The organism is Curtobacterium sp. NPDC092190 (genome assembly GCF_044755625.1).
GTDB lineage: Bacteria > Actinomycetota > Actinomycetes > Actinomycetales > Microbacteriaceae > Curtobacterium.
This window is the reverse complement of the sequence record NZ_JBIVRJ010000004.1, coordinates 1-113,504: the sequence shown is the minus strand read 5'-3', so window position 1 is coordinate 113,504 and position 113,504 is coordinate 1. Positions and strand designations below refer to the sequence as shown.

Here is a 113,504-nt window from a genome sequence, read left to right as displayed (position 1 = left end):
TCGGAGGAGGTCGCTGCAGCGGTCCTGTTCCTGGCCAGCGACGCTGCGTCCTACATCACGGGAGCGATCCTGCCGGTCGACGGCGGGACGACCGCGAGCAACGGGCAGCCCGCGCAGTCCTGACCGTCCGACGCGCGGCTCAGAGCAGCTTGCGCAGGGTGTTCGTGTTGCGGGTCGTCGTCGTGCGCCGGAAGCGCGCGGCGGCGGCCCGCTTCGCGAACGCGGTGTCGGTGCTCGAGCCCTTCGGGCAGGACCAGTAGACGACACCGTCGCCCCGGGCCACCCGCTCGACACCGTCGTCGAGCGACAGGTCGGCGACCAGGCCGTCGAGGGCGGCGTCGTCGGAGCCGAAGACGACGTGGTCGTGCCGGTCGGGGGCGGAGTCGAACGGGAAGCCGTCGATGACCTCGGCGAGTCGCTCGTGCGGGACGAGGACGATCCGGGCGTCGTACCCGAAGCGGTCCCGCAGGGCCTGCTCGACGGCGGTCTGCACCGCCGACGCGTCGCCCGGTGCCGTGAACACGACGTTGCCCGAGGCGAGCACCGTCCGCACGTCGGTGTACCCGAGACCCCCGAACAGCGCCGCGAGCTCGGCGTTCCGGATCGTGATCCCGTTGACGTTCACCCCACGCAGCAGCGCGACCCACCTGGCCATGCCGGAACCGTAGCCTGCCCGGCGGCGGTGGGGCGAGCCTCCCGACTGATCCGCAACGACCATTGCGCAAGAAACGTTGCACAAGACGTGTTGTGCACCTATGGTCGAGCCATGGATGTGCAGCGACTCGACGACGCGGCGCAGATGCGCGCGCTCTCCCACCCGACCCGGCTGCGGCTCGTCGGGCTGCTCCGGACCGGTGGCCCGCAGACCGCGGCGATGCTCGGCGAGCAGGTCGACGAGGCACCGGGGACGATCAGCTACCACTGCAAGCGCCTGGCCGACGCCGGCTTCATCGAGCCCGCACCCGAGCTCGGCACCGACCGACGTGAGCGCTGGTGGCGGGCGGTCGCGCAGCACACGTCGTGGGACCTCGCGGACGGCTTCGACGACCCCGACCGGATGGTCGCCGGCACCGCGCTCGACCGGACCGTCGCGCAGGCGTACGCCGACGAGTACACGGCGTTCCTCGACCACGTCCCGGCCTTCGGGCGCGAGTGGGTCGCGGCGTCGAACAGCGGTGACCGGACCCTCCGGCTGACGGTCGACGAGCTGGGTGCCCTCGGGTCGGAGCTGCAGGGCGTCCTCGACCGGTGGGAGGCGCGGAGCGCCGAGCACGAACCCGGCGATGGTTCCGAGCGGGTCACCGCGGTCGTCCAGAGCTACCGGTCGGCGCGCCCGTGAACGCGCACTGGCGGCTGCGGTCCCTGCTCGCCGTCCAGGTGGTCTCGCGGACCGGGAACGTCGCGACGACGATCGCGGTGCCGTTCGTGGTGCTGTCCCGCGGCGGGTCGGCGACGGACGTCGGCATCGCGGCCTTCGCGGCGACGATCCCGATCGTGCTCGGCGGGGCCTTCGGCGGCGTGCTCGTCGAGCGCTTCGGGTTCGTCCGGTCGAGCGTGGCGTCCGACCTGGTCAGCGCGGCGACGCTCGTCGCGATCCCGCTCCTGGCGTGGACGGTCGGGCTGCCGGCCTGGGCGCTGCTCGTGCTCGTGTTCCTCGGCGGCCTGTTCGACACCCCGGGGGAGTCGGGCCGGCGGGTGCTCCTGCCGGGACTCGCGACGGCGGCGGGGATCCCGCTCGAGCGTGCCGTGGGTCACTTCGAGGCGTCGGTGCGCTTCTCGGTGCTGCTCGGCGCCCCCGCGGCGGGACTGCTCGTGGGCGCCGTCGGGCCGTTGCCCGCACTGGCCGTGACCGCCGCCGTGTTCGGTGCGGCAGCGGTGCTCGCCGCCGTCACGCTGCGGGGTGTCGTCGTCGCTCCCGCGACCGACGCGGGCGCCGCCGCGCCGTCCGCCGGGTACTGGCGCGACCTCGGCGCCGGGCTGCGCTTCTGCGTGCGCGACCCGCTCTTCCGGCTCGTCATCGCGGTCGTGCTCGTGACGAACCTGCTCGACGCGGCGCGCTCGACAGCGCTGCTCCCGCTCTACGCCGACCGAGTGCTCGACGGCGCGCAGTCGCTCGGGATCGTCAGCGGGACCTTCGGTGGTGCGGCGTTCCTCGGGTCCCTCGCGTTCGGGTACGTGGCGCACCGGGTGCCCCGGCGGATCACGTTCGTGGTGTGCTTCGTCCTGGCCGGCGGGCCGTCGCTCGCGGTGCCGGCACTCGGACTCGGGCTGCCGTGGGTGCTCGGCGCGTGCGTGCTGTCGGGCTTCGCGGCGGGCGCGCTCAACCCGATCCTGGGGGCCGTCGAGCTCGAGCGCATCCCGTCGCACATGCGGGCCCGGGTGTTCGGGCTCCTGTCGGCGGGGTCGTGGGCGGGCATCCCGCTCGGCGGACTCTTCGGGGGCATCGCTGCGGACGGCATCGGCGTGACCGGGACGTTCGCGATCGTGGCCGTGGTCTACACGATCGTCACGCTGTCGCCGCTGCTCGGTGGGTCCTGGCGGCTCATGGAGCGCCCGACGGCGACGGCGCCCGCGGCCGTGCCGCCGACGGTCCCGGTCCCGTAGCCCGGCCGGCCGACCGGTCGGCCGGCCGGCCGGCCAGCCGGTCGGCAGCGCTCGCGGGGCGGCCGGCCGCGGCGCTCGCGGCGGCGCGGTCCGTCGTCACGTCGCACAACCGGAAGCACGTCGCACCGCGGAATTCCGTGGTGCGACGCGCTTGCGGTTGTGCGCGAGCGAGTCGAACCAGCGCACGACCGCACCAGCCGAACGCGACGAAGGAGCCCGTCCCGCACTTGCTCGGAGCGACCCGAGCGACGCTCCGGTAGACGAGGAGCATGACGGACGAGCGCAACGCAGACGGCCAGGCAGCAGACGGACAGGGACCGGACGACGCACACGTGGTGCCTGAGGGGGTGTCCGAGGCGACGGTCGAGGCGCTCGGCACGCTGTCGGCCGCACTCGAGGTGCTCGAGCACGCACGGGGCCTGCTCTACGGGTTCCACCGACTCACCGGGACCGCGGACCTGAACCTCGGCGAGGCCGTCGAACAGCTCCGGAAGGCTGGCCACACCGAGCTCGCCGAGCGGATCGACACCGAGCTGGTCGGCCGCAACGTCATCGACGGGCGGTGGACGTTCCAGATCGTCGAGGACTACGACGACAACTACTACGCCCTCGCCAAGGAGCTCGAGCAGACCGCCCGCGACCAGCTCGTCGGCGGCAAGCGCCACCTGTACGAGGCGGGCATGAAGGAGGACCGGCGCACCCCGGGCCGACGCCGCCACGAGGCCAAGCCGGCGGACGTGTCGGACTGACGACGCGCCTCCAGGCCGGACGTACCGGACGTACCGGACGCACTCTCGCGGAACGCACCGTGGGCGGTCCCCCACAGCGGAACGTCGCTGCGAAGGACCGCCCACGTTGCGTCGTGCGGGAAGCGCGGGACGCGGAAGCGGGAGCGCGCTACCCGACGCCGAGCAGCGCCTCGAGCGGCCCGCGCGCGAAGTACAGCAGGAAGCCCGCCGCGACGACGTAGAGGAGCCAGGAGACCTCGCGGCCGCGGCCGGACAGCAGCTTGATGAGCACCCAGCTGATGAAGCCGGCGCCGATGCCGTTCGCGATCGAGTAGGTCAGCGGCATCACGACGATCGTCAGGAACGCCGGCAGCGCAGCCCCGAAGTCACTCCACTCGATGTCCTTCACCTGCGCGACCATGAGCGCACCGACGACGACGAGTCCGGCGGCCGCGACCTCGAGCGGGACGACCTGGGTCAGGGGCGTGAGGAACATCGACGCCAGGAACAGCAGGCCCGTCACGACCGAGGCCATGCCGGTGCGGGCTCCCTCGCCGATGCCCGACGCCGAGTCGATGAAGACCGTGTTCGACGACACCGAGGCGCCACCACCGGCGATGGCGCCGGCACCCTCGACGACGAGCGCCGACTTCAGGCGGGGGAAGGTGCCGTCGGGCTTCGCGACACCGGCGGCCTTCGCGAGCCCGGTCATCGTGCCCATCGCGTCGAAGAAGTTCGTGAAGACGAGGGTGAAGACGAGCATCGACGCGGCGACCGGGCCGATGCGGGTGAACGCTCCGAAGACGTCGGCGTGCCCGACGAGCGACAGGTCCGGCAGCGCGAAGAGGGCGTTCGGCAGGCCGGGGGCGTTGAGGTTCCAGCCGGTGGGGGAGTCGACCGAGGTGGGGACCTTGAAGATCGCCTGCAGGACGATGGCGATCACGGTGGTGCCGATGATGCCGATGAGCAGCGCGCCCTTCACCCGGCGGGCCATGAGCGTGCCGATGATGACCAGGCCGATCAGGAACACGATCGTGGGCAGGGCCGCGACGGAGCCGTCCTCACCGAGCTGCAGCGGCGGCGAAGCGTTCTTCGTGGTGCGCACGAACCCCGAGTCGACCAGACCGATGAACGCGATGAACAGGCCGATGCCGACGGTGATCGCGGCCTTGAGCTGCGCGGGCACGGCCGTGAAGATCATCGTCCGGATGCCGGTCAACGCCAGGATCACGATCACCACGCCGTTGATCACGACGAGGCCCATCGCCTCGGCCCAGGTGACCTGGTGCACGACGCTCACGGCGAGGAACGAGTTGATCCCGAGGCCCGCGGCGATGCCGAACGGGAGGTTCGCGACGAGGCCCATCGCGATCGTCATCACACCGGCGACGAGGCCGGTCGCGGCGGCGACCTGCGCGTTCTGCAGCCAGCCGCCGAGGACGTCCTGCGGCGCCTGGTCCTGGCTGAACCCGCCGAGGATCAGCGGGTTCAGGATGACGATGTACGCCATCGTCACGAAGGAGACGAGACCACCACGGATCTCACGGGGGATGCTCGATCCGCGTTGCGTGATCGAGAAGAAACGGTCGAGGCCGGATGCGAAGCGGTTCCGGGGCGGGGTGTCGGTCTGCTGGGCGCTCACCGAACGAGTTTACAGAACGCTGGGAGTCCGGACGGCGCGCGTGTCGCTGCGCGGGCACCGGCCTGGAGGCGCGGGTCACCGACCCGGGGGACGGTGCGTCCGACAGGCGGCCGCGTTCTGGGGCCATCCGACGGTGTTGGATGAGGGCGTGAACGAACGTCTGGACCGCGCGCGGGTCGAAGCCGCCGTGCGTGAGCTCCTCCTCGCCGTCGGCGACGACCCTGACCGCCCCGAGCTCGAACGGACCCCGGCACGCGTCGCCGACTCGTACGCCGAGTTCTTCGCCGGCATGGGGGTCGACGCCACCGCGATCGCACGCTCCGGCGCCGTGCACTCCGAGGACGGGGAGCGGGGGCAGCTCGTGGTCGTCCGCGACGTGCGGTTCCGTTCGATGTGCGAGCACCACCTGCTGCCGTTCATCGGCGTCGCCCACCTGGCGTACGCGCCGGGCGAGCAGCTCATCGGCCTCGGGACCCTGTCGCGCGTGCTCGACGCCGTGGCCTCGCGGCCGCAGCTGCAGGAGCGGCTCGGCGAGCAGGTCGCCGCAGCCGTCACCGAGGGGCTCGACGCCGACGGCGTGCTCGTCGTGCTCGACGCCACGCACCAGTGCGTGACCGCCCGCGGCGAACGGCAGTCGGGCTCGTCGACGGTGACCGTCGCGGCGACCGGTTCCCTGGCCGACGCGGCGGGGCGGGCCGAGGCGATCGCGCTCATCGGTGCCGGTGCTGGTGCCGACCACGGGGCGGACGCATGACGCGCGAGCAGCTGGCCACGGGCCTCCAGGCCGTCTCACCCGCACCCGGCTGGGTCGTGCCGGCCCTGCGCGACCCGGTCCGCACCATCGGTCGCCGCACCTTCGACTTCGACCACCGCATCGCCGTCATGGCGATCGTGAACCGCACGCCGGACTCCTTCCACGACAAGGGTGCGACCTTCGCCCTCGACCGGGCCGTCGAGGCCGCCGTGCGTGCCGCCGACCAGGGGGCCGACTGGGTCGACATCGGCGGCGTGAAGTTCGCGCCGGGGCCCGAGCTGTCCGCCGACGACGAGATCGACCGGGTGCTGCCCGTCGTGTCCCAGCTCGCCGAGCAGTCCGACGTCGTCATCTCGGTCGACACCTTCCGGCCCGAGGTCGCTGCGGCGACGATCGCCGCCGGTGCCAGCGTCGTCAACGACACGACCGGCCTGTCCGACCCGAGGATGGCGTCCGTCGTCGCCGACTCCGACGCGACCGTCGTGATCACGCACTCGACCGCCCCGCCGCGCCAGCAGCTGCCGACGCCGCCGACGTACGCCGACGTGACCGCCTCGGTCGTGGACTTCCTGCGCGAGCGGGTCGACCGTGCGCTCGCAGCGGGGATCCCCGAGTCGCGGATCATCGTCGACCCCGGGCACGACCTCAACAAGAACACCGTGCACACGCTCGAGCTGACCCGACGGCTGCCCGAGGTCGTCGCGCTCGGGTTCCCGGTGCTCGCAGCGGTGTCGAACAAGGACTTCGTGGGGGAGTCCCTCGGACGCCCTCGCGGAGAGCGACTGCCGGGGTCGCTCGCCGCGGCGACCGTCAGCGCGATGCTCGGCGCCCGGATCGTCCGCATGCACGACGTCGTCGAGAGCGTCGACGCGATGCGCATGGTCGAGGCGGTCCTCGGTTGGCGCGAACCCGTGGAAGCGAGGCACAACACGTGAACAGCCCCTCCCTGCCGGCGTCGATCGCCGACCTGTCCGACGACGAGCTGCTCGACCGGTACACCGCGGACGTCCCCGACGGCCCCTGGCTGCGGGTGAACTTCGTCGCGACGCTCGACGGTTCGGCGTCCGCGTCGGGTCGCACGGCGTCCCTCGGCGGGGACGACGACCTGCGCGTGTTCGACCTGCTCCGCCGGGTCGCCGACGTCGTGCTCGTGGCCGCCGGCACCGTGCGCGACGAGGAGTACGGCCCGATGGTGCTGCACGACGAGGACGTCGCCTGGCGCCGCGCGCACGGGATGCCCGACCACCCGGTCTTCGCGATCGTCACGAACTCCGCGTCGGTGGACGCGGGCTCGCGGGTGTTCACCGAGGCGCCGGTGCGGCCGATCGTGCTGACGTCCGGGTCCGGTGCCGCGTCGTCGTCCGGGCAGGCCCTGGCGTCCGTCGCGGACGTGGTGGACTGCGGCTCGGATGCTGTCGACGTGGGTGCCGTGCGGGACGCCCTGGCCGCTCGGGGCCTCCACCGGATCCACTGCGAGGGCGGTCCGTCGTTCCTCGGGGCGCTCGTCGCCGCCGACGCGGTCGACGAACTGACGCTGACGATCGACCCGACGCTCGAGGGCGGCGAGGGTCCGCGCATCGCGACCGGGTCGTCGCCGGAGCTGCGCCGGATGCGGCCCGCGCACGTGCTGCTCGGCGACGGCGGTGTGCTGCTGACCCGGTGGGTGCGCGACCGGTAGCGGCTAGGGTCGGACGCGTGATCGACGTCGTGGTGTCCGGGGTGCTGTTCGACATGGACGGGACGCTCGTCGACTCGACCGCCGTGGTCGAGGAGGCCTGGAGCCGCTTCGGTGCGGAGCACGGCATCGACCCCGCCGAGATCCTCGGGTTCTCGCACGGGCGGCAGACGATTGACACCGTGCAGCGCTTCCTGCCGCACCTGGCCCCGGACGAGCAGCGGGCGATCGTCGAGACGATGATCGCCGCCGAGATCGGGTACACCGAGGGCATCGTCGAGGTGCCGGGAGCGGCCGCGTTCGTGCAGCGCCTGCTCGACACCGGTGTGCCGGTCGCCCTCGTCACGAGCGCGCCGCGGGAGCTCGCGGTGGAACGGATGCGGGCCGCGGGGGTCCCGGTGCCCGAGGCACTCGTGCCCTCGGAGGACGCCGAGCGGAGCAAGCCGCACCCCGAGGGCTACCTGCGTGGTGCCGCGCTGCTCGGGGTGCCGCCGGAGCGGTGCCTGGCGTTCGAGGACGCCCCCGCCGGGGTCGAGGCCGCCGTCGCCTCCGGAGCCACGACCGTCGTCGTCGGGACGCTCGAGGCACCGGTCACCGCAGGGCTGCCGCGCATCACGGGGTACGACGGCATCGAGGTCGCCCGCGAGGGGTCCGCTTTCCGCATCCGGGGCTGAACGTCGGCTCCGGACTGCGAACGTCCCCAGGCCGTCCGGACGACCGTGGAGGTCGCGCCGGGAGACCCCCGGCAGCGGAAGGAGCGACCATGGCAGCCCTCGACGGCAAGAAGATCCTCGTCATCGCGACGAACTACGGCGTGGAGCAGGACGAGATCGTCGTCCCCACCGACCAGCTCCGCGAGCGCGGTGCCGACGTCACGGTGGCGGCGCAGGAGTCCGGCTCGATCGAGACCCTCGTCGGCGACAAGGACCCGGGCAAGTCGGTCTCCGTCGACACCACCATCGGCAGTGTCAGCGGCGCAGGCGACTACGACGCGCTCGTCGTCCCCGGTGGCACCATCAACGCGGACACCATCCGCCAGGACTCGGACGCGGTCGCACTCGTGAAGGCCTTCGCCGAGGCGGGCAAGCCCGTCGCCGCGATCTGCCACGGCCCGTGGACCCTCATCGAGGCCGGTGTGCTGCAGGGCAAGACCATCACCTCGTTCCCCTCGCTGCAGACCGACGTGCGCAACGCCGGCGCCGAGTGGGTCGACCAGGAGGTCCAGGTCGACGGCGGCCTGATCACATCGCGCAACCCCGACGACCTGCCGGCGTTCGTCGACGCGATCGAGCAGGCGCTCACCGCCTGACCCGCTCGCACCACGCACCGTGGGCGGCACCTCGCAGGGCTACAGCGCTGCGACGTGCCGCCCACGGTGCGTTTCCCGGAGCGGCCGGAGCGGCCGGAGCGGCCGGAGCGGCCGGAACGGGCGGGGAGCGCGGGGAGCGCCCGTCCGTCAGAGCGCGACGGGGCGCGCCGTGCGGAGCACCGCGGGCCCGAGGGTGAGCACACCGTCGGACTCCGGGTCGCAGCGCACCCCGCCCAGCCCGCGCATCGCCCGGAACGCGCCGGGAGCCACCTCGTGGTCCATCCAGGCGCACGGGTTCGCCGGCCGGTACCCGCGGAAGGACACCGGACCGCCGGACCCCGGGCTCTCGAGCGAGAACGGCGCACCCCGGAGTGCCTCGACGTCGGCACCCCGCAGGTACACGTTGCGCCGGGTCGCCGCGGGGTCGACGGTGGCACCCACCGCCTCGGCCACGGCGTCGAGCCCCTCGAGACCGATCACCGTGACGGTGGCGTGCACGTGCGCCCGTGCGGCGAAGTAGCGGTCACCGACGATGCCGAGTCCCGCCCGCAGCTCGATCCGGTCGCGGAGCTCCGGGCCCTCGGCGGGCAGCGCGCCGTCCGCCGGGCGCCCCTCGTAGCGGTGGTGCGGGGAGACGAGCAGCATCGCGACCTCGACGTCGGTGCGGAAGGGCAGGTCGCCGGGGCCGGCCACGTCGTCGACGGAGGTCACGGCGCCCACGGTAGTCGTGCCTCCCGGCCGGCACCGCCGCCCCGCTGTCGTGTCCGATTCCCGCCAGTACCTGTCGGGGGCCCGTGCCAGGCTGACCGCGTGACGAACCCCGCACCCGGCACGGAGCCGCAGCCCGACGCGCAGCCCGACGAGCTGCACGCCGAGCGCCACCGCGCCGTCGCCTCCCGCGACGCCCGGTTCGACGGCCAGTTCGTCACCGCCGTGCACTCCACCGGCGTCTACTGCCGCCCGAGCTGCCCCGCCCGGACCCCGCGCGCCGAGGGCGTCACGTTCTACCGCACGAGTGCCGCCGCCCACCTCGCCGGCTTCCGCGCGTGCAAGCGCTGCCTGCCCGAGGCGACGCCGGGCAGCCCGGAGTGGGACCTCCGCGAGGACGTCGCCGGCCGCGCCGTCCGACTCGTCCTCGACGGCGTCGTCGAGCGCGAGGGGGTACCCGGCCTGGCCGCCCGCGTCGGGTACTCCGAGCGGCAGCTGAGCCGGATCATGACCGAGGAGCTCGGGGCCGGACCGAAGGCCCTCAGCCGAGCGCACCGCGCGCAGACCGCCCGGACGCTGCTGACCTCGTCGGACCTGCCGGTGGCCGACGTCGCGTTCGCCTCCGGCTTCACGAGCGTCCGGCAGTTCAACGACACCGTGCGCGAGGTCTTCGCCCTCACCCCCTCCGAGCTCCGCGCGCGCCGGACCGACCGGCCGACGTCGGCCGACGACGGCTGGCTGCACGTCCACCTCCCGGCCCGCGCGCCCTTCGACCTGCAGGGCCTGCTCGACTGGCACGCGCTCCACGCCCTCAGCGGGCTGGAGCACGTCGAGCGCAACGCTTCGGGTCGGGTCACGGCCTACGGTCGCCTCGTCGCCCTGCCGGGAGGCCCGGCCCGCTTCACCGCCTCGGCCCCCGCTGCCGACGGGGTCGGCAGGGGCGCGGGGCGCGTCGGGGTCGCCCTGCGCGTCCGCCTCACCACGCTCTCCGACCTGCCGACCCTCGTGGCGCGGGTGCGGGCCCTGTTCGACCTCGACGCCGACCCCGAGGCGGTCGACGCCGTCCTCGCCACGGACCCCGTCCTCGCCCCGGCGGTCGCCCGGGTCCCCGGCATCCGCCTCCCCGGCGCCGTCGACGCACACGAGGTCGTGTTCCGCACCCTGATCGGGCAGCAGGTCTCCGTGGCCGCCGCCCGCACCGCACAGACCCGGCTCGTCGCAGCCCTCGGGGAGTCGGTCGACCCGGGGCTGGCCGAGGACGGGCTGCTGTTCCCGACCGCGACGACGATCGCGACCCGCGGGCACGAGGTCCTGCGGGGACCCGCGGCACGGGTGGACACGATCCTGCGCGTCGCGGCGGCGCTCGCCGACGGGTCGCTCGTCGTCGACGCGGGACAGTCCCTCGCGGAGCTGCGCGCCGGGCTCCTGGCGGTGAAGGGCATCGGGCCGTGGACGGCGGACTACGTGGCCCTGCGGGTCCGGCACCACCCGGACGTGTTCCTGCACAGCGACCTCGCCGTGCGGAACGGTGCACAGGAACTCGGACTGCCCGGTGGCGCCCGCGAGCTCTCCCTACGGTCGGAGCAGGTGGCGCCGTGGCGGAGCTACCTGACGATGCACTGCTGGCGTCCGATCGTCGACCGCGCGAGCGCGACGGCGGAGGCAGCAGCGGCGACGGACCACCAGGAGGAGACAGCATGACCGAGCCCACGACGACCATCCAGACGCTCGACACCCCCGACGGCCCCTTCACGGTGCTCGAGGACGACGAGGGGTACGTGCTCGCGTCGGGGTGGACCGACGACTCCGCACGGTTGCTCGCGCGGCTGGCCGACCGGCACCGCCCACGACGGCTGACCGACGGCCGGGTGCACGCGGCCGAGGCGGTCGAGGCCTTCTACGCCGGCGAGGTCGAGGCGGCGATGCGGGTCCCGGTCCGGCAGCACGGCACCGACCTGTTCGCCGAGGGCTGGCGGCAGCTCCGCGCGATCCCGGCCGGCACCGTCCTGACGTACACCGAGCTCGCGGCGGCCATGGGGCGACCGGACGCCGTCCGCGCGGCTGCGAGCGTCTGCGCGCGGAACGCCCCGGCGCTCTTCGTGCCGTGTCACCGGGTGCTGCGGTCCGACGGGACGCTCGGCGGCTTCGCGTGGGGGCTCGACGTCAAGCGCTCCCTGCTCGAGCGCGAGTCGGTCGGCGTGACCGCGCTCGCCTGAGCCGCTCCGTGCGCGGGAACCGAGCGGCGACCGAGCGGGAACCGAGCGGCGATCGAGCAGGTTCGACCGAGCAGAGTGCACAGGGAACGTGGAGCGCTCCCCCTGGTTGCGGGTGGTGACGCTCACGGTCCGGACTGTCATGCTCTGGGTACCGACCCGCACGGTCCCTCCGCAGGACCCGACGCAGCGCCGTCGCGCACCTCGGAAGGACCCATGCCCCCCGACCAGCACGCCCCGCCCGGACAGCAGCCGGGGGACCCCTCGCACGTCGACCGCACGGTCGTGTCCGCGGACGGCACACCGCTCGCGGTCGCCGAGAGCGGCTCCGGGCCCGCCCTGGTGCTGGTCGGCGGCGCCTGGGACCACCACGGCAGCCCGGCGGTCGACCGGATGGTCGCGGCCCTCAGCGACCGCTACCGTGTCGTCACCTACGACCGGCGGGGTCGGGGTGCGAGCGGGGACACCGCGCCGTGGTCGGTCGAGCGCGAGGTCGAGGACCTGGCGGCGGTCGCGGCGTCCGTCGATGGCCCGGCCGACGCGGTGGGGTGGTGCGTCGGTGCAGGGGTGGTGCTGCGTGGCCTCGCCGCCGGCGTGCCGTTCGGGCGCGCGGTGCTCTGGGAGCCGCCGTACCGCGCCACGGTCGACCCGCAGGGCGACGACGTGCTGTTCGCGGACTTCCTCGACGGGCACGTCGCGGCCGGACGCCGGGCGCAGGCGGTGCGGGCCTTCCTGTCCCGCGTGCTCGGCATCCCGATCCCGCACATCACCGCGGCGCGCCTGAAGCCCGGACTGTGGCGGTCGCTCCTGGCCGACGCACACGTGCTCTCCCGGGACGTCCGGGTGCTCAACGGCCTCTCCGTCCCCGAGCGGGTGGCGGCGTCGGTCGGCGTCCCGGTGCTCGTGGCCTCGGGCGACGGCGGCGCCGAGTGGATGCGGCAGGCCTCGGTCGCGCTGGCCGAGGCGGTGCCCGGCTCGCGGCACCTCGTCGTCCCCGGTCAGGGGCACGTGCCGGAGCCGAAGGTGCTGCGGCACCTGGTCGACCGGTTCGTCGGGCTGCCCGCGCCCGAGTGACGTGCGCGCCCGGAGCCGCTGCGGTCGGTCGTCACCGGCCGACGCGGGAGGGTGGGCATCGCGGGTGCGAGAGGATGGTGGCGTGACTGCTCCCCGCCTCGGCCTGCTGCTCGACGTCGACGGACCCATCGCGAGCCCGGTGACCCGGACGATCGCGATCCCCTCGATCGTGGCGGACCTCGTCGCGCTCGCCGCCGAGGGCGTCCCGATCGTCTTCAACACCGGCCGCAGCGACGCGTTCATCCGCGAGCAGGTCGTCGGTCCGCTGATCGCCGGAGGGCTCGCGGAGGGCGGCCGGGTGCACGCGGTGTGCGAGAAGGGTGCCGTCTGGTGCTCGATCGGCCCGCAGTACGAGGGCGGGATGAGCGACCTGGTGATCGCCGAGGACCTCGCGCTCCCGCGGGACTTCGCCGACGAGATGCGCGACCTCGTCCGTGACGAGTACGCCGACCTGGTGTTCTTCGACGAGACGAAGCACGCGATGGTCTCGATCGAGCAGCGCGTCGAGGTGCCGAACGCCGCGTACCTCGCCCGCCAGGCCGAGTTCGACGCGAAGGCGATGGCGGCGCTGGAGCGGCGCGGGCTCGGTGTCCGCCGGCTCGACGACGTCCGACCGGACGCCGACGGCGCGGTGCAGTGGCGCGTCGACCCGACGATCATCTCCACCGACGTCGAGTCCGACCGGTCCGGCAAGGACATGGGTGCCGAGCGAGCCCTCGAGCTGCTCGCGCAGGACGGGGAGCTGCCGGTGACCTGGCGGACCGTCGGCGACTCTCGTAGCGACTACGCCATGGCGGACTGGTTGCACGCCAACGGGCACGACGTCGCGCACGTGGACGTCCGGCCGGCGGACGGGGTGCCGGCGACGCCGTACCCGGTGCTCACCGCGGACGACGGCGTGATCCACGACGAGGCGGGCGCGCGCTTCCTGGCCGACTGGCGCCGCGGCGCCTGAGCCGCCCCGCGTTCGGGCGGGCCTCCCGCGCCGGACCCGCGCCGAGCCTCCAGGTCGATGCCGCGATGCCGCGTCTGCACGGGTGCCCGGGTGCCGAGACGCCGGCGTCTGCACCAGACGCCCTGAGTGCCTCGAGACGGTCCCGGATCCGGCGGTGTCTCGACGCGTCGACGGCGTCTCGCCGGGACGCCGTCGTCTCGCACCCCACGCCGTCTCGCCCGGACGCCAGTGCCGCCCTCGCCCGGACGCCAGCGCCGCGCACCGTCCGGACGGCTGGTGCTGCTGGCCCCGTGTCCCGGGGCGACACCGTTTGCGAGCCGGGGTGGTACACCAGTACCCTCACGGGGTCCATCGCCAGCCGTTCGACGGGAACCCCCATGGCATCACCGCTCCGCATCAAGTCGATCGAGGCCTCCCTCGCCGACTCCGAGGAGGAGGGCCGCTCGCTCAAGCGGTCCCTCAAGACGTTCGACATCGCCGCGATGGGCATCGCGGTCGCCGTCGGCGCCGGCATCTTCTCGGTCGGCGCGAACGCCGCCGCGAACTTCGCCGGCCCGAGCGTCATCATCTCGTTCCTGCTCGCAGCCGTCACGTGCGGCCTGGCGATCATGTGCTACGCCGAGTTCGCCTCGACCATCCCGGTCGCCGGCTCCGCGTACACGTTCACGTACGCCACGATGGGCGAGCTGCTCGCGTGGATCGTCGGGTGGGACCTCATCCTCGAGACCCTGACCGCGAGCGCCGTCATCGCGAAGTACTGGGGCATCTACCTGAGCACCGCGTTCGGGGTCTTCGGCATCGACCTCCCCGACACGATCCAGCTCGGCCCGATCGGCTTCACGTGGGGCCCGGTCCTCATCGTCGGCGTCTTCACGCTGCTGCTCGCGTTCGGCACGCGTCTGTCCTCGCGGGTCTCGGCCGTCATCACGGTCATCAAGGTCGCGATCGTCGTCTTCGTCATCGTCGCCGGGGCGTTCTTCGTCAAGGCCGCGAACTTCACCCCGTTCGTCCCGCCGGCCGAGGCGTCGAAGGGCGCCGAGGGCGGCGTCCTGACGCAGTCGCTCGTGTCCTTCGTGACCGGTCAGGCCCCGGCGCAGTACGGCGTGTTCGGCCTGCTCGCCGCGGCCTCGCTCGTGTTCTTCGCCTTCATCGGTTTCGACGTCGTGGCGACGAGCGCCGAGGAGACCGAGAACCCGCAGAAGACCCTGCCCCGAGGCATCTTCATCGGCCTCGGCATCGTCACGCTGCTCTACATCGGCGTCAGCATCGTCATCACGGGCATGGTCTCCTACCAGCGGCTCGCCGACGAGGAAGCGCCGTCCCTCGCCTCCGCCTTCGACATCGTCGGACTGCCGTGGGCCGCGGGCATCATCGCGATCGGCTCGCTCATCGGCCTGACCACCGTGGTGATGGTCCTGCTGCTCGGCCTGTCCCGCATCGTCTTCTCGATGAGCCGCGACGGACTGCTGCCCCGCTGGTTCTCGAAGACGAACCCGAAGACGCAGACCCCGGTGCGGGTGCAGGTCGTCGCCGGTGTCGTCGTCGCGTTCATCGCCGGGTTCACCGCCGTCGAGCGCCTCGAGGGCATGATCAACATCGGCACGCTCTCGGCGTTCGTGCTCGTGTCGATCGGCATCGTGGTGCTGCGCAAGACCCGTCCGGACGCACCGCGAGCCTTCCGGGTGCCGTGGGTGCCGGTCCTGCCGATCCTCTCCGCGGTGCTGTGCTTCTGGCTCATGCTCAACCTCGAGGTCGAGACCTGGCTGCGCTTCATCGCCTGGCTGGCGATCGGGTTCGCGATCTACTTCGGCTACAGCCGACGCAACAGCCGGGTGGGCAAGGGCCTGCAGTAGCGGGCGGCGGCCTCGCCGGCGGCTTCGCCGCGCGCACAACGGGAAGCACCTCGCGCCACGGATCGCCGTGGCGCGAGGTGCTTCTGGTTGTGCCGGAGCAGCCCGCGCCGCCGTCCGCCGCCCGCGCCGCCGTCCGCCGCCCGCGCCGCCGTCCGCCGCCCGCCGTGCCGGATGCCGCACGCCCCGCGCCGCGGCGGCTACGCCCCGACGGCGAGCGCGACGCCGAACGACAGCATCACGACGGCGACGAGCCCGTCGAAGACCCGCCAGGTGAGCGGCTTCGCGAACAGCGGTCGGAGCAGTCGTCCCCCGAACCCGAGTGCGCCGAACCAGAGGCAGCTCGCGGCGACCGCGCCGACGGTCCACCACCAGCGGTCGTCGACACCCTGCTGGTTCGCCACCGAACCGAGGAACACGAGGGTGTCGAGGTACACGTGCGGGTTCGCCCACGTGAACACGAGCATCGTCGCGACCGCCGCACCGAGGGTCGGGACGGCGCGTGCTGCGGAGGCGACTCGTGTCGCGACCGCAGGTGTCGTGGTCCGGCCGGGAGGCTCCTCCGCGCTCCGTCCCGCAGCCCCGCCCCCGCCGTCGGGAACGACGGTGTCGTCGGCCCGCCGCGCGGCTCGGCCCGCGGCCGGTCCGGGGTCACCAGCCGCCTGCGCGGCCGTCTCGGACGAGGCCGTCGCAGGCGCCGCGACCGCCGTGGGCGCGACCGTCGTCGGCGCCACCACGCCGTCGTCCGCCGCCTCCTGCTCGACGGCCATGGCCTCCCCGGTGGGACGGAACGCCCGGCGGGCCGCGAGCACCCCGTACACCACGAGGAACGCCGCACCCACGAACCGCACCACCACGAGCGCGACGGGGAACCGCTCGACGACGACCCCGACGCCGAGCACCCCGGCGACGATGAGCACCGCGTCGGACACCGCACAGACGGCGACCGCGGCGGCGACGACCCGCGCCGGGGCGCTGACCGCGAGCCGGAGCAGGTACGCGTTCTGCACCCCGATCGCGACGATCAGGGCGAGGCCGGTGCCGAGGCCGGCGAACAGGGGGAGGAGGACGGTCACGGTCTCGACGGTAGGAGCGACCCCCGGTGCAGTCCAGCTCACGTTCCTGAAGGTCCGTAAGCTCTGCTGCATGCTCCGTCTGCAGCGGGACCACCTCGAGACGCTCCTCGCCGCCGTCGACCACGGCACGCTCGACGCTGCGGCCCGCGCCCTCGCGATCACCCCGTCCGCGGTGTCGCAGCGCATCAAGGCGATGGAGCAGCAGCTCGGCCGGGTGCTGCTCCAGCGGACGACGCCGGTCGCGCCCACCGCCGACGGTGCGGTCGTGCTCCGGCACGCACGGCAGGCCCGGCTCCTCGAGGACGAGACCGCCCGGGCGCTCGGCGCGGTCGGGGATGCGGACGCGCCCGTCGTGCCGTCGATCCCGCTCGCCGTGAACGCGGACACGCTCGGCACGTGGTTCCTCGACGCACTCGCGCTCGTCCGAGCCGACACCGAGGTCGTGTTCGACCTGCACCGCGAGGACCAGGACCGCACCGCCGAGCTCCTCCGTGCGGGTACCGTGATGGCCGCGGTCACCGCCGAGGCCGACCCGGTGCAGGGCTGCTCGTCGGTGGCACTCGGGGTCGACCGCTACCGGGCCGTCGCCGCGCCTGCCTTCGTCGACCGGTACCTCGCCGGTGCGGTGTCCGAGCGGCAGATGACCGCACGGCTCGACGCGGTCCCGCTCGTCGACTACGACCGCGACGACGACCTGCAGCAGGGGTACCTCCGCCGGGTCCTCGGGCACGCCCCTCGCGGGCCGCGGCACTTCGTCCCGACGTCGGCAGACTTCGCGCGCGCGGTGTCGCTCGGCTTCGGGTGGGGGATGCTGCCGGAGGCCCAGTGCCTCGACGGCCTGCGCAGCGGAGCACTCGTCGAGCTCACGCCGGGGCGTCGGGCGGACGTGGCGCTGTGGTGGCAGCGGTGGAACCTGGCGTCACCGCTGCTCGAACGGGTGACCGAGGCCGTGCGGGCGACCGCGCACGAGCGACTGCACCAGCCCGGCTGACCGCGGACGCTCTCCGCCCCGCCCAGCGGGTTGCGGACCCCGCCGGCGGTGCCGGATCAGACGGTCGCCCGCCAGCGCAGCCCGTCGACGAGCAGTCCGACCAGCTGCTGGCTCTGCTCGGTCGTCGGCGCCCCGTGGCAGAGGTCGGCGACCGCGCGGAGCAGCTGCGTGGCGTCGATGTCGTTGCGGATGGTCCCCGCTGCCGAGGCCGCGTCGAGCAGTCCGGTCAGCGCCCCGCCGAGTCGACCGATGAACCAGGGGTGCAGTCCCTCGAACGCCGGGTCACCGGACTGGAGCGCCGCAGCGAGCCCGCGCTTCGTCGCGACGAACCCGGTGAACCGCTGGAGCCAGAGCGCGAGGGCGTCGTCCGGCGCGTGGTGGTCGGCGAGGTCCGCGGCGGCGTCGGCGCACTCCTCGACGGCCTGCTGGAACACCGCGACCACCAGGTCGGAGCGCTGCGGGAAGTGGCGGTACAGCGTGCCGACACCGACGCCGGCGAGGTCGGCGATCACCCTGGCGGGAGCGTCGACGCCCTGGTCGGCGAACACCTGACGGGCAGCATCGACGAGGGCGTCGAGATTGCGGCGGGCATCGGCGCGCACGGTTCCTCCGAACGGGGTCGCGGTGAGGGCTTGCGGAAACGGAACAGCTTTCCGTATCGTTGCGGAAGAGCGTTCCGCTTCGAGCCAGCCTACGACGACCGGCCTCGGGACGCCACCGACAGGAGGCACACAATGCAGTACCGCACCCTCGGCCGCACCGGCATCCAGGTCAGCCCCTTCGCGCTCGGCGCCATGATGCTCGGCACCGACGGTCGCATCGGCAACGGCGACGAGCAGGACTCCATCCGCATCGTGCACCGCGCGCTCGACGCCGGCATCAACATCATCGACACCGCCGACCGCTACTCGCAGGGCGGGTCCGAGGTGCTCGTCGGCAAGGCGATCAAGGGCCGGCGCGACGACGTCGTCCTCGCCACGAAGTTCAACGGCCCGATGGGGGACGACCCGAACCGGCGCGGCAACTCCCGCCGCTGGATCACCACGGCGGTCGAGGACTCGCTCCGACGCCTGCAGACCGACCACATCGACCTCTACCAGGCGCACCGCCCCGACGACACCGTGGACCTCGAGGAGACCCTGTCCGCACTCACCGACCTCGTCCGGAGCGGCAAGGTGCGTGCGATCGGCTCGTCGGACTTCCCCGCATCGATGCAGGTCGAGGCGCAGTGGACCTCCGAGCGTCGCGGTCTCGAGCGCTTCCGGTCCGAGCAGCCGACCTACTCGATCCTCAGCCGGGGCATCGAGCGCGAGGTCCTGCCGGTCGCCCAGCGCTACGGCATGGGAGCGCTGGTCTGGAGTCCGCTCGCCGGCGGCATGCTGACCGGGCGCTTCCGTCGGGGACAGCAGAACGACCTGTCGCGGGCGGGCATGTTCCGCCACGACCAGGACGACCGGCGGATCGACGCCGTGGAGCAGGTCGTCGCCCTCGCCGAGGAGACCGGCATCCCCACCACCCACCTCGCCCTCGCGTTCGCGATCGCCCACCCCGGCGTGACGAGCGCGCTGATCGGGCCGCGGTCGGTGGAACAACTCGACGACCTGCTGGCGGCGGCGGACGTCGCGCTCTCCGACGAGGTGCTCGACCGCATCGACGCGATCGTCCCGCCGGGCACCGACGTCACGCGGCTCGACCAGCAGTACCAGCCGCCCGCGCTCCTGCGACCCGAGCTCCGCCGTCGTCCGGCCGCCGAGCGCTCCGCCGCCTGACGCCCCCTCGCCCTCCGCAGGACGCAACCCCGGCGGTTACTCGCAGCGCTGTACCGCTGCGAGCAGCCGCCCTCGTTGCGTCTCGCGAAAGAGCGAGAGAGCGAGAGAGCGGGGGAGCGGCGGGGCGGGGAGCAGGGGAGTGGTGGCGCCCCACCCGATCCCGCAACGCGGTGATGCGGGAAACCGCAAGAAGCAGCGGGGTCCTGCGGGATTCACACGACGGACACCCGAGCGCGTCGAGCGGGTCGTAGTGTCGCACTCGACCGACGGCACGGGCCGTCGTCGCACGACCGCTCTCGACACACCGAACACCGCGACCGCACCCTCGGTCGCGACCTCCCCGGCGCAGGATCCCTGGTCCCTCGCCGAGCCGGACCCATCCCGACGGTCCGGGCCCATGTCGCCACAGTCGCCGACGCCCGTCTCGCGACCCGTCGGCGTCCCTGCCTGCGGGCCGCGAGCTTCTCCCGACCCGACAGGAGATCCTCATGTCCGCACCAACGGACGTCCGTCGCGCACGCCCGGACGCCAGCACCCCGCAGTACCGCCGGAGCGCCCAGCCGCAGTCCCCGGATGCGGCCCGGCCCGTCCCGCCGCAGCAGACGGAATTGCTCCAGCAGCAGGCGCTCCCGCCGCAGCCGCTCCCCCAGCCGCTCACCCCGCGTGACCGCGAGCGCGCCCGTCGACGCCGGCAGGCCGAGCAGGTCGGGCACGTGCGCCCCCGCTCCGAGAGCCGCGCGCACAGCCCCGTCATGGTGCTCATCGTGCTCGTCGCGACCCTCGGCGTGATGGCCTACGCGGTGTTCCTGCTCGACCCCGCGAACCGCGGCGACTTCCTGCCGTACGGCCTGGTGATCGTGGCGGAGAGCGTGCTGGTCGGCCAGGCGCTGCTGTCGATGTGGACGATCCTGTCCGGCGGTGCCGACCCCCGGGACTTCGCGTTCCACCACACGCAGGACACCCTGTTCGACCGGGACACGATCGAGCGCGACGGGCTCACCGACCAGCCGCACCGCTGGCCGATGCACGTGCGGGGCCGTCAGGTCGAGGTCGACGTCTTCATCACCGTCTACGGCGAGGAACTGTCCAAGATCGCCGCCACCGTGCGGGCAGCGGTCGCGATGCGCGGCGAGCACCGCACGTGGGTGCTCGACGACGGCCGGAGCGACGAGGTCCAGGCGCTCGCCGCCCGGCTCGGCGCGCGGTACGTCCGCCGGCTGTCGTCGCACGGTGCCAAGGCCGGCAACATCAACCACGCCCTGACCCTCGCCAAGGGCGACTACTACGCCGTGTTCGACGCCGACTTCGTCCCGGAGCCGGAGTTCCTGTTCGAGACCGTGCCGTTCTTCGCGGACGACACCATCGCGTTCGTGCAGACGCCCCAGACCTACGGCAACCTGCACAACCTGGTGTCCCGCGGCGCCGGGTACATGCAGACCGTCTTCTACAAGTTCATCCAGCCCGGCCGGAACCGCTTCAACGCGGCGTTCTGCGTCGGCACGAACGTCATCTTCCGCCGCAGCGCGATCGACGACATCGGCGGCATGCACACCGACTCGAAGTCCGAGGACGTCTGGACCAGCCTGATGCTGCACGAGCGCGGGTGGAAGTCGGTCTTCATCCCGATGACCCTCGCCGTCGGAGACGCACCCGAGACCATCGAGGGCTTCACGAAGCAGCAGCTGCGCTGGGCGACCGGCGGGTTCGAGATCCTGCTGACGCACTTCCCGTTCAACCCGAAGCACCGCCTGACGATGGACCAGCGTCTGCAGTACCTGGTGACGGCGAGCTTCTACCTGACGGGCATCGTCCCCGGGCTCCTGCTCCTCGTGCCGCCGCTCGAGATCTTCTTCGACCTCCGCCCGATGAACCTGTCGATCGGTGCGGGCGAGTGGGTGCTGTTCTACCTCGGGTTCTACCTCATGCAGGTGGTGCTGGCCTTCTACGCGCTCGGCTCGTTCCGCTACGAGACGCTCCTGCTCGCGGCGGTGTCCTTCCCGATCTACGCGAGCGCGCTCTGGAACGTGCTGTGCGGCAAGGAGCAGGCCTGGCACGTCACCGGTGCCGGCCGCGGACGGACACCCTCACCGTTCAACTTCATCGTGCCGCAGGTGCTCGTCTTCGTGTTCCTCACCCTGACCAGCGTGGTCGCGGTCTGGCGGGACACCGGCAACGGGCAGTTCACGCTCGCCACCGCGTGGAACATCACGAACACGCTGGTCTTCGCCGCGTTCATCGTCGCGGCGTTCCGCGAGCAGGCCCGCAACCGCGTGGCCGACCGGCAGCGCGCTCGCGGCGAGGCCGTCCGACCGGCCGCACCGCTGGTGCAGGCCCCGGTCAGCCCCGTGCGGACGACCGTCGTCCGCCCCGACACCCTCGAACCCCAGCGCGCCGCGATCGCCGGCGTCGCGATGCAGCTGCAGGACGGACCCCGCGCATGACCTGGACCAACCGACTCCGACTGTTCGGCGGCCTCGTCGTCGTCCTGGTGATCGTCGCCGCGTGCACCCTCGTGTTCAACCAGCGCCAGAGCGCCGTGGCGAGCACCTCGGCCGCCATCGCCGCGCAGGAGTACGCCGTCGGCACCGACTACGGCGGGACCGTCACCGAGGAGTACGTCCAGGAGGGCGACTCCGTCACCAAGGGCGAGAAGCTCCTGCAGGTGCAGAGCCTGCAGCTGGCGCAGGACATCCGGAAGGGCGTCGTCGGCGCGGACACGCAGACGAGCGCGTACGACATCGGCGAGGACGGCTTCATCACGTTCAAGGCCGAGGTCTCGGGCACCGTGGCGAAGATCGACGTGAAGACCGGTGGGTACGTGCAGGCCGGTTCCGAGCTCGGCACCATCCACAAGGAGGACAGCCTCTTCGTCACCTCGGAGTTCACCGTCACCGCGCGCGACTACGGGCGCATCCGGAACGGTGCCGAGGTCGAGCTCCGCCTGCCGGACGACCGCACCATCACCGGCACCGTGAAGAGCGTCAGCGTGGAGACGAACGACGACGGCCGGGCGAAGACCACCGTCGACGTCGAGAGCCCCGAGCTGTCGGCCTCGCCGTCGTCGGGCATCACGAGCCCGGGGACGCCCGTCGACGCGACCCTGCACCTGCGCGACGACGGCACGCTGGCGGGCGTCACCGACGCCGTCCGCGACTTCTCGCGCCAGATCGGGCTGTAGCCGGTGCGGCACCACCTGCACCCCGGCCGCCGCCCTGCGGGCGCACGCCGGGCCTCCCGGTCGACGCTCCTGGTCGTCCCCCTGGTGACGTCCGTCGCCCTGCTGCTCGCTGCGTGCACCGGGACGGGAGGCACGGACCACCCGACCCCGTCGGCCACCCCGACCGACGCGGCGGCCCAGGCACGCACGGTCGCCGCCCTGGGCGACGTCGCGTCGTCGACGGTGGGCACGATGCGCCTGGCCGAGGGACTGACCCCGCCGACGAACCGGTGGTTCTCCGGCCTGGTGTTCGGCGACGCACCCCAGCCGGTGTTCCCGACGCCGATCTCGTGGCAGGTCACCGACCACGGCTTCGCAGCCGGACTGCCCGACGTGACCGCGACCGAGAAGACCATCGCCGGCGGCGCCGTACCGCAGGTCGGCTTCGACCTCGGCGCGACGAGCACGCTCGTGTCGGCGTACGACGCGGTGTCGGTGACCGTCGAGCACCGTGACGGCGACACCGTGCTCGGGCACTCGGTCGTCGCCGAGGGGTCGCCCCTCGTGACCTACACCGCCGACCGCGACCAGACGCTGACCGGCACCTCGCCACTCGACCCGACCGGCGACGGCACGGCGACGATGTCCGGCGGCGGCCGCACCTGGCAGGTCGTCGTGCGCGACGGCTCGGTCGCCGCGTCCGGCGTGCGCCTGCGCAGCGGCGGGTCGGTCGTGCTCCTGCCGACACCGGACGGCGCGTCGTCGTCCGAGGTCTCCCGGCTCGTCGCGGCCGCACGGCCGCTCTCCGGCTCGTCGCTGGAGCGCAGCGCGTCCGGTGGGTCCCAGCGCACCACGCTGTCGTACGACTTCGACGGCGGTGCCGGGGTGCTCGTGCCGCAGCCCGGCCAGGGCACCCGCGGGCTGACGTGCACCGACCTGCGGGTCGCGACGCTGACGGGTCCCGCGCCGGTCTGCACCGGGACGGCGCTGCGCTTCGACGCCGACACCGTCGAGCCGTCCGACCGGCTCGACCTGTCCGGCCTGTCCGACGGGCAGCGGGACACCCTGGCCGCACAGGTCCGGCAGGACGCCGCCGGGGTCGACGCCTCGTCGTACGCGGCCGACTCGTACGGCGGCGGCAAGGACCTGTACCGCGTCGCCACGCTGTACCGGCTCGCCGTCGCGCTCGGGCTCGACGACCAGGCCGCGGCGCTGAAGACGTCCGTCGTCGCGGAGCTCGACCAGTGGTTCGACCCGGCGGGCTGCGGCGGGAGGACCGCGCGGTGCTTCGCCTACGACCCCGAGGTCCACGGGCTCGTCGGCCAGGAGGCGTCGTTCGGCTCGGACGAGTTCAACGACCACCACTTCCACTACGGGTACGTGCTGTCCGCCGCTGCGATGGTGGCCGACGGTGACGCGTCCCTCGTGCGGAAGTGGCGCACCGTCGCGGACCTCGTCGCCGCGGACATCGCCTCGCCGACCGCGACGGAGTCGTTCCCCGCGCTCCGCGTCTACGACCCGTACGCGCAGCACTCCTGGGCGTCCGGTTACTCGCCCTTCGCCGACGGCAACAACCAGGAGTCGTCGTCCGAGGCGGTGTCCGCGTGGAACGGCCTGGCCCGCTGGGGCGCCGTGTCCGGGTCGACCTCGCTCGAGTCCACCGGCACCTGGCTGCTGTCGAACGAGGCCGCCTCGGCGCAGCGCGACGTGCTCGACCCGGACCTGTCGGCGTTCCCGGGCTTCACGCACCGGGTCGTCTCGCTGACCTGGGGCGGCAAGCGCGACCACGCGACGTGGTTCAGCGCGGCGGCCGCGGCGCCGGCGGGCATCGAGCTCATCCCGATGCCCGCGATGGCGGCGGAGTACGTCGACGCGGGCGGCCGGCAGCAGATCGGGCGGGTGCTCGACGAGGCCGTGCCGGACGGTCGCTACGACGTCCAGTTCGGCGACTACCTGCTCATGTACCGGGCGCTCGGCGGGAAGGCCGACGCGGCGGCAGCCCTGCGCGACGCGGAACGGCTGCCGGACGCGGTGATCGACTCGGCGAACACGCGGTCGTACCTGCTCGCGTGGATCATGACCCGGGGTCGGGCGTAGCGGCCCGTCCCCCGCGCGAGCCCGACGGGCGGCACGACGGTCCACCGACCGCGTGCCGCCCGTCGTTCGCTTCCCGGACGCCCTGGGGTCCTGCACGGGGACCGCGGCCTACCGTCCACGGCATGACCACGCGAGCCAAGACCGCCACCGCGCTGCTCGGCGCTGCCACCCTCGCCCTGCTCCTGACGGCGTGCGACCCGGGCGGTGCCCAGAACATCGACCCGGTCGGCAAGGTCCCCGGGGACGAGCAGAAGTCGCAGTCGACCGAGTGCGCCGTCGCCGCGAGCAACGCCGTGGACGCGATCGGCACCGCGGTCGGTCCGCACGACACGACGGACTTCGCGAACGTGGCGGAGGGCGACGGTGGCTGGTACCTGGCCGCGTCGATCGTGCCGTCGGACAGCAAGGACGCCAACGACGACGAGCTGACCATCTGGGCGACGGAGACCGACCCGACGGCCGACGACTGGGACGGCACGATCTACGCCGTGAACCAGACCGCGAAGGACGCCACCGCGGACGAGTCACGCTCGGCGTCGCCGGCACCGAGCGCGTTCAGCGCGGACTCCGATGCCGCGAAGCGCGCCGAGAGCTGCGCCGTCGAGGCCGCCGACCGCTGACCCCCGGCCCGGCTCAGGTCTGGCAGCGCGGGCACCAGTAGGTGTCCCGCAGCGTGAGCTCCGAGTCGCCGAGCTCGCCCCGCCGCACCGGTGTCCCGCACCGCAGGCAGGGCTTGCCGGCGCGGCCGTAGACCCAGAAGCGGCGCCCGGGCCGGTCGACGCCCGTCGTGACGCGGTTGCTGCGGTCACGGTTCATCGTGATGAGCCGGTGCGACAGCGCGATCGCCCGCGCCGGGTCCGGCACCTGTCCGACGGGTCGCGTCGGCAGCACACCCCGCAGGAAGCACAGCTCGTTCCGGTACACGTTGCCGAGTCCGGCCAGCACGCGCTGGTCGAGCAGTGCGAGCCCGATCGGGCGCTCCGGGTCCGCCGTCAGGTTCTCGAGCGCCCGGTCGGCGTCCCAGTCGGGACCGAGCAGGTCGGGGCCGAGGTGCCCGACGACCTCGGACTCCTGGTCGCGCGGGACGACCTCGAGCACCCCGAGGGTGAACCCGACGGTCGAGACGTCCGCGGCGTCGAGCACGACCCGGGCCTGGTGCGCGGGCCGTCGCCACCGCTCCCCGGGCGCGTAGACGTCCCAGCGGCCCTCCATCTTCAGGTGCGAGTGCACGGTCACGTCGCCGATGCGGTGCAGCAGGTGCTTGCCGCGGGGCACGACCTCGTCGACCGTCCGTCCGACCAGGTCGAGGGTCGCGAACGCGGGGACGCGGAAGTCCGAGCGGGTCAGGACCTTGCCCGCGAGCGCGGTGTGCAGGCGCCGGGCAGCGCGGAAGACGGTGTCACCCTCGGGCACGGCACACCTCCGCTGCGGCTCGTCCGGTCGGCCGTGTCACGTCCCGTGCACCGGCGCACGCCCGGGAGGCCCTGGTCGCGTCAGACACGCAGCCGCAGTCCCTGCGGGGTCGCCGTGAACCCCGCCTCGCGCAGTGCCGACCCGAGCGGCGTCTCCAGCACGAAGTCGCCGTCCACCCGCTCCACCGAGAGCTTCCGCAGCCCGCTCCGCACGGTGGCGGCGATCGACCGCGCCGCGACCGCGAGGTCCGCCGGGTCGTCGGTGAAGGTCAGGACGGACTTCCCACCGCGCTCGACGTAGACCGCGAGGCGGCCGTCGACCGTGGTCACGAGGGCTCCGGCCTTCCGCCCGGGTCGGTGACCGCGACCGGTCGTCGACGTCGACCGGCTGGCGGGGACGGCCGCACCACGGGCGCCCGTCGGTGCGGGGTCGGCCGTGGGACCGGGAGCAGCGGGGTCGGCGTCCGGGTCGGCGGGGGCGTCGTCCGACGGCCACGGCAGTGCCGCACCGTAGGGGTTCGCCGGGTCCGTCGCCGCGAGCGTGAGTGCCTGGCGTTCGCGGTCCGGGTCGGCGCGCTCGTCGTCGTCGAGGTCGCGTGCGTAGGTCCGGAGCCGGTCCACGGTCGGGCTCGTCGCGAACTGTGCCGCCCCGAGCCCCTCGACGAAGTACCCGCGACGTGCCCGGCCGGACTCCTCGAACCGGCTGAGCACCCGGTAGACACCGGCGAACCCGCCACGGACGCCCTCGACCTGCACGGCACCGCGGGTCACGACGCCGTAGCGCTCGAGCAGCTGCTCGGCGGTCGCTGCCGCACGCAGCGTCGAGTCGGACTCGGCGAGCGGCAGGATCGACCACCGACCACCCACGGACGGCGGACCGGACTGCGACGGCAGCGTCGGCCGACGCCGCCCGCGGTACGCCCGGGCCCGCGGCGCGCTCGTCGACCTCGCCTTGCCGCCGAGCATCGACCGCAGCGGCGCGAACGTGTCGTTCGTGACCTGTCCGGCCCAGACCAGGTCCCACAGCGCGGTCGTCAGGGCCTGGTCGTCCGTGCTGCCGACCGCCTGGCCGAGCTGCCGGAAGAAGTAGGCACCACCGCCGGCCAGCGCTCCGAGGACGTCGCGCTGCAGCTCGGTGGTCTCGCCGCCGTCGGGCTCCGCCAGGGTCGTCGACGCGGTCTCGGCGAGGTGCAGGCGCACCCAGCCGTCGTTCCCGGGCAGCGTGCCGCCGCCCGACCACAGGACCTCGCCGGTGGCGGTCAGCTCGTCGAGCATGCTCGTGGAGTAGTCGCTCACGCGGGACGGCAGCACGAGGGTCTCCCACGAGCTCGCGGGCAGGGCGACGCCGGCCAGCTGGTCGATGACCTGCAGCACCCCGTCGACCCCGCGCAGCCCGCCGCGGGTGCCGGGCGCCTGGACGTGCTGCCACGCCGGCAGGAACCGGGCGAGGGTGTCCGGCGACACCGGCTCGACCTCGTGCCGGAGCGCAGCGAGGGACTTCGTCCGGATGCGGCGGAGCACCTCGGCGTCGCACCACTCGGCGCCCTGGCGGTCCGGGCGGAACTCGCCCTCGACCACGCGGCGGTCGGCGACCAGGCGGCGCAGGGTGTCCTGCACGACGGCGATGCCGAGGCCGAGCCGGCTCGCGGCCTCCTGCGCGGCGAACGGTCCGTGCGACCGGGCGTACCGGCCGACCAGGTCGCCGAGCGGGTCCGCGACGGGTTCGACGAAGGCGGTCGGCACGCCGATCGGCAGCGGGACGCCGAGGGCGTCGCGGAGGCGGGAGGCGTCCTCGATCACCGACCAGCGCGTCGCACCGCCCTGCGTGAACGACAGCACACGGCGGTCGCGCTCGAGGGTCTCCAGCGCCGACCGGACGGTCGCATGCGCGGCGTCGGGGTCAGCGGCGTCGGCCACCCAGCTGCGGGCGACGAGCTCGTCCAGCTCGAGGGCGCCGACGAGTCGCAGCACGTCGACGAGCCCCTCGGTGTCGCGCGCTCGACGGTCGGGGGAGAGCCGCTGCAGGTCGCGCTCGACGGAGGCGATGACCGCCGGGTCGAGGAGCTCGCGGAGCTCGGCCCGTCCGAGCAGTTCACCGAGCAGCGTCGAGTCGAGCGACAGTGCCGCCGCCCGGCGCTCGGCCAGCGGCGAGTCGCCCTCGTACATGAAGGCCGCGACGTACCCGAACAGGATCGACCGGGCGAACGGCGACGGCTGCTCGGTCTCGCGCTCGACCAGGCGGATGCGGCGCTCGGCGATCTGGTCCGAGATGCCGAGCAGCGCCGGCACGTCGTAGACGTCCTGCAGGACCTCGCGCACGGTCTCGAGCACGATCGGGAACGTCGGGTACTTCCGCGCGACCTCGAGCAGCTGCGACGCCCGCTGGCGCTGCTGCCAGAGCGGCGACCGCTGCCCGGGGTTCCGCCGCGGCAGGAGCAGGGCCCGGGCCGCGCACTCGCGGAAGCGGGCGGCGAAGAGCGCCGAGCCGCCGACCTCGTCGGTAACGAGCGCCTCGAGGTCGTCGCGCTCGAACACGAACAGGTCGGCGCCGGGCGGTTCCGCGTCGGTCTCCGGGATCCGCACCACGATGCCGTCGTCGGCCGCCATCGCGTCGCCGTCGATGCCGTGCCGTTCGCGCAGCCGGGCGCCGACCGCCAGGGCCCACGGCGCGTGCACCTGCATGCCGTACGGCGAGTGCAGGATGAGCCGCCAGTCGCCGAGCTCGTCGCGGAACCGCTCGACCACGAGCGTGGTGTCGTTCGGCACGTGACCGGTCGCCGCACGCTGGTCGCGCAGGAAGGTCAGCAGGTTCGTCACGGCCCGCTCGTCCAGCCCGCCGGAGGCGACCCGGGCACGCGCGTCGTCGTCGGAGGCCGCGTCGACCTCGCGCACGAACGCACCGGTCGCCCGTCCCAGCTCGGCGGGACGACCGATGCCGTCGCCCTTCCAGAACGGGACCCGCCCGGGCTGCCCGAACGCCGGGCTGACGATGACCCGGTCGTGCGTGATCTCCTCGATGCGCCAGCTCGTCGCGCCGAGGGCGAAGACGTCGCCGACGCGGGACTCGTAGACCATCTCCTCGTCGAGCTCGCCGACGCGCGATGCCTTCTCGCCGACCATGAAGACGCCGAACATGCCGCGGTCCGGGATCGTGCCACCGCTCGTCACCGCGAGCCGCTGGGCGCCCGGACGCCCGGTCAGGGTGCCGTGCACGCGGTCCCACACCAGGCGCGGCCGGAGTTCGGCGAACTCGTCGCTCGGGTACCGCCCGGTCACCAGGTCGAGCGTCGCCTCGAACGCCGACCGCGGCAGCGAGCTGAACGGGGCGCTCCGCCGCACGAGCTCGAACCAGTGCTCCACCTCGACGGTGTCGATCGACCCGGCGGCCACGGTGTGCTGCGCGAGGACGTCGAGCGGGTTCGCGGGCACCGAGATCGACTCGATCTGCCCGGAGACCATGCGCTCGACGGTGACCGCGCTGTTCACGAGGTCGGCGCGGTGCTTGGGGAACAGCACGCCGCGGGAGATCTCGCCGACCTGGTGTCCGGCGCGACCGACGCGCTGCAGGCCGCTGGCGACCGACGGCGGGGCCTCGACCTGGACCACGAGGTCGACCTCGCCCATGTCGATGCCGAGCTCGAGCGAGCTGGTCGCGACGACGCAGCGCAGACGTCCGGACTTCAGGTCGTCCTCGATGATCGCGCGCTGGTCCTTCGACACGGAGCCGTGGTGGGCGCGGGCGAGCACCGGGACCGACGGGTCGGAGCCGCCGCCCTCGGTCTGTCCGGACTGCCCGACGAGCTGCGCCGGCGGTCGCTTCGGCTGTGCGACGGGTGCGTGCGCGGACGCCCGACCGGGGGACTGCGTGACGGGAGCCGACCCGGCCACCGCGCCCACGGCCCCCGCGCCCACGACCTCCGGGGCGCCGACCGCAGCCGTGCCCACACCCGCCGTGTCGACGGCCGCGAGCACGCGTTCCTCGTGGATCTCGTTGAGCCGTGCCGTCAGGCGTTCCGCGAGTCGGCGCGAGTTGGCGAACACGATCGTCGAGCGGTGCTCCTCGATGAGGTCGACGACGCGTTCCTCGACGTGGGGCCAGATCGAGCCGTTCGTCGGTGACTCGGTCGCGTCGGCACCGACCGGCGGGGCCCCGAGCTCGGTCATGTCGTCGACCGGCACGACCACGCGCAGGTCGAAGGTCTTCTGCGCCGGCGGGGCGATGATCGACACGGGCGCGCGGCCGCCGAGGAACCGGGCGACCTCCTCCGCGGGGCGCACGGTCGCGGACAGGCCGATCCGCTGCACGGGCTTCTCGAGCAGGTCGTCGAGGCGCTCGAGCGAGACCGCCAGGTGTGCGCCGCGCTTGGTCGAGGCGACCGCGTGGACCTCGTCCACGATGACGGTGTCGACGTTCACCAGGGTCTCGCGCGCCCGCGACGTGAGCATGAGGTAGAGCGACTCGGGCGTCGTGATGAGGATGTCCGGCGGCTGCCGCAGGAGCCGCTGCCGGTCGGACGACGGGGTGTCACCGCTCCGGACGCCCACCGTGACCTCGGGCGGTTCCGTCCCGAGCCGACGCGCGGTCTGCGTGATGCCGACGAGCGGGCTGCGGAGGTTCCGCTCGACGTCGACACCGAGGGCCTTGAGCGGGGAGACGTACAGCACGCGGGTGCGCTGCTTCGCCGGCGGACGGTCGCTCGCGCTGATGAGCCGGTCGATCGACCAGAGGAACGACGCCAGCGTCTTGCCGGAGCCGGTCGGGGCGACCACGAGCGCGTGCTGCCCGGTGGAGATCGCGTCCCACGCGCCCGCCTGCGCCGCGGTCGGGCCGGGGAACGCGCCACGGAACCACTCCGCGGTCGCGGGGGAGAAGCGCTCGAGGACGTCCGTCATGGTCCGTCCCATCCTGCCCGTCGCCACCGACAGCGGTCCGAGGGAGGACGGGTGCTTGACAGGCCGATCCGTAGCGATCTATCGTTGACCCATCGCGATAGGAACACAACGCATCGCGAGCTCACGTCACCACCGACAGGAAGGAGTCATCATGCGCCCCTCGTACGATGACCTCGACAGCACCACGCCCCGCCGCGGCCCCCGCGGCACCGGTCCGCGCGGCCCCCGCTTCGGCGGCGCGCGGCAGCACCACGGCCACGGCTTCCCCGGCCGCGACCGCGGCGACCACGACCACGGCGGACGCGGCGGCTTCGGCCCCGGGTTCGGCGGACGCGGCGGCTTCGGCCCGGGCTTCGGTCCCGGCTTCGGCGGCGGCCCCGGCTTCGGGCGCGAGCGCCGCCGTCGCGGCGACGTCCGCCTCGCGATCCTCGGGCTGCTCGCCGAGGGCCCGCAGAACGGCTACGCCGTGATCAAGACCATCGCCGAGCGCACCGGCGGTGCCTGGAAGCCGAGCCCCGGCTCGGTCTACCCGACGTTCCAGCAGCTCGTCGACGAGGACCTCGTCGTCTCGAACGGCGACGGCCGCAAGACGCTCTTCGAGCTCACCGACGCCGGCCGCGCCGAGGCCGAGGCGAAGGCGGACGAGATCGCCGCCGCGTTCGACGCCGCGCCGGGCATGCCCGACACGCAGCGCGAGTTCGTCGAGGCCCTCCGCAAGGCGATGGGGGTGCTGCACATGTACCGCACCAGCGCCTCCGACGAGCAGACCAGGGCCGCGACGGCGAAGGTCGACCAGCTCCGCAAGGACCTGCTGCAGATCCTCGCCGAGTAGCGCCGTGCCGGACGGGAGGCACGTGGCGACCCCGCCACGCGCCTCCCGGCCGTCAGTCGGTCACCCGGTCACCTTCGCGGGAGCGGCCGTCAGGACGCGTCGACGAACGCGGCCACGTCGGCGAGCTCCTCGGCGGACACCGCGTGCGGTAGGCCGACGTACGTCCGGTCGGTCACGTCCGTGTGCGCCGCAGCCCACGCCTGCGTCCGCGCGGTGGCCTCGGCCGGGATCACCGGGTCGAGGTCGCCGTGTCCCAGGAAGACCCGGGGACGGGCGGCCGCGACCGCCTCGTCGCGGGAGTCGGTCACCCCGGGCACCACGAACCCGGACAACGACACCGCGAAGGCGAACGCGGCCGGTCGGGCACGCAGGAGCTGCAGCGCCATCGACCCGCCCTGCGAGAACCCGAGCAGACCGATGCGCGGGTGGTCGGCGGACACGGCGTCGATCCAGTCGAGGACACCGGCGACCGCGGCGTCGACCGGCTCGAGCGCGGGCGACCCCGGCGTCCCGAGCGGGTACCAGGAGAACCCGGGACCCCACGGCATCGGTGCGCGGAGCGATGCGACGGTCCAGACGGACGGCAGCGCGGGTGCGAGCCCGAGCAGGTCGCGCTCGTGCGACCCCACCCCGTGCATGGCCACGAGCAGGGGCGTGCCCGCGCGTTCCCCGGTCGGACGGGTCCACTGCACGATGTCCGCATCGATCACGGGGACCACGCTAGCCGTCCACGGCGACCTCGCCTCCCGCCGAACTCGCCGGGGCGACTGGTAGACACGGTGCATGGCCTCGCTGCGCACCCCCGACCCCGACTCCGGCTGGCTGTCCGACGAGGAGCTCGCCGACGTCCGTCGTCGACTGCCCATCTGCTACGTCGAGGCCCTGCCCGTCCGGACCGACGGGCTCGGTGTCGTGACCGAGGTCGGCGTGCTGCTCCGTGTCGCCCCGAGCGGCTCGATCGCGCGCACGCTCGTCTCCGGCCGCGTGATGTTCGGCGAGTCGATCCGCACGGCGCTCTTCCGGCACCTCGAGAAGGACCTCGGTCCGATGGCGTTCCCGCAGCTCCCCGCGAGCCCCACGCCCTTCACGGTGGCCGAGTACTTCCCGCTCCCCGGCGCCTCGGTGTTCACCGACGAGCGGCAGCACGCGATCTCCCTCGCGTACGTCGTCCCGGTCACCGGCACCTGCGAGCCCCGGCAGGACGCCCTCGAGCTCACGTGGATGAGCCCGATGGAGGCAGCCTCCGACGCCGTCGCCGAGGAGATGGAGGGCGGCCGCGGCGCACTCCTGCGCGCCGGCCTCGCCTCGGTCGGCGCCCTGCACTAGCCATCACATCACCGCGGCGCTCCCGGGCCGCGCCCGCGACGATGCCGGCCTGCTCCGAACCACGGAAGCGACATCGAACCACCGGCACGGTCTGGTTCCACGTCGTTTCCGTGGTTCGATCCGCGGGCGACCGAACCGGCGCGGTGCCCGCACACGACGAAGCCCCCGGAACCATGCGGTTCCGGGGGCTTCGCAGCTCGGTCGTGGACCGGCTTCAGTGCTTCTCGTCGCGGAGGGAGTCCGCAACGCCGTGCGCTGCGCCCTTGACGTCGTCGACACCCTGCTTGGCCGACGCCTTGGCCTGGTCGGTCTGACCCTCGGCCTTCAGCTTGTCGTTGCCGGTCAGGTTGCCAACGCCCTCCTTGACCTTGCCGACGAGCTTCTCGCCGGTGTGGTTCTCTTCGCTGCCAGCCATACGGTCTCCTTCCAACGACGGACGATTCCCCGTCGGCCACTCGCGCGGCCGTCGGTGAAGGAGAACCTACGCGGGGGGACGCCCGATGCTCCCACCGGGCGTCCAGGTTCGGGACGCCGACGCCGACGCGGGAGCGACAGGACGCCGCCGGACATCGGCGGCGTCCTGTCGCTTCGACGGACCACTCCGGCCCGAGCGGACCGCTCAGTGGCGGTCGGCAGCCCCCGCCGGACGCGATGCGCGACGCGAGCCGCCGCGGCGACGACCGCCGCCGGACTCACCCGCACCGGAACGACCCGCTGCGTAGCCGCCCTCGGACGACCACACCGGGGCGGACCCGCCACGGACGACGTCACTCGACGCCCGACGGCTCCCGCCCGAACGACGCTGCCCACCGGCGGCCGCACCGCCCGACGCTGCAGCACCCGAGCCCGAGCCGTTGCCGCGACCGGCACCACCGGCGCGCCCGGTGCCACCAGCGGCGGCCGGAGCCCCCGCGGTGACCGGACGACCACCGCGACCACCGGCGGTGCGACCCGAGCCGCGACCGGCCGAGGTGGTCTCGGGAGCCTGCGTCGAGCCTCCCGACCGGCCGCCGCGACCACGGCGACGACCGCCGCCCGCGGACTCGGCGAGACCCGTCTCGGTCGCACGCGGCTGCCGCTGGCGCTGCTGCTGTGCGGGCTGCTCCGGAGCGAGGTGGCGGATCGGCGCGACCTCGCCGACGAGCGACGCGACGGCCGGCGAAGTCGCGGTGACCTGCTGCGGGGTGACCTTGATCGCGGCGGCACGCATCATCTGTGCGACGTCGCGGCGCTCGGCCGGCAGCGTCACGGTGACGACGTCACCCGAGGACCCGGCACGCGCGGTGCGGCCCGAACGGTGCAGGTACGCCTTGTGCTCGGTCGGCGGGTCGACGTGCACGACGAGCTCCACGTGGTCGACGTGCACACCACGGGCGGCGACGTCGGTGGCGACGAGCACGAGGGCCTCGCCGGAGGAGAACTTCGCGAGGTTCCGCTCACGCGCACCCTGCGACAGGTTGCCCTGCAGGTCGACGGCCGGGATGCCCTGGCTCGTGAGCTGCTTCGCCAGGCGCTTCGCGTGGTGCTTGGTGCGCATGAAGAGGATGCGGCGGCCGGTGCCCGAGGCGAGCGCGCGGACGAGGTCCTTCTTCGCGTCGGCGTCGGCGACCTCGAACAGGTGGTGGGTCATCGCCTCGACCGGGCTGGTCTCGTCGTCGACCGAGTGCATCACCGGGCTGTGCAGGAACTTCTTGACGAGCTTGTCCACGCCGTTGTCGAGCGTGGCCGAGAACAGCAGGCGCTGCCCCTGCTCCGGGGTCGCCTGCATGATCTTCGTCACGCCGGGCAGGAAGCCCATGTCGGCCATGTGGTCGGCCTCGTCGAGGACGGTGACCTCGATGTCGCCGAGGCTCACGTGCCCCTGCTGCATGAGGTCGGCGAGGCGGCCCGGGCAGGCGACGACCACGTCGACACCGGCACGGAGCGCGTCGACCTGACGGCCCTGGCCCACGCCGCCGAAGATCGTCGTCGTGTTGAGGCCCATGGACTTCGCGAGCGGGGCGAGGGTCGCGTCGATCTGCGTCGCGAGCTCACGGGTCGGGGCGAGCACGAGCGCACGGGGGCGGCCGGCGCGGCGCGGGCGACGGCTCGCGGCCAGACGGGCGGCCAGGGGGATCGCGAAGGCGATCGTCTTGCCGGAGCCGGTGCGCCCGCGGCCGAGCACGTCCTTGCCCTGCAGGGAGTCGGGGAGGGTGTCGGCCTGGATCGGGAACGCGGTCTCCTTGCCCTGCTGAGCGAGGGACTGGACCATCGGCGCGGGGACGCCGAGGTCGGAGAAACGGATGTCCTGGTTGGTCATGGTGACCTTTCGGGCCGGCTCGTGCCGGCCGTGGGCGCGCTGGCATGTGGCGCGCGGGCGGGAACCCCGCGTCAGCAGAGGCTGACGCGGTCGCCGCAGCAGAGAGCCTGGCACCGGGATGTCGGTGCGCGATCATCGACCGGATGAGGGTCGGGAGTCGGGGGCGTCCGTACGACGCACGAGGCGATCGGCGCCTCGAGTACCACCAGCATAGCGGGTGCTCGTCGAACGAGCCGGGGCCGTTCGCGTCGGGCGTGCGACGTGGCGTGCGATGATCCCGTGGTGCGCACGCGATCCGTCCTCCTGACCACCGCGATCGCGCTGGTCGCCGTCCTCGGCAGCGCAGGCTGTGCCGAGGCCGCGACACCCGCCGGGTCGACGGCCTCCTCGTACCGGAACCTGCCGACCTCCGGGCGCCCCGACTACCAGCTCGGCGGTGGGTACACGCCGCCGTCCGGGGTGACGATCGTCGAGCGGGACAGCACCGACCGCCCGGCCGCCGGGAAGTACTCCATCTGCTACGTCAACGGCTTCCAGACCCAGCCGGGAGCGCTCGCCGGGTGGGAGCGCCGGGCGCCGTCGGCACTGCTGCGCGACGGTTCCGGCGAGCTCGTGGCCGACCCGGGCTGGCCGGACGAGGTGCTCCTCGACACCCGGACCGCCGCGAAGCGCGCCGCGATCACGAAGGAGCTCACGAAGTCGGTCGCGCGGTGCGCCGACCGCGGGTTCGCCGCCGTCGAGTTCGACAACCTCGACTCGTGGACACGGTCCGGGAAGCGACTGACCCGCGCGGGGAACCTCGCGCTGGCGGCGACGCTCGTGCGGCTCGGGCACGACCGCGGTCTGGCCGTCGGGCAGAAGAACACGCCGCAGCTCGGGAAGGCCGGGCGGCAGTCGACGGGCTTCGACTTCGTCGTCTCCGAGGAGTGCGTGCAGTACGACGAGTGCTCGGCCTACACGGCCGCGTACGGGAAGCGCGTGGTCGACGTCGAGTACGCGGACACGCTCGACCGCTCGTGGGCATCGGTGTGCCGCCTGCGCGACCGCCCGGCCATGACGATCCTGCGGGACCGCGACCTGGTCACCCCGGCGTCGGACGAGTACGTCTTCGAGCACTGCTGAGGACCCCGTCCGGTCCCGTCCCGCCCGGCGCGACGCAACGTCGGCGGCAGTGCGCAGGAGCACAGCGCTGCGAGACCTCGCCGACGTTGCGTGTCGCGGAGGGCGCGCGCGGCGGTCGGCCGGGAGGCACGGTGTGCGTCCGCCCCGCGCGTCGCGGACGGCGGGCGGTCGCCTCAGGCGGGCCAGGCGTCGCGCAGTGCCGCTGCGGCCTGGTCGGCGGACAACCCGGCCGCTCGCGCGGCGGCGGCCAGGGCGTGCGCTGCCCCGGCGACGGCGTCGGGCACCTCGGCCGGCCGCACCACCCGCGTGCCGGCGCCCCGGGCGGTGTGCACGAGCCCGGCCTCCTCGAGCAGCTGGTAGGCCTTCGCGACCGTGCCCGCGGCGAGCGAGAGCTCCTCGGCCAGGGCCCGCACGCTCGGCAGGCGCTCCCCGTCGACCAGGTACCCGGCGGCGATCTGCGCCGCGATCTGCGAACGGACCTGCTCGAAGGGCGGCACCCGGCCGCCCGCGTCGAGTGCCACGAGTCCCGTCATGCGATCCACCCTTGCGTCCTGTCCGTGTGCTCGTGCGTGCGTCGTGTCAGAAGTCGTACTGCTCGCCGACCGGGATCGGCACGGCGACGGTGTTGCCCGGGGGCGCGAGGGGGCACGCCCACGCCGGGTCGTACGCGCACGAGGGGTTGTACGCGAAGTTGAAGTCGAGGACGAGCTCGCCGTCGTCGCCGCCGAGGTCCGCACCCTTGATCGTGTCGAGCAGGTACCGCCCGCCGCCGTAGGTGCCGCGGGCACGACCCGCGCTGGCGTCCTTCACGGGCACGAAGACCCCGCCCGCGTAGCCGCCGTGCGACCAGACGTCGAGCGTGCCGATGCCCGGCAGCCGCACGACACCGAGCCGGTCGAAGTGCACGACGCCGTCGGTGCCCGTCTCGACGTCCATCGCACGGGGCTCGGCGGACTCGATGCGCGCGCGGAACCGCCACTCGGGGTCGTAGTCGGGCACGGGCAGCGCCTCGAAGTCGCGGGCGTCCTCGTCGAGCAGCGGACTGGCCGGGTGCTCGGCGAACATCGCGTCGCGGGTCTCGCGCCACATCGCGTGCGCGGTCTCGGGGTCGGCCGTCGCCCGCACCCGTCGGTACAGGTCGAACGTCATCCGCCGCCAGTCCACGGTGGCGAGGGTGCTGTGCACGCGGTCCTGGGCCCTCGGCTCCTGCGTCTGGCTCACGAGGACGAGCGTACGCCCGGGTGCTCCGGACCCGCCAGCGACGGGCCGGGGCTGTGGACGGTCCCCTGCGGGTGCTCCCGTGACGGCCCTGGCACACTGGTCGGACAGCGACCGACGAGGGGACGGGCGACGTGACCAGGGGAACGACGACCAGACGGACCGCCGCCGCGCGGACCACGGCGGGACGGGCGGCACCACGCGTGCACCGCTCGATCGCCCCGATCGTGGCGGGTCTGACCCTCGTCGCGGTCCTGAGCGGGTGCACGGTGTCCGCCTCCGCGAACCGGACGGTGTCGCCGTCGGGGTTCGAGGACGTGGTGGCCGACGCACTCGAACGCGAGGTCGGTCAGCGTCCGCTGGTCGACTGCGGTACGGACCCGATCGACCTGGTCGAGGGGAACACCGTGCACTGCGAGATCGGTGCCGAGGGTGACACGACCGTGTACGACTCCGTCGTCGAGGTGCGTGACGTCGACGGCACGGACTACGCCGTCCACGTGCAGGTGGACGAGCAGCCGAAGTCCTGACGGACGTCGCGCGTCAGTGCCCGGGACGGCCCCACGACGGGGCGAGCTGCCGCATCCGGAGCGCACGCCACTGCCAGATGACCCACATGCCCGGCCAGAGTGCGGCCCCGAGGAGCGTGGGGCGCATCCGGTAGGTGAGCCGGTCGAGCAGCAGGGTCCGCCCGTCACCGAGGTCGACGGTGGCCATCCGGTGCCGCATGGTCATCCGCCCGAAGAGTCCCGAGGTGCCACCTCCGTTGTCGCGTTGCACCGGCACCCCGTCGACCTCGTACAGGTCGATGTCGACGTGCGTGTCGCCGCTCGGCACGACCCCGAGGGCGTCGGCGGTGATCGGGTGCGGGACGCCGGGGGTCCAGCGCTCCGGGAGTCCCTCCGGTGACCGTGAGCGGTAGACGAGGAACGGCTTCGTGACGGCGACCATCACCGAGGGCGACAGCAGGGCGTCGCGGACGGCGTCGACCGGGGCGTCGAGGACGATGCGGAGACCGACGTGCATGCTGCGGACGCTACGCCGTGGCGCTGGGCGGGCGACGTCCCCGCGGGGGACGGTGCACCCGTGCGTCCGACGGGTCAGGCGTGCCGGGCGGCCCGACGCCGTGCGCCCTCGGCACGGTCCCGCGTGCGCAGGCGCTCGGTGAGCGACAGGCGCACGGTCGGCCACTCGGTGGCGGTGATCGAGAAGACCACGGTGTCGCGCAGCGTGCCGTCCCGGCCGATCGAGTGGCTGCGAAGGACGCCGTCCTGCTTCGCGCCGAGCGAGGCGATCGCCGCCCGCGACTGCTGGTTGTGCCAGTGCGTCCGGAACTCGACGGCGATGCAGTCCCAGGTGTCGAACGCGTGCGAGAGCAGGAGCAGCTTCGCCTCGGTGTTGATCCCGCTCCGCTGTGCCGCCCGCGCCAGGAAGGTGTAGCCGATCTCGACGCGACGGTTGGCGGTGTCGATGTTCGCGAAGGTGGTCGCCCCGACGACGCGACCGGTCGGGCGGTCACGGATCGCGAAGGGCACCATCCGCCCCGCCGCGTGCTCGCCGAGCCGCCGGTCGATCTCGGCCTCGACCCGGTCGGGGGCCGGCACCGAGGTGTACCAGGTGCGCCAGAGGTCGCCGTCCGCCACCGCCGCCCGCAGGTCGTCCGCGTGCTCGGCCGCCAGGGGCTCGAGGGTGACGCGGTCGCCGGTCAGCGTGGGGACGGTGGCGATCTCCATGGTCACCGATCCTACGGTCGCGGCACCGACAGCGGGGTCGAGCGGGCACAGGCTGTGGACCGGGCTCCTGTGGGGACGGACAGGGACCGACGGGGACGGACCGGGACGGACTGGGACGGCCCGCGGCTATCGTGGACCGGTGGCAGCACGCACCCAGGAGCAGTACCAGGTCCGGTTCGCGTGGGGGAGCGCCGGTGCCGACCGGATAGCGCACGGCACGCACCTCGTGGTGTGGGTGGACGTCCTGCCGGAACCGTCCGGGGGCGGGGCCGACCCCGCGGCACGGGCGCGGGCCGCGGCAGCCCTGCTGCCCGACGGTCCGGAGGTCGTGCTCGGCCACCTCGGCAACGCGGCGGCGGTCGCGGAACGGGTGACGAGCCTCCAGGCCGAGCGCGGGGACCGGTGCGTCGTCGCGGTCGTCGCCGCGGGCCGCACCACCGACCCCGGCGTCACCGTCGCGGACGCCGCCGGGGAGCCGACGGACGGCGCGGAGACGCCGGAGCCCGCGGTCGAGGACCTGCTCGCCGCCGGGGCCGTCGTCGACGCCCTCGTCACGGTCGGGATCGACCACACCTCGCCCGAGGCGGCCGCCGCCTGCGCCGCGTACACGGGACTCCGTCGCGCGGTGCGGCACCTCGTGAGCGCCGCCGAGGGCGCGGCGGACCTGGACCGGGAGACGGTGCACACGGCGCTCGCCGCGGGGCCCGAGCTCGTCGTCCTGCGGGAATCCGGCACCCGGGCGTAGCGTTCCCGATCGGGACCGGCGTCGCCAGGACGCCGCTGATCGCAAGGAGCACGTCATGAAGGCAGTCGTCGGCGACACCGTGATCGCGGAGGCTCCGCAGGAGGACCTCATCCAGATCGAGGGGAACTGGTACTTCCCGCCGTCGAGCGTGGCGCCGGAGTTCTTCTCGGAGAGCGACACCCAGTACCACTGCCCGTGGAAGGGCGACACGCAGTACTACACCGTCACGGTCGACGGTCAGGCGCTGCCGGACCGCGCCTGGACCTACCCCACGCCGATCCCGTCGTCGTTCGACCGGGTCGGCAAGGACTACTCGGGCTACTACGCCTTCTGGAAGGAAGTCCGCGTCGTCGACTGACGCGGGGACGACCCGGCCGTCGCCGTCCGGCGGGTTCAACCGGCCAGCGTCAGCACCACGAGCGCCACGTTGAGGGCGACGATCACCAGCGCGATGACGCCCGCGACCACGCGGGTGGTCATCGCGTTGACGTCGGCGCCCATGATGCTCCGCCGTGACGTGTAGACCACGAGCGGCACGATCGCGAAGGCGATGCCGAAGCTCAGCACCACCTGGCTGAGCACGAGGAGCATCGTCGGGTCCGCGCCGACGGCCAGGAGCACCACGGCGGGCAGCAGCGTGACGAGCCGGCGCACCGCGACCGGGATGCGGACGTGCAGCAGCCCGTGCATGATCTCCGCGCCGGCCATGCAGCCCACCGAGGTCGACGCCAGACCGGACGCGAGCAGGCCGACCGCGAACAGGACGCCCACGACGGGGCCGACGTTGGCCGCGATCGCGGCCTGCGCGCCGGGGATGGTGTCGGTGCCCGCGACCCCGGGCAACGTGGCGGCGGCGAGCACGAGCATGCAGACGTTGACACCGCCCGCGACGACGAGGGCCAGCCCGACGTCCCACCGCGTCGCGACGAGCACCCGGTGGCGCTCCGGCCCGGCGGGGACGTCGCCGTGCCGGTCCCGTGCCAGGGCCGAGTGCAGGTAGACCGCGTGCGGCATCACCGTCGCACCGAGCATCGAGGCGGCGAGGAGCACCGACTGCGCGCCCTCGAACCGGGGGACCAGGCCGCTGACGAGCTCGCCGGGGGAGACCTGCGCGGACAGCAGGCCCGCGCAGAAGCCGACGGTCAGGACCGCGAGCATCGTCGTCACCACGGCCTCGAACGTGCGGGTGCCCCGGCGGCTGTGCAGGAGCAGGATCGCCATCGAGACCACGCCGGTGAGCACGCCGCCGACGACGAGCGGCAGGCCGAACAGCAGGTGCAGCGCGAGCGCCCCGCCGATGACCTCGGCGACGTCGGTCGCGGCGGCGACGACCTCGGCCTGGGCCCAGAAGAGCAGCCGCGGGGTGCGACGCATCCGCAGGCCCAGGTGTTCCGGCAGCGACCTCCCGGTGACGACCCCGAGCTTCGCCGACAGGTACTGGACCACGACGGCACTGGCGTTCGCGGCGACGAGCACCCAGAGCAGCAGGTACCCGTACTGCGCACCGGCGGTCAGGTTCGCCGCGACGTTGCCCGGGTCGACGTAGGCGATCGCGGCGACGAAGGCGGGCCCGAGCAGCGTGAGGCCGGCGGCACGGCGACGCGGCCGACCGGGACCGGTTCCGGGGCCGCCGGTGCCGTCGTCGAGACGTCCGGAGGGGGCACGGCGGGCGGCGGCGGTGTCGGACATGCCGACAGCCTGCCAGGTTTCGGCGGACCGAATCCTCAGATTCGGTGTGTCACGAGTCGTCCGGGCAGGGCTCCCTAGGCGGCCGCGCGTCGCGCCCGGTGCGCGCGGACCTTCGCGCGGTTGCCGCACCGCTGCATCGAGCACCACCGGCGGGTGCCGCCACGCGACGAGTCGTAGAAGACGAGCCCGCAGTCGTCCGCCGAGCACCGGCTGAGGCGGGTCGCCTGTCCGTCCGCGGCGACGTCGTCGAAGCCCACCTCGGTGAAGAGCGCCACCGCGTCGCGTGCCACGCTCGACAGCGCCTGGGCCAGACGGACCCGGTTCGCGCCCGCGCGACGTCGGCCCCCGGGCAGGCTCGGGGGCACGTCCGGCAGCGCCGCGAACAGGTTCACCGTGTCGATGTCGTCCGGTGCCGGCCGGGTCCGTCCGGTACCGGCGCGGAGCCCGGCGGCGACCGCGGTCCGTTCGGCGGGGCCCGACGAGCCGACGGGGGCCGGGGCCGCGGCGACGGCCAGTCGTCCGATCGCGGCGCGGAGGGCTCGGGCGTCCTGCAGCTCCCGCGCCGTCGCGCCGACGTCGATCGGCTCGGTGTGGTCGCCGAGCCACTCGTCCAGGTCGGCCGGCGTCACGAGGAGCTCACCGAGCCGGGCGCGGGGACGACGGCCGTCGGCATCGTCGGCGAACCCACCGGTGTGGGCGAAGTCCAGGGCGATCCGGCCGGCGTCGAAGAACCACGACGACCCGCTGTCCGTCCGGATGTGCTGCCCCGTGTGCATCCGCCCAGGCTAACGGCTCCCCGGCGCGCCTCCACGTGCCGGATCGATCATGCGGTAGCCGCGCGCCGCTCCCAGGTGATGAGGTTCCGGCCGTCGAAGCGTCGCGCGCACCGGGCGCAGGCCAGGGGGCGCGTCGGTGTCCGGTAGCGGAAGTGCTCGTGGCCCGCCGGACAGGTGCCGACCCACGGCGCGAGCTCCGACGCGACGGGCCCGTCGTACAGGCGGGAGCCGGTGTACCCGATGTCCGCCGCGGTGCGTCGCCAGACGGGACCGTGACCGGCACGGGGACCGGCGAGCGCGTGCGCGACCTCGTGCAGCAGGACCTGGTCCACGTCGTCGTCCGACACCCGGGTGACGATGTGCCGGCTCACTGTGATACGTCGGCGGCCGAAGTCGCACTGCCCCGCGCGGGTCCTGGCGTGGTCGAACGCGAACGTCCACCCGCCCGGGCCGAGGTGCACCGCCAGCAGGTGCTCGGCTCGTGCACGGACCCGCTCGAGCGTCGCCGCGGGCTGCGTCGCCGCTGCGGGCTGCGTCGTCACCGTGCGCGGGGGTCCCGCAGGTCGTCGGTGGGCTCGTCGCGCGGCGCCTGACCCTTCTGCGCCGCCTTCGCCGCGATCCGGCCCCAGATGTCGTCGGCGTCGGTGCGTGCGGCGTCGGGTGCTCCGAGCACACGGCGACGGACCGGCGGGACCTGCTTGACCGGTTCGGCGACGCGGGTCGTCTGCGGCTCGTCGTCCTCGGCCCGGCGCGCGGCGACCTCGCGGGCGGTGCGGGGCTTGTCCTCGGGGGCCTTCGGCTGCGCCACCGAGGCGCGGAGCGCGGCCTCGACCGCGGTGCGGAGTGCCTCGGTGCGCTCCGAGGGAGCCCCTGCCTGCCGGAAGGCCTGGTAGGCACGCGAGAGCGCCGACCGGGCCTCGTCGAACCGTGACAGTTCGAACAGCGACCAGCCCTCGAGCTCGGCGGCGGCGCCCTCGAGCTCCGGCCACTCCTCGGTCCGGGCGGTGTCGCGCGCCATCGCGGCCTCGGTCGCGGCGCGCTCGTGGCGTCCCAGGTCGTGCAGCACGTGCGCACGACGGATGCGCGCGGCGACCTTGTCCGACCGCTCACCGGTGAACATCGTCAGCCGGAAGACCTCCTCCGCGACGACGAGCGACTCGTCGAGCCGGCCGAGCAGGCGGAGGAGCTCGGCCCGCTCCGCCAGGGCCTCGGTGCTCCGGCTCTGCCCGAGGTCGCGCAGCCGCTGCTGCACGGCGTCGGCGTCGACGGCCGGCCGCAGGCTGATCGGCGCGAAGGTGCTCCCCGGGCTCACACCCGCGGTGACCGGGGCGGAGTCGCCCGGCGCGGCGTGACGGGGTTCCCGAGCGCGGTCGGGTTGCTGGCTGTCGTCAGGCGGGAGGGACATCGGTTCGAGGGTAACCGCGGGCTCCCGTGAGCGGGCGGTGCCACGCGCACGGGGGGTCCGAGAACGCGGACCGGTCCGGGACGCGGAACGGCCCGCCCCGCTGCAGCGGGACGGGCCGTCGGTGGTACTCGTGGATCAGTTGCCGCCGGTGACCGCGGCAGCCGCGGCGATGCTGACCGCGATGAACGTCGCGAAGGTGGCGACGACGGCGAGGATGATCGCGAGGACACCCCAGACGCGACCCCGGCCCGCGACCGCCGCGATGATGCCCTGCACCAGGGCCCACAGACCGAGGACGGCTGCGATGAGGATGATGATCGCCCCGCCGCCGAGCTGGCTCATCGCGGACGGGTCGTTCATGAGCTGCTGCTGCAGCTGTTCCTGCTGCTGCACCGATCCGCCGCCGTCGCGCGCGATCTGCTCGAGTGCGGCGTTGCCCGCGAACGCGGCGCCCAGCACGGCACCGCCGACGACGCCGAGCACGAGCGACAGGATCCCGAGCGCGAACGCCACGAGCCCGACGGTCTTCTTCTTCTTCGCCGGCTTCGTCTCCTCGGAGGACTGCCACGCCGGGCTGCCTGCACTCGCCGGCGCCGAGGACGCCGCGTAGGGCTGGTGCGACCCCTGGTGCTCGCCCCACGTCGGGGACTCGTGACGGCCGTCGCGCTGGTCGTACCGACCGTGCTGGTCGTGCTGGTCGTGCTCGCCGTGCTGCGGCTGGCCGTACTGCTGCTGTCCGTGCTGGTCGCGCTCGCCGTACTGCTGCTGCCCGTACTGGTCGCGCTCGCCGTACTGCTGCTGCCCGTACTGCTGCTGGCCCTGGTGCTGCTCGCCGTACTGCGGCGCCGATCCCGGTGCCGGATCCACGCGCTCGCCGTAGCGGGGTGCGTCGTGCTGGTCGCGCTGGTCGCGCTGCGGCGCACTGCCCCAGACCGGCGCGTCGCCGTCGCCCGTCCGGTCCTCGTTGCTCCGGTCGTCGTTCGTCATCAGGGGACTCCCTCGGTCGGTCGCGCGGTCGCGCGGTCGTTGTCCCCCATCCTGGCAGCCGGATGCCCGACGTGTTCAGGGGGACTCGGCGCTCCTGTACCCGTCCCACGGCCGGGAGGCCCGGCACCGGACCGGCACCGCGCCTCCCGTCCGGCGTGTGGTCGGGACGCGACCGCGGGCTCAGCCGCCGAAGACGCTGCGGTTCGGTTCGGGGGACGCGACCGCGGTCGCGTCGGTGACGATGGGCGCGCCCGCCGTGAAGGCACGGAGCTCCTGCCCGTGCACCACCTTCGCCGGCATCGGGTCGGACGAGTAGCGCCGGGGCATGTCCGCCACGGGGAGGTCGGTCAGCGACCCGAGCAGCACGATGTTGCCGAACCGCCGCCCCTTGAGCATGCCGGTGTCGGCGACGGCCGCGACCGACGGCAGGACGGCCTGCAGCGTCGATGCCTGCCCGCGTGCGAAGGCCAGGCCGGCCCCGTCCGCGACGTTCACGGCGACGATCCCGGTGGGGGAGAGGAACTCGGCGACGGAGCGGTAGAACTCGACGCTCGTCACGTGCGCGGGGATCTGCGAGCCGCCGAACACGTCGACGACCGCCAGGTCCACCGTGCCGCGGAGGCCGGCCGGCAGCTTGCCGAGCACCTCGCGGGCGTCGCCGTAGCGGACCCGGATCGAGGCGCCGCGGGGGAACGGGAGCACCTCGCGCACGTGCTCGACGAGGTCCCGCTCCAGCTCCACGACCTGCTGCCGCGAGCCCGGGCGGGTGACGGCGACGTACCGGGGCAGGGTCAGTGCACCCGCACCGAGGTGCAGCGCCGTGATCGGTCCCTCCGGCAGGAGGTCGATCGCGTGTCCGATGCGCCGGATGTACTCGAACGCCAGGTGCGTCGGGTCCTCGAGGTCGACGTGCGACTGCGGCGTGCCGTCCACCACGAGCGTGAAGGACCCGGGGCGGTGCCGGTCCGGCTCCACCGACGCCCAGCCCGCACCGATCCGGAACCCGTCGAACGCATCAGCCATGCCTCCCATGGAACACCACCGTGATCCCCACCCGGACCACCACCCGTGGGTGGTGTGCTGCCGACCGCCGGCTCACGAGGCTGGGAGCACCGGTCGGGGACCCGCGCCGGACACCCCGTCGGAAGGCACACCGTGTCCACCCAGCTCATCGCGAACGCCGTCATCGGTCTCGTCCTCGTCGGCTTCCTGGCGTACCGGCAGGCGACCTGGCGGACGCTCGACCCGGCACGCGTCTGGCGCGCCCCGCTCGTCCTCGGCCTCGTCGGGGTCGTGGTGCTCGCGCAGTCGGCCGCCACCGTGACGACGCTCGACGTGCTCCTCCTCGGCATCGAGGTCCTGCTCGCGGTCGCCGTCGGTCTCGCGATGGGGTCGATGACCCGGTTCCGCGTGGCCACGACCCCCGACGACCACGGCCGGACGCTGCAGGCGCGCACCGGCTGGGCGGGCGCCGGGCTGTGGCTGCTCCTGGTCGCGGTCCGCATCGGGCTCGACGTCGTCGGTGGACACCTCGGCGCGCACCTGCTCACCTCGACGGGCGCGATCCTGCTCGTCCTGGCACTGAACCGGGCCGCACGGGCACTGGTCGTCGACCAGCGCGTCCCGCGTGCGGCCAGCGGCATGATGGTCCGGTGACCAGCAGTCCGGACCCGCGGAGCACCACCGCTGCGTGGACCGCGCCCGTGCGCGACCGGTCCGGCTCCGTGCTCACCCGGGCGTTGCACCTGCTCGGCGTCCTGGTGGTCACGTACTGGTTCGTGCGCACCGGGACGGCCACCGGGCACCCCGCGTGGGTGTGGGTGACCGGGTCGGTGGCGCTCGCCGCCTGGGTGCTCCGTGTCGCCGCGCGACGGGAGCGCCTGCTGCTCGCCGCGGCCTGGGTCATGGTCGTCGCCGGGGCCGCCGTCGTCGTCCCCACGGGGGCGGTGGCGGTCGCCGTTCCGCTCGTGGGCGTCGTCGTCCTCGGTGCGAGCGCGCGGCAGCCGGCGTGGGTGGGGCCGGTCGCCGCGGCCGTGGCGCTGCTCGAGGTCGCGGGCGCCGCCGTGCCGGCCGGGACACCGGTCGGCCTGGTGCTCGGTTCCGGAGGCGGCCTGCTCCTGGCGGCCGTCGTCGGGTTCAGCCGCCGCCAGGCTCGTCTCGTCGAGGAACGCACCCGGCAGGCCGCGGTCGAGCAGCAGCGTGCCGGACTGCTGGCGGACCGGTCGCGGGCCGCCCGCGAGGTCCACGACGTCCTCGCGCACTCGCTCGGCGGGCTCGTCCTGCAGCTCGACGCGGTCGAGGCGCTGCTCGAGGCCGGCCGCGTCGAGGAGGCCACCCGGCGTGCCGGCGCGGCGCGGACCCTCGCGGCGTCCGGGCTCGCCGAGGCCCGACGTGCGGTGCACGCGCTGCGGGACGACACGACGGGGCCCGTGACGCAGCCCGTGGACCTCGCGGGGCTGGCCGACGCCCACCGAGCCTTCGGCGGGGTGCTCACCACGCGCGGCGACCTGGGCCTGGTGTCGGTCGACGCGGCGCACCGTGCGGTCGTGGTCGCGGCCACCCGGGAGGCGCTGAGCAACGCCCGCCGTCACGCCGCCGGTCGACCCGTGGAGCTGTCCGTGCGCGCGGCCGGCCCGGCGGTCGAGGTGACGGTGGTGAACGCGCTCGACCCCGCGGGCTCGGGCTCCGGGGCTGGTGGCGGGCTCGGTCTCGTCGGGATGCGGGAGCGGTTCGCGGAGCTCGGCGACGACTCGACCGTCACGGCCGGCGTGGACGGCCGGTCCTTCGTGGTGGCGATGCGCGTGCCGGCGACGACCGGCGGTGCAGGGGAGCGGGCGTGACGATCCGGGTGCTCGTGGTGGACGACCAGGCGATCGTGCGGGACGGCCTGGTCACGGTGCTGTCGCTCGAGCCCGACGTCGAGGTCGTCGGCGAGGCCGCTGACGGCGCAGCGGCCGTCGCGATGGTGGACGCCGACCCGCCGGACGTCGTGCTGATGGACCTGCGGATGCCGGGCACCGACGGCCCGACCGCCACCGCGGCGATCACGGCCGCACACCCGGGGGTCGCCGTGCTCGTGCTCACGACCTACGCCGACGACGCGTCGATCGTCGGCGCGCTGCGGGCCGGGGCGCGCGGGTACCTGACGAAGGACGCGGGCCGACGGGAACTCGCGACCGCGGTGCGCGCCGTGGCCTCGGGGCAGGCCACCTTCGACGCCGGGGTCGGTGCGCGGCTCGTCGCACAGCTCGGCGCGGGCCCCGGTGCCGACATCATCGGCGCCGGTGACGACCCCGAGGGCGGGGTCCGTCACCGCTTCCCCGCGCTCACGCCGCGGGAGGCCGACGTGCTCGAGCGGATCGCCGCCGGTCGGACGAACCCGGAGATCGCAGCCGAGCTCTTCCTGACGGTGCCGACCGTGAAGTCGTACGTGAACCAGGTGTTCGCGAAGCTCGGGGTCCGCACCCGTGCCGAGGCCGTGGCCCGCGTCCTGCGCTGACGCAGCGTCCCTCCCCGCACGACCAGCCGACGTCACGACCAGCCGACGTCAAGGGACACGACGTACCGTTCTCGTCGTCGTCACCCGACAGGTGTCGAGCACCGTGCGGCCGAGGCCGTGGTGTTCCGCCGGTCCGGGTGACCGCGACGTGGACCGGCACGACCCCGCGCGACCCCCACCGCGCCCGGGTGCCCCGCACGTCGTCGGCGCGCCCCGCACCCCCCACCCGAGGCTCGCCGCCCTCCCGCGTGCGACGGCGCACGGCACCACGCGTGCGCCGTCCGACGACCCGGGCGCCCGCGGCAGGAACACGACTCCCGCAGGAGACCCGCGATGACCGACACCCTGAGCATCCCCACCCTCCGTCCCGCCCGGCGCCCGGCCGGCGTGCCACGCAGCCGGACCGGCTCCGCCGCGGCGGACAGTCGCCGGTCCGCCCGGCCGCACCGCGCCTCCCGGCCGGTGGCCGTCGACGGTGAGCGCGCTCCTCGGTGGATGCGCGTGGTCGGCGCCGTGCTGCTGCTCGGCGGGGGCGCGCTGACCGCGGCCGTCCTCGGTTGGCCGGGGGACGCACCGGAGGTCGCGCTGCTGCTGCCGGGCGTGGTCGCACTCGTGGCCGGTGCCCTGCTGCTGCTCGCCCGGACCGGCATCGCGGTGACCGACGCCGCCGTCGTCCTGCACTTCCGGCCGCTGCCGACGCGGCGGATCGCGCGGGGACGCATCGCCGACGTGACGGTGGCCGACGCGGACGCGCGCACCTTCGGCGGGGTGGGCCTGCGGCTCGGCCGCGGGGTGCGGGCGCTCATCCTCACGCCGGGCCGCGGCGTGCGGATCACGGACGACCGGGGGCGGGTGACCTTCGTCCGGACCGAGCACCCGGAGGAGCTGCTGCACGCGCTCGAGGACTGATCCGGGCCGCGCTGCGGGAATCCCGGGGCGGTCGGTGTGCTTATACACGCCATCGCCGAATCCGGTCAAGCCAGGACTGGACAGCGCGCGCCAGGGCGACCTATGATGACAGTTCGCGCTCCCTGGCATTCGTGTGTCGTCATATTGCGGTCGAACACGCGCCCTGGTGCAGCCGGTCCCGTATATGGCGGCGGGACCCGCTCACCGATCATCCCACAGGTCCTCGACGGTCGTTGCCGTCGTGCGTTCCGTGTCGGTGGTCCCGGGGTCGCGCCGAGCGATCAATCCACTCACCTACGTGCTGCTCGTCAGTACCGGCCCGACGGGGCCTACCGGAGGTCACACCCTTGGCTGCTGCGCCCAACGCATCCACCAACCCCAAGAACGGTCGCAACCACTCGCGACTCTCGTTCGCCAAGATCACAGACACCCTCACGGTGCCGGATCTGCTCGCCCTCCAGACGGAGAGCTTCGACTGGCTCGTCGGCAACGACGTCTGGAAGGCCCGCCTCGCCGAAGGACAGGAGCAGGGTCGCACCGACCTCGCGCTGCACTCCGGCCTCGAGGAGATCTTCGAGGAGATCTCCCCGATCGAGGACCTCGGCGAGACCATGCAGCTCTCGTTCACGTCCCCGGAGCTCGAGGACCCGAAGTACTCCATCGACGAGTGCAAGGAGCGTGGCAAGACCTACGCCGCGCCGCTGTACGTCAACGCCGAGTTCATGAACCACATGACCGGTGAGATCAAGACGCAGACCGTCTTCATGGGCGACTTCCCGCTCATGACCGAGCGCGGCACGTTCATCATCAACGGCACCGAGCGCGTCGTCGTCTCGCAGCTCGTCCGCTCGCCGGGCGTCTACTTCGAGCGCCAGCAGGAGAAGACCTCCGACAAGGACATCTACTCCGCCCGCGTGATCCCGTCGCGTGGTGCGTGGCTCGAGTTCGAGATCGACAAGCGCGACCAGGTGGGCGTGCGCATCGACCGCAAGCGCAAGCAGTCCGTGACCGTCTTCCTCAAGGCCCTCGGCCTGACGAGCGAGGAGATCATGGAGGAGTTCCAGGGCTTCGCCTCGATCGAGTCGACCCTCGAGAAGGACGCCGTCCTCACCAAGGAAGAGGCGCTCAAGGACATCTACCGCAAGCTGCGTCCGGGCGAGCAGGTCGCCGCCGAGGCCGCGCGTGCGCTCCTCGACAACTTCTACTTCAACTCGAAGCGCTACGACCTCGCCAAGGTGGGTCGCTACAAGCTGAACCGCAAGCTCGGCATCGACGCGCAGCTCTCGGACTCGGTGCTGACCGTGCAGGACATCGTCCGCACCATCAAGTACCTCGTCTCGCTGCACGCCGAGAAGACGACGCTCGACGGTGTCCGTGACGGCGAGCCCGTCCAGCTCCGTCTCGACGTGGACGACATCGACCACTTCGGCAACCGTCGCATCCGCGCCGTCGGCGAGCTCATCCAGAACCAGGTCCGCACCGGTCTGTCCCGCATGGAGCGCGTCGTCCGCGAGCGCATGACCACGCAGGACATCGAGGCGATCACGCCGCAGACCCTGATCAACGTGCGCCCCGTCGTCGCCGCGATCAAGGAGTTCTTCGGCACCTCGCAGCTGTCGCAGTTCATGGACCAGAACAACCCGCTCGCGGGCCTGACGCACAAGCGGCGTCTCTCGGCCCTCGGCCCGGGTGGTCTGTCCCGTGAGCGTGCCGGCGTCGAGGTCCGCGACGTCCACCCGTCGCACTACGGCCGCATGTGCCCGATCGAGACCCCGGAAGGCCCGAACATCGGTCTGATCGGCTCGCTCGCGTCGTTCGGTCGGATCAACTCCTTCGGCTTCATCGAGACGCCGTACCGCCGCGTCGTGAACGGTCAGGTCACCACGACCATCGACTACCTCACGGCATCGGAGGAGGACGACTTCGTCGTCGCCCAGGCCAACGCGCCGCTGACCGACGACTTCCACTTCCAGGACGACAAGGTGCTCGTCCGGAAGAAGGGCGGCGAGGTCGAGCTCGTCGGCAAGGACGAGGTCGACTACATGGACGTCTCGCCGCGCCAGATGGTGTCGGTCGCGACCTCGCTCATCCCGTTCCTCGAGCACGACGACGCGAACCGCGCCCTCATGGGTGCGAACATGCAGCGTCAGGCCGTCCCGCTGCTCCGTTCCGAGTCGCCGCTCGTCGGCACCGGCATGGAGGGCTACACCGCCATCGACGCCGGTGACGTCGTCACCGCCGACAAGGCGGGTGTCGTCTCCGAGGTCTCGGCCGACGCCGTGACCCTGCAGCTCGACGAGGGCGGCACGCAGACCTACTACCTGCGCAAGTTCGACCGCTCGAACCAGGGCACGAGCTACAACCACCGCGTCATCGTCTCCGCAGGCGAGCGCGTGGAGCAGGGCGAGGTCATCGCCGACGGTCCCGCGACGGAGAACGGCGAGCTCGCGCTCGGCAAGAACCTCCTCGTCGCGTTCATGCCGTGGGAGGGCTACAACTACGAGGACGCGATGATCCTGTCGCAGAACCTCGTGAAGGACGACACGCTCTCCTCGATCCACATCGAGGAGTACGAGGTCGACGCTCGCGACACGAAGCTCGGCAAGGAGGAGATCACCCGCGACCTCCCGAACGTCAGCCCGGACCTCCTGGCCGACCTCGACGAGCGCGGCATCATCCGCATCGGCGCCGAGGTCCGCCCCGGCGACATCCTGGTCGGCAAGGTCACGCCGAAGGGCGAGACCGAGCTCTCCGCCGAGGAGCGCCTGCTCCGCGCGATCTTCAACGAGAAGTCGCGCGAGGTGCGCGACACCTCGCTGAAGGTGCCCCACGGTGAAGAGGGCACGATCATCGGCGTCAAGGTCTTCGACGCGCAGGACGGCGACGACGAGCTCGGCTCGGGTGTCAACCAGCGCGTGGTCGTCTACATCGCCCAGAAGCGCAAGATCACCGCGGGCGACAAGCTCGCCGGTCGTCACGGCAACAAGGGCGTCATCTCGACGATCCTGCCGGTCGAGGACATGCCGTTCCTCGCGGACGGCACCCCGGTCGACATCGTGCTCAACCCGCTCGGCGTCCCCGGCCGCATGAACTTCGGCCAGGTCCTCGAGATCCACCTCGGGTGGCTCGCGAAGCAGGGCTGGAACGTCGAGGGCATCCAGGAGTGGGCATCCGCCCTGCCGGAGGCAGCGCACAGCGCGGCGCCCGGCACGAAGGTGGCCACCCCGGTGTTCGACGGTGCGTACGAGCGCGAGATCGAGGGGCTCCTCGACAGCACGCTCCCGAACCGCGACGGCGAGCGCCTGATCGGTTCCTCCGGCAAGGCGCAGCTCTTCGACGGCCGCTCCGGCGAGCCGTTCCCGGAGCCCGTCTCGGTCGGCTACATGTACATCCTCAAGCTGCACCACCTGGTCGACGACAAGATCCACGCCCGTTCGACCGGTCCGTACTCGATGATCACGCAGCAGCCGCTGGGTGGTAAGGCGCAGTTCGGTGGACAGCGGTTCGGTGAGATGGAGGTGTGGGCGCTCGAAGCGTACGGCGCCGCCTACGCCCTCCAGGAGCTCCTGACGATCAAGTCCGACGACATCCTCGGCCGCGTGAAGGTCTACGAGGCGATCGTCAAGGGCGAGAACATCCAGGAACCCGGCATCCCCGAGTCGTTCAAGGTCCTCATGAAGGAGATGCAGTCGCTCTGCCTGAACGTCGAGGTCCTCTCGGCGGACGGCCAGGCGGTCAGCCTCCGCGACACGGACGACGAGGTCTTCCGTGCCGCTGAAGAGCTCGGCATCAACATCTCCTCGCGGTTCGAGTCGTCGTCCGTCGACGACATCTGAGCCGGCCCGTACCGAACACGTTTCGAACTCAGCAAGAGAGAAGAACATTGCTCGAAGCAACGTCATTTGACGCCATCCGGATCGGCCTCGCGACCGCCGAGGACATCCGTCAGTGGTCGTACGGCGAGGTCAAGAAGCCGGAGACCATCAACTACCGCACCCTGAAGCCCGAGAAGGACGGTCTGTTCGGCGAGCAGATCTTCGGTCCGTCCCGCGACTGGGAGTGCGCCTGCGGCAAGTACAAGCGTGTCCGCTTCAAGGGCATCGTCTGCGAGCGCTGCGGCGTCGAGGTCACCAAGTCCTCGGTCCGCCGTGAGCGCATGGGCCACATCGAGCTCGCCGCGCCCGTCACGCACATCTGGTACTTCAAGGGCGTCCCGTCGCGCCTCGGCTACCTGCTCGACATGGCGCCGAAGGACCTCGAGAAGGTCATCTACTTCGCGGCGTACATGATCATCGACATCGATGAAGAGGGCCGTCACGCCGACATGCCCGGTCTCGAGAACGAGATGCGCCTCGAGATCAAGAACCTCGAGGGTCAGCGCGACTCGATCATCGCCGACCGCCTCAAGAAGCTCGAGGACGACCTCGCAGCGCTCGAGGAAGAGGGCGCCAAGGCCGACGTGAAGCGCCGGACCAAGGACACCGCCGAGAAGGAGATGTCCCAGGTCCGCAAGTCCTTCGACGAGGACATCACCCGCCTCGAGCGCGTGTGGGAGGACTTCCGCAACCTCAAGGTCGGCGACCTCAAGCCCGAGGACGCCGTGTTCCACGAGCTGCAGGACCGCTTCGGGATCTACTTCGACGCCTACATGGGCGCCGAGGCGATCAAGCTGCGGCTCGAGGCCTTCGACCTGGCCGCCGAGGCCGAGTCGCTGCGCCTGCAGATCGCCGAGGGCAAGGGTCAGAAGAAGATCCGCGCGATCAAGCGCCTGCGCGTCGTCAGCTCCTTCCTCGCCACCGGCAACTCGCCGGCCGCGATGGTGCTCGACGTCGTGCCGGTCATCCCGCCGGAGCTGCGCCCGATGGTGCAGCTCGACGGTGGCCGCTTCGCCACGTCGGACCTCAACGACCTCTACCGTCGTGTGATCAACCGCAACAACCGCCTCCGCCGCCTGCTCGACCTCGGTGCCCCCGAGATCATCGTGAACAACGAGAAGCGCATGCTGCAGGAAGCGGTCGACGCACTGTTCGACAACGGTCGTCGTGGTCGTCCCGTCACGGGTACCGGCAACCGCGCCCTGAAGTCCCTGAGCGACATGCTCAAGGGAAAGCAGGGTCGCTTCCGCCAGAACCTGCTCGGCAAGCGCGTCGACTACTCGGGCCGTTCGGTCATCATCGTCGGCCCGCAGCTCAAGCTGCACCAGTGCGGTCTGCCGAAGCAGATGGCGCTCGAGCTGTTCAAGCCGTTCGTCATCAAGCGCCTCATCGACCTGTCGCACGCGCAGAACATCAAGTCGGCCAAGCGCATGGTCGAGCGTTCGCGTCCGCAGGTGTGGGACGTGCTCGAGGAGATCATCCGCGAGCGCCCCGTGCTGCTGAACCGTGCGCCGACGCTGCACCGTCTGGGCATCCAGGCGTTCGAGCCGCAGCTCGTCGAGGGCAAGGCCATCCAGCTCCACCCGCTCGTGTGTGCTGCGTTCAACGCGGACTTCGACGGTGACCAGATGGCCGTGCACCTGCCGCTGTCGGTCGAGGCCCAGGCCGAGGCCCGCATCCTGATGCTCGCCTCGAACAACATCCTCAAGCCGTCGGACGGCCGTCCGGTGACCCTGCCCGCACAGGACATGATCATCGGTCTGCACCACCTGACGACCGTCCGCGAGGGCGCGCTCGGCGAGGGCCGTGCGTTCTCGTCGGTCGCCGAGGCGATCCTGGCCAAGGACCAGAACACGCTGCACCTCAACGCGATGGTGAAGATCCGCATGTCGGGTGTCCACTTCGCCGAGGGCGAGGCGCCGGAGGGCTACGAGGTCGGTCAGCCGATCCTCCTCGAGACCACCCTGGGCCGTGCGCTCTTCAACGAGACGCTGCCGGCGGACTACCCGTTCGTCCAGCGCGTCACCGACAAGGGCACCCTCTCCGCGATCGTCAACGACCTCGCCGAGCGCTACTCCAAGACCGAGACGGCCGCTGCGCTGGACCGGATCAAGGACGCGGGCTTCTACTGGGGCACGCGCTCCGGTGTGACCGTGGCGCTGTCGGACGTCGTGACGCCTCCTCGCAAGAAGGAGATCATCGCGGGCTACGAGGTCCAGGCCGCCAAGGTCCAGGGCGAGTTCGACAAGGGTCTGATCACCGACGCGGAGCGCCGCGCCGACCTGATCAAGATCTGGACCGAGGCCACGAACGAGATCGCGCAGGAGATGCGCGACAACTTCCCGGTCGACAACACCATCAACCGCATGGTCTCGTCGGGTGCTCGTGGTAACTGGCTGCAGGTGCGCAACATCGCCGGTATGCGTGGTCTGGTGAACAACCCGAAGGGTGAGATCATCGCCCGCCCGATCATCAACTCGTACCGCGAGGGCCTGACCGTGGCGGAGTACTTCATCGCCACGCACGGTGCCCGCAAGGGTCTGGCGGACACGGCTCTCCGTACCGCCGACTCGGGCTACCTGACCCGTCGTCTCGTCGACGTGTCGCAGGACGTCATCATCCGTGAGGACGACTGCGGGACGACCCGTGGCCTCGAGCTGCCGATCGCGACCGTGGGTGCCGACGGCGCCCTCGTCCGCGACCCGCGCGTCGAGAACACCGTCTACTCGCGCACGCTGGCCACCGAGGCAGCGGACGCGAAGGGCACGGTCGTCGCCGAAGCCGGTTCGGACGTCGGTGACGTCCTGCTGGACACGCTGCTCGAGGCGGGTGTCGAGAGCATCAAGGTGCGCTCGGTCCTGACCTGCGAGTCGGCCGTCGGTGTCTGCGCGAAGTGCTACGGCCGTTCGCTCGCCACGGGCAACCTCGTCGACATCGGCGAGGCGGTCGGCATCATCGCCGCCCAGTCCATCGGTGAGCCCGGTACCCAGCTGACGATGCGTACCTTCCACACGGGTGGTTCGGCCTCGGCCGACGACATCACGCAGGGTCTGCCCCGCGTGACCGAGCTCTTCGAGGCCCGCACCCCGAAGGGCGCGTCCCCGATCGCCGAGGCCCCCGGCCGCGTCACGATCGAGGACACGGACAAGGGTCGTCGGATCATCCTCACGCCGGACAACGGCGACGAGCCGTTCATCTACCCGGTGCTCAAGCGTGCGACCCTCCTCATCGAGGACGGCCAGCACGTCGAGCTCGGCGAGCAGTTCATCGCCGGCACGGTGGACCCGAAGGAGGTCCTCCGGGTCAAGGGTGTGCGCGAGGTCCAGAAGCACCTCGTCAACGGTGTGCAGGACGTGTACGGCTCGCAGGGCGTGCCGATCCACGACAAGCACATCGAGGTCATCGTCCGCCAGATGCTCCGCAAGGTCACCGTCGTCGACCACGGCGACACCGACCTGCTGCCGGGTGAGCTCGTCGACCGGTCGCGCTACAACGCGCTGAACCGTGCGGCGCTGCAGGAGGGTCGCAAGACCGCCTCGGCTCGCCAGGAGGTCATGGGCATCACGAAGGCGTCCCTCGCGACCGAGTCGTGGCTGTCCGCCGCGTCCTTCCAGGAGACCACCCGCGTCCTCACGCAGGCGGCCATGGAGGGCAAGCAGGACCACCTCGTCGGCCTCAAGGAGAACGTCATCATCGGTAAGCTCATCCCCGCCGGGACGGGCCTCAGCCGGTACCGTGACGTGGACGTCGCCGCGACCGAGGAAGCCAAGGCGGAGCGGTACCCCAACCGCATCTTCGCCGACGACTCCTCGTTCTCGGACGCCGACCTGAGCTTCGTCGACTTCGACAGCTTCTCGTCGGACGACTTCACGCCCGGGACCTACAACTGAGCCTGAGCTGAACCCGGAAGGCCCCCGCATCCTCGGATGCGGGGGCCTTCCTCGTTGCCGGCACGTGGCCGGTCAGCGGCGTGCTGCCGGCCTGGAGGCTCGTGGCGGGCCCGCCACGCGCCTCCAGGCCGGCGCGGGGTCGCGTCTCAGGCCGTGCGGCCCTTCTCGTCGACCAACGAGTACAGGCTGAGGACGTTGCCGTCGGGGTCGCGGACGTCGAACCAGTCGACGGCACCGTCGACGCACTCGACGGGTCCGACGTCGATGCCGAGCGACCCGATGCGGGCGTGCTGGGACCGGACGTCGTCGACACCGAACCGGACGGTCGCCGGGCGCCGTTCGGCGTCCGTGTCGAGGTACAGCTGCAGCCAGATGCCGCCGATCTCGTACTCGACGACGCCGTCCTCGGGCTCCAGGTCGGGGTCCGCACGCTGGAACACGGCGCCGTACCAGAGGCAGGACGCCTCGATGTCGGAGACGGGGAGGCCCACGGTCACGCTCGTGATGTCCATGGCTCATCATGGCCCGGGGCGGCGCCGCACGTCGAGGACTTCGTCGTGGGGCGGTGCGGGCGGCGACCGCGCGTGGACCCCGTCGCGTCCGTTCCTGCACAGCCCGGGGTCTCGACCGAGTGCTCCACCGATCGCCGGACCGCCCACCCCGCGAGCACGCTCGCGACGGAGCATCGACCCGTGTCGATCATCGTCCGGACCACCCAGTACCGGCGGGTACCCCTGCACTGGGGACACCCGCCACCCCGTCGCCCCCTCGTTGTGGGACTGCGGTCGCCGCGCACCGCGGCAATAGCGTGGACGGGCGCCGCACCGCTGCGGGACGCATCCCCACGACCCGGTCTCGACCCGAAGGAGGCTCCGGGACACATGGCCACGCTCTCCGAGATCCTCATCCTCAACGGCGCACTGCCGATCGAACACCTCGACTCGATGACGGGGGACGAAGCGATCGACGAGCGCTCGATCCGCACCCTGGTCGACCAGGGCGTGGTGAGCGAGGCGCAGTACATCACCGCGCGTGCGGCCTCGAACAACGCGCACACCGTCCCGCTGACCGACTACCCGGTCGACGGCACGGCGGTGTCGATGCTGCCCGCGGCGCTCTGCCGTCGGCACGGTGTGCTCGGTGTCGGGTTCGAGGGCGAGACGCTCGTGCTGGCGATGGTGAACCCCTCGAACGTGCTCGCCATCGACGACGCCCGCACCGCCTCCGGTCGCTCGATCAAGCCGCTGCAGGTCGACGAGCGCGACCTGGTGAGCGCCCTCGACCGGTACCTGCGCGCCGACGACGAGCTCAACGACCTGACCTCGTCGTTCGAGGACCAGTCGGCCGCCCCGACCCAGCAGCAGGTGGACCTGACCGACGGCGCGCTCGACGACGTGCCGATCGTCCGCTTCGTGAACCTGCTCGTGTCGCAGGCCATCCAGGACCACGCGTCCGACATCCACATCGAGCCGGGCGAGCACGAGGTCCGGGTGCGCTACCGCATCGACGGCGTGCTGCACGAGATGGCCCCGGCGCCGAAGAACATCCAGAACGGTGTCATCAGCCGGCTCAAGATCATGAGTGACATCGACATCGCCGAGCGTCGGAAGCCGCAGGACGGCCGCATGTCGGTGCGCCACGGCGGTCGGCAGATCGACCTGCGGGTGGCGACGCTGCCGACCGTGTGGGGCGAGAAGGTCGTCATGCGGATCCTCGACAACACGAACACGTCGCTGACGCTCAAGGACCTCAACCTGCTCGAGCAGAACTTCCAGGCGTACCAGCGGTCCTACTCGAAGCCGTACGGCATGATCCTGGTCACCGGACCCACCGGTTCGGGCAAGTCGACCACGCTGTACACGACGCTGAACGCCGTCGCGAAGCCCGAGATCAACGTCATCACGGTCGAGGACCCGGTCGAGTACCGGATGGCCGGCATCAACCAGGTGCAGGTGAACCCGAAGGCCGGGCTGACGTTCGCGTCCGCGCTGCGCTCGATCCTGCGCTCCGACCCCGACGTGGTGCTCCTCGGTGAGATCCGTGACCACGAGACGGCGCAGATCGCGATCGAGGCGTCGCTCACCGGTCACCTGGTGCTCTCGACGCTGCACACCAACGACGCACCGTCGGCCGTCACCCGTCTGACCGAGATGGACATCGAGCCCTTCCTGGTCGGGTCGGCGCTCGACTCGGTGGTCGCCCAGCGTCTGGCCCGCCGGCTCTGCGACCGGTGCAAGGCCCCGGCGGTCTACGAGGCCGAGCAGCTGCACGCGCTCGGGTTCCTCGACCGTGCGGACGCGGCCGTGCCGGAGTTCTTCGCGCCGATCGGCTGCGCCGTCTGCTCGAACACCGGCTACCGCGGCCGGATCGCCCTGCACGAGGTCATGACCGTCACCGAGGAGATCGAGCGGCTCGCCGTCGCACGGGCCTCGAGCGCCGAGATCAGCCGCGTCGCTCAGCAGCAGGGCATGCTCACCCTCCGACAGGACGGGTGGGAGAAGGTCAAGCTCGGCATGACCAGCGTCGACGAGATCCTGCGCGTGGTCGCGTAGTCCCGGGAGCACGAGGACGATGAACGAATCGGTGTACGACATCGAGGCCGGCGACGACCCCGTCGCCGGATGGCACCCCGGACGGCCGGGCAACGAGGTCGGCGGTCGTCGGGCTGCGCGGCTCGCTGCCGCTGCTGCGGCCGCTGCGGCGTCGGCACCCTCGGCGTCGTCGAGCGACCGCTCTCCCGTGCCGACGTCGAGCAGTGCCGTGTACGACCTGTCGACCGAGCCCGCGTGGGGCGCACCGGCGGCGTGGGGCGGCTCGTCCGCGGCTGCGACCTCCAGCGGATCCTCGTGGCCGCCGCCCGCCGGCGACCCCGTCGCCGTCCCGGTCGCGCAGCCGCAGGCCGCGCCGGCCACGCCCCCGGCGGCCGTCCCGCCGTCGACCGCCGCGTACGGCTACGCCGAGACGGTGACCGAGCACCTGCCGGTGGCGCCCGCGGTGCCGACCACGAGCCTCCAGGCCGTCACCACCACGACGCAGGGCCGCGCCGTCGACGCCGGCGCGCACCCCGAGATCGGCTTCACGCGCCACGCGCGCGAGGTCGCCGACGCCGACCTCATCACGGCGCTCTCGCAGGTCGTGTACCAGGGGGCCTCGGACCTCCACGTCACCGCCGACGCCCCGCCCACCGTGCGGGTCGACGGCTCCCTGCGGCCCGCGGTCCCCGGGGGACCCTGGGCACGCAACAAGGTGATCGCCGCACTGAAGACCCTGTTGAGCCCAGAGCAGGCCGGGCAGTTCGACCACGAGCAGGAACTCGACTTCGCGTACTCCCTGTCGCCGGAGTTCCGCTTCCGCGTGAACTACTACCAGCAGCGTGGCAACTGGGGCGCGGCCTTCCGCATCATCCCGACGAAGATCAAGACGCTCAAGCAGCTCGGCATCCCGGAGCACGTGGGGGAGTTCGCGAAGCTGCCCCGCGGCCTCGTGCTCGTCACCGGGCCGACCGGTTCCGGCAAGTCGACGACCCTCGCAGCGCTCATCGACCTGGTCAACGAGACCCGGGCCGACCACATCGTGACGGTCGAGGACCCGATCGAGTTCATGCACGACCACAAGAAGGCGATCATCAACCAGCGCGAGGTCGGGGCGGACACGCACTCGTTCGCCGCCGCGCTGAAGCACGTGCTGCGGCAGGACCCCGACGTCATCCTGATCGGTGAGCTCCGCGACCTCGAGACCATCTCCGTCGCGCTCACCGCGGCCGAGACCGGCCACCTCGTCTTCGCGACGCTCCACACGCAGAGCGCTCCGGGCACCATCGACCGCGTCATCGACGTGTTCCCGCCGCACCAGCAGGGGCAGATCCGAACGCAGCTCGCGGCGACGCTCGAGGGTGTCGTCTGCCAGACGCTCGTGCCGAAGGCGAACGGCACCGGCCGGGTCGTCGCCACCGAGATCATGCGCACGACGCCGGCGATCGCGAACCTGGTGCGCGAGGGCAAGACGTACCAGATCACCTCGGCGATGCAGGCCGGCCGCGACGCCGGGATGCACACGATGGACCAGGACCTGGCCGAGCTGGTCAACGTCGGCACCGTCACCCGCGCTGCGGCGATGGAGAAGGTGCACGACGAGGACGGCTTCGACCGGCTCGTGCAGCGTGTCGAGTCGCCGTCCGACTCGTCCGCCGCCGCGATCGCCGCATCCGAGATCGACTTCGGCGACAAGTACTCCGGAGGCCACTGATGTCGCTCGCGTTCGACTACCGGGGCCGCGACGGCGCCGGCAAGCTCGTCAAGGGTCGGCTCGACGCCGCGTCCGAGGGCGCGGTCGTCCAGCGCCTGCGCGGCATGGGCGTCTCGCCGATCGCCATCACCGAGGCGAAGCCCGGCACCGGGCTGCAGACCGAGATCAAGATCCCGGGGCTCGAGAAGGGCGTCGGGCTCAAGGACCTCGCGATCATGTCGCGCCAGGCCTCGACGATGCTCTCGTCCGGGCTCTCGCTCCTGCGTGCGCTGACGATCCTGGCGGGCCAGACCGAGAACAAGAAGCTCAAGGAGATCCTCGGCAAGGTGCGGGACGACGTCGAGCGCGGCGTCTCGTTCTCGGACGCCGTCGCGAAGTACCCGGTCGACTTCCCGCCGATCATGATCAACATGATCCGCGCGGGGGAGACCGGCGGGTTCCTCGACCAGGCGATGGACTCGATCGCGACGAACTTCGAGAAGGAGCACAAGCTCCGGTCGACGATCAAGTCGGCCATGACCTACCCGGTCGTGGTGCTCGTGATGTCGCTGCTGGCAGTCGTCGTCATGCTCGTCTTCATCGTGCCGATCTTCCAGGACATGTTCGCGTCGCTCGGTGGGCAGCTGCCGTTGCCGACCCGGATCCTCGTGCAGCTCTCGCACGCGATGCGCTGGGCCGGACCGATCCTGGCGGTGCTCGTCGTCGTCGGGTGGCTCTGGTACCGGGGGAACAAGAACACGGACCGCTTCCGGGCGTTCCGGGATCCGATCCTGCTGCGGATGCCGGTGTTCGGGCAGCTGACGAAGAAGATCGTCATCGCCCGGTTCGCCCGGAACTTCTCGAACATGATCGGGGCCGGCGTCCCCATCCTGCAGGCATTGAAGATCGTCGGAGAAGTATCAAACAACTTCGTCGTGCAGAAAGCGCTCGACCGGGTCGCGGAAAGCGTCCGGAAAGGCGAATCGATCGCCGAGCCACTGGCAAAGGAGAACGTCTTCCCGCCGATGGTCGCGCAGATGATCGCGGTGGGCGAGGACGCCGGTTCGCTCGAGGTCATGCTGGAGAAGATCGCAATCTTCTACGATTCCGAGGTGGAATCGACCACGGAATCCCTGACGTCGCTCATCGAGCCGTTGCTCATCGCATTCCTCGGCGTCGTGGTCGGCGGCATGATCGTCGCGCTCTACCTGCCGATCTTCCAGATCTCCTCGCTCGTCAAGTAACTCGACGGTCTACGCCCTCCGTTCGGGGGTCGGTCAGGAATTCCGCACCCCCGGTACTGGGGGCATTTCGCAGCACGGATCACCCCCGTTCTCGGGATTATGCCCGGAAAGTGCCGTCAATACGCTTGCCAGCGGCGGCGGAGCAGTCTGCGGCACAACCCCCATCGCATTCCCGAGAAGAACGGAACCACCATGTACTTCGCTCTCATGGGCAAGCTCGACGCTCGCCGCAAGGGCCTCCTCGAGGACAAGGAGAAGGGCTTCACGCTCATCGAACTCCTGGTCGTCGTGATCATCATCGGCATCCTCGCCGCGATCGCCATCCCGGTGTACCTGAACGTGCAGAACAATGCGAAGGACGCGACGGTGAAGTCCGACCTGGCGAACGCGAAGACCGCGGTCATCGCGTTCCAGACGGACAAGAACGGGACGCTGCCGACGACGGCGGAGTTCGCGGTTCCGGCGACGATGACGCCGTACGGCTACACGAAGAGTGACGGTACGACGTTCACCTACGTCCCCGCGGCAACCGGGAGCTCCTTCTCCATCTGCGCGGTCGGTGACACCAAGACCAGCTGGAAGATCTCGGACACGACCGCAGCGGCCAAGGGCACCTGCTAGTCCTCTGACCCAGAGGGGCGGCCCGTCCACGGACGGGTCGCCCCTCCGTCGCACCGACCACCACCGAGGAGGTGACCGTGATCCGCACCCTGCAGCGCGTCCTGCGCCCGGTCGACCCGACGACCCGTGAGGCGGGCCTCTCGGTCATCGAGGTCATGGTCGCCATGATGGTCTTCGCCGTGATGAGCGTCGGGATCGCCTACGGCATCGCGAACACCCTCCAGCTCACCCAGACGAGCCGTGGCCGCGAGACCGCGGTGGCCCTCGCCTCGCAGGACATCGACTCGATGCGGCAGACGGCCGCCGCGACGACCGCCGGCATCTTCAAGGTCATCAGCAAGGACGGGGCGGTCAACACGAAGACCCTCGGCGGCGTGACCTACCAGATCGACCGGTCGGTGCGGTGGGTGCAGAGCGACGGCGCGAGCGGCGCGTGCGGCACCTCGAACGGCAAGCTCGCCTACAAGAGCGTCGTCGCGACGGTGTCCTGGCCGAACGCCCGCGGCGGTACGTCCTCCACGTCGATGACCTCGGCGATCGCCCCGAGCGACGCCGTCACGGACCCGGGCTACGGCACCGTGATCGTCTCGGTCGCGAACGCGTCCGGTGCGCCGTTCGCCGGCGTGACCGTCTCGTTGACGCCGATCTCGGGCAGCGGCGCCGTCGCACCGAGCACCTCCCCGCTGCCGACCGACTCCCAGGGCTGCTCGTACGCGGTGAACGTGGCCCCGGGCGACTACACCGTCACCGCCAGCGTCGCGGGCGGCATCGACACCGACCAGAAGCAGCCCTCCCAGCAGACCCCGATCACCGTTGCCGCCGGCGCGAGCGCCCCCGTCCCGTTCGTCTACGACCGCGCGAGCCGACTGACGCTCGGGTACGCGCAGTCCTACGGGGCGACGCTCCCCACGAACATGCCCACCGTGCTCTCGAGCACCGGCGGCGGTCTCGACACGGTGACGCCCTGGGACACGACGAGCACGACGCTCGCGATCACCTCGACCTCGACGCCCTCGCTCCTGGTCTTCCCCTTCACCTCCGGGTACACGGCCTACGCCGGCCCCTACTCGAACAGCCCGAACGCCAGGGTCAACTGCCTCAGCCCGAGCCCCGCCGCGTGGACCACGCCCAACGCGGACGGAGCGGTCGGAGCCACCCCCGACGTGATCACGACGAGCGCGGGTGAGCCCTCGAGCGGTTCCGTGCGCATGGGTGTCGCGACGGTCAAGGGCGTCAAGGGGCGCTACGTCACCGCGGTCTCCTCCGCGAACCCCGGTCCGGGCGATCCGGGCTGCGCAGCGGGCATGACGATGAGGTTCCCGGTGTCGTCCGCGGACACCGCCACCATCGCCCTGCCCTTCGGCACGTGGACCATCTCGTCCGGCACGACGTTCGGGTCGACGTCGCGCAACGAGATCGCCACGAACGCCTCCAACGTCGCGCCGGTCACGCCCGGGACGGTCAACAGGAAGACCGCGCTCATCGTCATCAGCTACGACAACACGCTCACCCTCGACCCGCGCGGGCAGACCTCGTGATGCGGGTGCTCCGTCGCTTCCGGCACGAGGACGACGGCGTCGGGCTCATGGAACTCATCGTCGCGATGAGCATCTCGATGGTGATCCTCGTCGCGGTCGGGGGCTTCTTCACCGCGACGCTGCGTGCCGGGTCGACGAACACCCGGTCCGACCAGAACGCGCGATCGGCGTCGGTCGTGATGAACTCGCTCACCCGCTACGTGCACGCAGCGAGCCTGCTGCCGAAGGCGGACGGCACCTACGCGTCCGCGGTGACCCAGGCCGACGGTTCGAGGATGACGTTCACCGCCTTCGTGAACCTCGACGGCAACGCCACCGACGTCCCGGTGCAGGTGCGGTACTCGCTCAACGGGGCGAAGGGCATCGTGCTCGACCGGTGGACGGGCACCACGACGAAGGGCTTCACGACGTTCCCCGCGCCGACGCAGCCGCCCACCAGCTCGACCGTCCTCGGCGGAGCGGTGTCGTCCCCGACCGGGGACGGCGATCCGCTCTTCACCTACCTCGGTGCGAACGGGGCTCCGCTGCCGACCCTCGCCGACGGTTCCCTGGCCGCGACGCAGCTCGGAGCGGTCCGCGCCGTCCGCGTGAACCTCGAGCTCGGAGCCCCCACCGCGGACACCCCGGGCAACACCCACATCCAGAACACGCTGTACCTCTTCAACGTGGCCTACGGCACGAACTCCGGAGCGACGCCGTGATCGGCCGGATCAGTGCTGCCCTCCGCCGCGCGCACGGCGACGACCGGGGCATGGCCCTGGCGAACGTCGTGATCTTCGGCACGGTCATGCTCATGCTCGTCGCGACGATGGTCGCGGTGTCCACCTCGGGGGCGGTGAAGTCGGCGACGGACCGGAACTTCCAGAACGCCATGGCCGCGGCGTACGCCGGCCTGGCCGACTACCAGTCGAAGCTGTCCAACGACAACGGCTACGCGCTCTACGGCAACGCGGCAGCACAGTTCAGCAAGACGAGCGGGTCGACGTTCACCGGCGACGACAAGAACACCGCCTTCACCAGCAGCGGCTCGCAGTGGGCGTCCGTCGTGGGCTCCACGGACCAGTTCTTCCGGTACGAGGTCGACAACGCCGACTACTCGTCGAAGGGCGTGCTCCGGGTCCGCGTCACGGGGAAGTCCGGCGGGAGCGTCCGGTCGCTCGTGGCGAACCTCAAGGGCGACGGCTTCATCAACTACCTGTACTTCACGAACTACGAGTCGTCGAGTCCGTCGATCTCCGGCAGTGACTGCACGACCGCCTACCAGTGGCAGGGAGGCGTGTCGAACAGGTGCCAGGCCGTGCAGTTCGCCGGGACCGACGTCCTCAACGGCCCGATCCGGACGAACGACGTCTTCACGGCGGCGTGCGCGACGACCTTCAACGGCAGCGTCGAGCAGCACGACACGCGGGTGCGTCCGTCCAGCGGGACCTGCAGCGGCCAGTTCCTCGGTGGTGATCCGTCACCGGTGCCGTACCTGGGGCTTCCGGCGCTGAACTCGAACATGTCCCAGGAGACCCGGACCGACATCCCGGCGACGGTTCCCCGTCCCGGCTGCCTGTACACGGGCCCGACCCGGGTGACCTTCCTCGGAGGCGGCAAGATGACGGTCTGGTCGCCGTGGTCGAAGGCGACGCAGATCCGGGTGGACAGCCAGTCCGGCGAGGTGTCCGCGAGCGCGGACACCGCGAAGGCAGCGTCGCTCTGCGGGTCGATCGACGCCCTGCAGAGCCAGGGCGGCGCGACGATCCCCACGCTGCCCGCGAACCTCGTGTACGTGCAGGACGTCCCGTCGGCGACGAACAACGTGAACACCTGGTCGGGGACCTTCCCGTCGAAGTACACCAACACCTACTGCACGACGACGGTCACGGTCGGGGCGAACGGCCGGGCGACGACGAAGGCGAACCAGCCGTTCAGCAACGGCATGGGCTACCCGGCCGCAGGGGAGTGGGTGAACGGCCGCAGCGCCGGCCGCAACAACACGACGCAGGCCGGTTCCGCGCCGGACACCTACTCGTGCACCGCCGGCGACGTCTTCGTCAGCGGGCCGTTCGCCGGCGCGATGACGATCGCCTCGTCGGGCACGATCTGGGCGACCGGCAGCGTGACGTACGCCGACCCCACCACCGACATCCTCGGCCTCGTCGGCCAGAACGCGGTCGAGGTGTACAACCCGACCAAGTGCACCTCGTACGCGTCCGACGGCACCGCCTGCAACAACTCGGGGATCGCCCTGCTGAACCGCTCGACCGGGGACGGCATCACCATCAGCGGTGCCATCGCCAGCAACGCCGGGACGTTCTGGAACCAGAACTACGACGTCGGACCGAAGCTCGGCACGCTCAAGGTCGTCGGCTCCATCGCGCAGAACTGGCGCGGACCGGTCGCGACCACCGGGAACACCGGCTTCTCGAAGAACTACGTGTACGACCAGCGGCTGCTCACCACCGCCCCGCCGAAGTTCCTGCAGCCCGTCTCGACCTCGTACGGCGTGACGACGCAGGTCGAGGTGCAGTCCGCGTACCAGGTCGACGGTGCGTGCGCGAGGACGAGCACGGGAGCCTGCCGGTGAGCGCCGCCTGGGTCCTCGCCGCCCTGGCCGGTGTGCTCGGTCTGGCGATCGGCTCCTTCCTCAACGTCGTCGTGCACCGTGTCCCCGCCGGGATCTCCGTCGTCGCGCCGGCGAGCGCGTGCCCGCGATGCGACCACCCGATCCGCAGGCGGGACAACGTCCCGGTTCTCTCGTGGCTGCTGCTGCGCGCGCGGTGCCGCGACTGCGCCGCTCCCATCTCGGCCCGCTACCCCGCGGTCGAGGGCGCGACCGCGGTCCTGTTCGTGCTCGTCGCCCTCGTCGTCCCCCAGCCGCTCGGCGCCACCACCGTCGGCGAGGCCCTCGGTCGGACCGTGATGCTCGCCGCCCTGCTGTTCCTGATGGCGGTGAGCGTCGCGCTCTCGCTGATCGACCTCGACACGCACCGGCTGCCGAACGCCGTCGTCTACCCGGCTGCTGTCGTGCTGCTGGTGCTCCTCGGCGCGGTGTCCGCGGTGTCCGGAGACTGGGGCGCCTTGCTGCGCGGTCTCCTCGGCGCCGTCGTGCTCGGTGGTGCGTACCTGGTCCTGGCGCTCGCGGTCCCCGGGGGGATGGGGCTCGGCGACGTCAAGCTCGCCGTGGTCCTCGGCCTCGTGCTCGCGTACCTCGGATGGGGACCCCTCGCAGTGGGAGCTTTCGGCGGCTTCCTCGTCGGCGGTACGGTCGCGATCGCACTCGTCGCCGTCGGTCGCGCACGGATGGGCAGCGGAGTCCCCTTCGGGCCGTCGATGCTCGTCGGCGCCTGGATCGGCATCGTCCTCGGCGTACCCCTCTGGTCGGCCTACCTCGGGCTCCTCGGCCTCTCCTGACCCTCAACGAAAGCAGCACCATGGGAAAGAGCATCGTCGGCGTCGACATCGCCGCGTCGTCGATCCGCGCGGTCGAGGTCGGGGACGCCGACCGTGACCGCCCCGTCGTCCTCCGGGTCGCCGAGGTGCCGACACCCGAGGGTGCGGTCAGCCGCGGCGAGGTGCTCGAGCCGAACACGGTGGGGGCCGCGCTGCGGCAGCTCTGGTCGGTCGGCAGGTTCCGGTCGCGCGACGTCGTCCTCGGCATGGGCAACCAGCGGGTCCTCTCGCGTGACCTCACCGTGCCGCACGCTCCGCTCGCGCAGATCCGCGAGAGCCTCCCCTTCCACGTGCAGGACATGCTGCCGGTGCCGGTGGGGGACGCGATCCTCGACTTCTACCCGGTCAGCGAGGGTGTCGACGAGACCGGTCCGGTGATCAAGGGACTCCTGGTCGCGGCGATCAAGGACGCCGTGCTCGCCAACGTGCGCGCCGTGCGGCTCGCGGGTCTCAACCCGGTCGGTGTCGATCTCATCCCGTTCGCGCTCACCCGGGTCCTGAGCCCGACGCAGGCGCAGCACGGCACCATCGCGATCATCCAGGTCGGTGCGGACACCACGAGCGTCGTGCTCGCCACGGACGGCGTGCCGCAGTTCGTGCGGATCATCCCGTCCGGCGGGGACGACATCACCCGGTCGCTCGCCGGTCGACTCGACATCCCCTTCGCCCAGGCCGAGGCGGTGAAGCGGCACTTCGGCATCGGACCGGGGGCCCGCACACCGGACGACGTCCGCGCCGTCGCGGCGGTCTTCGACACGGTGAACGAACTCGTGACGAGCCTCCGCAACACCATCAACTACTACGTCAACACCCGTCCGGACGAGGTCGTCGCCGGGATCGCCCTCGTGGGCGGCGGCGCGCAGCTCATCGGGCTGCGCGAGGCACTCGCCGACACGACACACCTGCCGGTCTCGACCCCCTCCGCATTCCGCGGTGCGGGCTTCGGGCGGGCGGTGCGCGAGGAGGACGTCCTCGCGCACGGCGACTCGGTGGCGGTCGCGTACGGACTCGCGGTGGGGAGCAAGGCAGCATGACCAGCACAGAGGAACGCACGGACGCGACGCAGGGTCGTCGGGGTCGGGCAGGCCGTCGAGCGGCTGCGGACTCGACCGCGGGGCGCACGCCCCGCGTCGACCTCCTGCCCGCGGAGGTCTACGTCGAGCGTCGGCAGCGCGCGGTCACGCGTCGCGCCTGGCTCGGTGTCGTGGTGGCGGCAGCCGCCGTCGTGCTCGCGAGCGGCGGGGCGATGGCGCACCAGATGGCCACGGCGGCGGCGCTGACCGCGGCGCAGGGTGAGACCACGACGCTCCTCGCCCAGCAGCAGCGGTACGCGGAACTGCGTGCGGCAGAACGCGACACCGACCTCCTCGACTCCGCCCGCGCCGTCGGCGGGTCGACGGAGGTCGACTGGGACGGCACGCTCGGCGGCATCCGGGACGTCCTGCCGGCAGACCTCGCGATCAGCGGGATGACCATCGCGTCCGCGACCGTGACGGAGCCGTTCGGGCAGCCGGCGGACGCAGGACCCACGCCGAGGGTCGCCACCCTCACGTTGACCGCCCGGTCGACGACGATCCCGTCCGTCCCGGACTGGACCTCGCGCCTGTCCGGGACCACCGGCTACCTGGACTCGTCGATCTCGTCGATCTCGTACGACGAGGACCGCGGCGAGTACACCTCCGTGATCGAGCTCGAGCTCGATGCGCGGGCCTACGACGGCAAGTACGAGAAGGACGCCGACCGATGACGAAGCACCACCTGTCCCTCGTGATCGCGCTCGTGGTCTGCGCGGTCGTCCTGGCCGGGGGCTGGTTCCTCGGTGTGCAGCCGCAACTCGCGGCGGCGTCGTCGAACCAGGCGCAGCAGAGCACCATCGACGCGACGAACGACAAGAACCGTGCGGAGCTCACGCGGCTCGCCGCGGCGTTCGCCGGACTCGACGCCACGAAGGCCGAACTGGCGCAGCTCCGGGCATCGGTGCCGTCGACGACGGACAGCGAGTCCTTCGTCCGGCAGATCGACGCGAACGCCGCCGCGGCCGGCGTCCAGGTCACGAACGTCACCATCGGGGACGCCACCGCCTACGCCCCCGCCACCGAGCCCACGGCGGAGACGACGGCATCCGCGGCGCCGTCCGCGGCCGCGACCTCGAGCACCGACGAGGACGTGCCCTCGGCGCAGCCGGCGACCGACCCTGCGGTCACCGACGCGAACTTCTCGCTCGTCCCCGTGACGGTGGCGGTGCAGGGGTCGTACGACCAGGCGCTCGCGTTCACGAAGGCGATGCAGTCCGGGTCGCGGCTCTTCCTGGTCTCCGGCATCGCGGCCGCGAGTGAGGAGGAGGACGACGCGCCCCCGATGGAGTCGCAGTCCTGGTCGCTCTCCGGATCGGTCTACGTCTTCACGGACACCTCGTCGACCGCCTCGGCGAACGGCTGACACCCCGTCCGCAGAGCCCCCCGCGAAGTGGGTGCGACACGCCACGCCGCACCCACTTCCGCGACACCCGTCGGTGTGCCTACGATGCTCCCGACGCCGCACTCGCGGCTGCTCACACCCCTCTCGGACGGTCGCCTCAGGACGGCCGTTCCTCGTCGTGCCCGGAGTCGCGCGTGTTGGTCGGAATCGTGGAGTTCCTCGGCTGGTTCGGAGCCGTAACCGTCCTCGCAGGTTACCTGCTGTTCTCACTGGGCAAGATCCCGAACGGGCCGCTCTACCAGTCCCTCAACCTGGTCGGCGGCCTCTCCGTCGCCGTCAACGTCGCTGCGCACCACGCGATCCCGTCGACGATCGTGAACGGCATCTGGGCGGTCATCGCGGTGGTCGTCCTGGTCAGGATGGGCCGCGCACGTCGGGCCGCCCGGAACCAGGCGTCGGCCCTGCCGAGCGCGTCGGCCCTGCCGACGGCGCCGGTCCTGCACAGCGAGCCGCCGACGACGACGGCGGTCCTGCCGGTCGTCGGGCCGGCCCTGCGCGACCACGAGGCGGAGCCGGGGGAGCACGACCGCGGCGAGTCGCGCCTCCAGGACGGCACCGTGACGGCCCCCGTCGCTCCCATGACGGAGTCCGTCCCCGTCATCACGGCGACGATCGCACTCGCGCTCGTCGCGGCCGCGCAGCACCAGGCGACCCAGGGCGGCCCCGCGCAGCACCACGTGGCTCAGGACGACTCGGCGCAGCACCGGGCGACCCAGGCCGGCTCCGCGCAGCACCAGGCGACCCAGGGCAGCCCCGCAGCGCAGGGACCCCAGCACGCGCAGGAGCACGCCGCACGGTGACGTGACGGCGCCGCAACCCGCCACCCAGGGTGCCCGGCAGTAGCATCGAGCCATGTCCCGGTGGCTGATCGCGACGATGACGTCGGTCCTCTTCATCGCGCTCGTCATCGCGGTGACGGGCTTCGAGGCCCTGCTCGCCGACGTCGAGGCGATCCCACAGCCGGACGCGAGTCCCTACCTCGGCCCCACGATGGTGGTCGCGGCGGCCGCGGTCGTGTTCCTCGCCACCGCCGCGGGCATCCGCGAGGGCAACCCGGGCGTCACCGGGCTCGTCGCCGCTGCCGGTACGTACCTCGTCATGCTCGGCACGGGTGCGGTCGGGTACTCGATGACGCGGGGCGACGGTACCGAGCTCCTCGTGTTCCCGGCGGGGTCCGCGTTGAGCCCGTTCGTCGTGGGGTCCGTCGTCGTGGCGCTGCTCTGCGTCGTCGGCGGCGTCTCCGCCGCCCGCTACCAGGCCCGGCAGCGTCCGGCGGGCGCGACCCGCGGCGTGGAAGGCGACCGCCGCTAGGGGGCACCCGCGCGCTCGGCGCCCCCCGGCCGTCGCGCGCCGTGCATGCGTGCGCCCCCCGACCCCGCCCCGACTCCGACTCCGACCCGCGCTCCACAGCGCCGGCCACAGCCCCGGTCCCGCGGCGCCGGTCGGCGGTAGGATCCGGGAGCACGCAACAGGCACGACGGGGGACGCATGACCGACCATGAGCCGGACGGGTGGGCACGTGTCCCGCGCGTCGACACGATCCGCGGTACGCATGAAGCACCGGTCCCGGCGGCCGTCCCCGTTGCACGACGGCCTCGTCGCCGGATGCGCCGCGGCGCACTGGTCGGGATCATCGCCGGCGGTGCCGCCGTGGTGCTGCTGCTCGCGACGGGGGTCGTCGGGTACGCGCTCCAGTCCTCCTCGCACTCGGCCGACCGGCCGGTGCGGGCCTTCCTCGACGACCTGTCCGCCGGTCACGTCGACGACGCGCTGCGCCTGGCAGGTGTGGACCACGACGACGAGGACGTCCTGCTCACCGATGCCGCCTACGCGAAGGCGACCGACCGGGTCACCGGGTACCGCATCGCTGCCACGCGCACCGACGGCGACACCGCGACCGTGCGTGCCTACCTCCGTCAGGGCGGCCGGGACGTCGCCTCCACCTTCACGCTCGACCGCACGGGGACCGACTGGGGGGTCTTCCCGGTGTGGGAGCTCGAGGCCCCCGACCTCGGCCGGGTGCAGGTCTCGGTGCGCGGCCCCGGCGGGACCCCGGTCGAGGTCGCCGGTCAGCGCGTCCGGACGTCCGACGACGGCATCGCGAACCTGACCGCGCTGCCCGGGACGTACGACGTGACCGTCGACGGCGGGAAGTGGTTCACGGCAGAGCGCGCCTCCGCTCGCGTCCCCGGGTTCAGCGGTACCGGTTCGGTGCCGGTGTCCTTGACGACGGAGCTCACCGACGACGGCAAGCAGGCCGCGCAGCAGGCGGTGGACCGCTGGGTGGACGGCTGCATCGCCTCCACCGACCCCGCCCCCGCGGGCTGCAGCTTCTACGCCTACGGCGAGGACCCGGCGTACACCTACACCAACCAGAAGTGGACGCTCGAGCAGCGCCCGGAGGTCGCGGTCGGCGGTTGGCTGTCGCGCGGGTGGACGATCTCGACGACGACGCTCGGCCGCGCCACCTTCACCGCGGACATCTCCGGACCCGACGGCGTCGGCACGGCCACGGCGGGGCCGATGAACGTGAACGCGAGCGGGTACGTGTCGGGCTTCTCCGACGACGGCGCCACCTTCGAGTCCGCCGTCGGGAACGGGTCGTCGGACTCGGGTTCCTGACGCGGACCGGCCCGGACCCGCGGTCGACGGCCGGGAGGCCCGCCCCGCCTCCGCCGCGACTGGTGCGGTCCGGTACGGGGCCGGCCTGGCGCGTCGGCGGGTCGCTCGGAGCGCGACGCGCCCGGATTGATTTCACCGTGTGACGCGGGTAGTCTCTACCGGGTGTGCGCTCTCGGGCGCGCCCGAAATCCCGGGTCACCCTCGTCGTCCTCGACGAGACCGTACCGGGTCATCCATCCCACGACCTCCCCTCCGCCGTCAGGCGGTGATCAGCGTGGGATGAGGAAGCCGACGGAAGGCGTCGGCCAGAACACGAGCGAAGAACCAGGAGAACAGTTGCCTACCATCCAGCAGCTCGTTCGCAAGGGTCGTACGCCCAAGGTCGTCAAGACCAAGGCGCCGGCACTGAAGGCGAACCCCCAGCAGCGTGGTGTCTGCACCCGCGTCTACACCACCACCCCCAAGAAGCCGAACTCGGCCCTGCGCAAGGTCGCTCGTGTCAAGCTCTCGAACGGCACCGAGGTCACGGCCTACATCCCCGGTGAGGGCCACAACCTGCAGGAGCACTCGATGGTGCTCGTCCGCGGCGGTCGTGTGAAGGACCTCCCCGGTGTGCGCTACAAGATCATCCGCGGTGCCCTGGACACCCAGGCCGTCAAGAACCGTAAGCAGGCCCGCAGCCGCTACGGCGCGAAGAAGGGTTGAGTTAGATGCCTCGTAAGGGTCCCGCCCCGAAGCGTCCCGTCGTCGCCGACCCGGTGTACGGCGCGCCGATCGTCTCGCAGCTCGTCAACAAGATCCTCCTGGACGGCAAGAAGGGCCTCGCCGAGCGCATCGTCTACGATGCACTCGAGGGCGTCACCGCCAAGAACCAGCAGGACGCCGTCGCGACGCTGAAGAAGGCGCTCGACAACGTCCGTCCGACCCTCGAGGTCCGCAGCCGCCGCGTCGGTGGCTCGACCTACCAGGTCCCGGTCGAGGTCAAGCCGCACCGCGCGAACACCCTCGCGCTCCGCTGGCTCACCTCGTACGCCAAGGCCCGTCGCGAGAAGACGATGACCGAGCGTCTCATGAACGAGATCCTCGACGCGTCGAACGGTCTCGGTGCCGCGGTCAAGCGCCGTGAGGACACGCACAAGATGGCCGAGTCGAACAAGGCCTTCGCCCACTACCGCTGGTAAGTCCGGCGCTGGTAGTCCCGGCTCCGGGTGGGTGCCGGCGGTCATGAACCGTCGGCGCCCGCCCGGACGCCAACCTCTCCTACAACTCTTCCGGAGGAACCTGTGGCACAGGACGTGCTCACCGACCTGAACAAGGTCCGCAACATCGGCATCATGGCGCACATCGATGCCGGCAAGACCACGACGACCGAGCGCATCCTGTTCTACACGGGCATCACGCACAAGATCGGTGAGGTCCACGACGGCGCCGCGACGATGGACTGGATGGCGCAGGAGCAGGAGCGCGGCATCACGATCACGTCGGCCGCGACGACCTGCTTCTGGGACAACAACCAGATCAACATCATCGACACCCCCGGTCACGTGGACTTCACGGTCGAGGTGGAGCGCTCGCTCCGCGTCCTCGACGGTGCCGTCGCCGTCTTCGACGGCAAGGAGGGCGTCGAGCCCCAGTCCGAGACCGTGTGGCGTCAGGCGGACAAGTACGACGTCCCGCGCATCTGCTTCGTCAACAAGATGGACAAGCTCGGCGCTGACTTCTACTTCACCGTCGACACGATCATCAACCGCCTCGGTGCGGAGCCGCTCGTGCTCCAGCTCCCGATCGGTGCCGAGAACGACTTCGTCGGCGTCATCGACCTCATCGAGATGCACGCCAAGGTCTGGCCCGGCGACGCCAAGGGTGACGTGACCATGGGCGCCCAGTACGAGGTCCAGGAGATCCCGGCTGACCTCCAGGACCGCGCCGAGGAGTACCGCGCGAAGCTGATCGAGCGTGTCGCCGAGACCGACGACGCCCTGCTCGAGAAGTTCTTCGGTGGCGAGGAGCTCACCAAGGACGAGATCAAGGGCGCGATCCGCAAGCTCACGATCGCCTCCGAGGTCTACCCCGTCCTCTGCGGCTCGGCCTTCAAGAACCGCGGCGTCCAGCCGATGCTCGACGCGGTCATCGACTACCTCCCGTCCCCGCTCGACGTGCCGCCGATGATCGGCCACGACGTCAAGGACGAGGAGAAGGAGATCATCCGCAAGCCCGACGCCACCGAGCCGTTCTCGGCCCTGGCGTTCAAGGTCGCGGTGCACCCCTTCTTCGGTCGTCTGACCTACGTCCGCGTGTACTCCGGCTCGATCGAGTCCGGTGCCCAGGTCATCAACTCGACCAAGGGCAAGAAGGAGCGCATCGGCAAGATCTTCCAGATGCACTCCAACAAGGAGAACCCGGTCGACAACGTCACCGCCGGTCACATCTACGCGGTCATCGGCCTCAAGGACACCACCACCGGTGACACCCTGTGCGACCCGTCGGACCAGGTCGTCCTCGAGTCGATGACGTTCCCGGAGCCGGTGATCGAGGTCGCCATCGAGCCGAACACGAAGGCTGACCAGGAGAAGCTCTCCACGGCCATCCAGAAGCTCGCGGAAGAGGACCCGACGTTCCGCGTCGAGCTCAACGCCGAGACCGGTCAGACGACGATCAAGGGCATGGGCGAGCTCCACCTCGACATCCTCGTCGACCGCATGAAGCGCGAGTTCAAGGTCGAGGCGTCCGTCGGCAAGCCGCAGGTGGCCTACCGCGAGACCCTGACCAAGGTCGTCGAGCGCTACGACTACACGCACAAGAAGCAGACCGGTGGTTCCGGCCAGTTCGCGAAGGTGCAGATCGCCCTCGAGCCGATGGAAGTCACGGCCGAGAAGGTCTACGAGTTCGAGAACGCCGTCACCGGTGGTCGCGTCCCGCGTGAGTACATCCCGTCGGTCGACGCCGGTATCCAGGACGCCATGCAGGTCGGCATCCTCGCCGGGTACCCGACCGTCGGCGTGAAGGCCATCCTCAAGGACGGCGCGGCGCACGACGTCGACTCGTCCGAGATGGCGTTCAAGATCGCCGGTTCCATCGCCTACAAGGAGGCCGCCCGCAAGGCCGGCCCCGCCATCCTCGAGCCGATCATGGCCGTCGAGGTGCGTACTCCCGAGGAGTACATGGGCGACGTCATCGGTGACCTGAACTCCCGTCGTGGCCAGATCGCCTCGATGGAGGACGCCTCGGGCGTCAAGGTGGTCCGCGCGAGCGTGCCGCTGTCCGAGATGTTCGGCTACGTCGGGGACCTCCGGTCCAAGACCTCTGGTCGTGCGGTCTACTCGATGACCTTCGAGACCTACAGCCAGGTCCCGGCCAAGGTCGCCGAGGAGATCATCGCGAAGAACAGCGGAGAGTAACGCTCCGGCGTTCTCTCCACAGGCGAGGGTGCCCGGCGACGGGCCCCTCGTCACCAAGTACAGTTAGACACACACCCTGCTCGCCAACGGTCGTCAGACCGGGGGCGTGCTCTCCGAGTCCTGAGGAGGACCCACAGTGGCCAAGGCCAAGTTCGAGCGGACCAAGCCGCACGTCAACATCGGAACCATCGGTCACGTCGACCACGGCAAGACCACGCTCACGGCGGCGATCACCAAGGTTCTGCACGACCAGTACCCGGACCTCAACGAGGCCCGTGACTTCGCTCAGATCGACAGCGCTCCCGAGGAGCGCGACCGCGGCATCACGATCAACATCTCCCACGTCGAGTACCAGACCGACAAGCGCCACTACGCGCACGTCGACGCTCCGGGTCACGCCGACTACGTGAAGAACATGATCACCGGTGCGGCGCAGATGGACGGCGCGATCCTCGTGGTCGCCGCCACCGACGGCCCGATGCCCCAGACGCGTGAGCACGTGCTGCTCGCCCGCCAGGTCGGCGTCCCCTACATCGTCGTCGCGCTGAACAAGTCCGACATGGTGGACGACGAGGAGATCCTGGAGCTCGTCGAGCTCGAGGTCCGTGAGCTCCTCGGCTCGCAGGAGTTCGACGAGGACGCCCCCGTCGTGCAGGTCTCGGCGCTCAAGGCGCTCGAGGGCGACGAGAAGTGGGTCAAGTCCGTCCAGGACCTGATGTCCGCCGTCGACGAGAACGTCCCGGACCCGGTGCGCGCCACCGACCAGCCGTTCCTCATGCCGATCGAGGACGTCTTCACGATCACCGGTCGTGGCACCGTCGTCACCGGTCGTGTCGAGCGTGGCACGCTGGACCTCAACTCCGAGGTCGAGATCGTCGGCATCCGCGCGACGCAGAAGACCACGGTCACGGGCATCGAGATGTTCCGCAAGCTGCTGGACAAGGCTGAGGCGGGCGACAACACCGGTCTCCTCATCCGTGGCCTCAAGCGCGAGGACGTCGAGCGCGGCCAGGTCGTCGTGAAGCCGGGTTCGGTCACGCCGCACACCGAGTTCAAGGCGAACGCGTACATCCTGACCAAGGAAGAGGGCGGTCGTCACAACCCGTTCTACGCGAACTACCGTCCGCAGTTCTACTTCCGCACCACGGACGTCACCGGCGTCATCACGCTGCCCGAGGGCACCGAGATGGTCATGCCCGGCGACACCGTCGCCATGTCGGTCGAGCTGATCCAGCCGATCGCGATGGAGGCCGGCCTCCGCTTCGCCATCCGTGAGGGTGGCCGCACGGTCGGCGCCGGTACGGTCGAGGAGATCGTCAAGTAACTCCCGGTTCTCCGGAAGACACTGCGCCAGCGGGGTCGGGCCTTCGGGTCCGGCCCCGCTTCGTCGTTCCCGGCGGACCTCTGGGCTCCTCCGGGAGCGTTCCCGGTGACGGGTCCCAGGCGCTGACGGGCAACATCGTCGGAGTGACCCGTCTCCGCCGCTCCGCGACCAACGGTCGTGGCTACCACCGTGTCCGCAGCGGTAAGGGCTTCTCGTACCGCGACCCGGACGGGAAGACCGTCACGGACGAGGTCGTCCGGCAGCGCCTCGAGGACCTCGTGATCCCGCCGGCCTGGGACGACGTGTGGATCTCGCCGTACGAGAACGGGCACATCCTCGCGACCGGCAAGGACGGCGTCGGCCGCCGCCAGTACATGTACCACCCCGGCTGGCGCGAGCGGATGGACCGCATCAAGTACGACCGCGCGCTGGCCCTGGCGGAGTCGCTGCCGTCCGCACGACGGATGGTCACGCAGGACCTGCGACGGCCCGAGCCCGACCGCCGACGTGCCCTCGCCGCGGCCTTCCGGATGCTCGACCAGGGCTCGCTCCGGGTCGGGTCCGAGCGGTACGCCACCGAGCACGGCAGCCGCGGGCTGTCGACGCTGCTCTGTGCGCACGCGCACGTGTCGGGCGACGACATCGAGCTCGACTTCCCGGGCAAGAGCGGCCAGGAGTGGTCCTCGACCATCCACGACCACGACCTCGCGCGGGTCATCGCCGGGATGAAGCGGCGTGGCCCGAACGCCCGCCTGCTGTCGTTCCGCGACGGACGGGGTGCGGAGTGGGAGCCCCTCGCCGCCGAGGACATCAACGAGTACGTGAAGGAGCGCGCCGGCGACGAGTTCACGGCGAAGGACTTCCGCACCCTGCACGGCACGGTGGCCGCCGCCGTGGACCTCGCGCGCACCGGCCCCCAACCCAGCGAGGCGAAGCGCAAGAAGGCCGTCTCGCACGCCGTGAAGGCAGCGAGCGAGGAGCTGGGCAACACGCCGACCGTGTGCCGGCAGAGCTACATCGACCCGCGGCTGCTCGACGCGTACCAGCACGGCGAGACCATCGACCCCGAGCGCCTGCACGCAGCCGAGTCCGAGGTGCGTGCCCTGCTCTACCGACAGTGACGGAAGGGGGCGGATCATGACGTACGGTTGGACACCGTGCCCGACCTCCCCCACCCGGGCACGGAAGGACCCCTCCCAGTCGTGACCGACGAGTGCATCCACGGTTTCCCCACCGAGCTCTGCGACATCTGCTCCCCCCGACAGGCCGAGGTGCCTGCCGTCCCCACCACGCCGACGCCCCGTCGGACTCGCATCACCACCGACCTCCGCTCCACTCCGGCGCCCGCGCGCGGCTCGTCGTCGCTCCGGTCTCCCGCGGCTCCCGAGCTGCCGGAGCCCCGCGTCTTCGCGTCGCTCCGCGCGCACCACGCCACCCACGTCGACAACCTGTCGTCGATCGTCGCCGAGGGTGCGATCCTCGCTGCCGACGCGGCCGCCCCGGTCGTCGACGTCAGCTCGGCCGAGACGCGGGCCGCCCGCGCCGAGGCGAGTGCTCCCGACGGCGGACCCGTCTCCGGGCACGTGCCCTTCACCCTCTCGCCCGACGCCACCCGCTGGGACGAGCTCCGTCACGGTGCCGAGGGCACCCGGTGGTCGGACGCCGCCCGCCGCACCCGCGCGACCGAGTACGTCGTGCTCGTCGTGCCGGTGTCCGCGTTCGGCGCGTCGGTGATCGTGGCCGACCAGGACGCCGACGCCGACGACGTGCGGTTCGCCGTCGGTCCCGAGGCCGCGACGAACCTGATCCGCCGGACCGACTTCACCGACCCGGACATGCACGGGCTCGAGCTGCTCGCCGGTCCCCGGGTGCCGTTCTCGTCCGTCGCCGTGATCGGTGTGCCGAACGACCGCGTCCGACAGCAGGTCAAGTCGCTGCTCGCGCAGCACCGGGTCACCGGGCCCCGCGTCGCGGTCTTCCCGCCCTGGTTCGTCCCGCCCGTGCCCGAGGAGTTCTGACCGGGTCGGACGACCCCCCCCACCATCGTGCCCGCTCGGCCTCGCCGAGCGGGCACGATCGGTTCCACAGGACTGGAGGGGCTGCCCGGTCCTCCACCGCGCCGTGCCGAGCGGGCCGCTTCCGTCGCGCTCGGCACCTCGACCCGACCGATCCCGCCCACTCGGCGCGCACCGCGCGGCGTGTCCTGCCCGCTCGCGGAGCGACGGGGCCGCACCGGCGCCCGCCGGAGCAGCGCCGGCGTGACCGATCCGGCCGCCGGAAGCGCTGCCGCGAGCACACCGGGCACCTCGGGAACGCGCCCGACGCGCCCGGGGTGCGCCGTGCCTCCAGGCCGACCGGAACCCCGCCGTTCCGGGGGAGCGAGCCGCTCCGCGCCCCACGGAATCCGACGACACGCCCGGGTTGCACGCACGGACGTGCTGTGCGAGACTTGTCCGGTTCCGAATTCCGCGGGCGTTCGCGCGCGCAGGATCACTGCTCTGGCAGTGCACAACCCCTCCGTCCAGCGGAGCTGGGTTGGGCCGCAGGCAGCAGAACACGATCGAGTCCCTCGTGAGCGCCTGGCCACTGCTGTGTCCAGGTGTGGGGGAAGCGACATGCCCACGCTGGACGGCCACGGTCGCCCTGCGCGGTTGACAGGAGAACAGCGGTCATCCCCCGAGGATGCGGCCGGTTGGTTCAGGAAAACAGCCAAGCCCTGCAGGAATGCACGGTGACGGCGGCGTCAGGCGGCCCGAGGGTGCGCGGCGCAGAGAGGACAGAGAGACACATGGCGGGACAGAAGATCCGCATCCGGCTCAAGTCGTACGACCACGAGGTCATCGACACGTCGGCCCGGAAGATCGTCGACACGGTGACCCGTGCCGGTGCGACCGTGGTCGGCCCGGTGCCGCTCCCCACCGAGAAGAACGTGGTCACCGTGATCCGTTCGCCCCACAAGTACAAGGACTCGCGCGAGCACTTCGAGAAGCGCACGCACAAGCGGGTCATCGACATCGTCGACCCGACGCCGAAGGCCGTCGACTCGCTCATGCGACTCGACCTCCCGGCTGACGTCAACATCGAGATCAAGCTGTAAGGGGGACCGACCAATGGCGAACTCAACCAAGACCGTCAAGGGCCTCCTCGGCAAGAAGCTCGGGATGACCCAGGTGTGGGACGAGAACAACAAGTTCATCCCCGTCACCGTGATCGAGGTCGGCCCGAACGTGGTCACCCAGATCCGCAACGTCGAGCGCGACGGCTACGAGGCGATCCAGATCGCCGCCGGTGCCATCGACCCGCGCAAGGTGAACAAGCCGGCCGCCGGCCACTTCGAGGCTGCCGGTGTGACCCCGCGTCGCACCCTCACCGAGATCCGCACCAACGACTCCGCCGAGTACACGCTCGGCCAGGAGCTCACCGTCGACACCTTCGAGGCCGGCCAGAAGGTCGACGTCGTCGGGACGTCGAAGGGCAAGGGCTTCGCCGGTGTCATGAAGCGCCACGGCTTCGCCGGTGTGTCCGCTTCGCACGGTGCCCACCGCAACCACCGCAAGCCCGGTTCGATCGGTGCTTCGTCGACCCCGTCACGTGTCTTCAAGGGCATGCGCATGGCCGGCCGCATGGGTGGCGAGCGCGTGACCGTCCTCAACCTCACGGTGCACGCCGTCGACGCCGAGAAGGGTCTGCTGCTCGTCAAGGGCGCCGTCCCCGGTGCGCGCGGTCGCTCCGTCTTCGTCCGCACCGCCGTGAAGGGTAAGTGATCATGGCCACCGAGACCGCAACCACGATCGACGTCCTCGACGCGACCGGAGCCGTCGCCGGCAGCATCGAGCTGCCCGCCGCGCTCTTCGACGTCGAGACCAACGTCCCGCTGATCCACCAGGTCGTCACTGCGCAGCTCGCCGCCGCGCGTCAGGGCACCCACAAGACCAAGAACCGCGGCGAGGTCCGCGGTGCTGGTCGCAAGCCGTTCAAGCAGAAGGGCACCGGCCGCTCCCGTCAGGGTTCGGTCCGCGCTCCGGAGCACACCGGCGGTGGCGTCGTCCACGGACCGACCCCGCGCGACTACTCGCAGCGCACCCCGAAGAAGATGATCGCCGCAGCCCTGCTCGGCTCGCTCTCGGACCGCGCCCGCGGTGGCCGCATCTCCGCTGTCGAGTCCTTCGTCGCGGCCGAGGTGCCGTCGACCAAGACCGCTCGCACGCTCATCGAGAAGGTCGCGCCCGTCAAGAACGTGCTCGTCGTGCTCGAGTCGGACGACGAGCTCACGCTCAAGTCGATCCGCAACCTGCCGGGTGTCCACGCACTCTCGTACGGCCAGCTCAACGCCTACGACGTGCTCAAGTCGGATGCCCTCGTCTTCAGCAAGAGCGCACTCGACGCCTTCATCGCGTCGAAGACCGCGAAGGAGATCTCCGCATGAGCGGCTTCAACAAGGACCCGCGCGACATCATCATCTCGCCGGTCGTCTCGGAGAAGAGCTACGGCCTGATCGACCAGGGCAAGTACACGTTCATCGTGGACCCCCGTTCGAACAAGACCGAGATCAAGCTCGCCATCGAGAAGATCTTCGACGTCAAGGTCGCGAGCATCAACACGCTGAACCGTCCGGGCAAGACCCGTCGCACGAAGTTCGGCCTGGGCAAGCGCAAGGACACCAAGCGCGCCATCGTGACGCTCAAGTCCGGTTCGATCGACATCTTCACGGCTGTCGGCTGAGGACCAGAGGGATAAATCATGGCTATTCGTAACTACAAGCCGACGACCCCCGGTCGTCGCGGCTCGTCGGTCGCCGACTTCGCTGAGATCACCCGTTCGACGCCGGAGAAGTCGCTGCTTCGTCCGCTGCCGAAGACCGGTGGCCGCAACAGCTCGGGCCGCATCACCACCCGCCACATCGGTGGTGGCCACAAGCGCCAGTACCGCGTGATCGACTTCCGTCGTCACGACAAGGACGGCGTGGACGCCAAGGTCGCACACATCGAGTACGACCCGAACCGCACCGCGCGCATCGCGCTCCTGCACTACGTCGACGGCACGAAGCGTTACATCATCGCGCCGAACAAGCTCAAGCAGGGCGACGTCATCGAGCAGGGCCCCGGCGCCGACATCAAGCCCGGCAACAACCTGCCGCTGCGCAACATCCCCGTGGGTACGGTCATCCACGCGATCGAGCTCCGCCCCGGTGGCGGCGCGAAGATGGCGCGTTCGGCCGGTGCCTCGGTCCGTCTCGTCGCCAAGGACGGCCCCTACGCGCAGCTCCGCCTGCCGTCGGGCGAGGTCCGCAACGTCGACGCCCGCTGCCGCGCCACGATCGGCGAGGTCGGCAACGCCGAGCAGTCCAACATCAACTGGGGCAAGGCCGGCCGCATGCGCTGGAAGGGCGTCCGCCCGACCGTGCGTGGTGTCGCGATGAACCCGGTCGACCACCCGCACGGTGGTGGTGAGGGCAAGACGTCCGGTGGTCGTCACCCGGTCAGCCCCTGGGGCCAGGCCGAGGGTCGTACGCGCAAGCCGAACAAGCCGAGCGACAAGCTCATCGTCCGTCGCCGTAACGCCGGCAAGAAGCGCAAGTAGGAGTTCAGAAGATGCCACGCAGTCTGAAGAAGGGCCCCTTCGTCGACGAGCACCTGCTCCGCAAGGTCGTCACGCAGAACGAGGCCAACACCAAGAACGTGATCCGTACCTGGTCGCGTCGCTCGATGATCGTCCCGAACATGCTCGGACACACGATCGCCGTGCACGACGGCCGCAAGCACATCCCGGTGTTCGTCACCGAGTCGATGGTCGGTCACAAGCTCGGCGAGTTCGCGCCGACCCGCACCTTCCGTGGTCACGTGAAGGACGACAAGAAGGGCCGTCGCCGCTAACGCGGCGACGCAGAGGAGGAACGAAATGGTGGAGTCGATCGCACGCGTGCGACACATCCGCGTCACGCCTCAGAAGGCCCGTCGCGTCATCGAGCTGATCCGCGGCAAGCAGGCCCACGAGGCCCTCGCCATCCTGAAGTTCGCCCCCCAGGGCGCTTCGGAGCCCGTGTACAAGCTGGTCGCCTCGGCGATCGCGAACGCACGTGTCAAGGCGGACTCGACGAACAGCTTCCTCGACGAGCGCGACCTCTACGTGAGCCGCGTCTTCGTCGACGAGGGCACGACCCTGAAGCGGTTCCAGCCGCGTGCCCAGGGCCGCGCCTTCCGCATCAACAAGCGCACCAGCCACATCACGGTCGTCCTCGCGACGCCGGACGAGGCCGAGGCTGCCGCGACGAGCAAGAAGGCGAGCAAGTAATGGGCCAGAAGGTCAACCCGTACGGCTTCCGTCTCGGGATCACGACGGACCACGTCTCGCACTGGTTCACCGACAGCACGAAGGCCGGTCAGCGCTACGCCGACTACGTGGCCGAGGACATCAAGGTGCGCGAGTACCTGAAGAAGACCCTCGACCGCGCCGGTGTCGCCCGCATCGAGCTCGAGCGCACCCGTGACCGCGTCCGCGTGGACATCCACACCGCGCGTCCGGGCATCGTCATCGGTCGCCGTGGCGCCGAGGCGGAGCGCGTCCGTGGCGAGCTCGAGAAGCTCACCAAGAAGCAGATCCAGCTCAACATCCTCGAGGTCAAGAACCCCGAGACCGAGGCCCAGCTCGTCGCGCAGGGCATCGCCGAGCAGCTCTCCGCTCGTGTCGCGTTCCGTCGCGCCATGCGCAAGGGCCTGCAGGGTGCACAGCGCGCCGGCGCCAAGGGTGTCCGCATCCAGGTGTCGGGCCGTCTCGGCGGCGCCGAGATGTCCCGCTCGGAGTTCTACCGCGAGGGCCGCGTGCCCCTGCACACGCTCCGCGCGAACATCGACTACGGCTTCTACGAGGCCCGGACCACGTTCGGCCGCATCGGCGTGAAGGTCTGGATCTACAAGGGCGACATCACGAACAAGGAGCTCGCTCGCGAGCAGGCGAACCAGCGTTCGTCGCGCCCCGAGCGTCGTGGCGGCCCGCGTGGCGAGCGCGGCGACCGTGGGGACCGCCGTGGCGGCGACCGCGGCGGCCGTCAGCAGCAGGCTCCGCAGGACGCGCCGGCCGGCGCAGGAGTTGAGGCGTAACCATGCTTATCCCCCGTCGAGTCAAGCACCGCAAGCAGCACCACCCGAAGCGTTCGGGCCAGGCGACGGGCGGCACCAAGGTGTCGTTCGGCGACTTCGGCATCCAGGCGCTCACGCCCGCCTACGTGACCAACCGTCAGATCGAGTCCGCTCGTATCGCCATGACGCGTCACATCAAGCGTGGCGGCAAGGTCTGGATCAACATCTACCCGGACCGCCCGCTCACCAAGAAGCCGGCTGAGACCCGCATGGGTTCCGGTAAGGGCTCGCCCGAGTGGTGGGTCGCCAACGTCAAGCCGGGTCGTGTGCTCTTCGAGCTCTCCGGCGTCAGCGAGGACATCGCCCGTGAGGCGCTGACCCGTGCAATCCACAAGCTGCCCCTCAAGGCACGCATCATCAAGCGCGAGGAGGGCGACGCATAATGGCGATCGGTTCCAAGGAGCTCCGTCCGACGGAGCTCGACACCTTCGAGAACGAGCGTCTCGCTGACGAGCTGAAGAAGGCCAAGGAGGAACTCTTCAACCTCCGCTTCCAGTCGGCCACCGGCCAGCTGGAGAGCCACGGTCGTCTCCGCGCCGTCAAGCGCGACATCGCACGCATCTACACGGTCCTCCGTGAGCGCGAGCTCGGCATCCGTGCCACCCCCGCGCCCGTCGAGACCGCCACCAAGGCCAAGAAGACGAAGAAGGCTGACAAGCCCGCCGAGTCGACCGAGGCCGCTACCGCCGAGGAGAACTGATGGCGAACGAAGAGAACAACTCCGCCGCCTCGACCCGCGGCTACCGCAAGACGCGTCGCGGCTACGTGACGAGCGACAAGATGGACAAGACCATCGTGGTCGAGGTCGAGGACCGCGTGAAGCACGCGCTCTACGGCAAGATCATCCGTCGCACGTCCAAGGTGAAGGCGCACGACGAGCTCGGCACCGCCGGTGTCGGCGACCTCGTCGTGATCAGCGAGACCCGTCCCCTCAGCGCCTCCAAGCGCTGGCGCCTGGTCGAGATCCTCGAGAAGGCCAAGTAGGCCCCGGCCTGCTTCGGAATAGGAGACAGCAGTGATTCAGCAGGAATCCCGCCTGAAGGTCGCCGACAACACGGGTGCCAAGGAGATCTTGACCATCCGCGTGCTCGGTGGCTCGGGTCGTCGCTACGCCGGCCTCGGTGACGTCATCGTCGCCACGGTGAAGGACGCCATCCCCGGCGGCAACGTGAAGAAGGGTGACGTCGTCAAGGCGGTCATCGTTCGCACCAAGAAGGAGACCCGTCGTCAGGACGGCTCCTACATCAAGTTCGACGAGAACGCGGCAGTGATCCTCAAGGCTGACGGCGACCCGCGCGGTACGCGCATCTTCGGGCCGGTCGGTCGTGAGCTCCGTGACAAGAAGTTCATGAAGATCATCTCGCTCGCGCCGGAGGTGCTGTAAGCCATGGCGAACATCAAGAAGGGTGACCTCGTCCAGGTCATCACGGGAGCCAAGCAGGAGCGTGGCGGCGACCGTGGCAAGCAGGGCAAGGTCATCGAGGTCCTCAAGGACAAGAACCGTGTCGTCGTCGAGGGCGTGAACTTCGTCACGAAGCACGTCCGCGTCGGCCAGACGCAGCGCGGGTCGAAGACCGGTGGCGTCGAGCAGCACGAGGCTCCGATCCACGTGTCGAACGTCGCCATCGTCGACCCGAAGACCAAGAAGCCGACCCGCGTCGGCTTCCGCATCGAAGAGGTGGAGAAGGACGGCGTCAAGAAGACCGTCCGCGTCCGCTACGCCAAGAAGTCGGGTGAGAAGCTCTGATGACCGACACGACTGCCGCGCCGGAGACCAAGGTCGAGCCGCGCCTCAAGCAGAAGTACAAGAACGAGATCAAGGCTGCCCTCACCGAGCAGTTCGGGTACGCGAACGTCAACCAGGTCCCCGGCCTGGTCAAGGTCGTCGTGAACACCGGTGTCGGTGAAGCAGCTCGTGACTCGAAGGTCATCGAGGGGGCCGTCAAGGACCTCACGGCGATCACGGGTCAGAAGCCGGTCGTGACGAAGGCCCGCAAGTCCATCGCACAGTTCAAGCTGCGTGAGGGCCAGGCCATCGGCGCGCACGTCACCCTCCGTGGTGACCGCGCGTGGGAGTTCATCGACCGCCTCGTCACCCTCGCACTGCCCCGCATCCGCGACTTCCGCGGGCTCAGCGACAAGCAGTTCGACGGCAACGGCAACTACACGTTCGGTCTCACGGAGCAGTCGATGTTCCACGAGATCGACCAGGACCGCATCGACCGCGTGCGTGGCTTCGACATCACCGTCGTGACCACCGCGAAGACGGACGACGAGGGCCGCGCGCTGCTCCGCCAGCTCGGCTTCCCGTTCCGTTCGGCCGACCAGACGGTCTAAGCTAGTCCGGGCGCTGCGGGCCGGAGGATTCACGTCCTCCGGCCCGCACGCACGAACACCGGCCGACGGCGACAGCCGCCGGCCCCCAGGTCTCCGGGATCCGCTCGGAGACCACCCGATCGCTCAGGTCGGCATTCGTGGAACGGGTGTCGAAACCAGGCGAAGAATGGACGACCATCATGACGATGACCGATCCGGTCGCAGACATGCTGACCAGATTGCGGAACGCGAACTCGGCGCACCACGACGCCGTCTCGCTCCCCAGCTCCAAGCTGAAGAAGAACATCGCCGAGATCCTCAAGCGCGAGGGCTACATCAGCGAGTGGAAGATCGAGGACGCCCGCGTCGGGCAGACCCTCACGATCGACCTGAAGTACGGCCCCGAGCGCGAGCGTTCGATCGCCGGCATCAAGCGCGTCTCGAAGCCCGGTCTCCGGGTCTACGCGAAGTCGACGGAGCTCCCCCAGGTCCTCGGTGGCCTCGGCGTGGCGATCCTCTCGACCTCGTCGGGACTGCTCACCGACCGTGAAGCCGAGCAGAAGGGCGTGGGTGGGGAAGTCCTCGCCTACGTGTGGTGATCGACAATGTCTCGAATCGGACGTCTTCCCATTGACATCCCCGCGGGTGTGACCGTCGCCATCGACGGCCAGACCGTCGCGGTCAAGGGCCCGAAGGGCGAGCTCGCGCTCACCGTCGCAGAGCCCATCCAGGCCAAGGTCGAGGAGAACCAGGTCCTCGTCACCCGTCCGGACGACGAGCGCAGCTCGCGTGCGCTGCACGGCCTGACCCGCACCCTCATCGCGAACAACATCGTCGGCGTGACCCAGGGCTACTCCAAGGGCCTCGAGGTCGTCGGTACCGGTTACCGCGTCGCGGCGAAGGGCAGCAACGTCGAGTTCGCGCTCGGCTACTCCCACCCCATCACGGTCGAGCCGCCGGCGGGCATCAGCTTCGCCGTCGAGGGCAACAACAAGCTCACCGTGTCGGGCATCGACAAGCAGGCCGTCGGCGAGGTGGCTGCCAACATCCGCAAGCTGCGCAAGCCCGAGCCCTACAAGGGCAAGGGTGTCCGCTACGCGGGCGAGATCGTGCGCCGCAAGGCCGGAAAGTCAGGTAAGTGATCATGGCTCTCGGTATCCGAGGAAAGAGCAAGTCGGCCGCCAAGGCGCGCCGTCACAACCGTCTCCGCAAGAAGATCACCGGCACCGAGGCGCGTCCGCGTCTCGCCGTCACCCGTTCGTCGCGTCACGTGTTCGTCCAGGTCATCGACGACGCGAAGGGCCACACCCTGGCCAGCGCGTCGACGATGGAGGCCGACCTCCGTTCGTTCGACGGCGACAAGACGGCCAAGGCCCGTCGCATCGGCGAGCTCGTCGCCGAGCGTGCGAAGGCCGCTGGCGTCGAGGCCGTGGTCTTCGACCGCGGTGGGAGCAAGTACGCCGGTCGCGTCGCCGCGATCGCCGATGGTGCCCGTGAAGGAGGGCTGAACCTGTGAGCGACATCGCGAACAACAACGAAGCGGCCGAGACCGAGACCGCTGCTGCGACGGAGACCGTCGCCAAGGCCGCGGCCGGCAAGGAAGCGGAAGCCCCTGCCGTCGCCGAGCGTCCGGTCGAGACCGCCGCGGGCTCCGCGTCGAACAACCGTGACAACGCCGACCAGCGCGGCCGTCGTGGTGGCGGGCGTGACCGTCAGCAGGGTCGTGACCGCAACAACCGCGGTGGCGACAGCCAGTTCCTCGAGCGCGTGGTGACCATCAACCGCGTGTCGAAGGTCGTCAAGGGTGGTCGTCGCTTCAGCTTCACGGCGCTCGTCGTCGTGGGTGACGGCAACGGCCTCGTCGGTGTCGGCTACGGCAAGGCGAAGGAAGTCCCCACCGCGATCTCGAAGGGCGTCGAGGAGGCGAAGAAGAACTTCTTCCGCGTCCCGCGCGTCGGCAACACCATCCCGCACCCGGTGCAGGGTGAGGCCGCTGCCGGTGTCGTGCTCCTGCGTCCGGCCGCTGCCGGTACCGGTGTCATCGCCGGTGGTCCGGTCCGCGCCGTGCTCGAGTGCGCCGGCATCCACGACGTCCTGAGCAAGTCGCTCGGCTCGTCGAACACCATCAACATCGTGCACGCGACCGTCGAGGCGCTGCAGCAGCTCGAGGAGCCCCGCGCGGTCGCGAGCCGTCGTGGCCTCGACGTCGACCGGGTCGTCCCGGCCCGTCTGCTCCACGCCGAGGCTGCGGCGCTGCGTGCCGCGACCGAGAAGGCAGGTGCGTGATGGCGATGCTGAAGATCACGCAGACGAAGTCCGTTATCAGCGAGAAGCAGTACCAGCGCGACACCCTGCGCAGCCTGGGCCTCAAGCGCATCGGCCGTACGGTCCTGCGTGAGGACAACGCCCAGAACCGCGGGTACATCGCGACGGTGGCGCACCTCGTGAAGGTCGAGGAGGTCGACGCATGAGCGACGAGAAGAACGAGCGGGTCCAGGTGCTGAAGCTGCACCACCTCCGTCCGGCTGCCGGTTCCAAGAAGGACCGCACCCGTGTCGGCCGTGGTGAGGGCTCGAAGGGCAAGACCGCCGGCCGTGGTACCAAGGGCCAGAAGGCTCGTTACCAGGTCAAGGTCGGCTTCGAGGGTGGGCAGATGCCGCTGCACATGCGCACCCCGAAGCTCCGCGGGTTCAAGAACCCGTTCCGCGTCGAGTACCAGGTCGTGAACCTGGACAAGATCGCGGAGCTCTACCCCAACGGTGGCGACGTCACCGTCGCGGACCTGGTCGCCAAGGGCGCCGTCCGCAAGAACGAGAAGGTCAAGGTTCTCGGTCAGGGTGACATCAGCGTGAAGCTCACGGTCTCGGTCGACAAGGTCTCGGCGTCCGCCGCCGAGAAGATCGTGGCTGCTGGCGGAACCGTCTCCCAGTAACCCCCGTCGGCGGCCCGTGCGTTTGCGCACGGGCCGCCGTTACGGTTTCCTTGACAGTGGCTGACGTCCGTCGGCCAGGTCGGCGCTGCCGATCGACACCGTGAAGACCCCGATCGGGTCGCCGGTCCCAGAAGTTCGGAGTCCTCGTGTTCAGAGCGGTCGCGCGCATCATGCGCACCCCAGATCTTCGCAAGAAGATCGGCTTCACCCTCGCGATCATCGCGCTGTTCCGTCTCGGGTCGTACATCCCCGCGCCGTTCGTCGACTACGCCGCCGTGCAGAGCTGCCTGGCGAGCGCCGGCTCCTCGGGTGGGCTCTACGACCTCATCAACCTCTTCTCCGGCGGCGCGCTGCTGAAGCTGTCGGTCTTCGCGCTCGGCATCATGCCGTACATCACGTCGTCGATCATCGTGCAGCTCCTGCGCGTGGTGATCCCGCACTTCGACGCCCTCTACAAGGAGGGCCAGTCCGGCCAGGCGAAGCTGACGCAGTACACGCGCTACCTCACCATCGCGCTCGGTGTCCTGCAGTCGACCACCCTCATCACGGTCGCGCGCTCGGGTGCCCTCTTCGGCACGAACGCGTCGGCGTCCTGCTCGTCGATCATCTCGAACGACAGCTGGTACGCGATCATGCTCATGGTCGTCACGCTGACCGCCGGTACCGGCCTGATCATGTGGATGGGCGAGCTCGTCACCGAGCGCGGCATCGGCAACGGCATGTCGCTGCTCATCTTCACGTCCATCGCCGCGCAGTTCCCGTCGGCCCTGTGGGCGATCGAGCAGTCGCAGTCCTTCGAGCTCTTCCTGTTCGTCATCCTCGTCGGTCTGGTCATCATGATGGCCGTCGTCTTCGTCGAGCAGTCGCAGCGACGCATCCCGGTGCAGTACGCCAAGCGCATGGTCGGGCGCCGCACCTACGGCGGTAACAACACCTACATCCCGATCAAGGTGAACATGGCCGGCGTCGTGCCCGTCATCTTCGCCTCGTCGCTGCTGTACCTGCCGGCCCTGGTCGCGCAGTTCAACCAGCCCTCGGACGGCTCGGAGCCGGCCGCCTGGGTGACCTGGATCCAGAACAACCTGACCTCGGGTGACAACTGGTTCTACATGGTCCTGTACTTCCTGCTCATCGTCGGGTTCACGTACTTCTACGTCGCGATCACCTTCAACCCCGAAGAGGTCGCCGACAACATGAAGAAGTACGGCGGCTTCATCCCGGGCATCCGGGCCGGCCGTCCGACGGCCGAGTACCTCGACTTCGTCCTGACCCGGGTGACGTTGCCCGGCTCGCTCTACCTCGGTCTCATCGCGCTCATCCCGCTGGCAGCACTGGCGCTGTTCGGCGCGAACCAGAACTTCCCGTTCGGCGGCGCGAGCATCCTCATCATCGTGGGTGTCGGTCTCGAGACCGTGAAGCAGATCGACTCGCAGCTGCAGCAACGTCACTACGAAGGGCTTCTCCGTTGAGCGCACGCCTCATCATCGTCGGACCTCCCGGAGCCGGGAAGGGCACCCAGGCCGGTCGCATCGCGGAGGGCTTCGGCGTCCCCGCGATCTCCACGGGTGACATCTTCCGCAAGAACGTCTCCGAGGGCACGCCGTTGGGCGTGCAGGCCAAGGCGATCATGGACGCGGGGAACTACGTCCCCGACGAACTGACGAACGAGCTCGTCAAGTCGCGCCTCGCCGAGCCGGACGCCGAGCAGGGCTTCCTGCTCGACGGCTACCCCCGCACGGTGGGCCAGGTCGAGTACCTCGACGCGCTGCTCGCGGAGCAGGGCACCGGGATCGACGCCGTCGTGCAGCTCGTCGCCGACCAGGACGCGCTCGTCGCGCGGCTGCTGAAGCGCGCCGAGGACCAGGGGCGCAGCGACGACAACGAGGAGACCATCCGGCGTCGCCAGGAGGTCTACACGGAGCAGACCGCGCCGATCGTCGCGGCGTACGCCGAGCGCGGTCTCGTGGTCGACGTGGACGGCCTCGGCGGCATCGACGAGGTCGGGGACCGCATCCAGGCGGCGCTCAGCTCGCGCGGCCTCACCGCGGGCGTCTGACACCCCTCGTGCGTCGTCGCAAGCCCTCGATCTACAAGTCGCCGGAGGAGCTCCGCGCGATGGTCCGTCCCGGACTGCTCACCGAGGCCGCGCTCGTCGCGGTCCGTGCTGCGATCCGCCCGGGCGTCACCACGGGCGAGCTCGACGCGATCGCCGAGCGGACGATCCGCGAGGGCGGTGGCGTCCCGAACTTCCAGCTCGTCCCGGGCTACCGGCACACCCTGTGCGTCTCCGTGAACGACGAGATCGTCCACGGGATCCCCGGCGACCGCGTGCTCGAGCCGGGCGACATCGTCTCGGTCGACGCCGGTGCAGAGGTCGACGGGTGGAACGGTGACAGCGCCTTCACGACGGTGCTCCCCGGCGGCGACGCTCCCGTGACTGCGGCGCGCCAGACGCTCTGCGACACCACGGAGCGCTCGCTCTGGCACGGCATCGCGGCGCTCGCACACGCGCGGAACCTCAACGAGGTGGGCGCGGTGATCGAGGACGCCATCGACGAGACGGGCGCCTGGGGCATCGTCGAGGACTTCACGGGGCACGGGATCGGCCGGTCCATGCACGAGGACCCGCCGGTCTTCAACTACCGGGTCCGCGGTGCCGGTCCGGCGGTCCGGCCCGGCTTGGTCGTGGCGATCGAACCGATGGTGACGGCCGGGACGATCGACAGCTCCACGGACGACGACGACTGGACGATCAGGACCCTCGACGGTTCCGACGCGGCGCACTGGGAGCACTCGGTGGCCGTGCACGCCGAGGGCATCTGGGTGCTCACCGCATCGGACGGCGGCGCTTCCGGCCTCGTGCCGCTCGGCGTCACGCCCGTCCCCGTCCCGTAGGGCGACCGGACGCGTCCGGTCCGTGACCGGTGACCGCGCGGTCGGCCGGGAGGCGCGGTGCGACTCCGCGCACCGGCCCGGTCACCGACGACGGCCGGGCCGACGGCGGGACCGCTCCGCGCGCGTCCGCGCCGGTCCCCGGCGGGCTGAGTTCCCGACGGGTTCAGTCCCCGACGCGCTCAGTCCCCGACGGGCGCGGTCCCCGACGCGCTCAGTTCCCGACGGTGCAGGTCTGCTCGGACGCCGACTGACCGGAGATGCTCGAGGGCAGTGGGGTCGCCGTCGGCGTCCCGGCATCGGTCGCCGCACCCGTGGGCGTCCCGGTCGCAGCTCCGCTCGCCGCATCGTCCCCCGCGGCCGGCGCGTCGGACGACGGTGCGTCGCTCCCCGGGGTGCCCGCCGCGGTCGGGGACTCCTCCGACGCCCGGCCGGTGGACGAGTCGCTCAGCGAGGTCTTGCGGTCCTGCTGCAGCACGACGTTGAGGTCGTGCGCCGCCGCCTCGTCGACGAGCACGTGCGCGGTGTCGGAGGGGTCGTCGACGACCGGGTACTGCACGAACAGCATGTCCGAGGTGCTCATGCCCCGCAGGGTCGAGGCGAGTCCGACGAGGGTGCGGGTCTGCGCCAGGCCGTCGGAGAGCGTCATGTTCGACAGCGCCGCACCGGCCAGCTTGTAGAGGGTCACCGGGTTCGACAGGGTGCCGTCCGAGGTGACCTTCCGGAGCAGGGCGGACAGGAAGACCTGCTGGGAGCTGATGCGCGCGAGGTCGCTGCCGTCACCGACGCCGTGCCGGCTGCGCAGGAACGCGAGCGCGTCCTGGCCGGCGAGGGTGTGCTGACCGGCCGAGAGCTGCAGGCCGGTGTACGAGTCGTCGATGGGCTTCGCGACGCAGACGTCGACGCCGCCCACGGCGTTCGACATCTCGATCACCCCGTCGAAGGTGATGAGTCCGGCGTAGGGGATCGTCAGCCCGGTCAGGTTCTCGACCGTGTCCACGGCGCAGGAGATCCCGCCGTGCCCGAGGGACTCGTTGATGAGCTCGCTGTCCACGGCCGGGTACGAGGTGCCCGTCTCGGGGTTCGTGCACGCCGGGATCGGGACCTTGAGGTCGCGGGGGAAGCTGACGGCCGTGAGCTGCTGGTGGTCCTGCGAGATGTGGACGAGGATCGTGACGTCGTTCCGGGCGCCCTCGACGTTCTCGTCCGAGTCGAACTGCCCGACGCGGGTGTCGCTGCCGAGGAGCAGGATGTTCGCGCCGCCCTGCATCGCCGTGATGTCGGCGGTCTTCGCGGTGTTCTGGTCGTCGGTGCTGAGCTCGACCGTGTGCGGTGCCGCGGCGAGCTGTGCGCCGGCGATCGCCGCGACGCTCGTGCCGCTGACCAGGACGACGGCGACCGTGGCCGCGACGAACCCCAGCAGCGTGCCCCATCCGCGACGGCGCGGCAGTCGACCGTGACGGGCGAGGGGGCGGCGGGGCGCGTCAGGCACGTGGTCTCCGATCGGTTCTCCGGCGCGGGCGTCGGGGGGTCAGCGACGGCCAGGCTACGGCGACGGGCCCGTTCCGGACCTCGGAAGCGGCCGCTGATCCACTGTGGACCGTTCAGCTCCGGACGGCGAGCCCCAGACGGAGGGTCGCGGCCCGACCGGCACTTGGCAATCTGCGCCTGATCGCATAGGGTTGATCTTTGGTGTGTCATGCCCTTCGGCGTGGCGCCCGACCCGCAGACCGGCTCGGGGATCACACCGGTAATCCAACCAAGCGACAGTGAGGCTATGGCCAAGAAAGACGGCGTCATCGAGATCGAAGGCTCGGTGCTCGAAGCTCTGCCCAACGCGATGTTCCGCGTTGAGCTGACCAACGGACACAAGGTCCTCGCGCACATCTCCGGGAAGATGCGCCAGCACTACATCCGCATCCTCCCCGAGGACCGCGTGATCGTGGAGCTGAGCCCGTACGACCTGACCCGCGGCCGGATCGTCTACCGCTACAAGTGATCCGCGAGCTGGAAAGGAACGGCTCGGCGAACCCGCCGGGCACGAAGCCAGCGAGCAACAGGAAGCAATCATGAAGGTCAACCCCAGCGTCAAGCCCATCTGCGAGCACTGCCGTGTCATCCGCCGCAAGGGCCGCGTCATGGTGATCTGCAAGAGCAACCCGCGCCACAAGCAGCGCCAGGGCTGAGCTCCCAGCAGGACCCACAACTCAACACTGAACACGCAGTACCAGAACTCCGCCACTGACCTCGGTCGTCGGCGGGGGGACACCTCGGGGCGGAGGCCCGGGCACCGGTACTGCGCCACACCTCCACCGAAAACAGGAGCAGCCAGAACATGGCACGTCTAGCAGGCGTCGACATCCCGCGCGAGAAGCGCGTGGAGATCGCACTCACGTACATCTACGGCGTCGGCCGTACCCGCGCGGTCCAGGCACTCGCCGAGACCGGTATCTCCGGTGACATCCGCGTCAAGGACCTGACCGACGACCAGCTCGTCGCCCTCCGTGACTTCATCGAGGGCAACTTCAAGGTGGAGGGTGACCTCCGCCGCGAGGTCGCCGCCGACATCCGCCGCAAGGTCGAGATCGGTAGCTACGAGGGTCTCCGCCACCGTCGTGGTCTCCCGGTGCGTGGTCAGCGCACCAAGACCAACGCGCGTACCCGCAAGGGACCGAAGCGCACCGTGGCAGGCAAGAAGAAGGCCCGATAGGAGATCATCATGGCTACCCCCAAGACTGCCGCGCGCAAGCCGCGTCGCAAGGAGAAGAAGAACGTCGCCGTGGGCCAGGCCCACATCAAGAGCACGTTCAACAACACCATCGTCAGCATCACCGACCCGTCGGGTGCCGTCCTCAGCTGGGCGTCCTCGGGTGCCGTGGGCTTCAAGGGTTCGCGCAAGTCGACGCCGTTCGCGGCGCAGCTCGCCGCCGAGTCCGCTGCGCGTCAGGCGCAGGAGCACGGCGTCAAGAAGGTCGACGTCTTCGTCAAGGGCCCGGGCTCGGGTCGCGAGACCGCGATCCGCTCGCTCCAGGCCGCTGGCCTCGAGGTCGGCTCGATCAACGACGTCACCCCGCAGGCGCACAACGGCTGCCGCCCGCCGAAGCGTCGCCGCGTCTGACGCGAGGAGCAACCGGCCGTTCCCCGCTCGTCCCCTGACCGGGGCGAGCGGGGCCGGCCATTCCTGGTCGTTCGATCGCGTACGTCGGGCCTTCCCGGCCCCGCGCTGCGCGTGATCACAACTCAACAGACCCGTCGGGGCCCGGTCGGCCCCGTCGTACCGCCGAGTGTCATATAGCGGACACTCCGCCGAAAGGAATCCCACAGTGCTCATTGCACAGCGCCCCACCCTGACCGAGGAGTCGATCTCCGAGCACCGCTCGCGCTTCGTCATCGAGCCGCTCGAGCCGGGCTTCGGTTACACCCTCGGCAACTCGCTGCGCCGCACGCTCCTCTCCTCGATCCCCGGCGCGGCTGTCACCAGCATCCGCATCGACGGCGTCCTCCACGAGTTCAGCACCGTCCCCGGTGTCAAGGAAGACGTCACCGAGATCATCCTCAACATCAAGAGCCTCGTCGTCTCCAGCGAGCACGACGAGCCGATCACCGCGTACCTGCGCAAGCAGGGTGCCGGTCAGGTCACCGCGGCGGACATCTCCGCCCCGGCCGGCGTCGAGATCCACAACCCGGACCTCGTCATCGCGACCCTGAACGACACCGCGCGCTTCGAGCTGGAGCTGACGATCGAGCGTGGCCGCGGCTACGTCTCGGCGACCCAGAACCGTTCGGAGTTCAGCGAGGCCGGGCAGATCCCGATCGACTCGATCTACTCGCCGGTCCTCAAGGTCACCTACCGCGTCGAGGCGACGCGTGCCGGTGAGCGCACGGACTTCGACCGCCTGGTCGTCGACGTCGAGTCGAAGCCGGCGATCACGCCGCGCGACGCCATCGCGTCGGCCGGTCGCACGCTGGTCGAGCTGTTCGGTCTCGCCCGCGAGCTGAACACGGCGGCCGAGGGCATCGAGATCGGCCCCGCGCCGGTCGACGCGGTGCTCTCGAACGAGCTGCAGACCCCGATCGAGGACCTCGACCTGTCGGTGCGCAGCTACAACTGCCTCAAGCGGGAGGGCATCAACACGGTGTCCGAGCTCGTCGCCCTGTCGGAGACGCAGCTCATGAACATCCGCAACTTCGGTCAGAAGTCGGTGGACGAGGTCAAGGACAAGCTCACCGAGCTCGGCCTGTCCCTCAAGGACACCGTCCCCGGATTCGACGGCGCCCACTTCTACAGCGGGTACGACGAGGACGAGTCCAACAACTGACCTCGCGCTCACGCGCACGCGCACCGATGAGTCGGTGCGCACCACCATCACCACTGGAGAACTGACATGCCGAAGCCCACCAAGGGCCCCCGCCTCGGTGGCGGCCCCGCCCACGAGCGCCTGCTCCTGAGCAACCTCGCCAACGCCCTCTTCACGCACGGTCGCATCACGACCACCGAGACGAAGGCCAAGCGCCTGCGTCCCGTCGCCGAGCGTCTCATCACGTTCGCGAAGCGTGGCGACCTGCACGCGCGTCGTCGTGTGATCGCCCAGCTGCGCGACAAGTCCGTCGTGCACACGCTGTTCACGGAGATCGCCCCGCAGGTCGAGGACCGTCAGGGCGGCTACACCCGCATCACGAAGCTCGGCTTCCGCAAGGGTGACAACGCGCCGCTCGCCTCGATCGAGCTCGTCCTCGAGCCGGTGTCGAGCACGCCGGCCCCGGTCAAGCGCGACGCGGCCCCGGCTGCTGCCGCTCCGGCCGAGGAGACCCCGGCCGAGGAAACCCCGGTCGAGTCCACGGAGACGACCGAGGAGTCCGCTCCCGTCGAGGCCGAGACCGAGACCCCGGCTGCCGCCGAGGTCGAGGCCGACGCCGAGGCGAAGTCGGACGACGCCAAGTAGGTCCAGCACCACCACACGGAACCCCCCGCGACCCACGTCGCGGGGGGTTCCGTCGTCCCCGCGGACGGCGTGGCGACGGACGGGAGGCGCGGGGCGGGGCCGCCACGCGCCTCCCGTCCGGAGCGCACCCGCGTCCGCTCCCAGCGTCGCCGCCGTACGGTGATCGCGACATGGCGAGAGCGGAACGGATCACCGGCGCAGGGCGCCGTCTGTGGCGGTGGAGTCGGGACTCCGGCACCCAGCCGCGGTTGTTGCTGGCCGGCAAGGCCGCGCTGGCCGCCACGATCGCGTGGACCCTGGCGAAGTACGCACCGGGCGTCGCCGCGGAGTACCCGTACTACGCACCGCTCGGTGCGATCGTCGCGATGCGCACGACCGTCTTCGCGGGGATCCGGGCCGGCATCCAGACGCTGGTCGGCATCACGCTCGGCATCCTGATCGCCGGGTTCACGATGCTCATCGGCGATCCCGGGGTCATCGCGGTCGCGCTCGTCGTCGGCCTCGGGGTGCTCGTCTCGGGCTTCCGGATCCTGGGCGAGGGGTACTCGTGGGTGCCGATGGCGGCGCTCTTCGTGCTCCTCATCGGCGGCGGCAACGCGGAGGGCTACTCGTTCGCGTACGTCGTGCAGATGGCGATCGGCATCGGCATCGGGCTCGCGGTGAACTTCGCCGTGGTCCCCCCGCTGCACTTCTGGGACGCCGAGCGCCGCATCGACCAGGTGAACGCCGTGCTCGCGCAGCAGCTCGACGACCTGGCGGACGTGCTCGACGAGGGCGAGCCGGACACCGGTGCCTGGGACCGCCAGCAGGAGCGGCTGGACAAGGCGATCGCCGAGGTCCGGGACCGCGTCTCGACGGCGCAGGAGGCGCGCCGGATGAACCCCCGGAGCGTGCTGCGGGGACCGCGTGCGCGCCTGCAGACCGACGGCGCGCGCTTCCGGGCGCTCGAGCGCGTCGCCTGGTACACGACCGACCTCACCGAGCTGGTCGCCCGTTCGGGTCCGGTCGCGGAGAACATCGGGCGGCCGGACCCGGCGTTCGCAGGACCCTTCGCGGTCGCGCTCCGGAAGGTCGCCTGCGTGGTTCGCGGCGACTGCGAGGAGGACGGGGCGGACGAGTCGATCGCCGACCTCGAGCGCGCCATCGACGCCAGTGACGCGGACCCGTCGCAGGTGACGGTGACCTCCAGCGCGATCGTCGCGCTGCGCGGGGTGCTCGAGTCCGAGAAGCGGGCGACCGCCGACGTCGACACCGAGACCGGGCCCTCGGGACGACAGCGCTAGCGAGCGCCCCCGGTCAGCCGCGCGAGGCCGTCGCCCAGCGCTCGACGGCCTCGGCGGTGTCCGGGGCCACCGCGCGCATCAGGACGAAGTGCTCCCACGTGCCACCGTCCGACACGACGTCGAGGGTGCACGCGGTGTCGTCGCACGTCCGCCAGGCGCCGGCGCCGTCCTCGAGGCCGTCGAGGTCGATCCGCCCGTCCCGGTCGATCGTGCCCGCGGCCAGGCGCTGCTCCACCGCCCAGCCACCGTTCGGAAGGCGGTCGTACTGCGCCTGCTGCTGGTCGTACCGCGGATCGGACTCGACGGGCGCCACGAAGCCGCACGACGCTCCCGCCAGACGGTCGAGCGCGTGCTCGACCGTCGTCGGAGCGACGTCGGTGCCCTCGAGTGCCCAGCGGAGCGTCGTGTCCGTGACCGCGTCCACGTTGTCGGCGACGCAGGGCGGCAGACTGCCGTCGACGTGCTCGTCGACGCGGGCGGTGGTGACGGGGCTCGTGCGCACGGCGTCGCCGACCTGCTCGACGAGAGCGCGGAAGGGGGCGTCGAGTGCCGCCTCGGTCGTGTCCGGGTCGTCCTGGACGCGCTGCGCCAGGACCTGCACCCAGGCGTCACCGACGAGCACGTGGGAGACGCAGTACACGACCGCGGCGTCGCTCGCGCTGCAGCTCGGACCGCCGTCCAGGACGCCGGTCAACCCGGACGCGGCGAGGTCCTGGTACTCCGCCGTGGCGTCGGGCAGCACCGTGACGCGCACGCCCTCGTAGCGGGGGTCGTCGATCGTCCCGAGCACGGTGCCGTCGAGCGGTGCGACGCCGGTGGTCGACGTGCAGGAGGAGCCACCGGCGACCACGGGTGCCCAGTCGGCGGCCGCGACGTGCACGACGTCGGCGAGGGCGACCGCACGCGCGCCGGGGACGACGGCGTCGACTGCTGCTGCGGGCAACAGCGCCGCGCAGTCCGGTGTGCCGTCGCCGGCGGGGGCCGTCCCGAAGTCCACGGCCACCTCCGCGGACGGGCTGCTGCTCGGCGCGGACGACGCGGGCGGGCCGGAGGCGCTCGGTGTCGCGCCCTCGGTCGACGGAGACGAGCAGGCGGTGACCGCGAGGAGCACGGCGACCGACGTGGCGAGGACGGCCGCGCAGCGGGTACGAGGGGATCCCATGTCCGTGACGCTAACCCTCGCGTGTCACGGACCGGTGACGACCGCGTGCTCGCCGGTCACGATCAGGTGACGGCGTCCTCGCACGGCCGGAACTAGGATCGGGTCGTGCCCGTCGCGTCCCGTGTCGCCGTCCTCGGACCGGTGACGGTGGCGGGCCCGGACGGCGCCGCGGTCGCCGTTCCCGGTGCACTCGCGCGGTCGTTCCTGACCGCGCTGGTGCTCGCACCCGGCCGTGCACTCGGCACCGAGGCACTGATCGACGAGCTCTGGGGTGCGGACCGGCCGCGGGGTGCCCGGGCGGCCCTGCAGACCCTGGTCTCCCGGCTGCGCCGGACGACGGCGGACGGTCTCGTCGTGTCGACCAGCACGGGGTACGCGCTCGGTGGCGACCCGGCGGACGTCGACCTCGTCGCCGCGGAGCGAGCCGTGCACGCACCCGACACCGCAGCGGTGCGGGCAGCGCTCGGCCGGTGGCGGGGCGCACCGGGTGCGGACGTCGACGGGGACCTGGGCTCGGCGCTCGCCGACCGCGCGGCCGCGGTCGAGCACGCCCTGCGTCGGCGGCTCGCCGTCCTGCTGCTCGAGGACGGCGACGCCGCCGCCGCTGCGACCACCTGGCTCGCCGAGGTCGACGCGGCGCCCTTCGACGACACGGCGGTCGGCGGAGCGATGCGCGCCCTCGACGTCGACGGGCGGACCCCGGAGGCACTCGCGGTGTTCGCCGCGCACCGCGGACGGCTGGCGGACGGACTCGGGGCCGACCCGTCCGCGGAGCTCGTGCGGCTGAACGCCGAGCTCCTGCGCCGGTCGGCGTCCGCGACCGACCACCCGGTCCGGCGGACCGGGCTCCGGGTAGCGCCGAACGAGCTCGTCGGGCGGCAGGACGACGTCGCGACGGTGTCCCGGTCGCTCGACGAGCACCGCCTGGTCACGGTGCTCGGTCCGGGCGGACTCGGCAAGACGCGCCTGGCGCAGGCCGTCGCCGCCGCGCTGCCCCCGACCACGGGCGTCGTCGTCTGCGAGCTCGCACCGATCGACGACGGCGAGGACCTGCTACCTGCCCTCGGCGCACTGCTCGGGATCGCCGAGGTCCGGACGGCGCGCATGCTGCAGGACGCGGTCGTCACCGACCTGTGGGGCCGGGTGGTGCGTGCCCTCGACGACGGACCGACGGTGCTCGTGCTCGACAACTGCGAGCACCTGCTGCAGGCCGTGGCCCGCTGCACGGCCGACCTGCTCGCCGCCGTGCCCGGCCTGCGGGTGCTCACGACGTCCCGGGCACCGCTCGCCATCGCGGGCGAGGTCGTCGCACCCCTCGGACCGCTGCCGGTCGAGGCCGACGGCGCGGCGGTCCGGCTGTTCACCGAACGCGCCCGTGCCGCTCGGCCCGGTGCGGTGCTGCCCGTGGACGCGGTGCGCAGGATCTGCACCCGACTCGACGGGTCGCCGCTCGCCATCGAGCTCGCCGCCGCCCGCATCCGGGGGATGTCGGTCGACGAGGTCGAACGTCGGCTCGACGACCGCTTCGCCCTGCTGCGCGGTGGTGACCGGAGCGCTCCCGAACGGCACCGCACCCTGCTCGCCGTCATCGAGTGGAGCTGGCGGCTCCTCGACGAGGGCGCCCAGGACCTGCTGACCCGCCTCGCACTGTTCCCCGACGGTGTCGCGGTCGAGGCCGTCGAGTCGGTGGCGGAGCCCGGACGGCGGTGGGACGCGCTCGACGACCTCGCCGACCTGGTGGAACAGTCCCTCGTGCAGCTCGTCGAGGTCGAGGGGGAGCCGGTCCGCTACCGACTGCTCGAGACCGTGCGCGAGTTCGGCGCCGCACGCCTGGCGGCGCGGGGCACCACCGAGGCCGTGCGGGCGGCCATGACCGCGTGGGGCCGGGAGCTGTCGGCAGCGCGCAACCTGTTCGCACTGCGGGGTCCGGCGCAGCTCGTCGCGTTCACCGAGGTCCGCCGCGAGGCCGACACGCTCGTCACCCTGCTGCGCTGGGCGATCCGCGCCGACGACGTGCCGACGGTGGCGCACGTCTTCGCGGCGCTCGGCGGGTACTGGACGCTCCGCGGGCTGCACCGCGAGGTCGCCGCGACCGCACCCGACGTCGTCGCGGCGCTGCGGTCGCGCGTGCCGGCGCCGGCCGACCGCACCGCGACGGTGATCGGCCTCGTGATGTGCGGTGCGACCGCGGTGTTCACCGACCTCCGCACCACCGCCCGGGCGATCAGCGGACTCCGGGAGCTGCACCGCTCCGGGCGTGCCGAGGACCCGGTCGTCGACGCGCTCGCCGGGCTCCTGCTCGCCCTGCCGCGACCCGAGCAGGGCTCCGCCGAGCTGGCACGGCTGCGTGCCCACCGGGAGCCCGCGGTCGCCCTGCTCGGCCACCTGCTCAGCGCGCCGCTGGCCGAGAACGACGGCGACCCGGCCGGGGCGCTGCGGTACATCCGGCGTGCGGAGGAGCTGGCACGGACGACCGGAGAGGCCTGGACCACGGGCACCGTCGCGGTCACGCTGACCCAGCTGCTCGCGCAGTCCGGGCGGTACCGGGAGTCCCTCGCCGCCGCCGTCACCGCCCGGGAGGACCTCGAGCTGTTCGGGGCGGAGGACGACCTGTACGAGATCGGGTGGACCGTCGGTCTCGCCTCGGCCGCGACCGGCGACGTCGACCGTGCACGTGCCGTCGCAGCAGACCTGCGGCACCGGCCCGACGGCGGCCGCGGCGGGTTCGACGACCGCGGGCTGATCGCCGTGCTCGCGGTCGCGATCACCGCCGAGTGCGCGCGGTACGAGGGCGACCTCGCCGGGGCCGCGGCGGCGTACGCCGCGGCCTGGGACGTCGTGCAGCCCGGTCGCGGACCCGCCGCGCACTGGGCGCTGACGGCGGGGGCGGCACGCATCGCGGCGGTGGACGAGGCGGGCGCGGGCCGGACCGACGGCGCGGCCCCGGGCCTCCCGGCAGCCGAACTGGCGGTCGCCCGCCGGATCCGTGTCGGCACCCTCGTGCAGCTGCGGCTCCGCCAGGCCCGCCGGGACGTGCCCGTCATCGGGACGGCACTCGCCGGGCTCGCGATCGCCTACGCGCGCACCGGACGTCCGGACACGGCTGCCGCGTGCTGGGGCACGCTCACGCGGATCGGCTCGCGGCAGGACTTCGCGGTGCTCGCGCACGCCCGGCTGCGACCGCTGCTCGCCGAGGTGGTGGGGGAGCCGGCGCTCGCCGACGCCGAGACGGCCGCGGCCGGCAGGGACCGGACCGAGGCCGTCGCGTGGGTGCGGCGCGTGCTCGAGGACGCTCGCCTGCCCGGCTGACCGGCGCTCGGGCCGTCCGCCCCCCCTGACGGTCGTCCGGACCGTCAGGCCTTCCGCATGTACGCGCGGACCGTCAGCGGGGCGAACACCGCGACGACCACGGCCGCGCCGAGCAGGCTCAGCCAGAGGTCGCCGCCGACCACGCCGTGGTTCACCAGGTCGCGCACCGCGGTGATGAGGTGCGAGACCGGGTTGACCTCGGTGAACCAGCGCAGCCAGGCGGGCAGCGTGTCGGTCGGGACGAAGGCGTTCGACAGGAACGTCAGCGGGAACAGCACGAGGTTCGCGATGCCGGAGACGCTCGACGCGGTCCGGGCGATGACCCCGAAGTACGCGAAGACCCAGCTGATCGCCCACGCCACCACGATGACGAGCAGCGCGGCGAGGAGCACGGCGCCGAGTCCGCCGGCGGGGCGCAGCCCCATGACGATGCCCACCACGAACGTGATCGTCGTCGCGATGGCGTAGCGGACGGTGTCGGCGAGCAGGGCCCCGGCGAGCGGGGCGATCCGGGCGATCGGGAGCGACCGGAACCGGTCGAACACGCCCTTGTCCATGTCCTCGCGGAGCTGCACGCCGGTGACGACCGACGACGTGATCGCCGTCTGCACGAGGATGCCGGGGATGATCACGGGCAGGTAGCTGCCGACGTCGCCGGAGATCGCGCCGCCGAAGATGTACGTGAACATCACCGTGAACACGATCGGCATGAGCGTGACGTCGAACAGCTGCTCGGGGGTCCGGCGGATCTTCACGAGTCCGCGGTACGCCATCGTGAACGACTGGCGGACGGTGGCGGCCGGGCCGGTGCCGCCGATCCCGGGTCGGGGGGTCACACGGGGCGACGACGTGGTGACGGGTGTCGGGGCGAGGGTGGTCATGCGGGGCTCCCTTCGAGCGCGCGCTCGGACTCGGTGTCGGCGTCGGCGTCCGCGGACGTCGGCGAGCCGGTGATGGTGAGGAAGACCTCGTCGAGGGTCGGCTTCTGCACGCTCATCTCGGCGAGGGAGACGCCCGCGTCGCGGAACGACACGAGCAGGTCGGTGACCCGGTCGGGCGCCGTCATCGGGGCGGTGAGCCGCGCGCCCTCCGGGCTGACGACCGCCGGGGTGCCGAGCACGCGCTCGACGAGCGACGCCGCGGTCGCGAGGGCGTCCGCATCCGCGTCCGCCAGGCGGAGCTGCAGCGAGGCCGTGCCGACCGAGGACTTCAGCTCGTCCGCGGTGCCCTCGGCCACGACACGTCCGTGGTCGATGACGGCGATGCGGTCGGCGAGCTGGTCGGCCTCGTCGAGGTACTGCGTCGTGAGCAGGACGGTCGACCCGGTCGCGACGAGCTCGCGGATCGTGTCCCACATCTGCGCCCGGGTTCGCGGGTCGAGCCCCGTGGTGGGCTCGTCGAGGAAGATCAGCGGCGGCTGCGCGATGAGGCTCGCGGCCAGGTCGAGCCGGCGGCGCATGCCCCCGGAGAACTTCTTGAGCGGACGCGACGCCGCCTCGGACAGCCCGAAGCGCTCGAGCAGCTCGACCGCCTTGCGCTTCGCGTCGCCGCGGGAGAGGCCGAGCAGCCGCGCGAAGATGACGAGGTTCTCGGTGGCGCTGAGCGTCTCGTCGACGCTCGCGTACTGCCCCGTCACCCCGATCAGGGAGCGGACCGTCTGCGGCTCGCGGCGGACGTCGTGCCCGAGGACGCGGGCCTCGCCGCCGTCCGGCCGCAGCAGGGTCGCGAGCATCGAGATGGTGGTCGTCTTGCCGGCGCCGTTCGGGCCGAGCACGCCGTAGACCGTGCCGGCCTCGACGCGGAGGTCGACCCCGTCCACGGCGCGGTTGCTGCCGAACGTCTTGACGAGGCCGGTCGCCTCGACGGCGAGTGGTGTGGTGGTCATCGCACAGGTCCTTTCGTCGATGTCGGGACGATCGTGCCGCCGGCCGCTCACGCGGCACTGACGTGGCGCTGACACCGGCGCACGGTCGCCGTCAGCGGGGCTGCCCGTCGCCGTCGGCGGGTACGGGCGGTGGTCGTCGTCGTCGTCGGCGGGGCCGGACGGGAGGCCCGCCCCGGCCCCGGTACGCTCGCTCCCGTGGCAGGGACGGACGACTCGGGTGCCGGTGTCGGCGGTGCCGTGCGGCTGCGGCTGGACATCGCCTACGACGGGGCCGCGTTCTCCGGCTGGGCCCGGCAGCCCGGCCTGCGGACCGTGCAGGGCGCGCTCGAGTCCGCGCTCGCCACGGTCTTCACCCGGTGGGGCGAGCCGCCGCAGCTGACGGTCGCCGGTCGGACGGACGCCGGGGTGCACGCCACCGGGCAGGTCGCCCACGTCGACCTGACCGCGGAGCAGTGGGGTGCGCTCACCCGTCCGCGGCGGTCGTCGCCGGACGGCCCTCCTCGCACCTCGCTCGACGGACTCGTCAAGCGCGTGAACGGTCTCGCCGGGGCGACGGGCGACGTCGTCGTCACGCGTGCGTCGGTCGCACCGGACGGGTTCGACGCCCGGTTCTCCCCGCTCTGGCGGCGCTACGAGTACCGGGTGGCGGACGCCGACGCCCCGCGCGACCCACGTCGCCGCGGGCACACGCTCTGGCACCCGACGCGCCTGGACCCGGCGGCGATGGAGCGCGGTGCGCTGACGTTGCTCGGGCTGCACGACTTCGCGACCTTCTGCAAGCCGCGCGAGGGCGCGACCACGATCCGGACGCTGCAGGAGTTCCGCTGGGACCGCGAGCCGGACGGCGTGCTGGTGGCGCGCCTCCAGGCCGACGCGTTCTGCCACTCCATGGTGCGGGCGATGGTCGGGGCGACCATCGCCGTCGGGGAGGGCCGCTTCGGCCCGGACCGCCTCGAGGAGCTGCGGGTCGCGCAGCAGCGCACGAGCGCGTTCAAGGTCGCACCCGCGGCCGGTCTGACCCTCACCGAGGTGGGCTACCCGGGGGACGACGAGCTCGCGGCCCGGGCGGCGCAGACCCGTGCGCGCCGGACGGACGACGAGCCGGACGCCGGTACCGTCGGGGGATGAGCTCCCGCAGGCCCCGGTCCGTCGTCTCCGTGGCACCCGGTGTGGTGTTCGTCGAGGGGCCGGTCTCGAACTGGGTCGTGCTCGCCGAGGAGGACGGCGTCGCGCTGATCGACGCCGGCTACCCCGCGGACACCGCGCTCGTCCTCGACACCGTGCGCTGGGCGGGGCACGACCTCGGCGACCTCCGACGCATCTACGTCACGCACGGGCACGTCGACCACATCGGGGGCATCCCGGGGATCCTCGAGCGGTACCCGCACGTGCAGGTCCTGGCGCACGCGGACGAACTCGACAACGTGCGCGGGCCGCAGCGGCAGCAGGTCCGGCCGGCGGAGATCGGCGGGCGTCTCGCCGCACCGCGGACGTTCCGCTGGCTGGCGCGGGCCGTCGGTTCCGACGCCCTGCGTCCCGTGACCGTCCCCACTGCCCGGGCCTTCACCGCGCACGACTTCGCGGGGCGTGCGATGACGCCGTTCCCCGCCGTCGGGCACACGGCCGGCTCGACCGCGTACCTGTTGCCGGCCGCGAACGCCATCGTCACCGGGGACGCGGTCGTCTCGCACCACGACACGCTCCCGGGGTCGTGGCAGCCGCGGCCACGCATGATCACGCCGTTCTTCACCGCGGACCAGGCGACGGCGCTCGAGTCCGCACGGGCGCTGCCGATCCCGGAGATCGTGCTGCCCGGGCACGGACCGGCCGTGCACCGGGTCGGCAGCGGGTGGGTACCGGTCGCCGGCTGAGCGCGCCGCCGGGCACCGTCCCGTCGCCACGCTGCGCACCCCGGACGGGGGTGGACCGGATCGTTCACCTGCCGGAAACCTGAGTGGCCCCGCAGGTCGCTAGCGTGCTGGAGTCCCTCTCCTCCTGCCGAAGGTCAGCATGCCCAACCTCCTGCGGCGCACCGTGCTGTGCGCCACGGTGGCAGCGACGCTCGTCGCCGCCCCGCTCGTCTCCGTCTCCACCGCCGTCGCGGACCCCGCTGGCACCGGCCTCGTCATCGCCGAGGCGTACCTGAAGGGCGGCAGCGCGAACCAGCCGTTCGCGAACAAGTTCGTCGAGATCGCGAACCCGACCGACACCGCCGTCGCCGTGGACGGGTGGTCGATCCAGTACCGGGCCGCCGCGAACACCGGCACGCCGTCGGTCGGCAAGCTCAGCGGCACCGTCCCCGCACACGGGTCGTACCTCGTGCAGATGGGCTCGAACGGGACGAACGGCCAGGCGCTGCCCACCCCCGACGCCGTGACCGGCCTCAACCCGTCCGGGTCGACCGGCACGCTCGTCCTGTCCGACCAGGCCACGGCGCTCACGCTGCCGGTCGGCTCGGTCACCACCGGGACGCCCGGCGTCGTCGACCTGCTGGGCTACGGCACGTCGAACACGTTCGAGACCGCCGTCGCGCCGACCGGGACGGCGAACTCCGTGCCGGACGCGCTGCACCGCGACGGCACCGTCGACACCGACTCCAACGCGGCGGACTTCGCCCTGGGCTCGACGGTGACGCCGGAGAACTCCGGTGGCGCCGGCACGACACCGACCGATCCGGGCACCCCCACCGACCCCGGCACGCCGACCACGCCTGCCGAAGCGGTCACGATCGCCGAGCTGCAGGGCACGGGTCCCGCGTCGCCGTACGTGGGGAAGCGCGTCGTCACCGAGGGCGTCGTGACCGCGGTCTACGCCACGGGTGGGCTGAACGGCTACACGATCCAGACCGCCGGTACGGGCGGGGCGGTCGACCTCGCCACCCACACCGCGTCGGACGCCGTGTTCGTGTTCTCCGCCGCGACCGCGGGCAGCGTCGCCATCGGGGACGCCGTGCGCCTCACGGGCACGGTCGCCGAGTACAACGGCCTCACCGAGCTCGAGGTCGGCTCGACCGCCGACGTCGAGGAGCTCCCCGCCGCGGGCGTCGTGCAGCCGGTCCCGGCCACGCTGACCCTGCCGCGCACGGACGCGCAGCGCGAGTCGCTCGAGAGCATGCTGATCGCGCCGCAGGGCGACTACACGGTCGCCGACAACTACACGACGAACCAGTACGGCGAGATCGCGCTCGCCGCGGGCACGAAGCGCCTGATCCAGCCGACCGAGGTCGCCCGCCCGGGCAGCGCCGAGGCCGCGGAGGTCGCCGCCGACAACGCCGCGCGCACGGTGGTCCTCGACGACGGCGCGAGCACGAACTTCCTCAGCGCCGCGAACCAGTCGGTCCCGGTGTCATGGCTCACGCAGGGCCCGGTCACGGTCGGTGCCGCAGCGACCTTCTCGGAGCCGGTCGTCCTCGACTACCGCAACGACACCTGGAAGTTCCAGCCGACGTCGCCGATCACCGGTGCGACGCCCGCGGCAGACCTGCCCGCGTCGTTCTCGCAGGTCCGCACCGCGGCCCCCGAGAACGTCGGTGGGGACCTCAAGCTCGCCGGGTTCAACGTGCTGAACTACTTCCCGACCACGGGCGACCAGCTCACCGGCTGCACGTACTACACCGACCGCGACGGCGACCCCGTGACCGTCCGCGGTGGCTGCGACGCCCGTGGCGCCGCGAACGCCGACGACCTCGAGCGCCAGCAGGTGAAGATCGTGAAGGCGATCAACGCCCTCGGTGCCGACGTGGTCTCCCTCGAGGAGATCGAGAACTCAGCACGGTTCGGCAAGGACCGCGACGCCGCCGTCGGCACGCTCGTCTCGGCGCTGAACGCGGCGACCGGCCAGGACACCTGGGCGTACGTGCCGTCCCCGGCGGTGCTGCCCGCGAGCGAGGACGTCATCCGCCTCGCCCTCATCTACAAGCAGGACCGCGTCGCACCCGTCGGCGAGTCGACCATCCTCGACGACCCGGCCTTCGCGAACGCCCGCCAGCCCGTCGCGGACGCCTTCCGCCCGGTCGGCGGGGACGCGGACGACGACTTCCTGGTGATCGCGAACCACTTCAAGTCGAAGGGCTCCGGCTCGGGCGCGGACGCCGACCAGGGCGACGGCCAGGGTGCCTCGAACGCGTCCCGCGTGGCACAGGCGACGGCGCTCGCCGCGTTCTCGACCACCGAGCAGGAGAAGTACGGCACGGACAGGGTGTTCATGCTCGGCGACTTCAACGCCTACAGCGAGGAGGACCCGATGGTCGTCCTGCGCGACGCCGGCTACACCGACCTCGGGCCGGCGAAGGACCCGACCGAGTACTCCTACGTGTTCAGCGGCCTGAGCGGTTCGCTCGACCACGTGCTGGCCTCACCCGCGGCGCTCGAGGCCGTGACCGGCGTGGACATCTGGAACATCAACTCGACCGAGTCGGTGGGCCTGGAGTACAGCCGCTACGACTACAACGTCACCGACCTGTACCGCGACGACGTGTACCGGGCGAGCGACCACGACCCGATCCTGGTCGGCTTCGACCTGGCCGAGGACGAGACCCCGACGCCGGGTGACGGTGGCACGCCGGGCAACGGCGGGACCCCCGGCGGACCCGGCCACGGCGGCGACCACCCGGGCAAGCCGGGTCACGGTGACGGGAAGCCGGGCAAGCCCGGCCACGGTGACGGGAAGCCGGGCGGACCGGGTCACGGTGGCTTCGTCGCGGACGTCGTCCGTGTCGTGCTCGGTGTGTTCGGCTGGCTGCGTGGACTGTTCGGCTGAGGTGACCACGGCCCGGACGTGACCGGGTGACGGACGGGAGGCGCGGTGTCGGACGGCACCGCGCCTCCCGTCCGTCACGGCCCCGTTCGACAAGGCGAGCCGCGTCGGGTAGGCTCTCACCTTGGTCTGTGCGCCCCGTGCGCCGGACAGTCAGATGAGCCCTCCACCGGGCAGTTCCACGAGCATCGCCCGCGGAACACCCACCGGAGCGGGATTCACGGACTCCTCACCTCGACACGAAAGCAGCACTCCTGTGACTCGTACGTTCTCCCCGAAGCCGGCAGACGTCCAGCACGACTGGATCGTCATCGACGCGACCGACGTCGTCCTCGGCCGTCTCGCCACCCACGCCGCGGCGCTCCTGCGCGGCAAGCACAAGGCCACCTTCGCCCAGCACATGGACATGGGTGACTACGTCATCATCATCAACGCGGACAAGGTCGCCCTCACCGGCTCCAAGCTCGCGAAGAAGGTCTACTACCGTCACTCGGGCTACCCGGGCGGCCTCACGGCGACCTCCTACCCGGAGATGCTCGAGAAGCACCCGACCCGCGCCGTCGAGAAGGCGATCCGCGGCATGCTGCCGAAGAACACCCTCGGCCGTGAGCAGCTCAAGAAGCTGAAGGTCTACGCCGGCGCAGAGCACCCGCACGCCGCGCAGCAGCCCAAGGCGTACACCTTCGACCAGGTCGCACAGTAGTTCCGGCCACGACGACTTCAAGGACTGATAAAACTCATGGCTCAGATCGCTGACTCCCTCGACCAGACCCCGGAGAGCTTCACCACCGAGAGCGCCCCGGCGTCCTCGGAGGCCGCTCCCCGCCAGATCCTCAACGTCTCGGGCGGTGCCGTCGGGCGCCGCAAGGAGGCCATCGCCCGCGTGCGTCTCGTCCCCGGTGGCGGCTCGTTCACGGTCAACGGCCGCACGCTCGAGGACTACTTCCCGAACAAGCTGCACCAGCAGCTGATCAACGACCCGTTCAAGGTGCTCGAGCTCCTCGGCGCCTACGACGTCGTCGCTCGCATCACCGGTGGTGGCCCCTCGGGTCAGGCCGGTGCGCTCCGCCTCGCCATCGCGCGTGCGCTGAACGAGATCGACCGCGAGAACAACCGCGCCACCCTCAAGAAGGCCGGCTTCCTCACCCGTGACGCCCGCGTCATCGAGCGCAAGAAGGCCGGTCTCAAGAAGGCCCGCAAGGCGTCGCAGTTCTCGAAGCGCTAGTCGCGCGACGAACCCGATCGCAATGCCGCGTCTGTTCGGTACCGACGGTGTTCGTGGACTCGCCAACGGCGAGCTGACGGCCGCGCTGGCTCTGGGTCTCGCCCAGGCCAGCGCGGCCGTGCTCACACACGGACACCATGCGGACGCCCGCCGGGCGTCCGGTCGACCGCGCCCCCGCGCGGTCCTGGCGCGCGACCCGCGCGTCTCCGGTGAGTTCCTGGGTGCCGCGGTCGCGGCCGGTCTCGCCTCCGCCGGTGTCGACGTGCTCGACGCCGGGGTCATCCCCACCCCCGCTGCGGCGTTCCTCGTCGCGGACATCGACGCCGACTTCGGCGTGATGATCTCCGCGTCCCACAACCCCGCGCCCGACAACGGGATCAAGTTCTTCGCCACGGGCGGCCGCAAGCTGCCGGACGAGGTCGAGGACCGCATCGAAGCGGCCATGCACGACCAGTCCGCCCCGACGCCCACCGGTGGCGACGTCGGCCGGATCACCCGCTTCGCCGACGCCGAGGACCGCTACGTCGTCCACTTGCTCGGCACGCTGCCGCACCGGCTCGACGGCCTGCACGTCGTGCTCGACTGCGCGAACGGTGCCGCCGCGGGCGTCTCGCCCGAGGTCTTCGTCAACGCCGGCGCTCGCGTCACGCTGATCGGTGCGGACCCTGACGGCATGAACATCAACGACGGTGTGGGCTCGACCCACATCGACAACCTCGCCGCCGCCGTGCTGGCGCACGGCGCCGACGTGGGCATCGCGCACGACGGCGACGCCGACCGCTGCCTCGCGGTGGACGCCGCCGGCAACGCCGTCGACGGCGACCAGATCATGGCGATCCTGGCGCTCTCGCTCCAGGAGCGGGGCCGGCTCGCCGACGACACGCTCGTCGCGACCGTCATGTCGAACCTCGGGCTCAAACGGGCCATGGCGGACGCGGGCATCACGGTGCTCGAGACCGGCGTGGGCGACCGCTACGTGCTCGAGAAGATGAACGAGGGCGGCTTCTCGCTCGGTGGCGAGCAGTCCGGCCACATCATCTTCAACGACTACGCCACCACCGGCGACGGCGTGCTGACGGGCCTGCACCTGGTGGCCGAGATGGCCCGCACGGGCAAGAGCCTGCAGGAGCTCGCGTCGTGCATGACCGTCTTCCCGCAGGTCCTCCTCAACGTGCGCGGTGTCGACCGCCACGGGCTGGACGACCAGGGCGTGCAGGACGCGATCGCCGCGGCGACCGAGGCCCTCGGCGACGCCGGTCGTGTGCTGCTGCGCCCGTCGGGCACCGAGCCCGTCGTCCGCGTGATGGTCGAGGCGGCGTCGCAGGAGGATGCGCAGCGGGTCGCCGAGGAGCTGGCCGCCGTCGTGCGCGACCGGCTGGCGATCGACGCGGCCGCGTAGGGCACTCGCACGCGACGTCCCGGGTCGTCGGAACAACCGGAAGCGGGGGGGGGCCCCCCCCCCCGGGGGGCGCGCCCCGGGCGGGGGGGGGGGGGGGGGGGGCGCCCCGGGGGGGCCCCCCCCCCGCCCCGGCGGGGCCCCCCCCCCCCCCCCCCCCCCGCCACGACT

General features: G+C 71.7%; 114 protein-coding genes (1 of these 114 running past the window's edge). 89 read left to right on the top strand and 25 right to left on the bottom strand.

What is annotated here, in order from left to right; genetic code table 11:
- Positions 1–123, top strand: the final stretch of a protein-coding gene (locus ACIQFY_RS11135) for an SDR family NAD(P)-dependent oxidoreductase (protein WP_251155167.1). 645 nt of this gene lie to the left of the window's left edge; only the last 123 of its 768 coding nucleotides appear in the window; its start codon lies off the left edge, out of view; it ends in the stop codon at positions 121–123.
- Positions 124–139: 16 nt separating this feature from the next.
- On the opposite strand, the gene ACIQFY_RS11130 is transcribed toward ACIQFY_RS11135, so the two are convergent.
- Positions 140–655: a DUF1697 domain-containing protein gene (locus tag ACIQFY_RS11130; RefSeq protein WP_400340068.1), complete on the bottom strand. Its 516-nt coding sequence runs from the start codon at positions 653–655 to the stop codon at positions 140–142.
- Positions 656–766: 111 nt separating this feature from the next.
- Between ACIQFY_RS11130 and ACIQFY_RS11125 the strand changes: the two genes are divergently transcribed.
- The 3 genes from ACIQFY_RS11125 (at position 767) to ACIQFY_RS11115 (ending at position 3,353) form a co-directional block, all read left to right on the top strand.
- The gene (locus ACIQFY_RS11125) at positions 767–1,339 is read left to right on the top strand and encodes an ArsR/SmtB family transcription factor (RefSeq protein ID WP_400340065.1); all 573 of its coding nucleotides are present in this window, start codon (positions 767–769) and stop codon (positions 1,337–1,339) included.
- Entirely contained in the window at positions 1,336–2,604 is a 1,269-nt protein-coding gene (locus ACIQFY_RS11120; protein ID WP_400340062.1) for an MFS transporter, read from the top strand. The genes ACIQFY_RS11125 and ACIQFY_RS11120 overlap by 4 nt, the downstream gene beginning before the upstream one ends.
- A gap of 269 nt (positions 2,605–2,873) precedes the next feature.
- Positions 2,874–3,353, top strand: coding sequence for a hypothetical protein (locus ACIQFY_RS11115; RefSeq protein WP_326495885.1), 480 nt, complete (start codon positions 2,874–2,876; stop codon positions 3,351–3,353).
- Positions 3,354–3,501: 148 nt separating this feature from the next.
- Here the strand turns inward: ACIQFY_RS11115 and ACIQFY_RS11110 are convergent, their stop codons facing one another.
- Entirely contained in the window at positions 3,502–4,974 is a 1,473-nt protein-coding gene (locus ACIQFY_RS11110; protein WP_326495884.1) for an NCS2 family permease, read from the bottom strand.
- Between the two features lie 148 nt (positions 4,975–5,122).
- On the opposite strand from ACIQFY_RS11110, the gene folE reads away from it, so the two are divergent.
- The 5 genes from folE (at position 5,123) to ACIQFY_RS11085 (ending at position 8,712) form a co-directional block, all read left to right on the top strand.
- On the top strand, positions 5,123–5,728 hold the full coding sequence (gene folE, locus ACIQFY_RS11105) for a GTP cyclohydrolase I (protein ID WP_238638116.1): 606 nt from the start codon (positions 5,123–5,125) through the stop codon (positions 5,726–5,728).
- Positions 5,725–6,663 carry a dihydropteroate synthase gene (gene folP, locus ACIQFY_RS11100; protein ID WP_400340058.1) on the top strand — a complete coding sequence of 313 codons (939 nt, stop codon included), beginning with the start codon at positions 5,725–5,727 and terminating at the stop codon, positions 6,661–6,663. Before folE ends, folP begins: the two co-directional genes overlap by 4 nt.
- Positions 6,660–7,406, top strand: coding sequence for a pyrimidine reductase family protein (locus ACIQFY_RS11095; RefSeq protein WP_326495882.1), 747 nt, complete (start codon positions 6,660–6,662; stop codon positions 7,404–7,406). The genes folP and ACIQFY_RS11095 overlap by 4 nt, the downstream gene beginning before the upstream one ends.
- Positions 7,407–7,423: 17 nt before the next feature.
- Positions 7,424–8,077, top strand: a complete 654-nt coding sequence (locus ACIQFY_RS11090) for an HAD-IA family hydrolase (protein WP_326495881.1) — start codon at positions 7,424–7,426, stop codon at positions 8,075–8,077.
- 89 nt (positions 8,078–8,166) lie between these two features.
- Positions 8,167–8,712 (top strand): type 1 glutamine amidotransferase domain-containing protein, encoded by a 546-nt coding sequence (locus ACIQFY_RS11085; protein WP_058750492.1) that lies wholly within the window; start codon positions 8,167–8,169, stop codon positions 8,710–8,712.
- 147 nt (positions 8,713–8,859) lie between these two features.
- Here ACIQFY_RS11085 and ACIQFY_RS11080 read toward each other — a convergent pair whose 3' ends face one another.
- Complete coding sequence (locus ACIQFY_RS11080) at positions 8,860–9,357, bottom strand: molybdenum cofactor biosysynthesis protein (RefSeq protein ID WP_400340381.1); 498 nt, start codon at positions 9,355–9,357, stop codon at positions 8,860–8,862.
- 219 nt (positions 9,358–9,576) lie between these two features.
- Here ACIQFY_RS11080 and ACIQFY_RS11075 point away from each other — a divergent pair, with 219 nt between their 5' ends.
- The 5 genes from ACIQFY_RS11075 (at position 9,577) to ACIQFY_RS11055 (ending at position 15,515) form a co-directional block, all read left to right on the top strand.
- Positions 9,577–11,121, top strand: a complete 1,545-nt coding sequence (locus tag ACIQFY_RS11075; protein WP_400340379.1) for a DNA-3-methyladenine glycosylase 2 family protein — start codon at positions 9,577–9,579, stop codon at positions 11,119–11,121.
- Positions 11,118–11,636 carry a methylated-DNA--[protein]-cysteine S-methyltransferase gene (locus ACIQFY_RS11070; RefSeq protein ID WP_400340054.1) on the top strand — a complete coding sequence of 173 codons (519 nt, stop codon included), beginning with the start codon at positions 11,118–11,120 and terminating at the stop codon, positions 11,634–11,636. The genes ACIQFY_RS11075 and ACIQFY_RS11070 overlap by 4 nt, the downstream gene beginning before the upstream one ends.
- A 213-nt stretch (positions 11,637–11,849) precedes the next feature.
- On the top strand, positions 11,850–12,707 hold the full coding sequence (locus ACIQFY_RS11065) for an alpha/beta fold hydrolase (protein WP_400340052.1): 858 nt from the start codon (positions 11,850–11,852) through the stop codon (positions 12,705–12,707).
- 82 nt (positions 12,708–12,789) lie between these two features.
- The gene (locus tag ACIQFY_RS11060; RefSeq protein ID WP_081985143.1) at positions 12,790–13,662 is read left to right on the top strand and encodes a hypothetical protein; all 873 of its coding nucleotides are present in this window, start codon (positions 12,790–12,792) and stop codon (positions 13,660–13,662) included.
- Between the two features lie 377 nt (positions 13,663–14,039).
- On the top strand, positions 14,040–15,515 hold the full coding sequence (locus ACIQFY_RS11055) for an APC family permease (RefSeq protein ID WP_400340049.1): 1,476 nt from the start codon (positions 14,040–14,042) through the stop codon (positions 15,513–15,515).
- A 197-nt stretch (positions 15,516–15,712) separates the two neighbouring features.
- On the opposite strand, the gene ACIQFY_RS11050 is transcribed toward ACIQFY_RS11055, so the two are convergent.
- Positions 15,713–16,588: a LysE/ArgO family amino acid transporter gene (locus tag ACIQFY_RS11050; RefSeq protein ID WP_400340046.1), complete on the bottom strand. Its 876-nt coding sequence runs from the start codon at positions 16,586–16,588 to the stop codon at positions 15,713–15,715.
- Between the two features lie 70 nt (positions 16,589–16,658).
- On the opposite strand from ACIQFY_RS11050, the gene ACIQFY_RS11045 reads away from it, so the two are divergent.
- Positions 16,659–17,579: a LysR family transcriptional regulator ArgP gene (locus tag ACIQFY_RS11045; RefSeq protein WP_066657148.1), complete on the top strand. Its 921-nt coding sequence runs from the start codon at positions 16,659–16,661 to the stop codon at positions 17,577–17,579.
- A 56-nt stretch (positions 17,580–17,635) separates the two neighbouring features.
- On the opposite strand, the gene ACIQFY_RS11040 is transcribed toward ACIQFY_RS11045, so the two are convergent.
- Entirely contained in the window at positions 17,636–18,181 is a 546-nt protein-coding gene (locus tag ACIQFY_RS11040) for a TetR/AcrR family transcriptional regulator (protein ID WP_400340043.1), read from the bottom strand.
- A gap of 132 nt (positions 18,182–18,313) precedes the next feature.
- Between ACIQFY_RS11040 and ACIQFY_RS11035 the strand changes: the two genes are divergently transcribed.
- From ACIQFY_RS11035 to ACIQFY_RS11015, 5 genes are all read left to right on the top strand, one after another.
- A complete protein-coding gene (locus ACIQFY_RS11035; protein ID WP_251155178.1) occupies positions 18,314–19,348 on the top strand; it encodes an aldo/keto reductase in 1,035 nt (344 codons plus the stop codon).
- A 488-nt stretch (positions 19,349–19,836) separates the two neighbouring features.
- Positions 19,837–21,789 (top strand): glycosyltransferase family 2 protein, encoded by a 1,953-nt coding sequence (locus tag ACIQFY_RS11030; protein WP_400340041.1) that lies wholly within the window; start codon positions 19,837–19,839, stop codon positions 21,787–21,789.
- On the top strand, positions 21,786–22,526 hold the full coding sequence (locus ACIQFY_RS11025; RefSeq protein WP_066657136.1) for an HlyD family efflux transporter periplasmic adaptor subunit: 741 nt from the start codon (positions 21,786–21,788) through the stop codon (positions 22,524–22,526). Before ACIQFY_RS11030 ends, ACIQFY_RS11025 begins: the two co-directional genes overlap by 4 nt.
- Before the next feature lie 84 nt (positions 22,527–22,610).
- A complete protein-coding gene (locus ACIQFY_RS11020; RefSeq protein WP_400340038.1) occupies positions 22,611–24,602 on the top strand; it encodes a glycosyl hydrolase in 1,992 nt (663 codons plus the stop codon).
- A gap of 122 nt (positions 24,603–24,724) precedes the next feature.
- Positions 24,725–25,222, top strand: a complete 498-nt coding sequence (locus tag ACIQFY_RS11015) for a hypothetical protein (RefSeq protein ID WP_400340035.1) — start codon at positions 24,725–24,727, stop codon at positions 25,220–25,222.
- Between the two features lie 13 nt (positions 25,223–25,235).
- Here ACIQFY_RS11015 and ACIQFY_RS11010 read toward each other — a convergent pair whose 3' ends face one another.
- The gene (locus ACIQFY_RS11010; RefSeq protein WP_066657129.1) at positions 25,236–26,015 is read right to left on the bottom strand and encodes an Fpg/Nei family DNA glycosylase; all 780 of its coding nucleotides are present in this window, start codon (positions 26,013–26,015) and stop codon (positions 25,236–25,238) included.
- An 80-nt stretch (positions 26,016–26,095) separates the two neighbouring features.
- Positions 26,096–30,907 (bottom strand): ATP-dependent helicase, encoded by a 4,812-nt coding sequence (locus ACIQFY_RS11005; protein WP_400340033.1) that lies wholly within the window; start codon positions 30,905–30,907, stop codon positions 26,096–26,098.
- Between the two features lie 151 nt (positions 30,908–31,058).
- On the opposite strand from ACIQFY_RS11005, the gene ACIQFY_RS11000 reads away from it, so the two are divergent.
- Positions 31,059–31,739 (top strand): PadR family transcriptional regulator, encoded by a 681-nt coding sequence (locus ACIQFY_RS11000; protein ID WP_066657116.1) that lies wholly within the window; start codon positions 31,059–31,061, stop codon positions 31,737–31,739.
- 89 nt (positions 31,740–31,828) lie between these two features.
- Here the strand turns inward: ACIQFY_RS11000 and ACIQFY_RS10995 are convergent, their stop codons facing one another.
- A complete protein-coding gene (locus ACIQFY_RS10995) occupies positions 31,829–32,449 on the bottom strand; it encodes an alpha/beta hydrolase (RefSeq protein ID WP_400340029.1) in 621 nt (206 codons plus the stop codon).
- A gap of 73 nt (positions 32,450–32,522) precedes the next feature.
- Here ACIQFY_RS10995 and ACIQFY_RS10990 point away from each other — a divergent pair, with 73 nt between their 5' ends.
- Positions 32,523–33,065, top strand: coding sequence for an NUDIX hydrolase family protein (locus ACIQFY_RS10990; protein WP_066657112.1), 543 nt, complete (start codon positions 32,523–32,525; stop codon positions 33,063–33,065).
- Between the two features lie 214 nt (positions 33,066–33,279).
- On the opposite strand, the gene ACIQFY_RS10985 is transcribed toward ACIQFY_RS10990, so the two are convergent.
- The gene (locus tag ACIQFY_RS10985) at positions 33,280–33,480 is read right to left on the bottom strand and encodes a CsbD family protein (RefSeq protein ID WP_066657109.1); all 201 of its coding nucleotides are present in this window, start codon (positions 33,478–33,480) and stop codon (positions 33,280–33,282) included.
- 204 nt (positions 33,481–33,684) lie between these two features.
- Positions 33,685–35,364 carry a DEAD/DEAH box helicase gene (locus tag ACIQFY_RS10980; protein ID WP_251155184.1) on the bottom strand — a complete coding sequence of 560 codons (1,680 nt, stop codon included), beginning with the start codon at positions 35,362–35,364 and terminating at the stop codon, positions 33,685–33,687.
- Between the two features lie 282 nt (positions 35,365–35,646).
- Here ACIQFY_RS10980 and ACIQFY_RS10975 point away from each other — a divergent pair, with 282 nt between their 5' ends.
- Positions 35,647–36,486, top strand: coding sequence for an endo alpha-1,4 polygalactosaminidase (locus ACIQFY_RS10975; protein WP_400340025.1), 840 nt, complete (start codon positions 35,647–35,649; stop codon positions 36,484–36,486).
- A gap of 173 nt (positions 36,487–36,659) precedes the next feature.
- On the opposite strand, the gene ACIQFY_RS10970 is transcribed toward ACIQFY_RS10975, so the two are convergent.
- Both ACIQFY_RS10970 and ACIQFY_RS10965 read right to left on the bottom strand, forming a co-directional pair.
- Positions 36,660–37,019, bottom strand: a complete 360-nt coding sequence (locus ACIQFY_RS10970; protein WP_066657105.1) for a GntR family transcriptional regulator — start codon at positions 37,017–37,019, stop codon at positions 36,660–36,662.
- 46 nt (positions 37,020–37,065) lie between these two features.
- Positions 37,066–37,635: a DUF1684 domain-containing protein gene (locus ACIQFY_RS10965; RefSeq protein WP_066658792.1), complete on the bottom strand. Its 570-nt coding sequence runs from the start codon at positions 37,633–37,635 to the stop codon at positions 37,066–37,068.
- A 272-nt stretch (positions 37,636–37,907) separates the two neighbouring features.
- Between ACIQFY_RS10965 and ACIQFY_RS10960 the strand changes: the two genes are divergently transcribed.
- Positions 37,908–38,234 (top strand): hypothetical protein, encoded by a 327-nt coding sequence (locus tag ACIQFY_RS10960; protein WP_251155185.1) that lies wholly within the window; start codon positions 37,908–37,910, stop codon positions 38,232–38,234.
- 13 nt (positions 38,235–38,247) lie between these two features.
- Here ACIQFY_RS10960 and ACIQFY_RS10955 read toward each other — a convergent pair whose 3' ends face one another.
- Together ACIQFY_RS10955 and ACIQFY_RS10950 are read right to left on the bottom strand one after the other, a co-directional pair.
- Entirely contained in the window at positions 38,248–38,730 is a 483-nt protein-coding gene (locus ACIQFY_RS10955) for a hypothetical protein (RefSeq protein WP_066657101.1), read from the bottom strand.
- Between the two features lie 74 nt (positions 38,731–38,804).
- Positions 38,805–39,437, bottom strand: coding sequence for a GNAT family N-acetyltransferase (locus ACIQFY_RS10950; RefSeq protein ID WP_066657099.1), 633 nt, complete (start codon positions 39,435–39,437; stop codon positions 38,805–38,807).
- Between the two features lie 139 nt (positions 39,438–39,576).
- Here ACIQFY_RS10950 and ACIQFY_RS10945 point away from each other — a divergent pair, with 139 nt between their 5' ends.
- Positions 39,577–40,182, top strand: a complete 606-nt coding sequence (locus ACIQFY_RS10945) for a hypothetical protein (RefSeq protein WP_326495859.1) — start codon at positions 39,577–39,579, stop codon at positions 40,180–40,182.
- A gap of 55 nt (positions 40,183–40,237) precedes the next feature.
- Positions 40,238–40,540 carry a DUF427 domain-containing protein gene (locus tag ACIQFY_RS10940; RefSeq protein ID WP_066657097.1) on the top strand — a complete coding sequence of 101 codons (303 nt, stop codon included), beginning with the start codon at positions 40,238–40,240 and terminating at the stop codon, positions 40,538–40,540.
- A gap of 35 nt (positions 40,541–40,575) precedes the next feature.
- Here ACIQFY_RS10940 and ACIQFY_RS10935 read toward each other — a convergent pair whose 3' ends face one another.
- From ACIQFY_RS10935 to ACIQFY_RS10910, 6 genes are all read right to left on the bottom strand, one after another.
- Positions 40,576–41,871, bottom strand: coding sequence for an Nramp family divalent metal transporter (locus ACIQFY_RS10935; protein WP_400340018.1), 1,296 nt, complete (start codon positions 41,869–41,871; stop codon positions 40,576–40,578).
- Positions 41,872–41,945: 74 nt separating this feature from the next.
- The gene (locus ACIQFY_RS10930) at positions 41,946–42,647 is read right to left on the bottom strand and encodes a CGNR zinc finger domain-containing protein (protein ID WP_066657096.1); all 702 of its coding nucleotides are present in this window, start codon (positions 42,645–42,647) and stop codon (positions 41,946–41,948) included.
- A 47-nt stretch (positions 42,648–42,694) separates the two neighbouring features.
- Complete coding sequence (locus ACIQFY_RS10925) at positions 42,695–43,189, bottom strand: SprT-like domain-containing protein (RefSeq protein ID WP_066657095.1); 495 nt, start codon at positions 43,187–43,189, stop codon at positions 42,695–42,697.
- Complete coding sequence (locus ACIQFY_RS10920; protein ID WP_400340015.1) at positions 43,186–44,052, bottom strand: hypothetical protein; 867 nt, start codon at positions 44,050–44,052, stop codon at positions 43,186–43,188. The genes ACIQFY_RS10925 and ACIQFY_RS10920 overlap by 4 nt, the downstream gene beginning before the upstream one ends.
- 135 nt (positions 44,053–44,187) lie before the next feature.
- The gene (locus tag ACIQFY_RS10915; RefSeq protein WP_400340013.1) at positions 44,188–45,039 is read right to left on the bottom strand and encodes a DUF4064 domain-containing protein; all 852 of its coding nucleotides are present in this window, start codon (positions 45,037–45,039) and stop codon (positions 44,188–44,190) included.
- A gap of 180 nt (positions 45,040–45,219) precedes the next feature.
- Complete coding sequence (locus ACIQFY_RS10910) at positions 45,220–46,062, bottom strand: spermidine synthase (protein ID WP_400340011.1); 843 nt, start codon at positions 46,060–46,062, stop codon at positions 45,220–45,222.
- A gap of 132 nt (positions 46,063–46,194) precedes the next feature.
- Here ACIQFY_RS10910 and ACIQFY_RS10905 point away from each other — a divergent pair, with 132 nt between their 5' ends.
- The 6 genes from ACIQFY_RS10905 (at position 46,195) to ACIQFY_RS10880 (ending at position 57,212) form a co-directional block, all read left to right on the top strand.
- Positions 46,195–46,695, top strand: coding sequence for a hypothetical protein (locus ACIQFY_RS10905; RefSeq protein WP_400340009.1), 501 nt, complete (start codon positions 46,195–46,197; stop codon positions 46,693–46,695).
- Positions 46,692–47,879, top strand: a complete 1,188-nt coding sequence (locus ACIQFY_RS10900; RefSeq protein WP_326495855.1) for a histidine kinase — start codon at positions 46,692–46,694, stop codon at positions 47,877–47,879. Before ACIQFY_RS10905 ends, ACIQFY_RS10900 begins: the two co-directional genes overlap by 4 nt.
- On the top strand, positions 47,876–48,538 hold the full coding sequence (locus ACIQFY_RS10895; protein ID WP_400340007.1) for a response regulator: 663 nt from the start codon (positions 47,876–47,878) through the stop codon (positions 48,536–48,538). Before ACIQFY_RS10900 ends, ACIQFY_RS10895 begins: the two co-directional genes overlap by 4 nt.
- Positions 48,539–48,871: 333 nt before the next feature.
- On the top strand, positions 48,872–49,447 hold the full coding sequence (locus ACIQFY_RS10890; protein WP_400340004.1) for a hypothetical protein: 576 nt from the start codon (positions 48,872–48,874) through the stop codon (positions 49,445–49,447).
- A 347-nt stretch (positions 49,448–49,794) separates the two neighbouring features.
- Complete coding sequence (rpoB, locus tag ACIQFY_RS10885; protein WP_066657077.1) at positions 49,795–53,283, top strand: DNA-directed RNA polymerase subunit beta; 3,489 nt, start codon at positions 49,795–49,797, stop codon at positions 53,281–53,283.
- Between the two features lie 47 nt (positions 53,284–53,330).
- Complete coding sequence (locus ACIQFY_RS10880) at positions 53,331–57,212, top strand: DNA-directed RNA polymerase subunit beta' (protein ID WP_066657075.1); 3,882 nt, start codon at positions 53,331–53,333, stop codon at positions 57,210–57,212.
- 146 nt (positions 57,213–57,358) lie between these two features.
- Here the strand turns inward: ACIQFY_RS10880 and ACIQFY_RS10875 are convergent, their stop codons facing one another.
- Complete coding sequence (locus ACIQFY_RS10875; protein WP_400340000.1) at positions 57,359–57,724, bottom strand: VOC family protein; 366 nt, start codon at positions 57,722–57,724, stop codon at positions 57,359–57,361.
- Between the two features lie 369 nt (positions 57,725–58,093).
- Here ACIQFY_RS10875 and ACIQFY_RS10870 point away from each other — a divergent pair, with 369 nt between their 5' ends.
- The 43 genes from ACIQFY_RS10870 to map all read left to right on the top strand — a co-directional run bounded on the left by ACIQFY_RS10870 (position 58,094) and on the right by map (position 93,378).
- Positions 58,094–59,764, top strand: coding sequence for an ATPase, T2SS/T4P/T4SS family (locus ACIQFY_RS10870; RefSeq protein ID WP_326495852.1), 1,671 nt, complete (start codon positions 58,094–58,096; stop codon positions 59,762–59,764).
- Between the two features lie 19 nt (positions 59,765–59,783).
- Complete coding sequence (locus ACIQFY_RS10865) at positions 59,784–61,457, top strand: type IV pilus twitching motility protein PilT (protein ID WP_400339997.1); 1,674 nt, start codon at positions 59,784–59,786, stop codon at positions 61,455–61,457.
- Positions 61,457–62,680, top strand: a complete 1,224-nt coding sequence (locus ACIQFY_RS10860) for a type II secretion system F family protein (protein ID WP_081985133.1) — start codon at positions 61,457–61,459, stop codon at positions 62,678–62,680. Before ACIQFY_RS10865 ends, ACIQFY_RS10860 begins: the two co-directional genes overlap by 1 nt.
- 192 nt (positions 62,681–62,872) lie before the next feature.
- Positions 62,873–63,301 (top strand): type II secretion system protein, encoded by a 429-nt coding sequence (locus ACIQFY_RS10855; protein WP_400339994.1) that lies wholly within the window; start codon positions 62,873–62,875, stop codon positions 63,299–63,301.
- Between the two features lie 77 nt (positions 63,302–63,378).
- Positions 63,379–64,839 (top strand): hypothetical protein, encoded by a 1,461-nt coding sequence (locus tag ACIQFY_RS10850; protein WP_400339991.1) that lies wholly within the window; start codon positions 63,379–63,381, stop codon positions 64,837–64,839.
- Positions 64,836–65,540: a hypothetical protein gene (locus ACIQFY_RS10845; RefSeq protein ID WP_326495849.1), complete on the top strand. Its 705-nt coding sequence runs from the start codon at positions 64,836–64,838 to the stop codon at positions 65,538–65,540. Before ACIQFY_RS10850 ends, ACIQFY_RS10845 begins: the two co-directional genes overlap by 4 nt.
- Positions 65,537–67,411 carry a hypothetical protein gene (locus ACIQFY_RS10840; RefSeq protein WP_400339988.1) on the top strand — a complete coding sequence of 625 codons (1,875 nt, stop codon included), beginning with the start codon at positions 65,537–65,539 and terminating at the stop codon, positions 67,409–67,411. The genes ACIQFY_RS10845 and ACIQFY_RS10840 overlap by 4 nt, the downstream gene beginning before the upstream one ends.
- Positions 67,408–68,238, top strand: a complete 831-nt coding sequence (locus ACIQFY_RS10835; protein WP_400339986.1) for a prepilin peptidase — start codon at positions 67,408–67,410, stop codon at positions 68,236–68,238. Before ACIQFY_RS10840 ends, ACIQFY_RS10835 begins: the two co-directional genes overlap by 4 nt.
- Before the next feature lie 20 nt (positions 68,239–68,258).
- Entirely contained in the window at positions 68,259–69,311 is a 1,053-nt protein-coding gene (gene pilM, locus ACIQFY_RS10830; RefSeq protein ID WP_066657057.1) for a type IV pilus assembly protein PilM, read from the top strand.
- A complete protein-coding gene (locus ACIQFY_RS10825; protein ID WP_271826701.1) occupies positions 69,308–70,024 on the top strand; it encodes a hypothetical protein in 717 nt (238 codons plus the stop codon). Before pilM ends, ACIQFY_RS10825 begins: the two co-directional genes overlap by 4 nt.
- Positions 70,021–70,716, top strand: a complete 696-nt coding sequence (locus tag ACIQFY_RS10820) for a hypothetical protein (protein ID WP_066657051.1) — start codon at positions 70,021–70,023, stop codon at positions 70,714–70,716. Before ACIQFY_RS10825 ends, ACIQFY_RS10820 begins: the two co-directional genes overlap by 4 nt.
- Positions 70,717–70,889: 173 nt before the next feature.
- Entirely contained in the window at positions 70,890–71,555 is a 666-nt protein-coding gene (locus tag ACIQFY_RS10815) for a hypothetical protein (RefSeq protein ID WP_400339983.1), read from the top strand.
- A gap of 52 nt (positions 71,556–71,607) precedes the next feature.
- Complete coding sequence (locus ACIQFY_RS10810; RefSeq protein WP_326495845.1) at positions 71,608–72,066, top strand: DUF6121 family protein; 459 nt, start codon at positions 71,608–71,610, stop codon at positions 72,064–72,066.
- A gap of 177 nt (positions 72,067–72,243) precedes the next feature.
- Positions 72,244–73,377 (top strand): hypothetical protein, encoded by a 1,134-nt coding sequence (locus ACIQFY_RS10805; RefSeq protein ID WP_400339981.1) that lies wholly within the window; start codon positions 72,244–72,246, stop codon positions 73,375–73,377.
- Between the two features lie 336 nt (positions 73,378–73,713).
- Positions 73,714–74,082, top strand: coding sequence for a 30S ribosomal protein S12 (gene rpsL / locus ACIQFY_RS10800; protein ID WP_058728453.1), 369 nt, complete (start codon positions 73,714–73,716; stop codon positions 74,080–74,082).
- Positions 74,083–74,087: 5 nt separating this feature from the next.
- Positions 74,088–74,558 (top strand): 30S ribosomal protein S7, encoded by a 471-nt coding sequence (gene rpsG / locus ACIQFY_RS10795; protein ID WP_058742332.1) that lies wholly within the window; start codon positions 74,088–74,090, stop codon positions 74,556–74,558.
- 102 nt (positions 74,559–74,660) lie between these two features.
- On the top strand, positions 74,661–76,775 hold the full coding sequence (fusA, locus tag ACIQFY_RS10790) for an elongation factor G (protein ID WP_066657042.1): 2,115 nt from the start codon (positions 74,661–74,663) through the stop codon (positions 76,773–76,775).
- A 136-nt stretch (positions 76,776–76,911) separates the two neighbouring features.
- Complete coding sequence (gene tuf, locus ACIQFY_RS10785) at positions 76,912–78,099, top strand: elongation factor Tu (RefSeq protein WP_326495843.1); 1,188 nt, start codon at positions 76,912–76,914, stop codon at positions 78,097–78,099.
- A gap of 143 nt (positions 78,100–78,242) precedes the next feature.
- Positions 78,243–79,220, top strand: coding sequence for a DNA topoisomerase IB (locus tag ACIQFY_RS10780; RefSeq protein WP_326495842.1), 978 nt, complete (start codon positions 78,243–78,245; stop codon positions 79,218–79,220).
- A gap of 36 nt (positions 79,221–79,256) precedes the next feature.
- Positions 79,257–80,117: a DarT ssDNA thymidine ADP-ribosyltransferase family protein gene (locus ACIQFY_RS10775; RefSeq protein ID WP_209684903.1), complete on the top strand. Its 861-nt coding sequence runs from the start codon at positions 79,257–79,259 to the stop codon at positions 80,115–80,117.
- A gap of 770 nt (positions 80,118–80,887) precedes the next feature.
- Entirely contained in the window at positions 80,888–81,196 is a 309-nt protein-coding gene (gene rpsJ / locus ACIQFY_RS10770) for a 30S ribosomal protein S10 (protein WP_022903286.1), read from the top strand.
- A gap of 13 nt (positions 81,197–81,209) precedes the next feature.
- Entirely contained in the window at positions 81,210–81,863 is a 654-nt protein-coding gene (rplC, locus tag ACIQFY_RS10765) for a 50S ribosomal protein L3 (protein WP_022903285.1), read from the top strand.
- 2 nt (positions 81,864–81,865) lie between these two features.
- On the top strand, positions 81,866–82,525 hold the full coding sequence (gene rplD / locus ACIQFY_RS10760; protein WP_066657033.1) for a 50S ribosomal protein L4: 660 nt from the start codon (positions 81,866–81,868) through the stop codon (positions 82,523–82,525).
- Positions 82,522–82,821, top strand: a complete 300-nt coding sequence (gene rplW / locus ACIQFY_RS10755; protein ID WP_058742338.1) for a 50S ribosomal protein L23 — start codon at positions 82,522–82,524, stop codon at positions 82,819–82,821. Before rplD ends, rplW begins: the two co-directional genes overlap by 4 nt.
- A gap of 18 nt (positions 82,822–82,839) precedes the next feature.
- The gene (gene rplB, locus ACIQFY_RS10750) at positions 82,840–83,679 is read left to right on the top strand and encodes a 50S ribosomal protein L2 (protein WP_058728264.1); all 840 of its coding nucleotides are present in this window, start codon (positions 82,840–82,842) and stop codon (positions 83,677–83,679) included.
- A gap of 11 nt (positions 83,680–83,690) precedes the next feature.
- Positions 83,691–83,972, top strand: a complete 282-nt coding sequence (rpsS, locus tag ACIQFY_RS10745; protein ID WP_017885529.1) for a 30S ribosomal protein S19 — start codon at positions 83,691–83,693, stop codon at positions 83,970–83,972.
- A 25-nt stretch (positions 83,973–83,997) separates the two neighbouring features.
- The gene (rplV, locus tag ACIQFY_RS10740) at positions 83,998–84,390 is read left to right on the top strand and encodes a 50S ribosomal protein L22 (RefSeq protein WP_056121420.1); all 393 of its coding nucleotides are present in this window, start codon (positions 83,998–84,000) and stop codon (positions 84,388–84,390) included.
- On the top strand, positions 84,390–85,196 hold the full coding sequence (gene rpsC, locus ACIQFY_RS10735) for a 30S ribosomal protein S3 (RefSeq protein WP_066657031.1): 807 nt from the start codon (positions 84,390–84,392) through the stop codon (positions 85,194–85,196). Before rplV ends, rpsC begins: the two co-directional genes overlap by 1 nt.
- 2 nt (positions 85,197–85,198) lie before the next feature.
- A complete protein-coding gene (gene rplP, locus ACIQFY_RS10730; protein WP_066657030.1) occupies positions 85,199–85,618 on the top strand; it encodes a 50S ribosomal protein L16 in 420 nt (139 codons plus the stop codon).
- Complete coding sequence (gene rpmC / locus ACIQFY_RS10725; RefSeq protein ID WP_058728265.1) at positions 85,618–85,935, top strand: 50S ribosomal protein L29; 318 nt, start codon at positions 85,618–85,620, stop codon at positions 85,933–85,935. The genes rplP and rpmC overlap by 1 nt, the downstream gene beginning before the upstream one ends.
- Positions 85,935–86,219, top strand: a complete 285-nt coding sequence (rpsQ, locus tag ACIQFY_RS10720) for a 30S ribosomal protein S17 (protein WP_066657023.1) — start codon at positions 85,935–85,937, stop codon at positions 86,217–86,219. Before rpmC ends, rpsQ begins: the two co-directional genes overlap by 1 nt.
- 31 nt (positions 86,220–86,250) lie before the next feature.
- Positions 86,251–86,619, top strand: a complete 369-nt coding sequence (gene rplN / locus ACIQFY_RS10715; protein WP_017885523.1) for a 50S ribosomal protein L14 — start codon at positions 86,251–86,253, stop codon at positions 86,617–86,619.
- 3 nt (positions 86,620–86,622) lie between these two features.
- Positions 86,623–86,982: a 50S ribosomal protein L24 gene (gene rplX / locus ACIQFY_RS10710; RefSeq protein WP_066657021.1), complete on the top strand. Its 360-nt coding sequence runs from the start codon at positions 86,623–86,625 to the stop codon at positions 86,980–86,982.
- A complete protein-coding gene (gene rplE / locus ACIQFY_RS10705; protein WP_066657018.1) occupies positions 86,982–87,572 on the top strand; it encodes a 50S ribosomal protein L5 in 591 nt (196 codons plus the stop codon). Before rplX ends, rplE begins: the two co-directional genes overlap by 1 nt.
- A gap of 179 nt (positions 87,573–87,751) precedes the next feature.
- A complete protein-coding gene (rpsH, locus tag ACIQFY_RS10700; RefSeq protein ID WP_065960021.1) occupies positions 87,752–88,150 on the top strand; it encodes a 30S ribosomal protein S8 in 399 nt (132 codons plus the stop codon).
- 6 nt (positions 88,151–88,156) lie between these two features.
- Positions 88,157–88,693: a 50S ribosomal protein L6 gene (gene rplF / locus ACIQFY_RS10695; RefSeq protein ID WP_066657016.1), complete on the top strand. Its 537-nt coding sequence runs from the start codon at positions 88,157–88,159 to the stop codon at positions 88,691–88,693.
- A 2-nt stretch (positions 88,694–88,695) separates the two neighbouring features.
- Positions 88,696–89,067: a 50S ribosomal protein L18 gene (gene rplR / locus ACIQFY_RS10690; RefSeq protein ID WP_066657014.1), complete on the top strand. Its 372-nt coding sequence runs from the start codon at positions 88,696–88,698 to the stop codon at positions 89,065–89,067.
- The gene (gene rpsE / locus ACIQFY_RS10685) at positions 89,064–89,837 is read left to right on the top strand and encodes a 30S ribosomal protein S5 (protein ID WP_081985128.1); all 774 of its coding nucleotides are present in this window, start codon (positions 89,064–89,066) and stop codon (positions 89,835–89,837) included. The genes rplR and rpsE overlap by 4 nt, the downstream gene beginning before the upstream one ends.
- Entirely contained in the window at positions 89,837–90,022 is a 186-nt protein-coding gene (gene rpmD, locus ACIQFY_RS10680) for a 50S ribosomal protein L30 (RefSeq protein ID WP_031273241.1), read from the top strand. Before rpsE ends, rpmD begins: the two co-directional genes overlap by 1 nt.
- On the top strand, positions 90,019–90,483 hold the full coding sequence (rplO, locus tag ACIQFY_RS10675) for a 50S ribosomal protein L15 (protein ID WP_066657012.1): 465 nt from the start codon (positions 90,019–90,021) through the stop codon (positions 90,481–90,483). The genes rpmD and rplO overlap by 4 nt, the downstream gene beginning before the upstream one ends.
- A gap of 146 nt (positions 90,484–90,629) precedes the next feature.
- Positions 90,630–91,952 carry a preprotein translocase subunit SecY gene (gene secY / locus ACIQFY_RS10670; RefSeq protein WP_066657008.1) on the top strand — a complete coding sequence of 441 codons (1,323 nt, stop codon included), beginning with the start codon at positions 90,630–90,632 and terminating at the stop codon, positions 91,950–91,952.
- Positions 91,949–92,539 carry an adenylate kinase gene (locus ACIQFY_RS10665; RefSeq protein WP_400339967.1) on the top strand — a complete coding sequence of 197 codons (591 nt, stop codon included), beginning with the start codon at positions 91,949–91,951 and terminating at the stop codon, positions 92,537–92,539. The genes secY and ACIQFY_RS10665 overlap by 4 nt, the downstream gene beginning before the upstream one ends.
- A gap of 59 nt (positions 92,540–92,598) precedes the next feature.
- Positions 92,599–93,378 carry a type I methionyl aminopeptidase gene (map, locus tag ACIQFY_RS10660; RefSeq protein WP_400340378.1) on the top strand — a complete coding sequence of 260 codons (780 nt, stop codon included), beginning with the start codon at positions 92,599–92,601 and terminating at the stop codon, positions 93,376–93,378.
- A 211-nt stretch (positions 93,379–93,589) separates the two neighbouring features.
- Here the strand turns inward: map and ACIQFY_RS10655 are convergent, their stop codons facing one another.
- A complete protein-coding gene (locus ACIQFY_RS10655) occupies positions 93,590–94,867 on the bottom strand; it encodes an LCP family protein (RefSeq protein ID WP_400339965.1) in 1,278 nt (425 codons plus the stop codon).
- Between the two features lie 285 nt (positions 94,868–95,152).
- Between ACIQFY_RS10655 and infA the strand changes: the two genes are divergently transcribed.
- The 7 genes from infA (at position 95,153) to ACIQFY_RS10620 (ending at position 99,601) form a co-directional block, all read left to right on the top strand.
- Positions 95,153–95,374 carry a translation initiation factor IF-1 gene (infA, locus tag ACIQFY_RS10650; protein WP_017885509.1) on the top strand — a complete coding sequence of 74 codons (222 nt, stop codon included), beginning with the start codon at positions 95,153–95,155 and terminating at the stop codon, positions 95,372–95,374.
- 70 nt (positions 95,375–95,444) lie between these two features.
- Entirely contained in the window at positions 95,445–95,561 is a 117-nt protein-coding gene (rpmJ, locus tag ACIQFY_RS10645) for a 50S ribosomal protein L36 (RefSeq protein ID WP_022903266.1), read from the top strand.
- A gap of 149 nt (positions 95,562–95,710) precedes the next feature.
- Complete coding sequence (gene rpsM, locus ACIQFY_RS10640; protein ID WP_058728274.1) at positions 95,711–96,085, top strand: 30S ribosomal protein S13; 375 nt, start codon at positions 95,711–95,713, stop codon at positions 96,083–96,085.
- Between the two features lie 9 nt (positions 96,086–96,094).
- A complete protein-coding gene (rpsK, locus tag ACIQFY_RS10635; RefSeq protein ID WP_017885507.1) occupies positions 96,095–96,493 on the top strand; it encodes a 30S ribosomal protein S11 in 399 nt (132 codons plus the stop codon).
- Positions 96,494–96,698: 205 nt separating this feature from the next.
- A complete protein-coding gene (locus ACIQFY_RS10630) occupies positions 96,699–97,694 on the top strand; it encodes a DNA-directed RNA polymerase subunit alpha (protein ID WP_066656999.1) in 996 nt (331 codons plus the stop codon).
- A gap of 66 nt (positions 97,695–97,760) precedes the next feature.
- On the top strand, positions 97,761–98,318 hold the full coding sequence (gene rplQ / locus ACIQFY_RS10625; protein ID WP_271826942.1) for a 50S ribosomal protein L17: 558 nt from the start codon (positions 97,761–97,763) through the stop codon (positions 98,316–98,318).
- A 170-nt stretch (positions 98,319–98,488) separates the two neighbouring features.
- The gene (locus ACIQFY_RS10620) at positions 98,489–99,601 is read left to right on the top strand and encodes an aromatic acid exporter family protein (RefSeq protein WP_400339952.1); all 1,113 of its coding nucleotides are present in this window, start codon (positions 98,489–98,491) and stop codon (positions 99,599–99,601) included.
- Between the two features lie 13 nt (positions 99,602–99,614).
- On the opposite strand, the gene ACIQFY_RS10615 is transcribed toward ACIQFY_RS10620, so the two are convergent.
- Positions 99,615–100,763 (bottom strand): hypothetical protein, encoded by a 1,149-nt coding sequence (locus ACIQFY_RS10615; RefSeq protein ID WP_400339949.1) that lies wholly within the window; start codon positions 100,761–100,763, stop codon positions 99,615–99,617.
- A 105-nt stretch (positions 100,764–100,868) separates the two neighbouring features.
- Between ACIQFY_RS10615 and ACIQFY_RS10610 the strand changes: the two genes are divergently transcribed.
- Entirely contained in the window at positions 100,869–104,072 is a 3,204-nt protein-coding gene (locus tag ACIQFY_RS10610) for a BTAD domain-containing putative transcriptional regulator (protein WP_400339946.1), read from the top strand.
- Between the two features lie 44 nt (positions 104,073–104,116).
- Here ACIQFY_RS10610 and ACIQFY_RS10605 read toward each other — a convergent pair whose 3' ends face one another.
- The gene (locus tag ACIQFY_RS10605; RefSeq protein WP_400339943.1) at positions 104,117–104,953 is read right to left on the bottom strand and encodes an ABC transporter permease; all 837 of its coding nucleotides are present in this window, start codon (positions 104,951–104,953) and stop codon (positions 104,117–104,119) included.
- The gene (locus tag ACIQFY_RS10600) at positions 104,950–105,957 is read right to left on the bottom strand and encodes an ATP-binding cassette domain-containing protein (RefSeq protein ID WP_400339940.1); all 1,008 of its coding nucleotides are present in this window, start codon (positions 105,955–105,957) and stop codon (positions 104,950–104,952) included. The genes ACIQFY_RS10605 and ACIQFY_RS10600 overlap by 4 nt, the downstream gene beginning before the upstream one ends.
- Positions 105,958–106,152: 195 nt before the next feature.
- Here ACIQFY_RS10600 and truA point away from each other — a divergent pair, with 195 nt between their 5' ends.
- From truA to glmM, 6 genes are all read left to right on the top strand, one after another.
- Positions 106,153–107,085, top strand: a complete 933-nt coding sequence (truA, locus tag ACIQFY_RS10595; RefSeq protein WP_400339938.1) for a tRNA pseudouridine(38-40) synthase TruA — start codon at positions 106,153–106,155, stop codon at positions 107,083–107,085.
- Entirely contained in the window at positions 107,082–107,828 is a 747-nt protein-coding gene (locus ACIQFY_RS10590) for an MBL fold metallo-hydrolase (RefSeq protein WP_251155202.1), read from the top strand. The genes truA and ACIQFY_RS10590 overlap by 4 nt, the downstream gene beginning before the upstream one ends.
- Positions 107,829–107,967: 139 nt before the next feature.
- On the top strand, positions 107,968–110,715 hold the full coding sequence (locus ACIQFY_RS10585; RefSeq protein WP_400339935.1) for an ExeM/NucH family extracellular endonuclease: 2,748 nt from the start codon (positions 107,968–107,970) through the stop codon (positions 110,713–110,715).
- A 253-nt stretch (positions 110,716–110,968) separates the two neighbouring features.
- Positions 110,969–111,415: a 50S ribosomal protein L13 gene (gene rplM / locus ACIQFY_RS10580; protein WP_022904636.1), complete on the top strand. Its 447-nt coding sequence runs from the start codon at positions 110,969–110,971 to the stop codon at positions 111,413–111,415.
- Positions 111,416–111,451: 36 nt separating this feature from the next.
- Complete coding sequence (gene rpsI, locus ACIQFY_RS10575; RefSeq protein ID WP_066656983.1) at positions 111,452–111,937, top strand: 30S ribosomal protein S9; 486 nt, start codon at positions 111,452–111,454, stop codon at positions 111,935–111,937.
- Positions 111,938–111,959: 22 nt separating this feature from the next.
- Positions 111,960–113,336, top strand: a complete 1,377-nt coding sequence (glmM, locus tag ACIQFY_RS10570; protein ID WP_066656981.1) for a phosphoglucosamine mutase — start codon at positions 111,960–111,962, stop codon at positions 113,334–113,336.
- Positions 113,337–113,504 lie beyond the last annotated feature (168 nt).

Bases quoted from the DNA above. Each gene is read 5' to 3' on its own strand.
- ACIQFY_RS11125 (WP_400340065.1), top strand. From the start codon at position 767: ATGGATGTGCAGCGACTCGACGACGCGGCGCAGATGCGCGCGCTCTCC.
- rpsK (WP_017885507.1), top strand. From the start codon at position 96,095: ATGGCTACCCCCAAGACTGCCGCGCGCAAGCCGCGTCGCAAGGAGAAG.
- ACIQFY_RS10820 (WP_066657051.1), top strand. From the start codon at position 70,021: ATGACGAAGCACCACCTGTCCCTCGTGATCGCGCTCGTGGTCTGCGCG.
- rpsC (WP_066657031.1), top strand. From the start codon at position 84,390: ATGGGCCAGAAGGTCAACCCGTACGGCTTCCGTCTCGGGATCACGACG.
- rpmJ (WP_022903266.1), top strand. From the start codon at position 95,445: ATGAAGGTCAACCCCAGCGTCAAGCCCATCTGCGAGCACTGCCGTGTC.
- ACIQFY_RS11030 (WP_400340041.1), top strand. From the start codon at position 19,837: ATGTCCGCACCAACGGACGTCCGTCGCGCACGCCCGGACGCCAGCACC.
- rplC (WP_022903285.1), top strand. From the start codon at position 81,210: ATGGCGAACTCAACCAAGACCGTCAAGGGCCTCCTCGGCAAGAAGCTC.
- rpmD (WP_031273241.1), top strand. From the start codon at position 89,837: ATGGCGATGCTGAAGATCACGCAGACGAAGTCCGTTATCAGCGAGAAG.
- rplV (WP_056121420.1), top strand. From the start codon at position 83,998: ATGGTGGAGTCGATCGCACGCGTGCGACACATCCGCGTCACGCCTCAG.
- rpmC (WP_058728265.1), top strand. From the start codon at position 85,618: ATGGCGATCGGTTCCAAGGAGCTCCGTCCGACGGAGCTCGACACCTTC.
- rpsG (WP_058742332.1), top strand. From the start codon at position 74,088: ATGCCTCGTAAGGGTCCCGCCCCGAAGCGTCCCGTCGTCGCCGACCCG.
- ACIQFY_RS11035 (WP_251155178.1), top strand. From the start codon at position 18,314: ATGCAGTACCGCACCCTCGGCCGCACCGGCATCCAGGTCAGCCCCTTC.
- folP (WP_400340058.1), top strand. From the start codon at position 5,725: ATGACGCGCGAGCAGCTGGCCACGGGCCTCCAGGCCGTCTCACCCGCA.
- ACIQFY_RS11070 (WP_400340054.1), top strand. From the start codon at position 11,118: ATGACCGAGCCCACGACGACCATCCAGACGCTCGACACCCCCGACGGC.
- ACIQFY_RS11130 (WP_400340068.1), bottom strand. From the start codon at position 655: ATGGCCAGGTGGGTCGCGCTGCTGCGTGGGGTGAACGTCAACGGGATC.
- ACIQFY_RS10920 (WP_400340015.1), bottom strand. From the start codon at position 44,052: ATGTCCCTCCCGCCTGACGACAGCCAGCAACCCGACCGCGCTCGGGAA.
- ACIQFY_RS10620 (WP_400339952.1), top strand. From the start codon at position 98,489: ATGGCGAGAGCGGAACGGATCACCGGCGCAGGGCGCCGTCTGTGGCGG.
- ACIQFY_RS11055 (WP_400340049.1), top strand. From the start codon at position 14,040: ATGGCATCACCGCTCCGCATCAAGTCGATCGAGGCCTCCCTCGCCGAC.
- ACIQFY_RS10860 (WP_081985133.1), top strand. From the start codon at position 61,457: ATGTCGCTCGCGTTCGACTACCGGGGCCGCGACGGCGCCGGCAAGCTC.
- ACIQFY_RS10605 (WP_400339943.1), bottom strand. From the start codon at position 104,953: ATGACCACCCTCGCCCCGACACCCGTCACCACGTCGTCGCCCCGTGTG.
- ACIQFY_RS10825 (WP_271826701.1), top strand. From the start codon at position 69,308: ATGACCAGCACAGAGGAACGCACGGACGCGACGCAGGGTCGTCGGGGT.
- ACIQFY_RS11045 (WP_066657148.1), top strand. From the start codon at position 16,659: ATGCTCCGTCTGCAGCGGGACCACCTCGAGACGCTCCTCGCCGCCGTC.
- rpsJ (WP_022903286.1), top strand. From the start codon at position 80,888: ATGGCGGGACAGAAGATCCGCATCCGGCTCAAGTCGTACGACCACGAG.
- ACIQFY_RS10805 (WP_400339981.1), top strand. From the start codon at position 72,244: ATGACCGACCATGAGCCGGACGGGTGGGCACGTGTCCCGCGCGTCGAC.
- rplF (WP_066657016.1), top strand. From the start codon at position 88,157: ATGTCTCGAATCGGACGTCTTCCCATTGACATCCCCGCGGGTGTGACC.
- ACIQFY_RS10990 (WP_066657112.1), top strand. From the start codon at position 32,523: ATGGCCTCGCTGCGCACCCCCGACCCCGACTCCGGCTGGCTGTCCGAC.
- ACIQFY_RS10935 (WP_400340018.1), bottom strand. From the start codon at position 41,871: ATGTCCGACACCGCCGCCGCCCGCCGTGCCCCCTCCGGACGTCTCGAC.
- ACIQFY_RS11005 (WP_400340033.1), bottom strand. From the start codon at position 30,907: ATGACGGACGTCCTCGAGCGCTTCTCCCCCGCGACCGCGGAGTGGTTC.
- ACIQFY_RS10955 (WP_066657101.1), bottom strand. From the start codon at position 38,730: ATGCACGTCGGTCTCCGCATCGTCCTCGACGCCCCGGTCGACGCCGTC.
- glmM (WP_066656981.1), top strand. From the start codon at position 111,960: ATGCCGCGTCTGTTCGGTACCGACGGTGTTCGTGGACTCGCCAACGGC.
- rpsI (WP_066656983.1), top strand. From the start codon at position 111,452: ATGGCTCAGATCGCTGACTCCCTCGACCAGACCCCGGAGAGCTTCACC.
- ACIQFY_RS10875 (WP_400340000.1), bottom strand. From the start codon at position 57,724: ATGGACATCACGAGCGTGACCGTGGGCCTCCCCGTCTCCGACATCGAG.
- ACIQFY_RS10910 (WP_400340011.1), bottom strand. From the start codon at position 46,062: ATGGCTGATGCGTTCGACGGGTTCCGGATCGGTGCGGGCTGGGCGTCG.
- ACIQFY_RS10810 (WP_326495845.1), top strand. From the start codon at position 71,608: ATGTCCCGGTGGCTGATCGCGACGATGACGTCGGTCCTCTTCATCGCG.
- ACIQFY_RS10615 (WP_400339949.1), bottom strand. From the start codon at position 100,763: ATGGGATCCCCTCGTACCCGCTGCGCGGCCGTCCTCGCCACGTCGGTC.
- rplB (WP_058728264.1), top strand. From the start codon at position 82,840: ATGGCTATTCGTAACTACAAGCCGACGACCCCCGGTCGTCGCGGCTCG.
- ACIQFY_RS10600 (WP_400339940.1), bottom strand. From the start codon at position 105,957: ATGACCACCACACCACTCGCCGTCGAGGCGACCGGCCTCGTCAAGACG.
- rplW (WP_058742338.1), top strand. From the start codon at position 82,522: ATGAGCGGCTTCAACAAGGACCCGCGCGACATCATCATCTCGCCGGTC.
- pilM (WP_066657057.1), top strand. From the start codon at position 68,259: ATGGGAAAGAGCATCGTCGGCGTCGACATCGCCGCGTCGTCGATCCGC.
- ACIQFY_RS10890 (WP_400340004.1), top strand. From the start codon at position 48,872: ATGACCGACACCCTGAGCATCCCCACCCTCCGTCCCGCCCGGCGCCCG.
- ACIQFY_RS11000 (WP_066657116.1), top strand. From the start codon at position 31,059: ATGCGCCCCTCGTACGATGACCTCGACAGCACCACGCCCCGCCGCGGC.
- ACIQFY_RS10965 (WP_066658792.1), bottom strand. From the start codon at position 37,635: ATGACGTTCGACCTGTACCGACGGGTGCGGGCGACGGCCGACCCCGAG.
- ACIQFY_RS10950 (WP_066657099.1), bottom strand. From the start codon at position 39,437: ATGGAGATCGCCACCGTCCCCACGCTGACCGGCGACCGCGTCACCCTC.
- rplO (WP_066657012.1), top strand. From the start codon at position 90,019: ATGAGCGACGAGAAGAACGAGCGGGTCCAGGTGCTGAAGCTGCACCAC.
- ACIQFY_RS10985 (WP_066657109.1), bottom strand. From the start codon at position 33,480: ATGGCTGGCAGCGAAGAGAACCACACCGGCGAGAAGCTCGTCGGCAAG.
- ACIQFY_RS11080 (WP_400340381.1), bottom strand. From the start codon at position 9,357: ATGCTGCTCGTCTCCCCGCACCACCGCTACGAGGGGCGCCCGGCGGAC.
- ACIQFY_RS10930 (WP_066657096.1), bottom strand. From the start codon at position 42,647: ATGCACACGGGGCAGCACATCCGGACGGACAGCGGGTCGTCGTGGTTC.
- map (WP_400340378.1), top strand. From the start codon at position 92,599: ATGGTCCGTCCCGGACTGCTCACCGAGGCCGCGCTCGTCGCGGTCCGT.
- ACIQFY_RS10865 (WP_400339997.1), top strand. From the start codon at position 59,784: ATGAACGAATCGGTGTACGACATCGAGGCCGGCGACGACCCCGTCGCC.
- ACIQFY_RS11015 (WP_400340035.1), top strand. From the start codon at position 24,725: ATGACCACGCGAGCCAAGACCGCCACCGCGCTGCTCGGCGCTGCCACC.
- infA (WP_017885509.1), top strand. From the start codon at position 95,153: ATGGCCAAGAAAGACGGCGTCATCGAGATCGAAGGCTCGGTGCTCGAA.
- rplX (WP_066657021.1), top strand. From the start codon at position 86,623: ATGGCGAACATCAAGAAGGGTGACCTCGTCCAGGTCATCACGGGAGCC.
- rpsQ (WP_066657023.1), top strand. From the start codon at position 85,935: ATGGCGAACGAAGAGAACAACTCCGCCGCCTCGACCCGCGGCTACCGC.
- ACIQFY_RS11065 (WP_400340052.1), top strand. From the start codon at position 11,850: ATGCCCCCCGACCAGCACGCCCCGCCCGGACAGCAGCCGGGGGACCCC.
- ACIQFY_RS10870 (WP_326495852.1), top strand. From the start codon at position 58,094: ATGGCCACGCTCTCCGAGATCCTCATCCTCAACGGCGCACTGCCGATC.
- rpsM (WP_058728274.1), top strand. From the start codon at position 95,711: ATGGCACGTCTAGCAGGCGTCGACATCCCGCGCGAGAAGCGCGTGGAG.
- ACIQFY_RS11025 (WP_066657136.1), top strand. From the start codon at position 21,786: ATGACCTGGACCAACCGACTCCGACTGTTCGGCGGCCTCGTCGTCGTC.
- rplP (WP_066657030.1), top strand. From the start codon at position 85,199: ATGCTTATCCCCCGTCGAGTCAAGCACCGCAAGCAGCACCACCCGAAG.
- ACIQFY_RS11115 (WP_326495885.1), top strand. From the start codon at position 2,874: ATGACGGACGAGCGCAACGCAGACGGCCAGGCAGCAGACGGACAGGGA.
- ACIQFY_RS10855 (WP_400339994.1), top strand. From the start codon at position 62,873: ATGTACTTCGCTCTCATGGGCAAGCTCGACGCTCGCCGCAAGGGCCTC.
- ACIQFY_RS11085 (WP_058750492.1), top strand. From the start codon at position 8,167: ATGGCAGCCCTCGACGGCAAGAAGATCCTCGTCATCGCGACGAACTAC.
- ACIQFY_RS10590 (WP_251155202.1), top strand. From the start codon at position 107,082: ATGAGCTCCCGCAGGCCCCGGTCCGTCGTCTCCGTGGCACCCGGTGTG.
- ACIQFY_RS10940 (WP_066657097.1), top strand. From the start codon at position 40,238: ATGAAGGCAGTCGTCGGCGACACCGTGATCGCGGAGGCTCCGCAGGAG.
- rplR (WP_066657014.1), top strand. From the start codon at position 88,696: ATGGCTCTCGGTATCCGAGGAAAGAGCAAGTCGGCCGCCAAGGCGCGC.
- ACIQFY_RS10915 (WP_400340013.1), bottom strand. From the start codon at position 45,039: ATGACGAACGACGACCGGAGCAACGAGGACCGGACGGGCGACGGCGAC.
- rpsS (WP_017885529.1), top strand. From the start codon at position 83,691: ATGCCACGCAGTCTGAAGAAGGGCCCCTTCGTCGACGAGCACCTGCTC.
- ACIQFY_RS10980 (WP_251155184.1), bottom strand. From the start codon at position 35,364: ATGACCAACCAGGACATCCGTTTCTCCGACCTCGGCGTCCCCGCGCCG.
- rplQ (WP_271826942.1), top strand. From the start codon at position 97,761: ATGCCGAAGCCCACCAAGGGCCCCCGCCTCGGTGGCGGCCCCGCCCAC.
- rpsH (WP_065960021.1), top strand. From the start codon at position 87,752: ATGACGATGACCGATCCGGTCGCAGACATGCTGACCAGATTGCGGAAC.
- ACIQFY_RS10970 (WP_066657105.1), bottom strand. From the start codon at position 37,019: ATGACGGGACTCGTGGCACTCGACGCGGGCGGCCGGGTGCCGCCCTTC.
- rplE (WP_066657018.1), top strand. From the start codon at position 86,982: ATGACCGACACGACTGCCGCGCCGGAGACCAAGGTCGAGCCGCGCCTC.
- rplD (WP_066657033.1), top strand. From the start codon at position 81,866: ATGGCCACCGAGACCGCAACCACGATCGACGTCCTCGACGCGACCGGA.
- ACIQFY_RS10585 (WP_400339935.1), top strand. From the start codon at position 107,968: ATGCCCAACCTCCTGCGGCGCACCGTGCTGTGCGCCACGGTGGCAGCG.